The sequence below is a fragment of the Paenibacillus sp. FSL K6-1566 genome, from assembly GCF_038050475.1.
Taxonomy (GTDB): domain Bacteria; phylum Bacillota; class Bacilli; order Paenibacillales; family Paenibacillaceae; genus Paenibacillus_AQ; species Paenibacillus_AQ lactis.
This window is the reverse complement of the sequence record NZ_JBBOSR010000001.1, coordinates 5464519-5576055: the sequence shown is the minus strand read 5'-3', so window position 1 is coordinate 5576055 and position 111537 is coordinate 5464519. Positions and strand designations below refer to the sequence as shown.

At 52.3% G+C, this 111537-nt stretch carries 122 protein-coding genes, 10 tRNA genes, 2 pseudogenes, 2 riboswitches and 1 other annotated feature (1 of these 137 only partly in view); of the genes and pseudogenes, 101 read left to right on the top strand and 33 right to left on the bottom strand.

Going from position 1 to position 111537, the window contains the following annotated elements:
* From NST08_RS25020 to NST08_RS24925, 20 genes are all read left to right on the top strand, one after another.
* Positions 1-8, top strand: a tRNA-Phe gene (locus tag NST08_RS25020); it begins 68 nt to the left of the window's first position.
* Positions 9-26: 18 nt separating this feature from the next.
* Positions 27-102, top strand: a tRNA-Thr gene (locus tag NST08_RS25015).
* Positions 103-106: 4 nt separating this feature from the next.
* Positions 107-192 (top strand) — tRNA-Tyr (locus NST08_RS25010).
* Positions 193-199: 7 nt separating this feature from the next.
* Positions 200-273: transfer RNA gene (locus NST08_RS25005), tRNA-Trp, on the top strand.
* A gap of 20 nt (positions 274-293) precedes the next feature.
* A tRNA-His gene (locus NST08_RS25000) sits at positions 294-369 on the top strand.
* Positions 370-385: 16 nt separating this feature from the next.
* Positions 386-460 (top strand) — tRNA-Gln (locus tag NST08_RS24995).
* A gap of 8 nt (positions 461-468) precedes the next feature.
* Positions 469-543 (top strand) — tRNA-Gly (locus NST08_RS24990).
* A gap of 11 nt (positions 544-554) precedes the next feature.
* Positions 555-628 (top strand) — tRNA-Cys (locus tag NST08_RS24985).
* Between the two features lie 11 nt (positions 629-639).
* Positions 640-713 (top strand) — tRNA-Arg (locus NST08_RS24980).
* A 7-nt stretch (positions 714-720) separates the two neighbouring features.
* A tRNA-Leu gene (locus NST08_RS24975) sits at positions 721-800 on the top strand.
* Positions 801-1170: 370 nt separating this feature from the next.
* Positions 1171-1470, top strand: coding sequence for a hypothetical protein (locus NST08_RS24970; RefSeq protein WP_007131933.1), 300 nt, complete (start codon positions 1171-1173; stop codon positions 1468-1470).
* Positions 1471-1541: 71 nt separating this feature from the next.
* Positions 1542-2216: a PspA/IM30 family protein gene (locus NST08_RS24965; protein ID WP_007131934.1), complete on the top strand. Its 675-nt coding sequence runs from the start codon at positions 1542-1544 to the stop codon at positions 2214-2216.
* A 2-nt stretch (positions 2217-2218) separates the two neighbouring features.
* Positions 2219-2716 carry a PspC domain-containing protein gene (locus tag NST08_RS24960; protein WP_028404769.1) on the top strand — a complete coding sequence of 166 codons (498 nt, stop codon included), beginning with the start codon at positions 2219-2221 and terminating at the stop codon, positions 2714-2716.
* A gap of 1 nt (position 2717) precedes the next feature.
* Positions 2718-3404, top strand: a complete 687-nt coding sequence (locus tag NST08_RS24955; RefSeq protein WP_007131936.1) for a PspA/IM30 family protein — start codon at positions 2718-2720, stop codon at positions 3402-3404.
* Between the two features lie 174 nt (positions 3405-3578).
* Positions 3579-4223: a cell wall-active antibiotics response protein LiaF gene (liaF, locus tag NST08_RS24950; RefSeq protein WP_210094573.1), complete on the top strand. Its 645-nt coding sequence runs from the start codon at positions 3579-3581 to the stop codon at positions 4221-4223.
* Between the two features lie 49 nt (positions 4224-4272).
* On the top strand, positions 4273-5346 hold the full coding sequence (locus NST08_RS24945) for a histidine kinase (RefSeq protein ID WP_210094572.1): 1074 nt from the start codon (positions 4273-4275) through the stop codon (positions 5344-5346).
* Positions 5330-5974 carry a response regulator gene (locus tag NST08_RS24940; protein ID WP_007131939.1) on the top strand — a complete coding sequence of 215 codons (645 nt, stop codon included), beginning with the start codon at positions 5330-5332 and terminating at the stop codon, positions 5972-5974. The genes NST08_RS24945 and NST08_RS24940 overlap by 17 nt, the downstream gene beginning before the upstream one ends.
* Before the next feature lie 99 nt (positions 5975-6073).
* Positions 6074-6862, top strand: a complete 789-nt coding sequence (locus tag NST08_RS24935; RefSeq protein WP_312889577.1) for a YwmB family TATA-box binding protein — start codon at positions 6074-6076, stop codon at positions 6860-6862.
* 137 nt (positions 6863-6999) lie between these two features.
* Positions 7000-8550 (top strand): glucose-6-phosphate dehydrogenase, encoded by a 1551-nt coding sequence (zwf, locus tag NST08_RS24930; protein WP_213616246.1) that lies wholly within the window; start codon positions 7000-7002, stop codon positions 8548-8550.
* Between the two features lie 113 nt (positions 8551-8663).
* Positions 8664-10244, top strand: coding sequence for a peptide chain release factor 3 (locus NST08_RS24925; protein WP_144872635.1), 1581 nt, complete (start codon positions 8664-8666; stop codon positions 10242-10244).
* Between the two features lie 81 nt (positions 10245-10325).
* Here the strand turns inward: NST08_RS24925 and sspI are convergent, their stop codons facing one another.
* The gene (gene sspI / locus NST08_RS24920) at positions 10326-10565 is read right to left on the bottom strand and encodes a small acid-soluble spore protein SspI (protein ID WP_007131943.1); all 240 of its coding nucleotides are present in this window, start codon (positions 10563-10565) and stop codon (positions 10326-10328) included.
* A 152-nt stretch (positions 10566-10717) separates the two neighbouring features.
* On the opposite strand from sspI, the gene NST08_RS24915 reads away from it, so the two are divergent.
* The 6 genes from NST08_RS24915 to yunB all read left to right on the top strand — a co-directional run bounded on the left by NST08_RS24915 (position 10718) and on the right by yunB (position 14956).
* The gene (locus NST08_RS24915; protein ID WP_007131944.1) at positions 10718-11380 is read left to right on the top strand and encodes a potassium channel family protein; all 663 of its coding nucleotides are present in this window, start codon (positions 10718-10720) and stop codon (positions 11378-11380) included.
* Positions 11381-11459: 79 nt separating this feature from the next.
* The gene (locus NST08_RS24910) at positions 11460-12269 is read left to right on the top strand and encodes a TrmH family RNA methyltransferase (RefSeq protein WP_028404771.1); all 810 of its coding nucleotides are present in this window, start codon (positions 11460-11462) and stop codon (positions 12267-12269) included.
* 168 nt (positions 12270-12437) lie between these two features.
* Entirely contained in the window at positions 12438-12863 is a 426-nt protein-coding gene (locus NST08_RS24905) for a DUF1801 domain-containing protein (RefSeq protein WP_341342413.1), read from the top strand.
* A 143-nt stretch (positions 12864-13006) separates the two neighbouring features.
* Positions 13007-13432, top strand: coding sequence for an SRPBCC family protein (locus NST08_RS24900; RefSeq protein WP_028404773.1), 426 nt, complete (start codon positions 13007-13009; stop codon positions 13430-13432).
* Between the two features lie 3 nt (positions 13433-13435).
* Positions 13436-13843, top strand: a complete 408-nt coding sequence (locus NST08_RS24895; protein WP_007131948.1) for an ArsR/SmtB family transcription factor — start codon at positions 13436-13438, stop codon at positions 13841-13843.
* A 108-nt stretch (positions 13844-13951) separates the two neighbouring features.
* Positions 13952-14956, top strand: coding sequence for a sporulation protein YunB (gene yunB / locus NST08_RS24890; protein ID WP_213616252.1), 1005 nt, complete (start codon positions 13952-13954; stop codon positions 14954-14956).
* 55 nt (positions 14957-15011) lie between these two features.
* Here the strand turns inward: yunB and NST08_RS24885 are convergent, their stop codons facing one another.
* The gene (locus NST08_RS24885) at positions 15012-16100 is read right to left on the bottom strand and encodes a M23 family metallopeptidase (RefSeq protein ID WP_445933649.1); all 1089 of its coding nucleotides are present in this window, start codon (positions 16098-16100) and stop codon (positions 15012-15014) included.
* Between the two features lie 294 nt (positions 16101-16394).
* Here NST08_RS24885 and lipA point away from each other — a divergent pair.
* Positions 16395-17294, top strand: a pseudogene (gene lipA, locus NST08_RS24880) (lipoyl synthase); the annotation flags it as partial.
* 37 nt (positions 17295-17331) lie between these two features.
* The gene (locus NST08_RS24875; RefSeq protein ID WP_007131952.1) at positions 17332-17853 is read left to right on the top strand and encodes a YutD family protein; all 522 of its coding nucleotides are present in this window, start codon (positions 17332-17334) and stop codon (positions 17851-17853) included.
* A gap of 88 nt (positions 17854-17941) precedes the next feature.
* On the opposite strand, the gene NST08_RS24870 is transcribed toward NST08_RS24875, so the two are convergent.
* Both NST08_RS24870 and ylbJ read right to left on the bottom strand, forming a co-directional pair.
* Positions 17942-18745 (bottom strand): NAD kinase, encoded by an 804-nt coding sequence (locus NST08_RS24870; protein WP_007131953.1) that lies wholly within the window; start codon positions 18743-18745, stop codon positions 17942-17944.
* Between the two features lie 64 nt (positions 18746-18809).
* Complete coding sequence (gene ylbJ, locus NST08_RS24865) at positions 18810-20048, bottom strand: sporulation integral membrane protein YlbJ (protein WP_341342411.1); 1239 nt, start codon at positions 20046-20048, stop codon at positions 18810-18812.
* Between the two features lie 406 nt (positions 20049-20454).
* On the opposite strand from ylbJ, the gene NST08_RS24860 reads away from it, so the two are divergent.
* Complete coding sequence (locus NST08_RS24860; protein ID WP_007131955.1) at positions 20455-20838, top strand: globin domain-containing protein; 384 nt, start codon at positions 20455-20457, stop codon at positions 20836-20838.
* A gap of 42 nt (positions 20839-20880) precedes the next feature.
* On the top strand, positions 20881-21573 hold the full coding sequence (locus NST08_RS24855; protein ID WP_028404779.1) for a DUF2225 domain-containing protein: 693 nt from the start codon (positions 20881-20883) through the stop codon (positions 21571-21573).
* Between the two features lie 152 nt (positions 21574-21725).
* Here the strand turns inward: NST08_RS24855 and NST08_RS24850 are convergent, their stop codons facing one another.
* Positions 21726-21956, bottom strand: coding sequence for a hypothetical protein (locus NST08_RS24850; protein ID WP_007131957.1), 231 nt, complete (start codon positions 21954-21956; stop codon positions 21726-21728).
* Positions 21953-22141, bottom strand: a complete 189-nt coding sequence (locus tag NST08_RS24845; protein ID WP_007131958.1) for a YycC family protein — start codon at positions 22139-22141, stop codon at positions 21953-21955. Before NST08_RS24845 ends, NST08_RS24850 begins: the two co-directional genes overlap by 4 nt.
* 127 nt (positions 22142-22268) lie before the next feature.
* Between NST08_RS24845 and NST08_RS24840 the strand changes: the two genes are divergently transcribed.
* Both NST08_RS24840 and NST08_RS24835 read left to right on the top strand, forming a co-directional pair.
* Positions 22269-24062, top strand: coding sequence for a M3 family oligoendopeptidase (locus NST08_RS24840; protein ID WP_341342410.1), 1794 nt, complete (start codon positions 22269-22271; stop codon positions 24060-24062).
* Between the two features lie 234 nt (positions 24063-24296).
* Positions 24297-24701, top strand: a complete 405-nt coding sequence (locus NST08_RS24835; protein ID WP_007131960.1) for a hypothetical protein — start codon at positions 24297-24299, stop codon at positions 24699-24701.
* A gap of 94 nt (positions 24702-24795) precedes the next feature.
* Here NST08_RS24835 and NST08_RS24830 read toward each other — a convergent pair whose 3' ends face one another.
* Complete coding sequence (locus NST08_RS24830; protein ID WP_007131961.1) at positions 24796-25017, bottom strand: alpha/beta-type small acid-soluble spore protein; 222 nt, start codon at positions 25015-25017, stop codon at positions 24796-24798.
* Positions 25018-25266: 249 nt separating this feature from the next.
* On the bottom strand, positions 25267-26247 hold the full coding sequence (locus tag NST08_RS24825; protein ID WP_341342409.1) for an aldose 1-epimerase: 981 nt from the start codon (positions 26245-26247) through the stop codon (positions 25267-25269).
* 180 nt (positions 26248-26427) lie between these two features.
* Positions 26428-26680: a binding site (T-box leader), on the top strand.
* A gap of 58 nt (positions 26681-26738) precedes the next feature.
* Here NST08_RS24825 and trpS point away from each other — a divergent pair.
* Positions 26739-27725 carry a tryptophan--tRNA ligase gene (gene trpS, locus NST08_RS24820; protein ID WP_007131963.1) on the top strand — a complete coding sequence of 329 codons (987 nt, stop codon included), beginning with the start codon at positions 26739-26741 and terminating at the stop codon, positions 27723-27725.
* A 64-nt stretch (positions 27726-27789) separates the two neighbouring features.
* Here trpS and NST08_RS24815 read toward each other — a convergent pair whose 3' ends face one another.
* Positions 27790-27957, bottom strand: a complete 168-nt coding sequence (locus tag NST08_RS24815; RefSeq protein WP_007131964.1) for a hypothetical protein — start codon at positions 27955-27957, stop codon at positions 27790-27792.
* Between the two features lie 121 nt (positions 27958-28078).
* On the opposite strand from NST08_RS24815, the gene NST08_RS24810 reads away from it, so the two are divergent.
* The 3 genes from NST08_RS24810 (at position 28079) to NST08_RS24800 (ending at position 30285) form a co-directional block, all read left to right on the top strand.
* Positions 28079-28306: an alpha/beta-type small acid-soluble spore protein gene (locus NST08_RS24810; RefSeq protein ID WP_007131965.1), complete on the top strand. Its 228-nt coding sequence runs from the start codon at positions 28079-28081 to the stop codon at positions 28304-28306.
* Between the two features lie 285 nt (positions 28307-28591).
* On the top strand, positions 28592-29530 hold the full coding sequence (gene cyoE, locus NST08_RS24805) for a heme o synthase (protein WP_341342408.1): 939 nt from the start codon (positions 28592-28594) through the stop codon (positions 29528-29530).
* A 137-nt stretch (positions 29531-29667) separates the two neighbouring features.
* Positions 29668-30285 carry an SCO family protein gene (locus NST08_RS24800; protein ID WP_007131967.1) on the top strand — a complete coding sequence of 206 codons (618 nt, stop codon included), beginning with the start codon at positions 29668-29670 and terminating at the stop codon, positions 30283-30285.
* Positions 30286-30444: 159 nt separating this feature from the next.
* On the opposite strand, the gene NST08_RS24795 is transcribed toward NST08_RS24800, so the two are convergent.
* Both NST08_RS24795 and NST08_RS24790 read right to left on the bottom strand, forming a co-directional pair.
* Entirely contained in the window at positions 30445-30792 is a 348-nt protein-coding gene (locus tag NST08_RS24795; protein ID WP_028404785.1) for a toprim domain-containing protein, read from the bottom strand.
* A 408-nt stretch (positions 30793-31200) separates the two neighbouring features.
* Positions 31201-32370, bottom strand: coding sequence for an MFS transporter (locus tag NST08_RS24790; protein ID WP_341342407.1), 1170 nt, complete (start codon positions 32368-32370; stop codon positions 31201-31203).
* A gap of 175 nt (positions 32371-32545) precedes the next feature.
* On the opposite strand from NST08_RS24790, the gene NST08_RS24785 reads away from it, so the two are divergent.
* The 3 genes from NST08_RS24785 (at position 32546) to NST08_RS24775 (ending at position 36449) form a co-directional block, all read left to right on the top strand.
* Positions 32546-32992, top strand: a complete 447-nt coding sequence (locus NST08_RS24785) for a hypothetical protein (protein WP_251535666.1) — start codon at positions 32546-32548, stop codon at positions 32990-32992.
* Between the two features lie 125 nt (positions 32993-33117).
* Entirely contained in the window at positions 33118-34263 is a 1146-nt protein-coding gene (locus tag NST08_RS24780; protein ID WP_341342406.1) for a transglutaminase domain-containing protein, read from the top strand.
* A gap of 140 nt (positions 34264-34403) precedes the next feature.
* Positions 34404-36449, top strand: a complete 2046-nt coding sequence (locus NST08_RS24775; protein WP_341342405.1) for a peptidoglycan D,D-transpeptidase FtsI family protein — start codon at positions 34404-34406, stop codon at positions 36447-36449.
* 148 nt (positions 36450-36597) lie between these two features.
* Here the strand turns inward: NST08_RS24775 and NST08_RS24770 are convergent, their stop codons facing one another.
* Positions 36598-37062: an SRPBCC family protein gene (locus NST08_RS24770; RefSeq protein ID WP_341342404.1), complete on the bottom strand. Its 465-nt coding sequence runs from the start codon at positions 37060-37062 to the stop codon at positions 36598-36600.
* A gap of 167 nt (positions 37063-37229) precedes the next feature.
* Here NST08_RS24770 and NST08_RS24765 point away from each other — a divergent pair, with 167 nt between their 5' ends.
* From NST08_RS24765 to NST08_RS24755, 3 genes are read left to right on the top strand one after another with little or no spacing between them, the layout of a single operon-like run.
* The gene (locus NST08_RS24765; protein WP_341342403.1) at positions 37230-37976 is read left to right on the top strand and encodes a Cof-type HAD-IIB family hydrolase; all 747 of its coding nucleotides are present in this window, start codon (positions 37230-37232) and stop codon (positions 37974-37976) included.
* A gap of 7 nt (positions 37977-37983) precedes the next feature.
* Positions 37984-38463, top strand: coding sequence for a DUF456 domain-containing protein (locus tag NST08_RS24760; protein WP_007131975.1), 480 nt, complete (start codon positions 37984-37986; stop codon positions 38461-38463).
* A 54-nt stretch (positions 38464-38517) separates the two neighbouring features.
* A complete protein-coding gene (locus NST08_RS24755; RefSeq protein WP_341342402.1) occupies positions 38518-40143 on the top strand; it encodes a putative polysaccharide biosynthesis protein in 1626 nt (541 codons plus the stop codon).
* 100 nt (positions 40144-40243) lie between these two features.
* On the opposite strand, the gene NST08_RS24750 is transcribed toward NST08_RS24755, so the two are convergent.
* Entirely contained in the window at positions 40244-41662 is a 1419-nt protein-coding gene (locus NST08_RS24750) for a DUF2515 family protein (protein WP_341342401.1), read from the bottom strand.
* A gap of 111 nt (positions 41663-41773) precedes the next feature.
* Between NST08_RS24750 and NST08_RS24745 the strand changes: the two genes are divergently transcribed.
* The 8 genes from NST08_RS24745 (at position 41774) to NST08_RS24710 (ending at position 49990) form a co-directional block, all read left to right on the top strand.
* Positions 41774-42118 (top strand): thioredoxin family protein, encoded by a 345-nt coding sequence (locus NST08_RS24745; RefSeq protein WP_007131978.1) that lies wholly within the window; start codon positions 41774-41776, stop codon positions 42116-42118.
* 215 nt (positions 42119-42333) lie between these two features.
* Positions 42334-43308, top strand: a complete 975-nt coding sequence (locus tag NST08_RS24740; protein WP_341034942.1) for a COX15/CtaA family protein — start codon at positions 42334-42336, stop codon at positions 43306-43308.
* 108 nt (positions 43309-43416) lie between these two features.
* A complete protein-coding gene (locus NST08_RS24735) occupies positions 43417-45186 on the top strand; it encodes a UbiD family decarboxylase (RefSeq protein WP_210094568.1) in 1770 nt (589 codons plus the stop codon).
* 52 nt (positions 45187-45238) lie between these two features.
* Positions 45239-45958, top strand: coding sequence for a Cthe_2314 family HEPN domain-containing protein (locus NST08_RS24730; RefSeq protein WP_210094567.1), 720 nt, complete (start codon positions 45239-45241; stop codon positions 45956-45958).
* Positions 45959-46077: 119 nt separating this feature from the next.
* A riboswitch (SAM riboswitch) is annotated at positions 46078-46226 on the top strand.
* Positions 46227-46338: 112 nt separating this feature from the next.
* Positions 46339-47355, top strand: coding sequence for a methionine ABC transporter ATP-binding protein (locus tag NST08_RS24725; protein ID WP_210094566.1), 1017 nt, complete (start codon positions 46339-46341; stop codon positions 47353-47355).
* Positions 47355-48023 (top strand): methionine ABC transporter permease, encoded by a 669-nt coding sequence (locus NST08_RS24720; RefSeq protein WP_210094593.1) that lies wholly within the window; start codon positions 47355-47357, stop codon positions 48021-48023. Before NST08_RS24725 ends, NST08_RS24720 begins: the two co-directional genes overlap by 1 nt.
* Positions 48024-48088: 65 nt before the next feature.
* Entirely contained in the window at positions 48089-48931 is an 843-nt protein-coding gene (locus NST08_RS24715) for a MetQ/NlpA family ABC transporter substrate-binding protein (RefSeq protein WP_007131984.1), read from the top strand.
* A 285-nt stretch (positions 48932-49216) separates the two neighbouring features.
* Entirely contained in the window at positions 49217-49990 is a 774-nt protein-coding gene (locus NST08_RS24710) for an SDR family oxidoreductase (RefSeq protein WP_007131985.1), read from the top strand.
* Positions 49991-50066: 76 nt separating this feature from the next.
* Here NST08_RS24710 and NST08_RS24705 read toward each other — a convergent pair whose 3' ends face one another.
* Positions 50067-50312 (bottom strand): NifU family protein, encoded by a 246-nt coding sequence (locus NST08_RS24705; protein ID WP_007131986.1) that lies wholly within the window; start codon positions 50310-50312, stop codon positions 50067-50069.
* Between the two features lie 82 nt (positions 50313-50394).
* Here NST08_RS24705 and NST08_RS24700 point away from each other — a divergent pair, with 82 nt between their 5' ends.
* Entirely contained in the window at positions 50395-50646 is a 252-nt protein-coding gene (locus NST08_RS24700) for a YuzB family protein (protein WP_210094565.1), read from the top strand.
* 53 nt (positions 50647-50699) lie between these two features.
* Here NST08_RS24700 and NST08_RS24695 read toward each other — a convergent pair whose 3' ends face one another.
* Both NST08_RS24695 and mqnE read right to left on the bottom strand, forming a co-directional pair.
* Entirely contained in the window at positions 50700-51758 is a 1059-nt protein-coding gene (locus tag NST08_RS24695) for an NAD(P)/FAD-dependent oxidoreductase (protein ID WP_210094564.1), read from the bottom strand.
* 188 nt (positions 51759-51946) lie between these two features.
* The gene (gene mqnE / locus NST08_RS24690; protein ID WP_007131989.1) at positions 51947-53053 is read right to left on the bottom strand and encodes an aminofutalosine synthase MqnE; all 1107 of its coding nucleotides are present in this window, start codon (positions 53051-53053) and stop codon (positions 51947-51949) included.
* Between the two features lie 392 nt (positions 53054-53445).
* Between mqnE and NST08_RS24685 the strand changes: the two genes are divergently transcribed.
* From NST08_RS24685 to NST08_RS24665, 5 genes are all read left to right on the top strand, one after another.
* The gene (locus NST08_RS24685; protein ID WP_007131990.1) at positions 53446-53805 is read left to right on the top strand and encodes a HesB/IscA family protein; all 360 of its coding nucleotides are present in this window, start codon (positions 53446-53448) and stop codon (positions 53803-53805) included.
* Positions 53806-54015: 210 nt separating this feature from the next.
* Positions 54016-55044 carry a tyrosine-type recombinase/integrase gene (locus NST08_RS24680; protein WP_341342400.1) on the top strand — a complete coding sequence of 343 codons (1029 nt, stop codon included), beginning with the start codon at positions 54016-54018 and terminating at the stop codon, positions 55042-55044.
* A gap of 12 nt (positions 55045-55056) precedes the next feature.
* On the top strand, positions 55057-55809 hold the full coding sequence (locus tag NST08_RS24675) for a helix-turn-helix domain-containing protein (RefSeq protein WP_341342399.1): 753 nt from the start codon (positions 55057-55059) through the stop codon (positions 55807-55809).
* Positions 55810-56460: 651 nt separating this feature from the next.
* Positions 56461-56697: a type II toxin-antitoxin system HicB family antitoxin gene (locus tag NST08_RS24670; protein ID WP_341342398.1), complete on the top strand. Its 237-nt coding sequence runs from the start codon at positions 56461-56463 to the stop codon at positions 56695-56697.
* Positions 56698-56711: 14 nt separating this feature from the next.
* On the top strand, positions 56712-57179 hold the full coding sequence (locus NST08_RS24665) for a DUF2441 domain-containing protein (RefSeq protein ID WP_341342397.1): 468 nt from the start codon (positions 56712-56714) through the stop codon (positions 57177-57179).
* Here the strand turns inward: NST08_RS24665 and NST08_RS24660 are convergent.
* Complete coding sequence (locus tag NST08_RS24660; protein ID WP_341342396.1) at positions 57169-57708, bottom strand: DUF3102 domain-containing protein; 540 nt, start codon at positions 57706-57708, stop codon at positions 57169-57171. The genes NST08_RS24665 and NST08_RS24660 overlap by 11 nt on opposite strands.
* 114 nt (positions 57709-57822) lie before the next feature.
* On the opposite strand from NST08_RS24660, the gene NST08_RS24655 reads away from it, so the two are divergent.
* Complete coding sequence (locus tag NST08_RS24655; RefSeq protein WP_341342395.1) at positions 57823-58035, top strand: hypothetical protein; 213 nt, start codon at positions 57823-57825, stop codon at positions 58033-58035.
* A gap of 42 nt (positions 58036-58077) precedes the next feature.
* Positions 58078-58308: a hypothetical protein gene (locus NST08_RS24650; RefSeq protein WP_341342394.1), complete on the top strand. Its 231-nt coding sequence runs from the start codon at positions 58078-58080 to the stop codon at positions 58306-58308.
* A gap of 22 nt (positions 58309-58330) precedes the next feature.
* Here NST08_RS24650 and NST08_RS24645 read toward each other — a convergent pair whose 3' ends face one another.
* Together NST08_RS24645 and NST08_RS24640 are read right to left on the bottom strand one after the other, a co-directional pair.
* A complete protein-coding gene (locus NST08_RS24645; RefSeq protein ID WP_341342393.1) occupies positions 58331-58549 on the bottom strand; it encodes a hypothetical protein in 219 nt (72 codons plus the stop codon).
* On the bottom strand, positions 58546-58770 hold the full coding sequence (locus NST08_RS24640; RefSeq protein ID WP_341342392.1) for a helix-turn-helix domain-containing protein: 225 nt from the start codon (positions 58768-58770) through the stop codon (positions 58546-58548). The genes NST08_RS24645 and NST08_RS24640 overlap by 4 nt, the downstream gene beginning before the upstream one ends.
* 114 nt (positions 58771-58884) lie before the next feature.
* Here NST08_RS24640 and NST08_RS24635 point away from each other — a divergent pair, with 114 nt between their 5' ends.
* The 17 genes and pseudogenes from NST08_RS24635 to NST08_RS24560 all read left to right on the top strand — a co-directional run bounded on the left by NST08_RS24635 (position 58885) and on the right by NST08_RS24560 (position 69554).
* Complete coding sequence (locus NST08_RS24635) at positions 58885-59193, top strand: hypothetical protein (protein ID WP_341342391.1); 309 nt, start codon at positions 58885-58887, stop codon at positions 59191-59193.
* Complete coding sequence (locus tag NST08_RS24630) at positions 59180-59314, top strand: hypothetical protein (RefSeq protein WP_341342390.1); 135 nt, start codon at positions 59180-59182, stop codon at positions 59312-59314. Before NST08_RS24635 ends, NST08_RS24630 begins: the two co-directional genes overlap by 14 nt.
* Positions 59311-59667, top strand: a complete 357-nt coding sequence (locus NST08_RS24625) for a hypothetical protein (RefSeq protein WP_341342389.1) — start codon at positions 59311-59313, stop codon at positions 59665-59667. Before NST08_RS24630 ends, NST08_RS24625 begins: the two co-directional genes overlap by 4 nt.
* 410 nt (positions 59668-60077) lie before the next feature.
* The gene (locus NST08_RS24620; RefSeq protein WP_341342388.1) at positions 60078-60938 is read left to right on the top strand and encodes a hypothetical protein; all 861 of its coding nucleotides are present in this window, start codon (positions 60078-60080) and stop codon (positions 60936-60938) included.
* A 338-nt stretch (positions 60939-61276) separates the two neighbouring features.
* Positions 61277-61519 carry a helix-turn-helix domain-containing protein gene (locus tag NST08_RS24615; RefSeq protein WP_341342387.1) on the top strand — a complete coding sequence of 81 codons (243 nt, stop codon included), beginning with the start codon at positions 61277-61279 and terminating at the stop codon, positions 61517-61519.
* A complete protein-coding gene (locus tag NST08_RS29980) occupies positions 61519-61698 on the top strand; it encodes a DUF5659 domain-containing protein (protein WP_445933638.1) in 180 nt (59 codons plus the stop codon). The genes NST08_RS24615 and NST08_RS29980 overlap by 1 nt, the downstream gene beginning before the upstream one ends.
* Before the next feature lie 112 nt (positions 61699-61810).
* Positions 61811-62503, top strand: a complete 693-nt coding sequence (locus NST08_RS24610) for a hypothetical protein (RefSeq protein WP_341342386.1) — start codon at positions 61811-61813, stop codon at positions 62501-62503.
* A gap of 55 nt (positions 62504-62558) precedes the next feature.
* On the top strand, positions 62559-62936 hold the full coding sequence (locus tag NST08_RS24605; RefSeq protein ID WP_341342385.1) for a hypothetical protein: 378 nt from the start codon (positions 62559-62561) through the stop codon (positions 62934-62936).
* 304 nt (positions 62937-63240) lie between these two features.
* Positions 63241-63675: a hypothetical protein gene (locus tag NST08_RS24600; protein ID WP_341342384.1), complete on the top strand. Its 435-nt coding sequence runs from the start codon at positions 63241-63243 to the stop codon at positions 63673-63675.
* Between the two features lie 31 nt (positions 63676-63706).
* A complete protein-coding gene (locus NST08_RS24595) occupies positions 63707-64087 on the top strand; it encodes a cold shock domain-containing protein (RefSeq protein ID WP_341342383.1) in 381 nt (126 codons plus the stop codon).
* 21 nt (positions 64088-64108) lie between these two features.
* Complete coding sequence (locus NST08_RS24590) at positions 64109-64807, top strand: hypothetical protein (RefSeq protein WP_341342382.1); 699 nt, start codon at positions 64109-64111, stop codon at positions 64805-64807.
* Positions 64808-64837: 30 nt separating this feature from the next.
* Positions 64838-65491, top strand: a complete 654-nt coding sequence (locus NST08_RS24585; protein ID WP_341342381.1) for a hypothetical protein — start codon at positions 64838-64840, stop codon at positions 65489-65491.
* 68 nt (positions 65492-65559) lie between these two features.
* Positions 65560-65913 (top strand): hypothetical protein, encoded by a 354-nt coding sequence (locus NST08_RS24580; protein ID WP_341342380.1) that lies wholly within the window; start codon positions 65560-65562, stop codon positions 65911-65913.
* 283 nt (positions 65914-66196) lie between these two features.
* Complete coding sequence (locus tag NST08_RS24575; RefSeq protein WP_341342379.1) at positions 66197-67930, top strand: phage tail tape measure protein; 1734 nt, start codon at positions 66197-66199, stop codon at positions 67928-67930.
* Between the two features lie 68 nt (positions 67931-67998).
* Positions 67999-68298 (top strand): phBC6A51 family helix-turn-helix protein, encoded by a 300-nt coding sequence (locus NST08_RS24570; RefSeq protein WP_251537985.1) that lies wholly within the window; start codon positions 67999-68001, stop codon positions 68296-68298.
* Positions 68299-69052: 754 nt separating this feature from the next.
* A pseudogene (locus NST08_RS24565) lies at positions 69053-69151 on the top strand (iron-sulfur cluster assembly accessory protein); the annotation flags it as partial.
* Between the two features lie 190 nt (positions 69152-69341).
* Complete coding sequence (locus NST08_RS24560; protein WP_210094563.1) at positions 69342-69554, top strand: hypothetical protein; 213 nt, start codon at positions 69342-69344, stop codon at positions 69552-69554.
* Between the two features lie 647 nt (positions 69555-70201).
* Here NST08_RS24560 and NST08_RS24555 read toward each other — a convergent pair.
* Positions 70202-70411 carry a hypothetical protein gene (locus NST08_RS24555; protein WP_028404799.1) on the bottom strand — a complete coding sequence of 70 codons (210 nt, stop codon included), beginning with the start codon at positions 70409-70411 and terminating at the stop codon, positions 70202-70204.
* A gap of 220 nt (positions 70412-70631) precedes the next feature.
* On the opposite strand from NST08_RS24555, the gene NST08_RS24550 reads away from it, so the two are divergent.
* Both NST08_RS24550 and NST08_RS24545 read left to right on the top strand, forming a co-directional pair.
* The gene (locus NST08_RS24550) at positions 70632-71294 is read left to right on the top strand and encodes a YheC/YheD family protein (RefSeq protein WP_028404800.1); all 663 of its coding nucleotides are present in this window, start codon (positions 70632-70634) and stop codon (positions 71292-71294) included.
* A 282-nt stretch (positions 71295-71576) separates the two neighbouring features.
* Positions 71577-71720 (top strand): sporulation histidine kinase inhibitor Sda, encoded by a 144-nt coding sequence (locus NST08_RS24545; RefSeq protein WP_028404801.1) that lies wholly within the window; start codon positions 71577-71579, stop codon positions 71718-71720.
* Positions 71721-71932: 212 nt separating this feature from the next.
* On the opposite strand, the gene NST08_RS24540 is transcribed toward NST08_RS24545, so the two are convergent.
* On the bottom strand, positions 71933-72934 hold the full coding sequence (locus NST08_RS24540; RefSeq protein ID WP_007131994.1) for an NAD(P)/FAD-dependent oxidoreductase: 1002 nt from the start codon (positions 72932-72934) through the stop codon (positions 71933-71935).
* A gap of 480 nt (positions 72935-73414) precedes the next feature.
* Between NST08_RS24540 and NST08_RS24535 the strand changes: the two genes are divergently transcribed.
* Positions 73415-74608, top strand: a complete 1194-nt coding sequence (locus NST08_RS24535; protein WP_210094562.1) for an NAD(P)/FAD-dependent oxidoreductase — start codon at positions 73415-73417, stop codon at positions 74606-74608.
* On the top strand, positions 74609-74863 hold the full coding sequence (locus NST08_RS24530) for a hypothetical protein (RefSeq protein WP_007131996.1): 255 nt from the start codon (positions 74609-74611) through the stop codon (positions 74861-74863).
* A 368-nt stretch (positions 74864-75231) separates the two neighbouring features.
* On the opposite strand, the gene hemQ is transcribed toward NST08_RS24530, so the two are convergent.
* Complete coding sequence (hemQ, locus tag NST08_RS24525) at positions 75232-75981, bottom strand: hydrogen peroxide-dependent heme synthase (RefSeq protein ID WP_341342378.1); 750 nt, start codon at positions 75979-75981, stop codon at positions 75232-75234.
* A gap of 262 nt (positions 75982-76243) precedes the next feature.
* Here hemQ and NST08_RS24520 point away from each other — a divergent pair, with 262 nt between their 5' ends.
* The 3 genes from NST08_RS24520 to dnaI all read left to right on the top strand — a co-directional run bounded on the left by NST08_RS24520 (position 76244) and on the right by dnaI (position 79298).
* On the top strand, positions 76244-76543 hold the full coding sequence (locus tag NST08_RS24520) for a YuiB family protein (protein ID WP_007131998.1): 300 nt from the start codon (positions 76244-76246) through the stop codon (positions 76541-76543).
* Between the two features lie 263 nt (positions 76544-76806).
* Positions 76807-78309, top strand: coding sequence for a DnaD domain protein (locus tag NST08_RS24515; protein ID WP_210094561.1), 1503 nt, complete (start codon positions 76807-76809; stop codon positions 78307-78309).
* A 35-nt stretch (positions 78310-78344) separates the two neighbouring features.
* On the top strand, positions 78345-79298 hold the full coding sequence (gene dnaI / locus NST08_RS24510; RefSeq protein ID WP_210094560.1) for a primosomal protein DnaI: 954 nt from the start codon (positions 78345-78347) through the stop codon (positions 79296-79298).
* Positions 79299-79399: 101 nt separating this feature from the next.
* Here dnaI and NST08_RS24505 read toward each other — a convergent pair whose 3' ends face one another.
* A complete protein-coding gene (locus NST08_RS24505) occupies positions 79400-79555 on the bottom strand; it encodes a hypothetical protein (RefSeq protein ID WP_007132001.1) in 156 nt (51 codons plus the stop codon).
* Between the two features lie 250 nt (positions 79556-79805).
* Here NST08_RS24505 and trxA point away from each other — a divergent pair, with 250 nt between their 5' ends.
* Together trxA and uvrC are read left to right on the top strand one after the other, a co-directional pair.
* Positions 79806-80123 carry a thioredoxin gene (trxA, locus tag NST08_RS24500; protein ID WP_007132002.1) on the top strand — a complete coding sequence of 106 codons (318 nt, stop codon included), beginning with the start codon at positions 79806-79808 and terminating at the stop codon, positions 80121-80123.
* Positions 80124-80420: 297 nt separating this feature from the next.
* The gene (gene uvrC, locus NST08_RS24495) at positions 80421-82535 is read left to right on the top strand and encodes an excinuclease ABC subunit UvrC (RefSeq protein WP_341034949.1); all 2115 of its coding nucleotides are present in this window, start codon (positions 80421-80423) and stop codon (positions 82533-82535) included.
* Here uvrC and NST08_RS24490 read toward each other — a convergent pair.
* Positions 82507-84195, bottom strand: coding sequence for a CPBP family intramembrane glutamic endopeptidase (locus NST08_RS24490; protein WP_341034950.1), 1689 nt, complete (start codon positions 84193-84195; stop codon positions 82507-82509). The two genes, uvrC and NST08_RS24490, sit on opposite strands and share 29 nt — an antisense overlap.
* Before the next feature lie 291 nt (positions 84196-84486).
* Positions 84487-84633: riboswitch (cyclic di-AMP (ydaO/yuaA leader) on the top strand.
* Between the two features lie 75 nt (positions 84634-84708).
* Between NST08_RS24490 and NST08_RS24485 the strand changes: the two genes are divergently transcribed.
* The gene (locus NST08_RS24485) at positions 84709-86037 is read left to right on the top strand and encodes a TrkH family potassium uptake protein (RefSeq protein ID WP_373872059.1); all 1329 of its coding nucleotides are present in this window, start codon (positions 84709-84711) and stop codon (positions 86035-86037) included.
* 16 nt (positions 86038-86053) lie between these two features.
* Positions 86054-86728 carry a potassium channel family protein gene (locus NST08_RS24480; RefSeq protein WP_007132006.1) on the top strand — a complete coding sequence of 225 codons (675 nt, stop codon included), beginning with the start codon at positions 86054-86056 and terminating at the stop codon, positions 86726-86728.
* A gap of 21 nt (positions 86729-86749) precedes the next feature.
* Here the strand turns inward: NST08_RS24480 and NST08_RS24475 are convergent, their stop codons facing one another.
* A complete protein-coding gene (locus tag NST08_RS24475) occupies positions 86750-87676 on the bottom strand; it encodes a LysR family transcriptional regulator (RefSeq protein WP_213616282.1) in 927 nt (308 codons plus the stop codon).
* 263 nt (positions 87677-87939) lie between these two features.
* On the opposite strand from NST08_RS24475, the gene NST08_RS24470 reads away from it, so the two are divergent.
* From NST08_RS24470 to NST08_RS24450, 5 genes are all read left to right on the top strand, one after another.
* Complete coding sequence (locus tag NST08_RS24470; RefSeq protein ID WP_341342377.1) at positions 87940-88608, top strand: succinate dehydrogenase cytochrome b558 subunit; 669 nt, start codon at positions 87940-87942, stop codon at positions 88606-88608.
* A 239-nt stretch (positions 88609-88847) separates the two neighbouring features.
* Complete coding sequence (sdhA, locus tag NST08_RS24465; RefSeq protein WP_028404808.1) at positions 88848-90593, top strand: succinate dehydrogenase flavoprotein subunit; 1746 nt, start codon at positions 88848-88850, stop codon at positions 90591-90593.
* Between the two features lie 15 nt (positions 90594-90608).
* Entirely contained in the window at positions 90609-91373 is a 765-nt protein-coding gene (gene sdhB / locus NST08_RS24460; protein WP_007132010.1) for a succinate dehydrogenase iron-sulfur subunit, read from the top strand.
* A 118-nt stretch (positions 91374-91491) separates the two neighbouring features.
* Positions 91492-92292 carry an aminoglycoside N(3)-acetyltransferase gene (locus tag NST08_RS24455; RefSeq protein ID WP_340899177.1) on the top strand — a complete coding sequence of 267 codons (801 nt, stop codon included), beginning with the start codon at positions 91492-91494 and terminating at the stop codon, positions 92290-92292.
* 121 nt (positions 92293-92413) lie between these two features.
* Positions 92414-93106: a potassium channel family protein gene (locus tag NST08_RS24450; RefSeq protein WP_007132012.1), complete on the top strand. Its 693-nt coding sequence runs from the start codon at positions 92414-92416 to the stop codon at positions 93104-93106.
* A gap of 196 nt (positions 93107-93302) precedes the next feature.
* Here the strand turns inward: NST08_RS24450 and NST08_RS24445 are convergent, their stop codons facing one another.
* Positions 93303-94682 (bottom strand): aldehyde dehydrogenase, encoded by a 1380-nt coding sequence (locus NST08_RS24445; RefSeq protein ID WP_341342376.1) that lies wholly within the window; start codon positions 94680-94682, stop codon positions 93303-93305.
* Positions 94683-94838: 156 nt separating this feature from the next.
* On the opposite strand from NST08_RS24445, the gene NST08_RS24440 reads away from it, so the two are divergent.
* On the top strand, positions 94839-95747 hold the full coding sequence (locus tag NST08_RS24440) for a metallophosphoesterase (RefSeq protein WP_213616288.1): 909 nt from the start codon (positions 94839-94841) through the stop codon (positions 95745-95747).
* A 315-nt stretch (positions 95748-96062) separates the two neighbouring features.
* On the opposite strand, the gene NST08_RS24435 is transcribed toward NST08_RS24440, so the two are convergent.
* The gene (locus NST08_RS24435; protein WP_213616290.1) at positions 96063-96872 is read right to left on the bottom strand and encodes a histidinol-phosphatase; all 810 of its coding nucleotides are present in this window, start codon (positions 96870-96872) and stop codon (positions 96063-96065) included.
* 68 nt (positions 96873-96940) lie between these two features.
* Positions 96941-97843: a LysR family transcriptional regulator gene (locus NST08_RS24430; protein WP_007132016.1), complete on the bottom strand. Its 903-nt coding sequence runs from the start codon at positions 97841-97843 to the stop codon at positions 96941-96943.
* Between the two features lie 410 nt (positions 97844-98253).
* On the opposite strand from NST08_RS24430, the gene NST08_RS24425 reads away from it, so the two are divergent.
* Together NST08_RS24425 and NST08_RS24420 are read left to right on the top strand one after the other, a co-directional pair.
* Positions 98254-98712, top strand: coding sequence for a chemotaxis protein CheX (locus tag NST08_RS24425; RefSeq protein ID WP_007132017.1), 459 nt, complete (start codon positions 98254-98256; stop codon positions 98710-98712).
* 100 nt (positions 98713-98812) lie between these two features.
* Positions 98813-99586, top strand: a complete 774-nt coding sequence (locus NST08_RS24420) for an SDR family NAD(P)-dependent oxidoreductase (protein WP_007132018.1) — start codon at positions 98813-98815, stop codon at positions 99584-99586.
* A gap of 8 nt (positions 99587-99594) precedes the next feature.
* On the opposite strand, the gene NST08_RS24415 is transcribed toward NST08_RS24420, so the two are convergent.
* The gene (locus NST08_RS24415; protein ID WP_007132019.1) at positions 99595-100428 is read right to left on the bottom strand and encodes a nucleotidyltransferase domain-containing protein; all 834 of its coding nucleotides are present in this window, start codon (positions 100426-100428) and stop codon (positions 99595-99597) included.
* A 192-nt stretch (positions 100429-100620) separates the two neighbouring features.
* Between NST08_RS24415 and NST08_RS24410 the strand changes: the two genes are divergently transcribed.
* The 3 genes from NST08_RS24410 (at position 100621) to NST08_RS24400 (ending at position 104085) form a co-directional block, all read left to right on the top strand.
* Positions 100621-101964 (top strand): DEAD/DEAH box helicase, encoded by a 1344-nt coding sequence (locus NST08_RS24410; protein ID WP_341342375.1) that lies wholly within the window; start codon positions 100621-100623, stop codon positions 101962-101964.
* Positions 101965-102115: 151 nt separating this feature from the next.
* Positions 102116-102868, top strand: coding sequence for an ABC transporter ATP-binding protein (locus tag NST08_RS24405; protein ID WP_007132021.1), 753 nt, complete (start codon positions 102116-102118; stop codon positions 102866-102868).
* The gene (locus tag NST08_RS24400) at positions 102865-104085 is read left to right on the top strand and encodes an ABC transporter permease (RefSeq protein WP_210094551.1); all 1221 of its coding nucleotides are present in this window, start codon (positions 102865-102867) and stop codon (positions 104083-104085) included. The genes NST08_RS24405 and NST08_RS24400 overlap by 4 nt, the downstream gene beginning before the upstream one ends.
* Before the next feature lie 185 nt (positions 104086-104270).
* Here NST08_RS24400 and NST08_RS24395 read toward each other — a convergent pair whose 3' ends face one another.
* The 3 genes from NST08_RS24395 to NST08_RS24385 all read right to left on the bottom strand — a co-directional run bounded on the left by NST08_RS24395 (position 104271) and on the right by NST08_RS24385 (position 106569).
* Positions 104271-104396: a sporulation protein YjcZ gene (locus NST08_RS24395; RefSeq protein ID WP_077568058.1), complete on the bottom strand. Its 126-nt coding sequence runs from the start codon at positions 104394-104396 to the stop codon at positions 104271-104273.
* A gap of 132 nt (positions 104397-104528) precedes the next feature.
* Positions 104529-105827 (bottom strand): aminotransferase class I/II-fold pyridoxal phosphate-dependent enzyme, encoded by a 1299-nt coding sequence (locus tag NST08_RS24390; protein WP_007132023.1) that lies wholly within the window; start codon positions 105825-105827, stop codon positions 104529-104531.
* Positions 105828-105954: 127 nt separating this feature from the next.
* Positions 105955-106569 carry a pyridoxamine 5'-phosphate oxidase family protein gene (locus NST08_RS24385; RefSeq protein WP_007132024.1) on the bottom strand — a complete coding sequence of 205 codons (615 nt, stop codon included), beginning with the start codon at positions 106567-106569 and terminating at the stop codon, positions 105955-105957.
* 123 nt (positions 106570-106692) lie between these two features.
* Between NST08_RS24385 and pdxR the strand changes: the two genes are divergently transcribed.
* The 4 genes from pdxR (at position 106693) to NST08_RS24365 (ending at position 110492) form a co-directional block, all read left to right on the top strand.
* A complete protein-coding gene (gene pdxR / locus NST08_RS24380) occupies positions 106693-108189 on the top strand; it encodes a MocR-like pyridoxine biosynthesis transcription factor PdxR (RefSeq protein ID WP_007132025.1) in 1497 nt (498 codons plus the stop codon).
* Positions 108190-108212: 23 nt separating this feature from the next.
* Positions 108213-108998: a helix-turn-helix domain-containing protein gene (locus NST08_RS24375; protein ID WP_007132026.1), complete on the top strand. Its 786-nt coding sequence runs from the start codon at positions 108213-108215 to the stop codon at positions 108996-108998.
* 136 nt (positions 108999-109134) lie between these two features.
* Positions 109135-109257 (top strand): hypothetical protein, encoded by a 123-nt coding sequence (locus NST08_RS24370; protein WP_260842860.1) that lies wholly within the window; start codon positions 109135-109137, stop codon positions 109255-109257.
* 383 nt (positions 109258-109640) lie between these two features.
* Positions 109641-110492 carry an SDR family oxidoreductase gene (locus NST08_RS24365; RefSeq protein WP_050954079.1) on the top strand — a complete coding sequence of 284 codons (852 nt, stop codon included), beginning with the start codon at positions 109641-109643 and terminating at the stop codon, positions 110490-110492.
* 80 nt (positions 110493-110572) lie between these two features.
* Here NST08_RS24365 and asd read toward each other — a convergent pair whose 3' ends face one another.
* On the bottom strand, positions 110573-111418 hold the full coding sequence (asd, locus tag NST08_RS24360; RefSeq protein WP_007132028.1) for an archaetidylserine decarboxylase: 846 nt from the start codon (positions 111416-111418) through the stop codon (positions 110573-110575).
* Positions 111419-111537 lie beyond the last annotated feature (119 nt).

The window sequence follows — 111537 nt, the reverse complement described above, 5'->3', positions numbered from 1 at the left end:
AGCCACCATGTTTCACAATTGCATACGCCGGTGTAGCTCAATTGGTAGAGCAACTGACTTGTAATCAGTAGGTTGGGGGTTCAAGTCCTCTCGCCGGCACCACTATGGAGGATTAGCGAAGTGGCCAAACGCAGCAGACTGTAAATCTGTTCTCTTACGAGTTCGGTGGTTCGAATCCATCATCCTCCACCAGTTTTATAGGGGCATAGTTTAAAGGTAGAACAGCGGTCTCCAAAACCGTTAGTGTGGGTTCAATTCCTGCTGCCCCTGCCAATCGAAAATTTATAAATATGGCGGTCGTGGCGAAGGGGTTAACGCACCGGATTGTGGCTCCGGCATTCGTGGGTTCAAGTCCCATCGATCGCCCCATATTTCAAAATCATATTGGGGATTAGCCAAGCGGTAAGGCAACGGACTTTGACTCCGTCATGCATAGGTTCGAATCCTATATCCCCAGCCATGATTTCTGCGGACGTGGCTCAGCGGTAGAGCATCGCCTTGCCAAGGCGAGGGTCGCGGGTTCGATTCCCGTCGTCCGCTCCATTTTTATTTGTGGCGCCATAGCCAAGTGGTAAGGCACAGCTCTGCAAAAGCTTTATCCCCAGTTCGAATCTGGGTGGCGCCTCCATTTACCAATCTGTGCCCTTAGCTCAGCTGGATAGAGCGTTTGACTACGAATCAAAAGGTCAGGAGTTCGAATCTCTTAGGGCACGCTTTTATGCCGGTGTGGCGGAATTGGCAGACGCGCGCGACTCAAAATCGTGAGGGAAACCGTGGGGGTTCGAGTCCCTTCACCGGCATCATGCAAAAGGAATGCAAGACGATTATCGTCTGCATTCCTTTTTTGCGTTTTTCGTCTGATGATCGGTTGGTATGACAGCGTTCAACTGCAGTGAGATGTGCTTCTTGTCGAAGTGCGTTGTTCCTATGAAAGAAGAGCGCGGGTTTCTATGGATCGAGCACCGTTTGGATGCAATGGCGAATAGGCGATCCGGCCCGCTTTAAAATGGGCCAGGAATGGATTGGACGCAGGTCTATAGAAGGCCCCGACTTAGGTCTAGGTGCAAAAACCGTCCGCAGTCCGTTTTAGTGAAGCGTGAAATTACCTAGAATAGAGTCATAAGGTTGAACACATAAACAACGATCAAACGACAGAAAGGCGGTGTATAAATGAGATATTCGAGAGGAAACGGATTAAGTCTCCTGCTGATTGGTTTAGGGGTTTTGATTCTTCTGGGTGTATTCGCTCCTCTGCTCGGATGGTTGTTCAGTCTTTTGCTTCCCGTTCTGATGATCGCTTTGGGATATTACGGAATTCGGAGAGGCAACGCTCTGATCGGGTGGATCATTCTCGGTATCGGCGTCATCTGGTTGATGGGTAAGCTGTCTTGGCTCATCGGTCCGGTACTCGGTATTATCCTGATCATCTATGGGTTGTCCCGATTCAAGAAGGGAAGACCGCGTTACTAAATGCGATTATAGGATAACAGCCAGCTGAAGTTAAGGATAAGAAGTTGATAGAAGAGGAGGGCTAAACCCAAATGAGTGTTTTCAGACGGATACGAGATATTACCGTTGCAACCTTGAATGAAAGACTCGAGCAGAGTCAGGATCCGGTCAGATTGATCGACCAGTTCCTTCATTCGACAAGACAAGACATCACGGAAGCCGAGAAGCTTCTGCAGCAATGCCAGACTCACTCCAGGCAACTGAAGCAGCAGGTTGACCAAGCCGAGACGATGCGGGATAAGCGTGAGGAACAAGCGCTGCTTGCATTGAAAGCCGGTGAGGATCATCTGGCGAAGCTGGCACTTCAAGAGAAGCTGATCTATGAAGAAAAGATTGAACAATACCAAGGCTTGTTGTCTACCAGCCTGGAATCGCTGAGAGAGATTGAAGAGCAGCTCGGGGAGCTCCGCATGGAGTATCAAACTGTATACAGCAAGCGTCAATACTATGTTGCCCGAATGGAGACACTCCGTCTGCAGCAGAAGATGAATGAACGCACCGGTGCATACGGTGGTCAAGATGTTCCGAAGATGTTCAACCGGCTCGAGGATCGCATCAGCGATTGGGAGCTTGAAGCCAGAAGCTTGCGCGATTTACGCCGGATGGGCCAGGAGTATGTGGAGCAGGCAGGCAATACCGTCTCTTCCGTACTCGAAAAGGAGCTTGCCCGTTTGAAGCAAAAGCTGAATGACAGCGGAAAGGAGTAATCATGACTAGATTGTACCGTTCTACCCGAGACAAAATGTTTACCGGGTTGATCGGCGGCCTATCCGATTATTTCGGAGTCGAATCGACCATCCTCAGAATTATATTTGTAGTCAGTATCTTTTTCACTGGCGGTACAACACTATTAATTTACCTGATCGCGTCGTTGGTTGTTTCCAAAGAGCCGCCGTATTACCACGATCCATACGCACCTCATGGAAGACATGGAGGACATGGAGGCTATCGTTTCAATGATGCACCTGGACCCGGATATAACGGCTATAACGATAACTATGGTCGTCCAGGATATCCGAATGAAGGCGGCTTTGGACCGAAATATGATCGATCCGGCCGGCCGGATCCAGGCTATGGTCCCCGGAATAACGCATCCGCCGATTCCGGTCTGGATGCGATGATGCAAGACATCGAGAAGAAGGCATTGCAAAAAGAAATTGAAGAGTTGAAGAAAAAACTATCGGATTATGAGAAGGGAGATAAGTAACATGGGAGTATTTAAAAGAATTAAAGATATGACAAAGGCGTCGGTGAATGAGCTGCTGGATAAGGTAGAAGACCCGATTGTGATGTTGAACCAGTATCTGCGCGACATGGAAGCAGAAATTCACGAGGCTGAAGTAACCGTAGCGAAGCAAATGGCGAATGAGCGTCGGATGAAGCAGCGCGTGGACGAAGCGGTTAAGATGGCTGCACAGCGCGAGGCACAAGCCGAGCTGGCTCTGAAGAACGGTCAGGAAGAAGTTGCACGCAAGCTTCTGGAGGAAAAAATCTACTTCGATCAAAAAGTTACCGAGTACTCCGAGCTGCACCTGCAATCGGAATCCCAAGCTAAAGAACTGGTTGCCCAGCTTCATCAAATGAAAGACGAGTTTTATAAAATGCGCAACAAGCGCAATGAGCTCGTAGCTCGTGCGCAAATGGCCAAAGCCAAGAAGCAAATGTCTCAAGTGAGCAGCTTGCATACGATTGAGAGCGGCAGCGCTTCGATGGGCTTCCACCGCATGGAGGAAAAAATCATGCAAATGGAGGCAGAAGCGGACGTGCTTCGCGCACCATACCGTCCGAACAACGCGGCTTACACCAGCCCGGTGGATGCCGAGAAGCAGCTGAAAGTCGATGAGCAGCTGGAAGCGCTAAAGAACAAACTGAACAACACCTCGAAATCGGAGTAATTGTTCAGGAAACTTAGCAAAATAAATGAAAAACCGTATGCGAAATTCCGGGTTCATATGATATGCTATACGGATGAAGCAGTCCGAGTAGTATAGGACAAAGCCATACCGTGAGGGGCTCCTCATGGATATGGCTTTTCCCGGCTTTATATTTCGTCATCAAGGAGGTGCGACATGGATCGAAACCGCTGGATCGCAGTAGGGTTCATCTGTTTAGGTTTTATTATGCTCTTCGGCCGATGGTTCGGTTTCTTTACCATTGTCGCCCTGTTGCTCATGTTTGCAGGCGTGCTTCAGGTCCGCACAGGCCAAGTGAAGAGAGGCTACATTCTGCTCGGGGTCGGAGCTGTCATGCTGATGCTGGAGCACCTCATGCTGATTATCGGCGTCAGCCTGATCTCGCTTGGCATTTTCTACGGAAAATCCAGACGGGCGCATGGTACAACCGGCTATGTCCAGAAGCAAAGCTTTATGTCCAACTTCGATTGGGACCAGTCGCCATGGGTTATGCGCAGTCTGAGCATATGGCATGTGCTCGGAGAAGCTGATGTGGACCTGTCCCTGGCTCTGCCGGAGGAGCGTCATACGGTTATGATGTTTCACGGTTTGCTTGGGGATATCGATCTGATGATCCCCGATTATTACGGGGTGGAAATCGAGGCCTTCATCCTGTTCGGATCGATCCATATGGGCGACCGGAAGGAGACGGGCATCATGAATCGCGTACGTTATCAATCTCCCAACTATGAGACGAGCGAATATAAAGTGAAATTCATCGTTTTGTATTTAGGCGGAGATTTGAGTATACGAATGACGTAAATGACTTATTCATACATTGGATTTGGATACCAATCAGGAGGGTTGCCCCGTGGAAACGGAAAAAAAAGCAAACATCATAACCCGTAGCATGCGCGAGGGAGCCCTTCTGGGATTGGTTGTCATGCTGATCGTGTTGTACTTGCTGTATACATACGGGTACTTACAGCCGTTTGAGACCTGGAAGGGGCGGATTGAAGCGCTGATCACCATCGTGCTTCTGCCGGTCGGTCTTGGGGCCATTTATGGGTTTTATCAAGGATATCGGGTCAAACGAAGAATTGATCTTGTACGGGAAACGCTGGTAAGCTGGGAGAAGGGCAGTCTGACCGATGTGATGCCGGATATCGGGGAGGACGAAGTCGGACGGCTGGGCGAGCAGCTGGTGCGCATCAGCAAGCGTTGGGAGGACCAGGTCTCCTCCTTGCAGCGGCTGTCGACCAATAACGCCCAGCTGGCGGAGCAAGCCCGGGTGACGGCGATCGTCGAAGAGAGGCAGCGACTGGCCCGCGAGCTGCACGATGCGGTGTCCCAGCAGCTGTTCGCCATTTCGATGACCGCCACGGCGGTTGGCAGGACGCTGGATAAGGATTTTGACAAAGCCCAGCGCCAGGTGGCTCTGATCGAGGAAATGTCGGCGGTTGCCCAGTCCGAGATGAGGGCGCTGCTCCTTCATTTGCGGCCGGTCTATTTGGAGGGTAAAGCCTTGGAGCAAGGTCTGCGGGATCTGATTAAAGAACTGCAGATTAAAGTGCCGATGGAAATTACGTTTGAAATGGACGAGGATATTCACTTGGTGAAGGGAATCGAGAACCACTTGTTCCGGATCATTCAAGAGGCCATGTCCAACACGCTTCGTCATGCCAAGGCGGACAAAATGGATATCCGCATTCACCGGAAGCAGAATACCGTTCGGGTAATGCTCCGCGATGACGGTGTAGGGTTTGAGCTGGATGACAAGAAGCAAACCTCTTACGGCCTGTCGACCATGCAGGAACGGGTCACGGAGATCGGGGGCTCCATTCAGTTTATTACCGCCCCCGGCAAAGGAACACGCATTGAAATTACGGTACCGCTGATGAATGAAGAACGCAAACGGGGGGATAGCGATGGAAACACCGATTAAAGTGCTGCTGGTGGACGATCACGAGATGGTCCGGATCGGCCTCGCCGCCGTGCTGGGCACGGAGGATGGGATCGAAGTTGTAGGGGAGGCAGGCAGCGGTGAGGAAGGCATCCGGCTTGCTCAGGAGTATCAACCGGATGTGGTGCTGATGGATCTGGTGATGGACGGAATGGACGGGATCGAGACGACCCGGCAGCTCATGAAGCAGTTCCCGAATCTCAAGGTGATTGTGCTGACGAGTTACCTGGACGACGAGAAGATGTATCCGGTCATTGAAGCCGGCGCCTTTAGCTATCTGCTAAAAACATCCCGGGCCTCCGAGGTTGCGGACGCTATACGCGCAGCGGCACGCGGACAGTCGGTTCTGGAGTCGCAGGTCGCTTCCAAGATGATGAATCGTTTCCGTCATCCGCAAAACGAGGCTCCGGCTCATCAGGATTTGACGGACCGGGAAATGGAGGTTCTGCGTCTGCTCGCCCAAGGCAAATCGAATCAGGATATTGCCGATGAGCTTATCATTGGAATCAAGACGGTGAAATTTCACGTTACGAATATTCTGGGCAAGCTTGGCGTTGAGGATCGTACCCAAGCGGCTATATATGCGTACAAAAATGGGTTGGCTGAGTAGAAGAGCCGGCTCATTTTTTTATGCCTGCTTGTATATTTTCCTCCCGAATCGGCGATCCTTTTACTAGATTGATAGATTGTACGGGGAGCGTGACGAGCGGTGAGGAGAATATCATTTCAAATATTGGGGATGGTAATGGTGCTATGCAGCTTGGTGGGAATACTGGTCGGATTTTCAGACGTAAAATCCAGTCCGTTGTCCGGAAGTGCTCATGAAGCACCGGCCGCAGCTGCTCAAGCAGAGCGCGATTTGCGGCTTCTCCTCAAGCTTGGACGGGAGCATGTGGATTCGGACGTTCGCTTCACCGTTAAACTGCAGGGTGAAAGTCAGGCGGTCTCCAGAGACCAAGCCATGGCTTCCGCTGAGCAGGTTGCACAGGCACTCGGCCTTCCTGCAGTCACTGCAGGAAAGGTGCATGGAAACGAAGTGTTCCGTTCCGAAGGGACTCTCGAGGGCCTTCCGGTCCAGATGGATTGGGCGCTTACCCATCTAGGGGGAAGCTATGTACGGGTAATGCTGACCGCCGAAGGGGAAGCGCAGGGCGAGCGGATGATTGGGATGCAGCAGCGCGTGCTGGATGAACTGGCTCATGCCGGCGTCGAGGCCGCGATGAATGCTGCCGTTCAAGGCTACAGCGCAAGGCAAGAAGGAGCTGCCGAGACGATCGGTCGGCTTGAAGGGGATCTTGGCCGGACATTGACGATGCGCTTGGTGGAGGATTATGAAGACGGAAAGACGGTCAGCCGATCCTACGAAGCTCCAGCGCTGGGCACTTTCGTCAAAAGCGGGGAGCAACCGATTCATATGCAGCTGGCAGTGCATGAAGATTCGATGAAGAAAAGTAGTAGAATCACGATCGGATTTCCCGTCATTACTGTAGAATATTGAAAACAGCATCTGAAACTATAATGAAAAAATGCGGAATGAGATAGCATAGTTGATATGAATGTGCTAAAATGTCATCAAATCAAAGAAAGTCCAGATGCATAAAAATACACTATATTACATAGAAAGAATGAGGAGCCATGGCTGAAAAACAAAATCTAGATACATTGAAGGCACCGGGAGCGGTATTTTTCATCTTTGGGGCGACCGGTGATTTGGCAAGACGCAAGCTGTTTCCGGCGATCTACAGTCTTTATCGTGAAGGGAAACTGGAAGAGGATTTTGCAGTAATCGGCGTGGCGCGTCGTCCGCGCACCCAAGAGGAATTTCGGGAGGACGTTTACCGTTCCATCCAGGAATTCTGCCGGTACAGTTCCGAGCAGGATCAGGAGTGGAATGCCTTCGCGCAGCATTTTGAATATAAATCATTAGACATTAACAATATCGACGGCTTCCGTGAGCTTCGCGAACAAACGGAGCAGCTGGAAGCGAAGTTCAACATCCCGGGCAACCGCCTGTTCTATCTGGCTCTTGCACCGGAGCTGTTCGGCAGCGTATCGTTCAACCTGATGAAGGGCGGCATGCTGGAAGGCGCAGGCTGGAACCGTCTTGTGATCGAGAAGCCGTTCGGCTACGATCTGGAGTCGGCTGCCAAGCTGAACGAAGAAATTCGCAAAGTGTTCAAGGAAGAAGAAATCTACCGCATCGACCATTACCTCGGGAAGGAAATGGTTCAGAACATCGAAGTCATCCGCTTCGCCAATGCGTTCTTCGAGCCGCTCTGGAACAACAAGCATATCGCTAACGTTCAAATTACGCTTGGCGAGACGGTTGGCGTAGAAGAGCGAGGAGGCTACTACGATCATGCCGGCGCCCTGCGGGATATGGGTCAGAACCATATGCTGCAGCTGCTGACGATGATCGCGATGGAGCCGCCTAGCCGACTGCTTGCCGAGGACATTCGGGATGAGAAGGTCAAGGTGCTTCGTTCCCTTCGTCCTTACGCTACCCATGAGGAAGTGGCGAAGAACGTCGTTCGCGGCCAATATACAAGAGGCTCTGCGGGCGGCAAGGAATTGCCGGCATACCGGGAAGAGGATAAGGTGAACCCGGAATCCAATACGGAGACGTATTTTGCCGCAAGAGTCTTTGTCGACAACTTCCGCTGGGCAGGCGTTCCGTTCTACATCCGCACTGGCAAGCGTCTTCCGGTCAAGACGACCGAGGTGGTCGTGGAATTCAAACGGATGCCGAACAACGTATACTTGGGCCAAAAGCATTCGCTTGAGCCAAACCTGCTTGTTATTCGCGTTAACCCGATGGAAGGCATCTATGTGAAGATCAATGCCAAGAAGCCGGGCTCTGAATCGGAAATCGCGCCGGTGGCCATGGATTTCTGCCAAAGCTGCATCGTCGGCATTAACTCGCCGGAAGCGTACGAGCGGCTGCTGCATGATGCTGCCCGCGGAGACTCCACTTATTTCACCCGCTGGGATGAAGTCGCTTCGGCATGGTCCTTCGTGGATCGCATCGCAAGCGCTTGGAGAGAGAACCAGGGTGAGCTGGAGTCCTATCCTGCCGGCTCCTGGGGCCCGGCCAAGGCCGACGAGCTTCTTAAGGAAGACGGCTTCCACTGGTGGCCGGTGAACGGTCAGCTGGAAGATAATGTGGTTTGGCTAAAAGGCGAATAACGCGTTCGATATATGCCTAAAAATCATCCCCATGCGCACGTGCGTGGGGATGATTTGCGTATCAATTGTGGTACAATGATATACATGACTTTAGTAATGAAGGGATTTGTGTGATGGCAAAGCTAAGCGATGAATTAAAGCAGGAAGTGGATAAACGCCGTACGTTTGCGATTATTTCCCACCCTGACGCCGGTAAAACAACGCTGACCGAGAAGCTGCTCCTGTTCGGGGGCGCCATTCGATTGGCGGGAACTGTTAAAGCGCGCAAGGCGAGCAAACATGCGACAAGTGACTGGATGGAAATCGAGAAGCAGCGCGGTATCTCGGTCACTTCATCCGTCATGCAATTTGACTATCTTGGGCATCGGATTAACATTTTGGATACCCCGGGCCACCAAGATTTCAGTGAAGATACGTACCGTACGCTGACCGCTGCAGACAGCGCCGTCATGTTGATCGACGTAGCTAAAGGGGTCGAGGCCCAGACGATCAAGCTGTTCCAGGTGTGTGCGAAGCGGGGCATCCCGATTTTTACGTTTATCAACAAGCTGGACCGGGAAGGGCGGAGCCCGTTCGATCTGATGGAGGAGCTGGAGCAGGTGCTCGGCATCCGTTCGGTTCCGATGAATTGGCCGATCGGCTCCGGCCGGGATCTGTGCGGCGTATATGATCGGGTGAAGAATCAGGTTGAGCTGTTCCAAGGAGATGACCATTCAACGATCAAAGTGCAAAAGGTTGAAGGCTATGAGGACCCGCTGATCCGCGAGATGGCCGGCGATTACTTGCATGATCAGCTGTGCCAGGATTTGGAGCTGCTCGATGTAGCGGGCGATCCGTTTGATTACGAAAAAGTGCTGCAGGGGCAACTGACCCCGGTATTCTTCGGCAGCGCCATTAACAATTTCGGCGTGCAGACCTTCCTGGAGAATTTCCTCCAGCTGGCGCCGAAGCCCGAGCCGCGTCGCAGCACGGAAGGCATGGTGGAGCCGACGGACGAGAAGTTCTCGGGATATGTATTCAAGATTCAAGCCAACATGAATCCGGCGCATCGCGACCGTATCGCATTTTTGCGTATCGTATCGGGCAAGTTTGAGCGCGGAATGAGCGTGAAGCACGTCCGGGCCGGCAAGGAGATTAAACTTTCCCAGCCGCAGCAGTTTCTGGCGCAGGACCGGGATATTGTCCAAGAGGCGTATCCTGGCGACATTATCGGCCTGTTTGATCCGGGTATTTTCCGTATCGGAGATTCGCTCAGTCAAGGACGGGAGGTCGTGTTCGATGAGCTGCCTACGTTCTCGCCTGAGATCTTTGCCAAGGCTACCGTAAAAAATGCACTCAAGCATAAACAGTACCAGAAGGGGATCGATCAGCTGACAGAGGAGGGCACCATCCAGGTGTTCCGGACGACCAGCTTCGATGAAATCATTCTCGGCGTTGTCGGCCAGCTCCAATTCGAGGTATTTGAGCACCGGATGAAGGCCGAATACGGGGTTGACGTTCAGCTTCAGCGGCTGCCATACCAGTTCGCCCGCTGGATCGTTGATGACCAGATCGACCCGTCCAAATTCCGGATTAACTCGACATTGGTGAAGGATAAGAAGGAAAACTTCGTGGTGTTATTCGAGAACGAGTATGCGATGAGAACCGCGATGGAGAAAAATCCGACGGCTAAATTTTTGGAGACTGCACCGTAAGCTCTCCTTGATATAAGCAAAAAAACAATCCTCAGGCTGTTCAAGCTTTGAGGATTGTTTCTTTTGCGGCCGCCGGCCGTCTTAGCCTTGCGTCAGGTTCCCGGGGGTGACGTGCTTTAGATGCTCGTGAAGGGAGGAGACGAGCTGGTTTTGCTCGGAAGCATCCATGTCCTTCCACATCATTTCAAACATTACCCCTAGTCCCGGCAGGGCGGCTTCCGGCCCGTCGACGGAACCCTCGATCATGGAGCGCAGCTCTTCTTGGTCCTGATTATGGACTTTGTGAATGACAGCTTGCCGTAGATCTAACAATATGGACATCGAAATGTTCCTCCTTGTTTATGAAAGGGTCATTGGTAATGTACCCGTAGAGAGGCAGTTACATTCAAGTATTCGGGACAGTATGGTATACTGAAATAACGAATAACCAGAACAATGCGGAATGGATCTAGGCTCGTGGGAGGATTATATAAATGGCGAAGAAACAGTACGCAGTAATCGGTATGGGACGTTTTGGCACGAGTGTAGCGAAGGAATTAAGCACCATGGGCTTTGATGTATTGGCCGTGGACGCAAGTGAGCAGCGCGTGCAGGAAATCGCTAATATGGTCACGCACGCGGTATCGGCGGATTCGACTGATGAAGAAGCGCTGCGGGCGCTAGGCATTCGCAACTTCGATGTCGTTGTCGTGGCTATAGGGGAGGACATCCAGTCCAGTATTTTGACGACATTGATCTTGAAGGATCTTGGCGTGCCGGCGATCGTCGTCAAGGCAAAAAATGAACTGCACGGCAAAGTGCTCCATAAGATCGGGGCGGATAAGGTGATTTTCCCCGAACGGGATATGGGGCTCCGGGTTGCGCATCATCTGGTGTCTCCGAACATTTTGGACTATATCGACCTGTCGGATGATTACAGCATTATGGAGATGCAGGCAACGGGGGAACTGCTCGGGCACAATCTGAGAGAGCTGGATATTCGGGCCCGGTTCGGCTGCAACGTTATGGCGATCCGCAGCGAATCGGATATGAACATTTCACCCCATCCGGAAGACCGCATCGAAGAGGGCGACATTCTCGTTATCGTCGGTCACAAGAACGATCTGGCGAAGCTGGAGCTGGCTTACCCGAAATGAACCTAATATCGAATCAAGCCGGCTAATAGCCAGGCTATGATTTCTTTCTTAAATGTATAGAGGAACGGTGGATAGAGCGATGGAGATATTATCGCCGCAGAATGCCCGTGTGAAGAGCTGGGCTCAGCTGCAAGAGAAAAAGCATAGGGACAAGCAAAACAAGTATGTGGTTGAGGGGATTCATCTGGTGCAGGAGGCGCTGTCCTCGGGTGCGGATGTCGAGTGCGTTGCCTTTGACATCGAGCGGGGCATCCCTCGGGAGCTTACTGGCATACCGGACACGGAACAGGGTGTCGAATGGATCGGCGTATCCCATGCGGTGATTGCCAAAGTAAGCGATACGCCTTCCCCGCAGCCGGTATTTGCCGTCGTTCGCAAGGAAGCCGGGCAATGGCAGGATCTGATCATGCGTGAAGGCGGCCTTGTGATGGTTCTGGATGGTTTGCAGGATCCGGGAAATGTCGGAACCATTATCCGTACGGCGGATGCAGTAGGAGCTGCAGGCGTTGTGCTTGGCCGAGGCTGCGCCGATGTATACAATCCGAAAACGCTTCGCTCCACGATGGGATCGTTATTTCATTTGCCGGTGCTTGAAGGCGATCTCCTGGAGATTTTGCCGGAGGCTCGAGCGAAAGGTGCCCGGCTGGTGACCACGCTGCTCGAAGGAAAGCGCTCATGCTTCGAGTATGACTTTCAAGGAACATGCTGGATCGTCATCGGCAGTGAAGGAAGCGGGGTATCCCCTGAGGTTGCAGCTCTGGTGGACGATGCGATTCGTATCCCCATGCCTGGACAAGCCGAATCGCTGAACGCGGCGATGGCTGCCTCCGTCCTTATGTATGAAGCACTGCGTCAGCGGGAATACAGCGACAGCAAGACTGGACATTGATCGAGTTTGTTCGATCGGCTCCAGTCTTTTTTACTTGATAATCGATTCGTCGATGAGAGAGTTCAGGATATCATGGAACGATCTTACAGGATGGGCATAACAGCCGTCTTATACAGTTTCGTTGGATAGGGAATGATGAAAATGATACCGGGGAGAGGGGAAAGCGGCATGTACGAGCAAAAAACGAAAGAGACGGAAAACAGCGTCATCGAATTTATCGAGCAGGTGGACAATCCCAAAAAGCGGGAGGATGCTTATCGTCTGCTGGACATTTTTACGGAAACGAGCGGTTTTCCGGCTAAAATGTGGGGGCCCAGCATCATCGGATTCGGTTCCTATCATTACCGGTATGCTTCCGGGCATGAAGGCGATTCGCCGTATGTCGGCTTCTCTCCGAGGAAGGCGAAGATAAGCCTGTATTTTGCGCCGGGAGATGAGCAGCGCGAGGAGCTGCTGGCAAGCTTCGGCAAATATACCGCCGGGAAAGGCTGCGTCTATATCAATAAAGTTGCCGATATCGATGAAGAGGTGCTTAAGCAGCTCATTCGGCAATCCATCGATTTTCTCCAGCGAACCTATCCGGTTCAGGAGTGAGTCTTTGGGGAACGACGCGTATGACTTAACGGTATGGAAGACAGGCAAGTTATGGCAGTTGACATGAAACTATTTGGTTTCATATAATGCTATTACGAAACCAAACGGTTTCGTAATATTGGATAAAGCGAGGTAGGATGATGATGGACAACGCAAGCGGTGCTAAACTGCCGGATATACGACATACGCTTACTTTAAAGGCTCCGATCGACAAGGTGTGGCAGGCGGTGGCTACCTCCGAAGGGATTGCGGCTTGGTTTATGCCGAACAACTTCGAGCCAGCCTTGGGCTTTGAATTTCAACTGAATGCCGGGCCATTCGGCATGTCCCCATGTAAGGTAACCGAGCTCGACCCGCCCCATCGGTTAAGCTTTAATTGGGGGAAGGACTGGACGCTAACGTTCGAGCTGGTTGAGCAGGGCGAACATACCGAGTTTACGCTTATTCACGGCGGCTGGACTGCTGATCAGGTTACGGAATTCGGGGAAGCTCACGAGCTTGTTCGCGGGCGCATGGATAACGGCTGGGCAGGCCTTGTTCAAAAGCTCGCCGGATATGTCGAGGGATAAGCCATGTCCGGGGCCGCTCCGAGGCACGACGTTTTTCAGGCGATCGCCGATCCAACGCGCCGTAAGCTTCTTGGCCTTTTGAGCGAGAAGGAAATGCCGGTCAAGGATATTACCGGGCATTTCTCCATGACCCGGCCGGCGGTGTCGAAGCATCTTCGCATTCTGGAGGAAGCCGGGCTTGTGAAGGAACGCAAGGTCGGACGGGAGACGCGATATCGTCTGGATGCAGGGCCGCTGCAGGATCTGAAGGACTGGCTGTCCTATTTCGATCGTTTCTGGGAAAACAAGCTGTCGATGCTGAAGCATTATGTGGAAGAGGGTTCGATGGATCGAGAAACGCCGGAAGGCCAGGATCCAGCCCTTTCCCTGGTGTCACGAAAGTCTCGCCCGAATCAAGAAGAGCAGGGATAACGATCCCTGCTCTTCTTTTTTGCCGGTTGTCCGCATACCCTCTATACAGGAGGAGCTTGCCAGGGTGATCTTGCCGCATCCAGGACGCCCGAATAGGGGGGATACAGTTTGAGACGAAAGAGATGGGGAAGCAGGCGTTTATCCTTTCCGTCCCTGTCATGGCCGAAACCACGCCGAGCGTTCAAGCCGTCCAGGAGAGGGTTCCGGGCGGTACCGCCGAGAAGCGGGGGCCGTCCACAGGTCGCTAAGCGGCGCAGCAGGAAGAAATGGTGGCTTATCGCAATCGTGCTGATTATCTTTGGAATAACGCAGTTTTTTATGCATATTGAACGGAATCTCAGGCCGCCGATCATGCATCTTGCCCAAATCCGGGTTAAGCAAATCGCCACGGAGGCAATCAATAAAGCGATCACTTCCCAGGTAACGCAAGGCCAGGATTTCGAGAACCTGGTGAATTGGAAAACAGACAGCAGCGGTAAAGTGACGGGGTTTATGCTGAATTATGCAGAGCACCTGAAAATTACGTCGCATACGACGCAGGTCGTTCAGCAAACGCTGGATGATATCCACAAGCGGAAGGAGCATATCCCGCTGGGCCAAGTGCTCAAGAGCCCGATCATCGCCTCGTTCGGTCCCCAGATTCCGCTGAAAATCGAGCCGCAGGGAGCGGTAAAGGTGCAGCTGGACACCCGTCAGCAGGGAGCCGGGATCAATATGATTCTGGTCGAAGTGTTCGTCCATATCGTGACCGAGGTAGCGGTGGTCGTCCCGTTCGATATGGAGCCGCAGACCGTTGAGACCGATATCCCGATCTCCTACCTGCTCGTTGTCGGGGACGTGCCTATGTATTACTATGACGCGCAAGGAAAAGCCGTCGGCGAAAATAAAGCGAGCGCGCCAAGCATTGCCATCCCTCCGCCTTCCTCCAATGAAAACAGCGCAAAAGAGGGAGAGCCGCAAGGAAGCACCGGAGACACGCCGCTCATTACGCCGCCGTCAGGCACCACGAGTCCAGGCGCTACATCGCCAGGCTCGACTCCTGCACCGGGGGAAACGCCTGCAGGGGAATCCGACAGTCCGGCCCAGCCCGAAGGGGGAGGGACGGGACACTAGGGCAGCTGAACGAAGCAGCAGGCTCTTATCATAAAAAAACGCGTCCTGAAGAGCCTCAGGAGCGCGTTTTTTTCTTGGATCTTTTCTCCTCCAGCTCCCAGCGCTTCAGCAGGGGATAAGGGTCAAAGGCCCATTCGGTGTGGCCGGTATCCCGGTAGATGCCGTAATGCAGATGCGGAGGGAATTTTCCCTGGGTGCCCGGCTTGCCGTAACCGGAGCTGCCGACCCAGCCGAGGGTCTGTCCCGGCTTGACCACATCTCCGAGGGCGATGCTTTTGTCAAAGCCCTGCAAATGGGCGTAATAATGATAGTGATTGTTCAAATCCCGAATGCCGATGCGCCATCCGCCGTATTTGTTCCAGCCCTTGATCTCCACCACGCCATAGCATGTGCTTCGCACGGGAACGCCGTGAGAGGCAAACAGATCGGTGCCTTCGTGAACTCTTCTTCCTCCCCAGTTGCGCCCCATACCGAAGGTGCTTCGGTAGGAGTAATTGCTTTTGACGGGAAGCGGGAAGGCATGGTCGAACAAATCCAGTTTGCCGAAGGTTTCATACAGCTTGGCATACTGCATAACCCGCTGGACGGCCCGGGTGTTCTGATAATAGGACCATAAGCCGATGCTGAAGTCATCGGCAGCATGGCCATACGGGGCCAGTCTGGCCGCGACGGTATAGAGCAGGTCCATATCATCGTTAGGATCGGCTTTACCATCTCCGTTCCCGTCAAGACCGATACCCGAGAACACGCTGATGGACATCGGATCGACGTCCTCCTGATCGGGATTTAACGGTCCTGCCCATCTGGTAGGAGGAATGAAGATGCCGAGGGTTCGTTCGGGATGCTTTCGATCCCTGGGATGAACCTGGGTCAGCGTTCGTTCATACTGATCAATGGCCGCGAGCCGGTACCAGGGAATTTGGGTTACAGCGGCAACCTGGTCGTATAAAGATTTCCTGGCTGCGTATACCGCTTCAGCATTGCCGCCCGTGGAGCTTGCTTCGACAACTGCATGGGACGGCTCCGAAGACTTTATGGGCTCTGCGGCATGTATCGTTCCTTGCAAACAGCTGATCGACGTTATGGAAGCCACAGCTGCAAGCATCCCGCGGCGCAAAGCGCGGCTTGAGCATATCGATCGCATGATCCTCAATGTGTTCTTCACCCCCTTTTTAGACTGTTATTATTGAGGGTTCTTGTACGCTTCGAAAATCGGCGTGCACCGGCGATGCGAAGCCTATAGACAGATGGTGCCCGCCGGTCGGATAGGAATGCCTACACCGTAGGGTGAATCAAAACAAGGATTTTTATCCATGCCGTACGTAGATGAATGTTATATCGATGAGGACAGGTAATATGATGGTTTTCATGATATAATATGGAACAGTTAACGTGAGTTTATGAACTTTAGGCAAGATCAAACCAACGAAAGAAGGTATTTTCTTTGTCCAAAACCAAACAGCCAAAACCCGACTGGATTCGAATTAAGCTGACAACCGGCGATAATTATAAGGAAATCAAGAGCATGATGCGGTCCAAAACGCTTCATACCGTGTGTGAAGAGGCCCGCTGCCCGAATATTTACGAGTGCTGGGCGAACCGTACCGCGACGTTTATGATTCTGGGGGATATTTGCACGCGTGCTTGCCGTTTTTGCGCGGTAAACACGGGGCTTCCGACGGAGCTTGACCTGCAGGAGCCGGAGCGTGTAGCCGAGGCAGCCGAGCAGATGAACCTCCGGCACTGCGTCGTGACAAGTGTAGCAAGGGATGACCTGAAAGACGGAGGCGCGTACATATTCGCCGAAACGGTGAAAGCGATCCGAAGACGCCTTCCGCTATGTTCGGTTGAAGTGCTGATCCCGGACTTTATGGGCAGCGAGGAGTCGCTGAAGATTGTTATGGATGCGAAGCCTGACATTCTGAACCATAATATCGAGACGGTTAAGCGCATGTCGGATCGGGTACGGGCTAAAGCGAAGTACGACCGTTCCCTGCAGTTATTGAAGAATGCCAAAATGATGCAGCCGGATATTCCGACGAAATCGAGCATTATGCTGGGTGTCGGTGAGGAGTGGGATGAAATTCTGGAAGCGATGGATGATCTTCGGGCCGTCGATTGCGATATTATGACGATCGGCCAGTATTTGCAGCCGTCGCCTAAGCATTTGAATGTGGAAAAATATTATACGCCTGAGGAGTTCGCCATCCTGAAGGAAGAGGGAATGAAGCGGGGCTTCAGCCACGTGGAATCCGGTCCGCTGGTACGCAGCTCCTACCATGCGCACGAGCAGGTGAAATCGGCTGCACGGAGCAAGGAAGAAACGGTTCAGTCTTAATCCAGTCTCAGCGTGTTAGAAAGGCAGGGATGCTGTCATGATCATTATCGGCAACAAAAGCTATGAATTGCTGAAGGACTACCGGAACGGTTGGAATCTGGAGGCTTTCCGGGATCGGTACAGCGAGGTACTGGACCGGTATGACTATATTGTGGGGGATTGGGGCTACAATCAGCTACGGCTAAAAGGCTTCTACCGCGACAACCATCCGAAAGCCGCCAAGGACTCCACATTCTCCAGCATGTCTGACTATATTAACGAGTACTGCAATTTCGGCTGTGCCCATTTCGTGCTCCAGAAAACAAAGGAGCATAAGGAGCATAAAGAGCCGAAGGACCGGGAACCCCGGGATGCAGCAGAAGTTAAGGAAGTCCGGCCTGATGAGGAGAATAGAGGAAACAAGGAGGCCGCACAGGACGGAGCAGTGAAGAGCAGGAAGGACGGCCGGGAACGCGAAGTCCGGGAAGCGAAGCGGGAGCAGCGCGAACAGCGTGATCAGCGCGAGCCAAGGGAACCGAGGGAGAAGGGGCCGAAGGCTCCGAGGTCCGCTACTTCTTGAATCCCGTCTTGACTTGAACTTTATATCCTAATAAAAAAGATCGGATCTCTGCACCAATGGACAGAGGCCGATCTTTTTGTATGCTTGATTAACCAAGGAACGCATCGCGAACCCGGTTCCAGAACGGAAACGGACGGTATCGGGCAAAGCTGACCTGCTGCTCCGCCACCTGACAGCGAACGGAGATAAGATCATCGATCGAGATATTGATATGATCAATCGTAAGCAGCAAGCGCTGCTCCTTGCGCGAAAAAATATCACAATGATGATGCTTGGGCAGAAGAAGCGGCGAGCCGAGCGTTCGGAAGATGCGGTTGTTGATCGAGGCAATCTCCGCGATCTGCAAGGCATCGATCGAGGGATGGACCATCGCGCCTCCGACACTCTTGTTATAAGCCGTGCTGCCGGATGGGGTGGATACGCAAATGCCGTCTCCCCGGAACATTTCAAAGGTTACATCGTTAATGTCAATCTGGGCGACGACCGTCCCGTCAACGCCCTTGAGCGTAAACTCATTCAGCGCAATATAAGATGAAGTCCCTGACTTCTTATGGATCTCCAGTTGTACCAAGGGATACTTGACGAGACGCGGCTCCACGGCTCCCGTCTCTTTGGTGCCGCTCATATGATCAATAAGTTCGTTCAGCTCGTCAGCTTTCCAGTCTGCATAGAACCCTAAATGACCGGTATGAACACCGACGAAAGCCAAGTCAGGTATACGGTCAATAAAGGTATGAAATGCGTGCAGCATCGTACCGTCTCCACCGATCGAAACGACAATCTCGGGAGATTCTGCATCCAGCACAAACCCCCGCTGTTCGGCCAGCTTGTGAAACTGCTGGGTCAGCTCAACAGACAATGGGTCACCGCGGTCCAGAACATAATATCTCAAGTTGATAAGCTCCTTTGTAAGGTTATATAAAGATGATAATCAATCTTGGAGAATAACACAATGTTCACCTAGGGATTTTGCGGATTTTTTGATGCAGGCCCCTGATCAGACGGATCAGCAACGAGCAAGCGATCATCGTGCCGATCGTTAAGGAAAAGGCCGCCATAATATGGGTATACCCGCTTAAGGCAGGAGTCGAAACAGCAGAGGGATCCATCCACGCAGGCATCGAAGTCCCCATCACCGTCTCCCACAGCAGGATGACGGCCGAGGCCGCTATAATCCCGTGGATCAGCCGTGCGACGGCAAACGGGAAGTATCGTAAATTGGTAGAGTTCAAAATGCTGACGATTTGCGCATGAACGGACAATCCTCCCCATGACAGGATAAAAGCCGCGGCTGCAGCCTTGTAAGGCAAGGGGATGAAGGAACCGGCCTCCCCGGCATAACGCGCTCCGAGCGTTACCTCAAAGATGCCGCCTACCAGCGCGGTCGACAGGGCTTCCGGCATCCCGATCAGCGACAGCAAAACCTTGATCAACTCGGTGAAGCTTGTAACCACACCTGCGCGGGTCCAAAGCTCCAGAAAGACGGAAAAGAATACAACAAGCCCTCCAACGACAATAATAAGCTGAAGGGAGGATTGAATCGCTTGGCTTACCAAGGTGCCGAGGTCTCGTCCATCCTGCAGTCTTGCGGCATGCATCGCTTGGAACGCGGCCTTGATTCGTCCCGGCTTCCCGCCTGCGATATTCAGCGTGTCTTCACCGGAATGGTCGGCGGACTTGCGTCTGCCGTGAAACCGCATAAGGAGACCGACAACAAAGCCTCCGCCATAGTGGGCGATCGCAAGGATCAAGCCGATCTTCGGGTCATGGAAGAAGCCGACCGATACCGCGCCAATCAAAAAGATCGGGTCAGACGAAGTGGTGAAGGCGACAAGACGCTCGCCTTCCTCGCGGTTCACCATTTTTTGCTCCCAAAGCTTGGCCGTGAGCTTAGCGCCGACCGGGTAACCCGATACATAGCCCATCGCCGCAACAAACCCGCCTGCCCCGGGTATGCGAAACAGCGGGCGCATCAAGGGATCGAGCAGGGTGCCGACCAAATGCACAACCCCAAATCCCAGCAGCATTTCCGATATCACAAAGAAGGGGAACAGGGATGGAAACAGCACATCCCACCAGATGGAGAGGCCCCTGAGAGCAGACTCCAGAGCAGCCTTCGGATATATAGCCATTAGAACGATCACGCTGGTCAATGCCATTACCAGCAGCAGCCAGCCCGCTTTTTTCATGGTCATGTAATCATTGCCTCCTGGCATCGAAGAAAATTCGTTGCAGAGATAGGTCTTTTCTAAAAATGTATGCCGGGATTAGGACAAACAGTCTAAAAAAACATGAGTAAGCGGTTTCAAAATTGCTTTATTTTCCGGAAACATGTGCTATAATAAAAAACATCAAAGCACATCTTTCGTATTATGTTTGGATGGAGTGATGATCATGAGCATAGTCGCAGGTATTCTGGTATGCGCCTTCGTTTATGTTATACGTGCTTCTCTCGTCCAGAGTGAAGAGGATTGGCGCAGTTATTAATAGCATTTAGAAGGGGCTCCCGTTGGGGTGCGCCTTTTTTTGTTGTTTTTTGCTATAATAGAGAAGTGCATCCATGTCGAAAATTATATATATAGATAGGAGACCTGAACGGGTATGAATCCGCATTTGAGCATCTATGATAACCTCGGGGGGGCCGAGGGGATCCGGTCTTTAGTCGAGGCATTTTATCCGAGAGTTCAGCAGAACGAGCTGTTGGCACCGTTGTTTCCGGAGGATATTGAGCCGGTAATGGAGAAGCAGTATATGTTTTTAAGCCAGTTTTTCGGAGGCCCCGCGCTCTTCTCCGAAGCGTATGGTCACCCGATGATGCGGGCAAGGCATCTTCGATTCCCGATTACGGAGCGTCATGCCGAGGAATGGCTCCGCTGCATGGAGGGGGCATTGATGGAGATCGGCGTGGACGATGAGCTCCGCGAATTTGTGCTGCAGCGCCTGTCCGGCCCTGCCCACCATTTCGTGAACACGCCCCTGGACTAAAGGCAGGATGAGAGTACGCAAGGGAAGGGATGGGAAGCGAAGATGAAATTGGAGCCCTTGTATTCCATCAAGGTGCAGTGTATCCACTGCGAGCATGAGTTTGAAACCTCGAGGGTCCGGCCCAGCTTTAAAAAGGCCTATCGGACGGATACCGATTTTTGCGCGTACTATAAGTCGGAAAATCCCGATTACTATGTCGTCAGGATCTGCCCGAGCTGCGGATTTGCCTCCACGGAAAATTCCCTGATCAAGCTGAATGACAAGCAGAGGTCGGCTTTTCAGACGCAAATAGCATGCCGATGGGAGAGCCGCGACTTCGGAGGCCGGCGCAGCCTTGAGGAAGCGCTGGAGACGTACAAGCTCGGCTTGCTCTGCGCGCAGATCATCGGGGAACGCGAGCGAATCATCGCAAGCTTGCTTCACCATATTGCGTGGCTGTACCGCTACCAGGAGAATCAGGAGCAGGAAAGGCGCTTCTTGAGGTATAGTCTGGAGTCTTATATCCGAGTGTTTGAGCTTGAGGGAGTAGGGGCCAATGACGCAAAGCTGCTGTATCTCATCGGGGAAATTCACCGAAGGCTGGGACAATACCAGGAGGCGGTGCAGTGGTTCGCAAGAGTGGTTCAAGACCAGAAGATTGTGGATGCCGCAATGATTCGGGCTTCCAGGGAGCAGTGGCGGGTCGCTTCCGAACAGCTGAGGGAAGAGAAGGGCCACGCACTGGGAGCGGAGTAGCCGCTTCATCCAGAGGAACGAAAGCCGGCTGAAAGGCGCAGCTTAGAATCGATAGACTTAGCTTGGAGCTTGCCGCGCTCCGGATGCATCGGACTTGCGGGGAGCAGGGATACCGACTCCGAAGGGTAGAACCAAGCGGCCGGCTGTCGTCATTAGCGGAGCCGCTGGTCTGTAAGCAAATAATCGATGTCGCTGTCGAGCACGGTTACTCGGTTGTGGCAGCAGGGGAAGATCAGCAGCTTTTTCTTGCCTTCCCTGACGCTAATCAGCTCCTTGGGCTTCATGGGAAGCAGAACATTGTCGGTCCCGCAGAAGGGGCATGTTTGTACATATACGTCATTTCCGACGACATCATAGGGCCATGTGTTTGAAAAAGGTATCATGAGTTCTCCGGACGGCCCTGTTCGCTCTTCTGCTCCGACTGCGGCTCTGCCTTATCGTTCTTCGCAAGCTCGGCGATCTTCTGCATCAGGATATGCTGCGGCATATGCATAAGCTGCTCCAGCGGAACGCCCAGCTGCTTGGACAAGGTTACCGCCGTCTCTGGTGAAATTTGTAAAGGTCTCATCGCTTATCGATCCTCCAGCAGTAATTTTAATATATATAGTTATACACTTTTCACGTCGTTCATACAAATATGAGCGTCAAGCTGGAAGAAAAAAACTCACTTCATTTTTGAAAGGCGGACTATGGATATGACACTTCAACAGACCTGGAATTTAGAAACCATTTTCCCGGGAGGCTCCTCGTCTCCGCAGCTGGCAAGCTTCCTGGAGACGCTTGAGAAGGATATGCAAGCCCTCCAGCAGGATGTAAGAAGCCTCTCCGTGCCGGATTCGATCGAAGGCACACAAGCATTGGAAGCCTTTTTGGAGCAGTTTCAGAGCTGCTATGCCCGCGTACGGGAAGCCTCAGCATTTGTAAGCTGCTTGACCGCACAGAACGTAAACGATAAAAAAGCCGTTCAGCTGTCAGGGCGGGTCACCTCGCTGTCGGCTACGCTCCAATCCGTGAAAAGCCGGTTCGATAATGTGCTTCGCGGCATGAACGATGAGCTCTGGACGGCGTGGACAGGCACCGGGGCTGCGTCCAAGCTGGACTTCATCTTGAATGAGAGCCGGAACCTGGCGAAGGAGAAAATGAGCCCTGAGCTGGAAAGCCTGGCTTTGGCGCTCGCCGTTGACGGCTACCACGGCTGGGGCGAATTTTACGACACCATTGTCAGCAAAATTCAAATTCCGTACGAAGAGAACGGCGAGACCAAGCTGCTCTCCGCCGGACAAGCCTTTAACAAAATGCACGATCCTAACCGTGAGGTACGGCAGTCGATGTTTGAGAAATGGGAGGCAGCATGGGGAGCAGCGGCGGACTACTGCGCAGATACGCTAAACCATCTGTCCGGCTTCCGGCTGAAGCTGTATGAGAACCGGGGCTGGGACGATGTGTTGAAAGAGCCGCTGGCGATCGGACGGATGAGCCGCGAGACGCTGGATACGATGTGGGCGGTCATTCAGGATACGAAGCCGGTGCTGGTGGAGTATTTGAATCGCAAGGCGAAGCTGCTTGGTCTTGAGGGGCTGTCCTGGACTGACGTGGATGCGCCGATCCGCACGTCCGCGGCCAAAATTTCTTATGATGACGCGGCAGCTAATATCGTAGAGCAGTTCCGCAAATTCAGTCCGAAGCTGGCGGACTTCTCCCAAATGGCGTTCGATAAAGGCTGGATTGAGGTTGAGGACCGTCCCGGCAAGAGACCTGGCGGCTTCTGTACTTCGTTCCCGGCCAGCGAACAGACGCGGATCTTCATGACGTTTGGCGGGACCGCCTCGAACGTGTCCACGCTGGCTCATGAATTGGGACATGCGTACCATCAATTCCTGATGCGCGGAATCCCCGTGCTCAACCAAAGATACGCGATGAACGTCGCCGAAACCGCTTCGACCTTCGCGGAAATGATCGTATTTGACGCGATGGTGAAAGGGGCGTCCAGCGAAGAAGAGAAGCTGGCATTGCTGGAGGAGAAAATTCAGAACAGCGTTGCGTTCTTTATGAACATTCATGCAAGATTCCTGTTTGAGACCCGTTTCTATGAGAAGCGGAAGAGCGGGCTGCTCAGCGCCGAGGAAATTTCGGATCTCATGGTGGAGGCGCAGAAAGAGGCCTATTGCGACGCCTTGACGTCTTACCATCCTCATTTCTGGGCATCCAAGCTGCATTTCTATATTACGGGTACACCGTTCTATAATTTCCCGTATACATTCGGCTATATGTTCAGTACCGGCCTCTACGTTCGTGCCCTTCAGGAAGGTCCTGCTTTTGCTGAAAAATACGATGCGCTTCTCCGTGATACAGGCGTCATGACGGTGGAGGATTTGGCGAAAAAGCATCTGGACGTCGATTTGACCCAGCGCGATTTTTGGCAAAGCGCGGCGGATTTATGCGTATCGGATATCAGACAGTTTCTGCAGTTAACCGACCATTTGGCATAAGGTGCCGAATGCTTCGGGGAAATACGATGAAAGAAGCTCCTTGCGGGCTTCTTTTTTTGTCGCAAAGGGGAGAAAAATGCCGGAAGATACAGAAAAGCTTTTAAATAATTGTGCAATTTTAGTCATATATACCCAATTATGTTGAATTATGTTGATCGAGCTTTTCCATTCCCTTATAATGAGTCATAAGCCCTAATATTAGGGAGGATTTACTAATAAAGGAGGGGTGACGATATGGTACAATTGGATCAATTATCGCTGGCTAGACAGTTGGATATCGTGTTTCGAGAGCTGGAGGAAGAACTGGGGGGATTAACCTCCGGTACGGTATTTGTACAAATACGAAATAATATCATCGGCAAATTCGGTATCCGGCACAATCCGTTGGCCGGGCGAAACGGGGTTATTGCACCTTGTGAGGAGGGGCTAAGCGAAGCGCAGCAGTATTCGTTTCGGATGATGGCGCTTGAAAGCCTAAAGCATAAGCGGCATTGGACACACGGTGAAATCAGTTACGAGTTTATGGTGCGGCAAGGCATGGTTGTGGTGGATGCAATTCTCGAGTCGAACTACAATATGGCGAGCTTAATGATACGATATCCCCGACATACATATCCCGAAGCTGCTTCGAAATCATGAAATTATTATTTGTTCATACCATATAACGGCGAAAGAGGCGATCTTTGGGGAGAAGATCGCCTCTTTCTATTATGGCTGGAGGGAAGAGATGCGATTACAGGTTCGAACGACCCGATAATTGCTGCTCAGCCAGTTGTACCAGACGCTTAGTGATGTAACCTCCCAATGAACCAGTTTCACGGGAAGTGTAGTTACCCATGTAGCCGTCTTGAGGAAGAGTTACACCCAGTTCTTGAGCAGCTTCTACTTTCAGTTGTTGAAGAGCTGCAGTCGCTTGAGGAACCACCAGGTTGTTAGAAGAACGTCCTTGAGCCATGTCATGTCACCTCCTTTGAGATTGTATGAGGATATTATGACCTGAAAGATAGGGGTCTCATTCGCCATCAAGGGAGATACGGAGCTGGTAAAATTAGGGGGGGGCGGGCATTGAGCCACGATTATGGAGGATCACAAAAAAACAGCCCTTCAAGATCGAAGGGCTGCCATTCTATCAAGCAGTAAGTATGTCGCTTCTGACGATTCTTCCAATAGGATCAAGTCCGTTTAAATGCGATCGGTTGCGCCATTAGTCGAAATTTGCGCCATGAAGAACACGGATGCGGGTTTGCAATTCAACGGATGCTCCAGCCTCGAGATGAATCAGGCCAGTCTCGGCGCTCGACAGGTTCAAGTTGGGTGCATTTGGAAGCCATGTGTAAGGCTCGATGCACAGGAACTCTTCAGCTTGGCCCTTCGTATACAGCACCCAATGCTTAAAATACTGACGATCGGCCGAATAATGGATCTCATAACCATCGTCCCGTTTGAGCAGGGCAAGGGCAGGCTTGCCTTCCGGTATTTTCAGAATCGTGTCCAGATCCGTATCCTTCAGATTTAATCCGGTATTGAGGCCTTCGAGATGCCCCAGCGCCGACGTACCACCTGTCGGAATCAGCTCGTTATTAAGCGTATAGATCGAGTCGACAGGCACTTCAAGCGACCATCGATGAGGTTCGCCGTCGAGCAGGAACCATGTATGATAACCCATGCCGACTGGGGCGGGTTGTTTGCCGGTGTTCGTTATGCGCAGATTTTGGACCAATTCGGTTCCCTGGAGTCGAAAGTTCATTTCCAGCTTCAGGGGGATCGGAAACTGCGACATCCATTTCGGATCATCAGAGGTCACGAACTCTGTCGAAACCGCACAGCCTTCATCATCCTCTTCAATATCGCTTACGCACCAAGCTTGGGTCCGGTGCAGTCCATGGATATGATTATCGCCTGCCGTATTTTGGTCGAATTGATACGTTTGGCCGCCGTATTCGAACCGGCCTTTGGATATCCGTCCCGGCGGAATGAGCATCGGGATGCCGAAGTGGTACGGCTTTTGGAGATAGAATGCAAGCTCGCTTTCATCCGGCCTTCGGAGGATTTCACGCTGTTCTTCGATGTCTTTAATCCCAATCACGTTGTTACCTAGACGAGGGAGGAGAGTCACTTCGAGACGGCCGCTGTTTAAGATATAGGTGTCGTAACCATTCCACTGGCCTTTGGTCACTTGATTCATATCGATGCTCCTTTACTAACAAAAATCATGGTCTGGACGATTAACCACATCATAACAGATTTTTAAGCCTCGCGTACAACAAAAGCTCGAAATCGCCGGGGGGCATGCCTTCGCAGGATCTTGGAATTGACAAGGTGGTGTAAGAGATTTATTATTGCATGTAATAGTGATCAATGATGATTGAACACGATGACAAGGACAAGTAGGCAGATGCGGTCGCTCCTTCAGAAAGCCGGTGGCTGATGTGAACCGGTGGAGCCGCTTTGCTGAATGGACCTTTGAGTGCTGAGCTGAACAGGATAAACATGAACCGTGTTAATTCCTTAATATGCCGGCCGGGTATTCTCCGTTACAAGAATGGAAGGCTGCAGCTGTCATGCGTACGATGCTGCTGCGGCGAATAAGGGTGGCACCACGGTCTCACGTCCCTTGCGGATGTGGGGCCTTTTTTTGTTGGATTTATGAAAGAAATAGAAATGGAGGACTATGAAATGAAAACCGTATTATCCGGCATTCAACCAAGCGGCAACTTGACGCTGGGCAACTATATCGGAGCCATTAAAAATTTTGTGAAGCTCCAGGATGAGCACAATTGCTACTTTATGGTCGTGGATTTGCATGCGATTACGGTGCCGCAGGAGCCAAAGGCGCTCCGTGAGCGTTCGGAAATGGTCGCGGCATTGTATGTTGCGGCCGGCATCGATCCGGCAAGAGCGAATATTTTCATGCAGTCGCATGTTCCGCAGCATGCCGAGCTTTCGTGGTTGATGACAACGCTCGTGCATATGGGCGAGCTAGAGCGCATGACCCAGTTCAAGGATAAGTCGGAAGGCAAGGAATCGGTGGGGGCAGGTCTGTTCGTGTACCCGGCGCTGATGGCAGCCGATATTTTGCTGTATAATGCCGACCTCGTTCCGGTTGGGGACGACCAGAAGCAGCATTTGGAGCTGACGCGTGACTTGGCCGGACGGTTCAACCATCGCTTCGGGGAGTTCTTTACCGTACCGGAGCCGTATATTCCGCAAGTAGGAGCTCGAATCATGTCGCTGGACGATGCATCTAAAAAAATGAGCAAGAGCAGCCCGGTTGAGGGAAGCTATATTGCCATGCTGGATACACCCGACCAGATTCGCAAAAAAATTAGCCGCGCCACAACCGACTCCGGTACCGAGGTTGTTTACGATCCTTCAACGAAGCCGGAGGTCAGCAATCTGATGAGCATTTATTCGGAATGCGCGGGCATTTCCCTGCAGGATGTGCAGCATCGCTTTGAGGGGAAAATGTATGGTGCGTTCAAGAAGGAGCTTGGCGAGGTGGTTGTGGCTGCGCTTGAACCGCTTCAAAAGCGATATTATGAAATTCGCGAATCCGGAGAAATTCACGACATTCTTGCAAGAGGGGCAGAGCAGGCACGCAGCAAAGCCGCCCAAATCTTGGACGGCGTTAAGGATAAGATGGGCTTTCTGCCTGCGAAATAATTGCTCTATGCACTTTGGAGGCAAACGCTTCGGCGCCGAGAACCCGACTTAATGAAACTTGATTTTAAGACGGCTTGCGCTTGGACTTGATGATAAAGCCCCAGCCGATGTTAAGAATCGACAGAATGCCAAGTCCGATGGCAATCAGCCAGTTCGTGCTGATCATTATTGCGCAGGCGGTTAGAAGGACGATGGACGAGACGGCAAACCATAGGGATAGACCTTTGCTCATATGAAAAAAAACCTCCAACATAAAAAATAAAAAACTACGTATAAGGCTGCGAGATGAAGCCATAATAAGTTTGCAAGCTTGCACTGGAATAACAGACATTCAGTGAAGGGAGATATTTAATATGGCACAAGGTCGTTCCCGCAGCAACAATCTGGTTGTACCTCAAGCAAGACAAGCACTGGAGCAGCTGAAAATGGAAGCTGCTCGCGAGCTGGGTGTGACTATTCCTCAAGACGGATACATGGGCAGCTACACATCCCGTGAAACCGGTTCTTTGGGAGGTTACATCACGAAGCGTCTGGTACAGCAAGCTGAACAGCAACTTTCGGGTTCTGGACGCACACTGTAATTTCTTCTCATAAGGGACTTACCGCCCGGGGCGCTATAAATGCGCTCCGGGTTTTCATTTGCTTCTTGGCGAACGTCCCCGGACCCGGCGCCATACATAGTCAAATTGTGCCTTAAACAACGCCATAACGTCAAGGAAATATCCTTGGCAAATGTCACTGAATTGTCATATAGATACACCGAATTCCGAAGGATTGCTAAACACTTTTTACTAATGATATGATAAACTTTATAGCGGAGGCAGTACTTCCTCCATAACGACAGATACAAGGAGGAACGTTTACACGTGGGTAATCACTTGAGATATCAGGCTCCTTCAGAATCCGCAGCACTGGCTTCCGCAGCGCCTGCACCTCCCGAACAAGCGGGGACTTGGAAAGATTTTATAACAGTGACCAAACCCGGAATACTCCGGTCTAATTTGATAGCAGCATTTGCCGGATTTTGGCTGGCGTCGCGCTGGGACATCCAGTTCGGACTGCTCGCGATGACATTGCTTGGAACTTTGCTCGTAATGGCATCCTCATGCGTGTTTAACAACTATTTCGACAGAGAACTCGATATGAAGATGGAACGGACGCGGGATCGTTCTCTTCCAACCGGACGGCTGACGCCGAAGGTTGTTCTTTGGTATGCCATTATACTGGGTGCATTGGGACTAGCGGTGCTGTTCCTGTTCTCCGGCGTCCTTGCGGGGATCTTCGGCGCGGTAGGCATGTTCGTTTATGTCGTCGTTTACACGCTATGGCTGAAGCGCACCTCGACATGGAGCACATCCGTCGGCGCCATCTCCGGCGCGATGCCGCCGGCTATCGGCTATGTGGCGGTATCGGGACAGGTAGATATGGGGGCAGTTCTGATCTTTGCACTGCTCTTCCTATGGCAGCCGCCGCATTTCTGGGCGCTCGGCATTCGACGGGTAGAAGAGTATCGTGCAGCAGGGTTTCCGTTGCTTCCGGTCGTCAAGGGCATCAAGCGTACGAAAATTCAGATGATCCCTTACCTTGTCCTCCTGCTGCCGATTCCGATTCTCATGTATGTATACGGATACGCAGGCATCTTCTTCCTGGTTATCGGTCTGCTCCTGGCGATTGGCTGGCTCTATACGGCTTTGAAGGGATTCACGGCGAAGGATGATGAGGCTTGGTCGAAGAAAGTATTCATCTTCTCGATCAATTATTTAACGCTCAGCCTCATTGTTCTAATCCTTAATACGACCTTCTAAGATTTGAATAATCAGGCCGGCTATGGTCGTTAGGTCGGCGGATAGGGGATTACGTAGCGGTCATAACGTTCAGTATGCAGGACAGGCATATGGTTCCATAAGAATCAGGCCGGGAAGAAGGGAGAAGAGCAAGGGGAATGAACGCATTCAAGCGCTATAAATGGACTTGGATTTTGCTGGCCGTCTGCGTAGTCGCGGCGGTGTACCTCGTATACAACTCACTGGGATTCGGGAAGGATAAACTCCCGGTCATTCGTGAAGTCGGCAGTTATTCCATGGAGAATGTCGACGGCAAAACCATCACGTCGGAGGATACGAAGGGAAAGGTCAAGCTGATGTACTTTTATTTCACCAGCTGTCCGGACGTTTGTCCGGTTACGACGCTGATCCTCTCGCAGATTCAGGAAGAGCTGAAGAAGGAAGAGCTGTTTGGGGGCGAGGTGAACTTCGTGTCCATTTCCTTTGACCCGAAGACCGACACCAAAGAAAAGATCAAAGAGTTCGGCGACCGCTTCAATGCTGATTACAGCGGTTGGTACTTTCTAAGGGGAGACCAGGAAGAAACCCGGAAGCTGATGCAAGATTCCTTTAAAATCCCGCTTCTCGGCAACGATTCGACGAACTTCACCCATGGTAACTCCATCGCTCTGGTGGACCGGGATAACAATATTCGCAAAATGTATAATGCCGGCGTTCCGTCGGATGTAAAAACAGAGGATATCATTCAAGACATCAAGACCTTGATTAAGGAATAGGACTTATCCGACAATTCGAATAGAGGAAGCAAATACGGCGGCGCAGGAGAATCATCCTGACCGCCGTTTCTTCTTACTTGGGAAGGAGAGCCGTATCCGAAATTCGAAAATGGAATAGGCTGCAAGCTTCGAAAATCCCTTTTATAACAGGGGCTAGGGCTAGTATTCTTCAGGCGGCGGGTAGATGATGAATTCCTCCAATCCCGCTTTTTCCAGCTGGGCAATTAAATATTCATCTGGCGTGCCCTCTACGCCTGCGTACCCGCGGCGGGTGTAAATCTGCTCGGCATCCGGGAATGCGTCGCGCAATATCCCGCGAATCCTTTTGCCGGAGCTGTCGTTGTCCATGAACAGATACACCTCCTGATCGCGGACCTGCTTTTGCAATGCGTCAAGCTTGGCACTGTTCAACGTACCGAATGTGCATAATATCGTAATATCGGAGGTTAGCAGCCGGCGGAGACGGCTGCGGTCGTTCTTGCCCTCGACGATGATAAATATTGACATGCTGTTCACCTCTGTCATGATACGGCGTAGCTTGGCAGCATTCCCCGGGAAATGTTGGCGTTCTGGTCGAAAGATGTATATATAGTGTAACTTGTTTACCGCCGTTCATGCAAAACAGAAAAATGCGGCCTTCCAGCAGGAAGACCGCTTCAGTAAAACTCATGTATTCTAGTAGAAACAGCTGCTCAGGATAATCACGAGAAGAATATACAGAACCAGAATCATTCCTACCGAATTTCCATATGCCGGTACATGACAATGTTTATGATGGACATGACTCATTTGTTTTCACCCCTTGGTTAAATGTCCGTGGTCAGTTGCCACACTGTATTCTATGTCCATTTACCCAATAGGATTGTGTATTGGCCCACTTGATGCGGTTTATGGAGCCCATATCCGTGATGTTTATCAGAGCGGTGATACCGGTGTCGTCTCCGGTGCCAAGGCGGCCGAAGGCTCGACACGTTTCTGATGCGGGAGCAGAAGGAGAACGGTCATCAGCATAAGAAAGGCAATAAAATAAGGCGATACGATCGTCCGCAGCTGCCCGGCTGCAATCGGGCCGACAAAGGAACCGAGCGACATGGCGATGGACTGCAGCGAGAATACCCTCCCGAGCCGGGTGCCCCCGCTCAGCTCAATAAATAGCGATGATAAGGCAGGGAACAGCAGGCCTTTAGACAACCCTAATACAAATAAAGTAACCGTCAACGGCAAATGATCAGCAGCGGCCAGCAAATAAAAGCTGATGGCCAGGCCAAACACGCCGGCTGCTACCCGGGCCCGAGGGGGATAGCGGTTCAGGAAAAGCATGCTCAGGGTAACAAGCGCCCCCAGGCTGATGACGGAGAAGAGCAGTCCGGTTGACATGATGCTTGCCTGCCCGCTGTCACGGAGCGGAATCTCAAAGAACAATATGCCTTGGGAGCATGCGATGACAAACGGGAACAGATAAAGCCGAAGGCTAAAGGGCAGCCGGGTTGTTCCCTGGTTAGGCTGGGCTTTGGCTTCCTTCTTGCCGACTGTCTCTGTTGCCTGCCTGGGGAGGCTAAGAAAAGCCATGATTCCCGTAAAGATGAGAAGCCAGCCAAGGCTCTGAAAGGTGCCCGAAAATCCGGTGTTCGCTACGATAAAGGCTCCGGCTGCAGGCGAAAGAACGGAAGCCAGGGTGTGTACAAGGCCGTGCCCGGACATGTATTTGCCTTGCGTCACGGGATCTTTGGATAAGGATGCGAGCAGGGCAAGACATGCAGGTGACAGGAAAGCCAGCACAAAGCCGCTGATGGAGCGGAGCACAAGCAGCTGCCAGGGAAGCTGGACATGGGCCTGCAGCAGCAGAATGATGCCTGCCGCAGTCAGGCTGAAAATAATGTAGCGCCGGCTGCCGTGCCGGTCGATCAGGCCGCCGGCAATCAGATTGCCCGGCAGATGGGTCAGGGCATAGATGCCCATCATCCAGCCGATAAAGGCCGGAGCGGCCCCAAGCGAGATGGCGAACGGCGTGAGCACGGGATATTGGGCGTGCAAATCAAAAAACGCCAGAAATAAAAACATGTATAGCCATAAAGCGGTTTTCAATATGGCACCCTCCTATCCGGCAAAAGATCGTTATGATACTACTTGTACGCTCCAAGGGGCAGGCTTATACCTCTTAGTAAAAAGACCCGGTTGGCTGACAGCATCCTTGGGAATCATGTATAATTAAAAAGACGGCCGTCAAACCGCCGTTTTATTAGCGACGGGAGTGAAGGATATGGATACGCAAGTATGGATGGAGTTTCTGAAGCAGAACTGGCTCGTTATCGCAATCGCGTTAATTATTCTGTTTGTCGTTTTGAATGTGGTGAGAACGGTCATCAAATGGGCGATCGCCGTCCTGATCATTGTAGGCCTATTGGTCTATAGCGGAATATCGCTGGACAAGATCGGGGAGGTTGTATCGACGGTAAAGGATGAAACCATCGATACCGTCAAGACCGAAGCGCTGAATTTGATGATCAAGGAAGCGAAGGAAGCAAAATATACGTCGAATGGAGACGGAACCTATTCCATTACGGCTCCGAACCTGGAGTTGAAGGGCAGTACCGGCTCCAGCGAAGTTGAGGTAACCTTTCGCGGGGTAGCGGTAGGAAAGTGGGACATTAACGACACGATCCGAACCTTTATCAATGATGCCAAGAACAATACGGATTCCAAATAACGAAAGCCAATTCATTTAAATAATGGTGCAATCAGACCCGGAAGCCGATGTGGGATGCTAAAGTATCTTGCCCGCTCATTTGCAGCCGGGTTGCACCAACATCATTGGGAGAGGGGGAATGCCGTGTGATGTCCGCATGGATCGATAGTGTGCGAGACGGAAACGGAATTACCGTTTTGCTGCTGCTGATTGTGGCCTTCTCCATGATACAGGGGTGGAGACGGGGAGCTTCCCGCTCCGCCGGGAAGCTGGTTTCTTTTCTGGGGGACGCCTTGCTCCGGATCGGAGGTCTGGTGATATCCATCCCGTTTACGTTGTGGCTGTCGCCAAAGGCCGGGGAATGGCTAGGCACGATCTCCGCTTTACCGGACCGGGAATTGCGGTTCTGGGAGCAGGTGTATTATACGGCGGTGAAATCGCTGGCTGATTTTCCGCTCCTAAGATTTGCGGTCCTGTTTATGATTAGTTACGGATTGATCGTATTTATGCTGCGGCTGCTGATCTCCCTGATTTTCGGAGGGGGAAGCCTGTTCCGATCCGGGAGGGAAACATCCGCATCGCTGCCGAGCCGGCTGGCCGGCACCGGCATCGGGGTGCTGATTGGTGCTGCACGCAGCATGCTTGTCATTGCTGTGCTGTTCGTGTGGGTCAGCCTCAATCCGGATCATGGATTCAGCCGTTATGTCGAGGCTTCCCCAATATATTCGCAGGGAGCAAGGGCAGTACTCGAGCCATTGTCGGGATCGCTGGTACGGGAACAGCTGCCGGTCTTCGCCCAGTCGGTTCAAGATGAACTAAGCGGCATCATGGAGCGGAAATACGAAGTGATCGACCACCGGATTCCGGAGGGGATCGAGCAGACGGCGGCGCATGTGGTCAAGGGGGCTTCGACCGATGAAGAGAAGGCCCGCAAGCTTTATGATTGGGTCGGCAGCCGGATATCCTACGATCATGAGAAGGTTCGGCTCTATGAAGAGCAGAGGATTTGGAAAGAGCAGACGCCGCAGGATACGTACGATACCCGGCTTGGCGTTTGCATTGATTACGCCCGGCTGTATGCGATGATGGCGCGCTCACAGGATTTGGACGTGCGCGTCGTAACCGGGCGCGGCTATAACGGCCAGGGCGGCTATGGGCCGCATGCCTGGAACGAAGTGTACTTGAGCGAGGAGAAAAAGTGGGTTCCGCTGGATCCGACATGGGCCCAGAGCGGGGACTGGTTTAACCCTCCGCGATTCAATGAAACGCATATTAAAGAGAGGGTATTTTAATAGCGAATCGAACCAGGGGCGGACCCAAGGCCAAGGGGGTTCGCCCTTTGTGAGTCCGACCATTGTCATCGGGATGAAGTTGGGAGGCTTTTTGTGATAATATAGGTTTATGTAATGTGCATAAAAGGGGAGAAGCATACGTGAGAGGGTTTAGGCCGGATAAACGCAAACAAGATGAGGGAGATGCCGGCAGTCAGTTTAATCTGCGAGTCAACCTGTTCTTTTTTAGCACGTTTATTATTTTCTGTGTCATCATTATACGTTTGGCGATTCTTCAATTCGTGGAAGGGCCTGAGCTGAAGGAAATGGAAACCGGGGGTCAGATCAAAAACTTCCCGCTTCAGCCGATCCGTGGAAGCATCCTTGATGCATCGGGCACGCCGATAGCCTACTCAACGCCTTCCCAGGCGCTGTATCTTACGCTGATGAAAGATTACAGCAACTCCGACCGCGGCAAGAAGAACCGGCCGGAAATCGAGAAGCTGGCGCAAGAGATGGTGGATGTCTTCAACCGGTACGGCGATCCCAAAGCCGAGAAGATGACCGTGGAAGATGTCATCAAAGCGATGGATCTGAACTTTAACAAGCAGCCGGGGTACGAACCTCGGCGAATTAAAGCCAACCTGTCCTCGAAGGAAGTCGCCTATTTCATGGAGCATAAATCCCAGTATCCCGGCGTCGAGATCGTGGAGGAAAGCGAGCGAAAGTACAGCGAGGACCGAATTGCGGTACAGACGATCGGGTATTTAAGGGAGTTTAAAGGTCAGAAGGATTTGGATAAGTACAAAGCCATTGATCAGAAGAACAAAACCCAGAAGGACCCGGGTCTGATCTATTCGGAGCAGGAGAAGGTCGGTGTCGACGGGCTTGAAATGATGTTTCAAGATGAGCTGCGCGGCAAGAACGGCTATATCAATATTCCGATCAGCCCGCAAAATATGGCCAACGGCGTGCCGACCATGGTCCCGCCGCAAAAAGGCTATAATATCCACTCGACCATCCATAAAGACATTCAGCTCGCCGCGCAGCAGGCGATTATTGACCAGCTGAAATGGCTGCACACGAATCCCGTATCGGGTAAGCTGCATACGAATGCCAAGACGGGGTATGCGGTAGCCATGGAAGTGGATACGGGGAACATTGTTGCCATGGCCAGCATTCCGGATTATGATCCGAATGTATGGGAGACCGGAACGGATGACTGGGATTCGGTCATGAATCATTACCGCAACGGAACCATATGGCCATACAGCTCGGGACGTTCAGGCAACAATCTGGAATCGACCGTCCTGCTCGGCTCCACGATCAAGCCGCTGAGCGTATTGATCGGACTGAATGAGCATTTATTTGGCCCGAACGATTATTATCCGGACCAAGGGGCGGCGTACTTCGGTAAGGATAACTCGAGGGTCTACAACTCCGGCAGAAAGGCGAATGGATCAATCAATGCGCGAAAAGCTCTTGAGAAATCCTCCAACGCCTTCATGGTCGATTGGGTCGGGGAGAAGCTGTTCAACAAGTACGGCTCCAAAGCCGTCGAAGTGTGGGACGGATACATGAAGAAATTCGGGCTGGGCGTATCCACTGAATCCGGCCTGCCGAACGAGCATAAAGGCATTATCGAGTATACGAACATCGAGCAGGCGGGCAGTTATCTGGCAGCGATGGCTTACGCTTCCTTCGGCCAGTCCGGGAAGTACACGACGCTTCAATTAGCACAATACGCAACCATGCTTGCAAATCAAGGTGCGCGGATTAAACCTCAGCTTGCCAGCAAAATTGTGGACCAGAACGGCAAGGTGGTCAAGAAATTCGGACGTGAAGTGCTGAATCAAGAAAAATTTCCGCAGCAGTACTGGAATGAAGTGATTCAGGGGATGAATACCCAGAATCTGCGGGCGTTTGAAGATTTCCCGTATGATTTTGCCCGCAAAACCGGTACGTCCGAGCAGGAGGTTTATAAGAACGGACGTCGTGACGTCGTTGACAACGGCGTGTTTATCGCCTTTGCTCCTCGCCAAAATCCGAAGCTGGCGGTTGCCGTCGTCATTCCGGAAGGCGGCTTCGGTTCCCAAAGCGCGGCTCCGGTGGCACGTAAGATCTTCGATGCGTACGATGAAATCTACGGCCTCGACGGCACACCGCATCCGAAGAACAAGGATGAGCAGGAAGGCAACGGAGAATAGGCATAACGAAAAAGAAGGCAGCTTTCAAGCTATAAGGGCTTGGCTGCCTTCTTTCTGTTTATCAAGGGAATTGAAATCAACCGGCAGTTGTATAACATTTTACGTATTTGAACTAACTTCCGATGATTGGTTCAACTTATAGATATAGCTATACGTGGGCATCCGGCGCCTTATCTGCAACGAGATTCAAGACAATGCCGAATTCAAGCAGCGCCTTCAACCCGCAGAGCACCATCGTGTATCCTCCCATCGAATCGATGGCCTGGCGGGTAATATCCGCATCCGTCCCTTCGAATCCGGAATGGATAATCGTCACGAAGGTGCCGTCCTCGCTTCGAGGCACGAACTGCCATTCCGTCGTCGTGCCGTCCGACGATTGGATAACAATCCGGCGGCTGTTCTCCAGCTCTTTGACGAGGATCGTATCAGATACGCCGTACATTTCCCAGTCCCAACGAATTTCTTTACCGGCTTCCAGCTTGCCGGTGGATCGGGTGAACCAGAACTTGGTCGTGATATCCGGATCGACAAAGGCTTCAAAGACCTCGGAAACCGGTTTGCGGATCAGCATTTCGGCTTGAACGGTAACAGCGGAACTCTGGGGTGATTTCATGGGACACGCTCCTTATTCAGTATAGAGTTTCCAATAGGTTAGCACATTATAGCGGACTTGACTTCTTATTCCTTGCTCATTTGTCCAAGCGTTCGGTTTTGAGCCCGTACCTTTTGTGGTAAAATGTCGTTATGCTTATCGTGTGACTAGATTAGGAGGCTTAAACAATGAATCGTAAGTACCGATTGCTGGCTTTAGATATGGATGGCACGCTGCTTCAGGACGATCATGAAGTGTCGCCGGAGACTGTCCGTTGGATCAAGGAAGCGGTTCGGCAAGGCATCCATGTCTGCCTGTCCACCGGACGGCCGTTTCAAGATGCATACCCGTACGCGAAGCAGCTCGAGCTGACCACCCCGATGGTAACGGTCAATGGCAGCGAGGTGTGGCGTGCCCCGTATGAGCTGTACCGGCGTTCTCTGCTGGACAGCAAGCTTGTTGCAGAGATGCATGAGCTTGCCGTTGAAACCGGGGCCTGGTTCTGGGCGTATTCTGTAGAGAGATTGTATAACCAGGAGAGCTGGTGCGAGGATGTTGAGAATCAGGAGTGGCTGAAATTCGGCTATACGGCGGAAGACGACGAGGTTCGCCATCGGATCCTGATGCGGCTTCAGGATATGGGGGGACTGGAAATCACCAACTCCTCGCCGGTGAATCTGGAGATCAATCCGTTGGGCGTCAACAAGGCGACAGGGATCAAGCAGGTATGCGAACTGCTCGGTCTTGACATGTCCCAGGTTGTGGCCGTTGGCGACAGCTTGAACGATCTGGCCGTCATCCAGCAAGCGGGGCTTGGCGTTGCCATGGGCAATGCCCAGCAGACGGTCAAGGATGAGGCGGACCTTGTCGTGGCGAGCAACAATGAGAACGGAATTGTGGAAGTGATCAGGGATCATATTTTGATCGAAGGGTGATTAGCGGATGGACGTATTAGGCTGGATTATTGTGATCGCACTGTTCATCATCGGGATGGCCGGTGCGATCTACCCGATTTTGCCGGGGGTTATCGCCATTTATTTGGCATTGTTCGTATATGGCTGGTTCTTCACGTTCGCCCATTACGACGCATGGTTTTGGACTATCCAGACGATCATTCTGGTTGTGCTGTTCATCGCCGACTATGCGGTCAACGCATGGGGCGTGAAGAAGCTTGGCGGCTCGAAGGCCTCGATATGGGGGAGTACGATCGGCCTGATCATCGGCCCGTTCGTCATTCCGGCATTCGGTCTGATCATCGGCCCGTTTATCGGCGCCTTTATCGGGGAGCTGCTGGCGGGCTCGGGAGCGGGCAAGTCGATGAAGGTCGGACTCGGTTCGGTGCTCGGCTTGTTCAGCAGCATCGTGGTGAAGGTCGTATTGCAGCTTGCGATGATCATTGTGTTTATCGTTTGGGTGTTTTAAGCAGGCGCGAGGGGTGCTTAACAAGCGCTATTGGAGGAGAAAGAAGGTAAGGAATTGTCTAAGAAGGAATCATTCATAAAAGGCACGATTATCCTGGCCGTGGCGGCGCTGGTCGCCCGCGTGCTGGGACTTGTGCAGCGGGTGCCGCTGGAGCACATGCTAAACGATGTGGGGGATGCTTCCTTCACGATTGCCAACAATGTGTATTTGATGCTGCTGACCGTCGCTACGGCCGGTATTCCGAGCACGCTCAGTAAAATGGTTTCCGAGCGGCATGCGCTGAATAAGCCGGCCGAGGCTCAGCGCGTATACCAAGCGGCGCTGATCTTCGCCGGAGCGGCTGGCGTTGTCATGACGCTGCTGCTGTATTTCGGAGCGCCGTATTACGCGACCCATGTCGCGGAGGTGCCGGAATCGGCCGCGGCCATTCAGGCGCTGGCTCCGGCGCTGCTGCTGTTCCCCGCGATCGCCATGATGCGGGGGTATTTCCAGGGCCGCAACAATATGTCGGCCGGCGGGATTTCCCAAATCGTTGAGCAGATTGCAAGAGTGCTGACTGCTATCGGTCTAGCCTATGTGCTGCTGCGGTTGGGGTATGACGATACTTGGGTAGCGGCTGGGGCCTCCTTCGGCGGCGTGCTCGGCAGCATCGGCGCCTTCGCGGTCATGCTGTATTTCGCCGCGAAGCTCCGGCGCAGCGACCGGGAGCTGAAGCTGCCCCCGGCAGACCGTTCGATTCCGCTCAGCGGCATCTACAAGGATATTTTCAAGTTATCGATTCCGATCGTGTTGTCATCTCTGGCGGTCCCGGCGGTCAACTTCATTGACGGCTCCATCGTCAAGCCGCTCCTGACGGGCGAGATCGGAGCGGCGCAGGCGACCGAGGCGCTCGCCGTATTGGGCACACGGGCGCAGAGCGTGGCGGGCATCCCGCCGATCCTGGCCATTGCCCTCAGCACATCGCTGATTCCGATCATATCGGCGGCGTTTGCCAGACGTGATCAAGAGCATCTGGAGCGGCAAGTCACGCTTGCCATGCGGATCGGGATTTTGTCCGGCATGCCGGTGGTCATCGCGCTGGGAGTAGCGGCTTACTCGGTGAACGGTCTCTTGTTCAGCTCGCTGGGCGGCAGCGGAATCATTGCATTTCTGACTTTCGGCACCATTTTCCAGATTACGATGATGACGACGAACTCGATCTTGCTCGGCATCGGAAAGGCCAAGCTGTCCATGATTCACGTGATGATCGGCGTTGCCGTCAAGCTGGCGGCCAGCTTCCTTCTGGCTCCCTTGTTCGGCATCTACGGCATCATTGGAAGTACGGCGCTGTGCTTCCTGGTCATCACGCTGCTTAACATCCGGTCGATTAAATCGATCGTATCGTTCTCGATATTGGGAAGCCGCTGGCTGGGATTCCTGTGCACCGTCGTAGCGGCAGCGGCAATCGGCTACGGGTTGAACCAAGCGGGCATTCAACTGGTTGAGGTGATCCCGGCACGATTGGCATTCCTGTTCACGTGCATCATCGTCGGAATTGCCGTCGTTGTGATTTATCTCGTGCTGCTTGTCGTGTTCGGCGTCATTCGCCAGTCCGAGCTAGGCAATTATCCGCGTCCGCTGCAGAAGGTATTCCGCCCTCTGATGAGACTGGCGCCTTCGCGGATGCGTGAGCGGGGATAACTTTGCGGTAGGCGCTTTGCGTCTATATAATCGATAGTGGAAAATGTATTTGCAGAAGGACTGTTCTGATCCAAGGGATCGAGAGCAGTCCTTTTTTCAACTATCCATGCTTTGGTTGGTTCTCATGAGCGACATCGTGGGCCATGGCCGTCTTCTCAAGCTGGGCCCGGTGCGCGTGGGTCATATCGAACAGCAGCGGCCGGACCGGTTCACGGAATAGCCGAAGCTTGGCGGAGCTGCGATACCAATCATACCGCGGGATCGGGCCGGAGGGCGTATCCTGCCACACGGATTCCAGCTCGGGGCTGTACAGGCGTTTCCCTGAAGGGAGCCACTCGGATTCCAACAGCACGCTGCTTTCCTTGCCGTTGTTAATGGCCGCCTGCTTGTCCGCGGTGAAGAGCGCCGGCCAGTATTCGGAGCGCGATCCCCGGTGCGGGGTGGACCGGGCGAAAGCGAGCGCACGACGGTGCACCTCCTCGTATCCGAAGAGCAGCCCGTAGAGCGATTTACCTGCTTTGATCCGAGCCGTCAGGCTGTCGAATTTGGGAAGGGTGAGCCCCGCAAGCGGCCGAAGCGGGAGCTTATTGCCTGCATCGGAAGGGGCTACGCCCCTGGTAAGGGCTGCTTCTTGCCCAAGGGGAAACAAAATTTGATTGAATCTCGCGAGCTCATGCAAACGAAAATACGGATGCTTCAGAACCCGGGACCGAAAATACGGGTCCTGGGCAACCCGGCCTTCAATGTAATTCTGTTCATTTAGGATGAGGGCAACGGCGAGCATAGCGCCGTGATCGGGTTCCCGCCAGAAATGCTGCCAGAAGGGGAGCATGAAGGCCGAGACATGAAAGCATGGCAGGAGATGAAACAGCGGCTCGCCCAGCTTCCGGCTGTGCATGTACAGCAGCAGCTGGGGGTAGGCGTCCTGAAAGATCAAGGCGTTGCATCGTTCCAGAAAACGGTACAGATTCACTTGAAATTCGGAATCCGTTAGATCCGACAGCAAGCCTCCTTGCAGGTCGCTCATGTTCCAGCCGGCATTTCGGGAGACCATATGGGCAAGAAAGGCCCAATGCAGCTCCGGAAAGGCTTCATAGCAGCTAAGGTAGGCCTGCGTGCGCGAGATGTTGCTCCGATTGGCATCCATGACGGTGCTTTGAATGGATTCCACTATTTCTTGTTCCCTGGCATTAAATCCGTCTACGGAATTCACGGCCCGAATAAAGGGCGAGCTCATGGCGGGTGGGCTCGCGTTCATTTTTATTTCCTTGTGATGCCTGCGGGCGATACGCTTTAGCTCGGACCGGAGGCTTCGCGCTGCGACCGCATCCCAGCTCCAGTCCTTCCGGCCATCCCGGAGCTTGGAGGATATTTCCCAGGAGGTCACCCGTCCAGTCAAGGCTTCGACTGCGGCTTCCGCCAATGTGGACACCCATCTGCGTATGGATCCGGACCACGCCTGTTTGTCTTTTTCGCCTTGCTGCATCCCGTTCTCACCTGCCGTTAGTCGCTTGGTCATCTTGGCGATTGCTCTATCTTGGTATTGTCAGTATGTCACGAATATTTGACTTCCACTCCACATTTTGATTCACTAAAGTTGAACCATTTCGACGAAAAGGGGAGATCATCCATGGACAAAATCACTTCGGAAGCCGAATTTCAGGTTGCTATCCAGTCTCCGCGCTTGACTGTCGCAGTATTCAAAGCAGACTGGTGCGGTGATTGCAAGTTTATCGATCCATTCATGCCGGATGTTGAGCAGAAATTCTCGAACCAGCTGACCCTGGTAGAAGTTGACGTCGATGCTGTCGGCGATGTAAGCCAGCAGCAGAACATCCTCGGTATCCCTAGCTTCGTCGCCTATGCCGACGGACGGGAACTTGTCCGCTTCGTCAACAAATTCCGCAAATCCCGCGAGGAAATCGAAGATTTCCTGCAGCGTGCGGTGGATGTGTACGAAACGATTCATAAGTGAGCATAACGGGAATGATGCACAACGCACCGTCGCCTATGGATGATCCCTTGGCGGCGGTGTTGTTTTTGGCAATAAGCTTCTCCTAATTTTGAACATTTTGTCACAATCGTTAAAGTGACCGTCGCGGCATAATCAGGTATAATGAAATTTAGACTGCAATAAGGAATCCGCTATTGATGGCGGATTGTTAAGAATATAGGCAGCAGGTGAGATTAGTGAATGATAAACAATTAAAATGGCTGAGTTACATAACATGCGCAGTCATGTTCTTCGCCACCTTCGGGGGCATGGTCGTTACCAAGACCGACTCCGGGCTTGGCTGTGGACAAGAGTGGCCGCTGTGTAACGGAAAGTTTATTCCCGCTTACACCGTCTCCTCCTTGATCGAATACTCGCACCGCGCTGTCAGCGGGATGGCCGGCTTGGCCGCCCTGGCTTCCCTGATCGCATTTTGGAGATACAAGCGTGACCGCAAGGATCTGATGGCTTATGTGGTCATGACATCGGTGTTCGTGATTGTACAAGCGATTATGGGAGCGCTCGCAGTCGTCAAGCCTCAGTCGGCGGCCGTGATGGCGCTGCATTTCGGCTTCTCGCTCATCGCATTCGCTAGCTCGGTTATGCTTGCGCTGGGCATGCGGAGGGTAGAGAAGGCGAAGATGCCGCTTGGATCGGAGCGGCTGCCCCGGGTCAGCGATGGTTTTCGCCGACTCGTCTGGGGGGCGACGATTTATACGTATATCGTGGTATATATCGGAGCATTCGTAAGCCACACCGACTCGAGAGAGGGGTGCTCCGGCTGGCCGCTCTGCAACGGGGAAGTGATTCCGGAGCTCGGCGGCGGCGTGGGCATTGCCTTCATGCACCGGGTGGCGGCTCTTCTGCTGCTCATCGTAGTAGCCGTAATGGGACATTTCGCTTATTGGCGAAACCGGGACAACCGCGAAGTTCAGATGCTCGGGGTTTCGGCAACGGTGCTGTGCTTGCTGCAGATTTTCAGCGGCGCCATCATCATGGCCACGATGCACAATGACGAAGTATATGTATTCTCCGCGCTTGGTCATACCCTTCTGATCTCTGCGCTGTTCGGCGTGCTCAGTTATTTGAGCGTGAGGGTATGGCAGCTAAGAGAATCGGCACCGGTCGAGCAGCAGGGCGAATTGGAGCTGCGCGGGGAGAAGATCGGCTAATTCCCGTCACTACAGTATGCAACATGGAACATTTTAATATTTGTGCAGGCGAAGTCCCCGAAGCGAAACATGCTCGAGGACTTTGTTGTACCCGAAGGAGTGGAGCACTTGATTTACCAGAATCTACGCCAATGGCTTGAAACGCTTCGCAAGGAAAATGATCTTGCTGTCATTGAAGCACCGGTGGATCCGTATCTGGAACTGGCTGAAATTCACCGGCGCGTGATCGAAGAGGGAGGACCTGCCCTGCTGTTTACCAATGTGAAAGGGACGCCTTTTCCAGTGGCAACGAATCTGTTCGGAACCGCGCGCCGGGTCGACATGGCATTCGGTCCGCGCCCGGAGCAGCTGATGAAATCGATCATCGGGGCAACCGATAAGCTGCTGCCGCCTACGTTTTCCGCGCTGTGGAATGAACGCGGGCTGTTTAAGGATATTTTAAAGGTAGGGATGAAATCCGTGCCTCAGCAAGAAGCGCCGGTGATGGGCGTCAAGGTGACGGAGAATCCGCTCAAGCAGCTACCGCGGTTGACCAGCTGGCAGGAGGACGGCGGACCGTTCATCACGCTTCCGCTCGTCTATACCGAGAGCCCATCGAAGCCGAAGGATCATAATCTGGGCATGTACCGGATTCAAATTTATGATGACTCGACCACCGGAATCCATTGGCAGATTCATAAGGGAGGCGGCTTTCACTACTTCGAGGCAGAGCAGCAGAATCAGCCGCTGCCGGTGTCCGTCTTCGTCGGCGGCCCGCCTGCGCTGATTGCCTCCGCTATCGCACCGGTGCCGGAGCATCTGCCGGAGCTGCTGATGGCTTCGCTGATCATGGGCGGCAAGCTGCCGATGACAGACAACCCGCTTGGCGGACACCGCATTCCGGCAGAGGCGGAATTCGCGATCAGCGGAATCGTGCCGCCGCATGAACGCCGCCTGGAGGGTCCTTTCGGCGATCACTACGGCTATTATTCCCTTGCGCATGACTTCCCGGTGCTTCATGTGAAGAATATGTGGCACCGCAAGGACGCTATTTATCCGGCAACGATCGTCGGAAAGCCGCGGCAAGAGGACTACTACCTGGGCGAGTTTTTGCAGCGCCTGCTGTCCCCGGCCTTCCCGATGGTGATGCCGTCGGTCCGCTCGCTATGGACCTATGCGGAAACCGGGTTCCATGCACTGACGGCAGCGGTCGTTCGGGAGAGCTATTCCCGCGAGGCGCTCGTCTCCGCGTTCCGGATTCTGGGCGAGGGTCAGCTGTCGCTCACCAAAATGCTGATGCTGACGAACCGGCCGCTGGACCTGTCGGATTTCAACGAGACGCTAGAAGCGGTGCTGGAACGATTTAATCCGGCAACGGATTTATTCATATTTAATAAAACCTCGCATGATACGCTGGATTATACGGGGCAGAAGCTGAATCACGGCAGCAAGGCCGTGCTGATGGGGATCGGGGAGCCGATCCGCGAGCTTCCGCGAAGCTACGATGAAGGGGATATTCCGGGAATTTCCCAGGCGGTCGCATATTGCGGCGGTTGCCTTGTCGTATCCGGGGCATCCTATGAGAAAGAACCTGGGCTGGCCCAGCGCGTCATGGAGTTCATGCATGCCCGCAGCACGAAATGGCCGCTGGTGATCGTCGTGGATGATGCCAAGTCGACGTCCGCCACGCAAACATCGTTCTTGTGGACGGTATTTACCCGCTTTAATCCCGCAACGGATATCTTCGCCGCCAGCGAGATCGAGCATCATCATCTGTCGTACAAGCTTCCGCTGGTCATTGATGCCCGCATGAAGCCCGGATACCCGGATGAGCTGTTCCCGCGGGAGGATATCGTAAAGACGGTGGATGCCCGCTGGAACGAATATTTCGGCAAATGACCAGTCCATCCTAGAGGGAATCAGGGACATTTTGACGTAGGAGGTGCGGCCCATGCTTCGTTTGTTGCTTGGGGAACAACCGCGGCAGAATAACGGGCTGCTTGAAGAAGCGATTGAATCGATGGTCAAGACGAGCCAGCTGCTGAAGAAGGAAATGGAAAAAAATGAAGACCCGACGCATGACTTTCGCAAGCTTGAAATATGGACGCGCGGTTTAATCGTGTCGCTCGATGAACTGGAGCAGAGCTGGAATGCAGCGAAGCATTTCAGCCGATCGGTCAATTCGGGATATGTGGATGACATGTCGATCGAGGAGCAAGGGGAATACCGGCGCTATGTTTATTTTTATAAGAACGGATTTATTCGCGTATTCTCAATCCTTGACAAGCTGGGAACGGTGCTGAACGATCTGTACGATCTGAACACCTCGAAGGTGAAGGAGCATTTCTCCTACTTTACCGTGCTTCGCCAGTTCAAGTTCCTGAAGGCGCACGGCGAGCTGTCCGCAGAGCTGGAGGCGATCAAGGAGCGCTATAAAACTCCGATGAACAAGCTGCGGAAACGGCGCAACACCGAGATTCACTACATGAATTCGGAAATGCAGGACGACCTGTGGCAGCGCCATCAGGGACTGTCGGAGCGGATCGAGCTGGAGGATATCGGGTCGCACCTGGATGAGCTGGAGCAAGGGCTTGAAATGGTGTGCCAAAGCCTGAGAGCATCCTACCGGTATACGAACCAAATGTGGGCGAAGAACGGGATCCGGGCTTGATGCAGCCGACCATGAAATTCCTTTTGACAAAAGGGCGAAAAAAAACTATACTAACAATTGCATTCATGAATATGATTTGAAAAACACATCAATATAACGAAAAAATTTCATATCGAGTTTTCTTATCGAGAGAGGCGGAGGGACAGGCCCGATGAAGCCCGGCAACCGGCTCCAGCGTTGATTGCAAGTGCAATGAACGCAAATGGAGTGACATGGTGCTAATTCCTTCAAAGCAGCGCGACGTATAGGCTGCTTTGACAGATGAGAAAAGGCGTCGACTTTATGTAAAGAGAGCCCTTTTTGATTCTGCAAAAAGTGGCTCTTTTCTTTTGCGGGTAAATAGATATGAAACGTTAGCACGAAAAAAGGGGGATCACGGTTTGATTGAACTGAAGCAATTGACGAAGCAGTACGGAAAAGCCGGCCGAATGACCACAGCATTGTCCGGATTGAATTTGTCGATTGAAAAAGGAGAAATATTCGGTGTCATCGGACATTCCGGGGCAGGCAAGAGCACGCTCATCCGCTGCATGAATTTGCTGGAACGTCCGACGTCCGGCGAGGTGTGGGTAGGCGGCGTCAACCTGACGAGCCTCGGAAAGAAGCAGCTGCAGGCGGAGCGGCGGAAGATCGGCATGATCTTTCAGCATTTCAATCTGCTGTCCTCTGCAACGGTCTATGACAACATCGCCTTTCCGCTTCGTCTGATCAAGACTTCGAAGGCGGACATCGAGCGCAAGGTAAGCGAGCTTCTGAATTTGGTCGGTCTTGCGGAGCATCGGGACAAATACCCGTCCCAGCTGTCGGGCGGCCAGAAGCAGCGGGTAGGAATCGCCAGGGCGCTTGCAAGCGACCCGGAGGTGCTGCTCTGCGACGAGGCCACCTCGGCCTTGGACCCTCAGACGACGGATTCGATCCTGCGGCTGCTGCTGGATATTAACAAGAAGTTTAACCTGACGATTGTGCTGATCACGCATGAGATGCATGTCATCCAGAGCATTTGCGACAGAGTGGCGGTCATTCACCAAGGCGGCATTGTGGAGCAAGGTCCGGTGACGGAAGTGTTCCTGAAGCCGAAGCACGAGGTTACGCGGGAGTTCATCCGTCAGGAGATGGACAACGGCGATGCATTGCGACTAGCGCTTCAAGGTCAAGACGGGAGCTCCTCGCAGGCGGTGCAGATCACGTTCCTCGGGTCGAAGACGTACGAGTCGATCTTGTCGCATACGGTCCATGAGACCGGGGTTAACTTTGCGATCCTGCAAGGGACTATCTCAACGATCAAGGAAACGCCATACGGGCAGCTGATCGTACGGTTTGAAGGCAGCAAGGGCGCGATTGAAGACACGATCCGCAGACTGCTGGATCAAGGATTAGACGTGGAGGTGATTCATTGATGCTCGGACTGGATTTTTCTCAGGTGGATTGGAATGAGATTGGCACGGCCACGCTGGATACGCTGCGCATGCTGGGCGCTTCGGCCTTGTTCAGCTTCATCATCGGCCTCCCGATCGGGGTGCTTCTGTATATGGCTGCCAGATCAACGTCAGGCTTCGTTCGCTTCGGCTATTCCATCCTGTCGTTCATCGTGAACATTCTGCGGTCGGTTCCATTCATCATTCTGATCGTAGCCATGATTCCGATTACGAAGTCGATCGTCGGGGTATCGTACGGCGTGCTCGGGACCATTCCTCCGCTTGTCGTCGGAGCGGCGCCGTTCTTCGCGAGACTTGTGGAGACGGCGCTGAACGAAGTGGATAAAGGCGTCATCGAAGCCGCCCACGCCATGGGCTCATCGACCAGCCAGATCGTGTGGAGAGTGCTGCTGCCGGAAGCCCGCCCGGGCTTGCTGGCAGGCATGACGATCACGATCGTGACACTCGTATCGTATACCGCGATGTCCGGCCAGGTTGGCGGCGGCGGTTTGGGGGATTTGGCGATCAAGTACGGTTACTACCGTTATGAGACGGAGATTATGATTTTGGCCGTTGTCTTGATGATTGTGCTGGTGCAGCTCCTGCAGATGGCGGGAGACCGGCTGGTGCGTCATTTTACAAGAAAATAACGGATTGCTGGAGCAACAAGGAAGACATCATATAGATAAACTATTTTCGGAGGGAGAGTTTTAGGATGAAAAAATGGGTATTGGCATTCATTAGTCTGACTTTGGTCGCGGTGCTGGCTGCTTGCGGCAGCAAGCCTGCGGATAACGCATCGGAGCCTGCGGATACAAACGGCGCTGCGGGACAAGAGAAGGTAACCATTAAGGTGGGGGCTTCGCCGGCACCGCATGCAAAGATTCTTGAGCATATCAAACCTGCGCTTGAAAAAGAAGGCGTGAATCTGGAAATTGTCGAATTCACCGATTACGTGCTGCCGAATACGAAGGTCGACTCCAAGGAGATCGACGCGAACTTCTTCCAGCATAAGCCGTATCTCGATAACGAGATCAAGGAACGCGGATTGAAGCTGGAGTCCGTTATCGCCGTACACGTTGAGCCGCTTGGCGCTTATTCCAGAACGATCAAGTCGGTCGACGAGCTGAAGGACGGCGCCGTGGTCGCCATTCCGAACGATCCGTCCAACGCGGGCCGTGCGCTGACCCTGCTGTCCAAGAACGGCGTTATCAAGCTGGCGGACGAAACCAAGCTGGAAGCGACCGCGAAGGATATTACGGAAAATCCGAAAAACCTGGAATTCAAAGAAGTGGAAGCTGCCATGCTGCCTCGCATGCTGGATGAGCTTGATCTTGCTGTCATCAACACGAACTATGCATTGGAAGCCGGCCTTGACCCAACGAAGGACGCGCTGTTTATCGAAGACAAGGATAACCCTTACGCGAACCTGCTGGTAGCTCGCCCGGACAACAAGGATTCGGAAGCTATCCAGAAGCTGGCGAAGGCGCTGACTTCGGAAGATGTGAAGACTTTTATTGAACAGGAATACAAAGGAGCCGTTATCCCGGCATTCTAATGTGCAGATGTAGGCAGGATGCCTACGGAAGCGGATCCGGCCCGGATTACGGTTAGACCGGTTAACTCCGGACAGAAGGATCTACTGAATACAACGAACTTTTCGTATGAAAGGGGCATCCCGACCATGCTGCGGCTTGTGCAGCTAATCGGGAGCTCCTTTCTTTTCTTTTGAGGAAAGAAAATGGCCGCTCATATCTTGCAGGATTCCGGTCTGTCCTCAAGTTGTGGGGAAACAGCAAATCTTTTATACTGAAGGAAGGCGATACTCGAAGGAGGGAAACCATTGAAGGGAAAAGTGGCGCTGATTACCGGCAGTGCGACAGGACTCGGAAAAATGACTGCGCTGTCGTTAGCACGGCAGGGATGCAGTATTGTTATAAATTATGTCAACAGCAAGAATGAAGCGGAGGCGCTCTCCCGCGAAATTGAGAGCTTCGGCGTTAAATCCATCGTGGTAAAGGCCAATATTGCAGACGAGTCCGAGCTGTATTCCCTAGTTGATCAGACGGAACGCGAGCTCGGCACCGTGGATATCCTGGTTAACAACGCGGGTCCTTTCATCCGGGAAAGGCGCCTGTTCTCGGAATACAGCCGGGATGAAATCGTACATATGGTGAACGGCAACCTGACCGGCGTCATGCTGCTTGACCACCGGGTGCTGCCGGCGATGAGGGAGAAGCGATGGGGACGGATTATCCATTTCGGCTTCGGCCATGCCGGGGAAGCGCGCGCTTGGCCCCAGCGTGCCGCTTATGCGGCGGCCAAGGTGGGGCTCGTATCCTTCACGAAATCCTTGGCGGTCGAAGAGGCACCCTACGGAATTACCGTCAACATGATCTGCCCTGGCGACATCCGCGGGGCGAACAAGGAGAAGACGATCGACGAGGTGGCCGGCATCCATGACGGCATGACGCCGCGGGGACGCTCGGGCAGCGGCGAGGATATTGCAAGAGTGATTGAATATCTGTGCATGGATAAATCGGACTTCATTACAGGCAACATTATGGATATATCCGGCGGGCTGGATCCGATTCGTCCTTTGATCAAGCCGGAATAAGCACGCCATACCATACCGCCACAAAAAAGAGTCTTGGATCCCGAGGGGAGCCAAGACTCTTATACTAAACACAAGATTAAAATACTTGCACTACTTCTTGAATGCCTTCTACTTCCTCAACCAGGGCGCGTTCAATCCCTGCCTTCAAGGTGATGGTGGAGCTTGGGCAGCTGCCGCATGCACCCATCAATTTCAGCTTAACGATGCCGTCTTCAACGTCGACCAATTCCACGTCACCGCCATCGCGCTGCAGGAACGGACGAAGCTTATCAAGCACTTCAGCCACTTCATCGTATACAGTGGTTTGCGTGTTATCGCTCATCTTGTTCAACTCCTTTCCTCCCTATATTATAGTACATAAACCGGCAAATTAAAATGCCAATCTTAAGGAGGGGCTGTGACCGATGACCATCTATATTGAATTTTGCACAAGCAACTCCTATTTCGGAACGGATCAAGCATTGAAGAAGCTGGAAGGTCAATACGACTGCCAGGTGATCGAGTACGGCTGTCTGACCAGCTGCGGTCAATGCTATTTGATGCCCTTTGCGTATGTGGACGGCGACTGGGTGGAAGCGCCCACGGCGGAGGAGCTGTATGACAAGATATGCCGCCGGCTCGAAGCTTTGGCGGAAGGGAGGGAGCCCGAAGATTGAATCGGGCTCCCTATCCACTTTAATGAAGCGGGATCGCTGAATCTATGATTCGCCTAGTAGTGGCGCTTGGATTTCCAGAGCACGCCGCTCTTCAAAATCCGCGGCACGCGTCCGATGACCGAAGTATTGCCCATCAGTCCGAAGCCCGCATGCTTGCCGAGAGAGCCGAGGGTTCCCTTCAGCTTCAACGGCGATACCTTCGGCACATCATCGCGCCATAATGCCTTTAAGACGTGGCCGACTTGTTCCGCCTGGGCGCCGGCAGCCTGGGCGCTCGGTACGAACGGAAGGCTCGCGCAGTCGCCGATGACATATACCTCCGGATGGGAAGGTACCTGATAATACTGGTTCAGCAGCACGCGTCCGCTGCGGTCTTTTGGCAGATCGAGGTCCTGCACCACTTTTACAGGCTGGATGCCTGCCGTCCATACAGCCAGATCGGTGGCGATCGGCGTATCGAGATTATAGACGGCGTCCTTCTCCACTCTGGATACCGAGACCCCGCTATGGATCTCGACATGATGCTCCTCGAACCAGCGATGAATATAAGCGGACAACCGGTTAGGAAAAGAAGAAAGCACCCGCTGTCCCCGGTCCAGGATGGCGATATTGAGGTCAGGACGGCTTTCGCGAAGATCGGCCGCGAGCTCGATTCCGCTTAAGCCTCCGCCGATGATATGAACCTGGCTGTACGGCTTCAAATTGTTCAGCCGCAGATAGGTTTCCCGGGTCGCGGCGAACGACTGCAGGCTGTAGGTATACTCCTCCGCGCCCGGTACTCCGTGGTAACGATCCGTGCAGCCAAGCGCAATGGCGAGCTGATCGTATTCCACGGGATCCTGGTCCAATATGTTCACGCGCCGGTTCTCAAGATCAATCGATGTGACTTCACCATACAGGATCTGAAGCCGGTCATAAACCGGGAACTTGACACGAACGGCGGTATCGGCCACCGTGCCGGCTGCCAGCGCGTAGTATTCGGTCTTCAGTCCTTGGTAAGGCATGCGGTCGATGAGCACGACCTCCACGTCCGGGGGAAGATAGCCGCTGAATAATTCCTGAATTAAGGCAAGACCACCATAGCCTCCGCCGAGAATGACGAGCTTGTTCATAAAATTCTTCCTTTCTCAAGAGATAAGAATGAGAGATTGTTCGTAAGTGCCAGTCGCAAGAAAAACGCCGCTAGAAGCGGCTAGGAATCCCCACACTATAATATCTCTTTAACCTGTTTTCCGTTATTTCGAACGCTGATGCGGGTGCCGAAGTCTCCAGAAGGTTGGGGATTAGGCTGATCGATCGTTTATTCGTAAACCTTGATCTCGTTATAAAACGTGTCCCGTTCAACGGGGATGCGGCCTGCGCCTTGAATGAGCCATACGAGCTCTTTGCGCGTAAGGCCTTCCGGCGTCAGCGCCCCTGCAGCATGGCTGATCCGTTCCTTCAGAATCGTGCCGTGCACGTCCGAAGCGCCGAAGCTGAGCGATACCTGGGTCAACTGCGGGCCGATATTGATGAAATAAGCCTTGATGTGATCGATGTTATCCAGCATCAGCCGGCTGATCGCAATGGTCTTCAGATCCTCGTAGGCAGAGTTGCGGCGCATGATGCCGGCATTTTTACTCTTCGGCTGCATAGACAATGGAATGAAGACAAGGAAGCCGCCGGTTTCATCCTGCAGATCCCGAATCTGCATCATGTGCCGGATCCGGTCCTCATGGCTCTCGATCGCCCCGTACAGCATGGTGGTATGGGTCTTCATGCCGAGCTGGTGGGCGGTGCGGTGGACTTCAAGGTACTGGTCGACATTGGCTTTGTCCACCTTCATTTTCTGACGGTACTGGTCGGACAGGATCTCGGCTCCGCCGCCGGTGAGGGATTTGAGGCCCGCCTTCATGAGCTCTTCCAGCACTTCCTTCGTGCTCAGACCGCTGATGCGGGTGAAGAACTCGATCTCGGCTGCCGTGTAGGCCTTCAGGGTTACATCAGGGAAACGCTCGTTCAGCGCTTTGAGGGAATCGACATAATATTGGAACGGCACATGATTATTATGTCCGCCGACGATATGGAATTCACGGATGCCCGGGTGGATATGCTGTTCAACGTATTCGATCATCTCGGGACCGGACAGCGTATAGGAGCCTTCCTCGCCCTGATCCTTTCTGAAATTGCAGAACGCGCAGCGGGATTCACACACGTTCGTAAAGTAAAGGCTCATGTTCTCGATAAAATATACTTTCTTGCCGTTCTTGCGTAGATTCGCTTCATTGGCCAGCTGCCCGAGGGTCAGCAGGTCGTCCGTCTGGTACAGGTACACGCCGTCTTCGAGGTTGAGGCGCTCGCCGCTCCGTACCTTCTCAACGATCTCAGCCATTCTCCGATCGGTAAATGGTGTTATGATTGTGGACATACTTCCATCCTCCTGTTCACACTTCAGCTTCCGTGAAATCCGGCAGCTGAAATGATCATTAAGTAATCACTCCCCGCAGGGAACGGTCCGGTTCTCAAGGGTACAGCATCAACGTAACGATAGGGCTGAATAAAAACCAAACTTTGTGAAAAAATATACAACTGTAGACCGCCATAACCTTTTTCCCACGCGATATGCGGGAGTGTGACAATAATCTGACAGTTGCCGCCCATGTTCCTCCCCTATTATAAACCTGACCCTCCGGGGTAGCAATACAAATAGACGAATTGGAAAAAGGGAATCCGCAGGAAGAAGCGGCGGGCATTTACGGCCTTGAGGGATTGAGGGAAGAGGAGTATACTTAAGAGTGAACGAAAAGGAGGGTGACCTAAATGATTACAATCAGCGACACAGCTGCAGAGCGTTTGAAAGAGATGCTGGCTGAGCAGGAAACACCGAATATGTTCCTTCGTTTGGGTGTCACGGCCGGCGGATGCAGCGGTTTTTCGTATGCGATGGGCTTTGACGACCAGGAGACGGAAGATGATGTATATATGAACGTTCAGGATATGAAGGTGGTTGTCGAGAAGGACAGCATGAAATATTTGAACGGTCTTGAAATCGACTTTGAGGAATCCGGCATGACCGGGGGATTCACCATCCATAATCCGAACGCTACCGTCACTTGCGGCTGCGGCTCGTCCTTCCGCACGAGGGAAGATGCGGGTAAGCCAAGCGCTGAGCCTTGCTAAAACCGGGGTTTCGCGGTTTTCATTCCGTTGATCTGAACGGAATCCGAAACGGAAGCCACAGCGCGAACGGACGTTTGGGATTGCGGATAACGAGTCGAAATTGAACGTTATCAATCCCGGATCATGTACGTTAACAATCCTAAAAACGGTGTTTATGGATTGTGGATTACGACCTCTATTGCGTAAATTTACGCTATGGAGGTCTTTTTTATGTCGTTAAAGAAACGTGAGAGACGCGTACCGAACGGAGCCCGGACCCTGCGGGAGTTTCCGCGAATAACACTGGATCAGGGGCTCGATTTTGCCGTTAGTGCTAAAAAGGCGGAAGGACTGCGCGAACGAACGCTGGCTGATTACGCTAAACATTACGGATATTTTACCGCTTGGCTAAATGAAGCCCATCCGGACGTTACATACATAGACGAAATCACCACGCAGATGATCCGCGACCATATTTCGTATATGAAATATGATCGAACGCGGTATGACGGACACAAATATATAACGACAAAGGACGTAGGGCTATCGGATACAACAGTAAATATCAGGCTACGAACGTTAAAGGCAATTTTCAATCAATTGGAGCGCGATGAGTTACTAGAAAATAATCCTTTCGCGAAGGTAAAACTATTGCGTCAGGACATCGACCTTACAAACTGCCTCACGGACGAAGAAGTAAAGGCGATATTAGCGCAGCCGAATCGAAGAGATTTCGTAGGATTTCGGGATTATGTCGGGATCGTTACGTTATTAGACAGCGGTCTCAGAGTGTCAGAATTGCTTCATCTTCGCGCTGGGGATATCGACTTCCAGACGCGATTCATCGTATTACCTGCCGAAATGAACAAAAACCGTAAGCCGCGAATGGTACCAATCTCCGGCCATACTGCGAAACTGTTGCTAGAGCTTATCGAGGAAAATAAACAGTTCTTTACAACGGATCGTATTTTTATGTCATCATTCGGAGACCCATTATCCGCGAACCACTTCAATAAGCGATTAAAGTATTACGGGGAAAAGGCCGGCATATCCAACAAGAAAATGACCGCGCACGTGTACCGCCATACGTGGGCCAGAGCAATGGTTCTTAACGGAGCAGATCCGTTCACGATTCAGAAAATGGGCGGATGGGCGGATATGCGTACGATGCGGCGATATGTGCAATTGGATACGAACGACTTACGGAAAAGTCACGATGAATACTCGCCAACTAACCGGTTCATTAAGAAGCGGAAATAGGAGGGCGCGATCATGACGACAGAACAACGTAAGGGCGGCATTGTCCGCGTCTCTAAGCGTGAGAGCGGCTACGCGATCATTGATCCGTTCTTCTTATCGGACGAGCGCCTCTCCTGGAAAGCGAAGGGCCTTCTCGCCTATTTACTCTCTAAGCCGTCAAACTGGCGCGTGTTCACTTCCGATCTAGTAAAGCGGTCAAAGGACGGACGAGATGCGGTGTATTCCGCGATAAAGGAACTCGAATCCTGCGGCTATGTGGAGCGCCGGCAGACACGCGATGAATCGAATCGAATAACCGGCATGGAGACCGTTGTATATGAGCGGCCGATAATTGACGATCCAGGTCCGGATTCGCCGCAAACGGAAATTCCGTACGTGGAAAAACCGCAAACGGAAAAGCCGCCACAAGTAATTAATGATTTTAATAATAATGACTTTAAGAAAGAAGGTAATAAGAGCGCGGATAACGCGATTTTACAGGCGCTGGCTAAAGCGCTGCACAAGCTGCCGCTAAACGATACCGCAAGTCTTTACGACCACTATTTCGAGGATATATACGCGATGCTGACGCGTAGATTTAGTGGACGGTTGGGGGCGGAGGTTATTTCGCTGGCTGCCGATCGGTATTTCTCAAAGGCCGTTGATCTGCGGACGGGATTGCCGAAGCCAGACGTATATTCTCCCGTAGGGATATTTCACGAGTGCTATGCGGAAGCACTGGCGGAGTGGGAGGCGCAAAATTTTAAAAGAAAATATATCCGATAAGAGACGTTTAGGCTGGGGCACTTTATCCACAATGTGCTAGAATATACTATAGAGCAAGGTAAGGGCTCGGTGGTGATATTCTGGACGTATATCAAACGCTTCAACTTGTCTTCACAGCAATGACGTTCGTGGTTTTATTGTTCACAGCAATATTTGCGTTGATTAAATTATCTCAAAAGAAAGAGTAGCTCATTCTCTTTGGCGGGAGTCGTGAGCTACTCAATCAAGAAAAGTATGATTTTATTACCCTTGCCTTGCTACAATCGAATAATGTAATTGCGTAATTTAATTATCACCAACTATATCTTACACCTGCGAAGGTACCGTTACAACAACTTTGAAAATATTTATTTTATTGGCGTTAGTCTCTCACAGGGCGGGCGTCGTTAGCCAGGCTCATATTCCGCACGCTATAGGCGTCTCTAGCAGCCTATTAGCCGTTCTGACCGTGCCGGAATACTACTAGACGTCTGTTGCATACAGACGCTAATATCGCGATGATTTCAAAGCGGACATAAAAATATTTTTAAACTTTTTCCGATTTACCTGCCACAAACACATATAAAATTACGTTATTAATACGTAAACATTTCGCAGGGGTCCCATATCCCCTCCGCAATACATAACATTATAGAGTACGAGTGATAAACGATGGAATACCCCGCAATCTTTACATACGCAGACGACGGCATCTCTGTAGAGTTTCCGGACCTTCCCGGTGCATTAACCTGCGGAGACAGCGACACCGATGCGCTACACATGGCGAAGGATTGTCTCGCGCTTCATCTCTACGGAATGGAGACGGATGGTAACGATATACCGGCGCCGACAGACGCTGCGGATATCATTGTTGGCGCGGATCAAAGAGTAGTTATTATCGAGGCTTAGGAGGAGCGCAATAGATGTTTTATCACGCCACAAGGGCCCCTATTCAAGTTGGTAGTGTTATCACTCCAACTTTTTACTATGCAAATCTAATTGGTAATAGAGATAATCCGGATATAAAACCGCAGTATTTAAAAGAGATGATCTTTGAGGAAATTAGGAAGGCATTCTATAATAGAAAGCCAAGCCGATTGGCATGTAATTATGTAATGCGGGATTATACCAGCATCTTTGAATATAGAGATAAAATGACTCATTTGCACGATGGCTGTATATACGAAGTAGAGCCTGCGAACCTAGAAGATTACCAGATTTTTGATGCGGATATGACATGGCTAGATTGTAATCATTTAGACAGAGTAGGAATTATAAGATGCGCACACCTCTACTGGGCCGGAGTTCATTCGACTTTCCCAAAATGGGAGACTCTGTGCGGCGGCGATGGTATTCGGCTCTTAAACGAGGTTGCCGGTCCTAAGCGCTAGCCGGCTCGCCACGTATTGCCTCGAGCGTATCGCGCACCGTCTCGTAATCCGCCTCCGCCTTCTCACGCGCTTCTCTTTCCGCCTTTAGTGCCGCTTTGACCTCACGTAGTTCTCGGACTGTCATCTCGTCGGGAACCTTGACCGCGCCTGACTTGAGTGTATGTTCGCGACCACGTTCTTCGGGAGGAAGTGTTGCGATTTCATATAGTGCTTCCAGCACTCTATGTTTCGACGTCGAAACACCTTCACCAACCTCTTCGAACACCGCAATAAACTTGTGAGCATAGGATCTTTTGAAGTCTACGTGGTCCTCAAGCCACCGAATCCACCCTCCGGCCTCTTCTCGTTGTCTAGCGAGTTTCCTTTCGTTAGGATCGCCGCTATCCGCTTTCGCATCCCGTACGGATTTGAGCCGCCGACCTATCTCGAATATAGCTTCGCCCGCGACTCGTTTGTAAGCGTTGATCTCCGCGGTAATCGTTGGGAGATCCGCTGATAGTTGCGTTGACTGCGTTGATAGTTCGCTCAATATTATCGCCTCCTTATTATGCGGACAACTTTGTCGCAATATGGTAAAATTTCGGATATGGGATGATTTAAGTAACCGCTGACTGCGGACAAGTTAATCAGGGGAGCGAACTTAATGGATAAAATGACACAGGAAATGGTGGATATAGTTAAAGCTATGCCAGAGAGTCACGCTAGAAAAACACTAGCAAGGATATTTGCCCATATTCAAAACATAGGGTATGGCGGAAAAACAAAAGAGGATGCGTTTAATGCTATCCAAGAAATATATAAAGAAGAGGTTGCTTATCCTTCCGTTTTTAATATGCAAGAAAAAGACAAAGTATGAAATCAAGAACGAACTCACTTTGCACAAAAGGAGAGATGTTAGATGGCAAGAAAATCACTTGAAGATACTATTCGGGAAAATCTCGAACCATTCCGTAAGAAGTTTGAGCCAGGGAAACAGGAGACGCGATCAGCAGTTGAAATACTTCTCAGTCCTCTGCCGCGTAAGAAAAAGACACTAGTTCGCAAAGCGCGTAATCCTAAATTTGATAAAAGGCGATCATTCCGATTAAGAAGAAGCCGCCCAGCGCAAACAAAAGACCGCGCCCAATAATGGGTTAGCGGTCTTTCTTCGTTTACATTCGCTTAAACATCGCAGTATCCCGCGAGAAATACGTCCTGCAGCCGGTCTCAGCGTTCCGGATGCGCACGTAATCGGCCGTATACCGATCGATATATCCGCGTTCGACTTCGACATATTCACCGGCCGGATCTTCGTCCCACACAGATATGAGCGTTTGAGATAGGGCGGCCGCGAAGAAATGGACGTCTTGCGATAAGTCACACGTATTCATTCGCTTTCCTCAACCTTCACTAAAGTGATTATCTTGTTAATATCGGATATATTCAATGCTTCCGCAATCTTAGCGAGATGTTCAAAGTTGATGTTCTCTCTTTTCCCTCCAGCAAGCTCCGATAATGCCGCCCGCCGTACATCTGATTTCAACGATAGTTCGTTTATTGACATCCCGCGTTCCCGTAATGTTTCTTTAAGGACCACTTTTACTTTATACATAAATTTAAAAACCTCCAAAATAAGGGTTGACTGTACTTATAAGCGTACAGTATAATCGGAACAAATGACGTACGCATAAGCGTACAATAATTATGATCAGGAGGTTTAATTTTTATGACTCATACAACAATCGAAGTCTACCGCGGCCTGAACGCAGAGCCACTCGAAATTACCGTCACTCCCGACCTTTATCCGATCGGCTACCGCTATTCCCGACGCGACGAACGATTTATCCTCGTATGGAAACCGGAAGGCAGTTCCCGCCAGGAAATCGACGTTCACGTCCGTGTTCTTGCGTCAGTTTTACCGAATGTCTGCGCGAGTATATTGGAAGGCTATACGGCCGGCTGCGTCGAGGTAACGGACATTCAACTCTACAGGCTCGGCTTCTTCACGGGAGGGTTATATCATGACAACGGTTAACAACGGACTTTCGCGCTCGCATCGTACGGCCACTCGTCGGATAAGCCGCAGAACCCAACGAAATTTGATTCGCGGCCTGGCCTGGTTTATCGCAATGGTGATTCTGGAGGTACTCGCATGATTCTCGATCGCGTGCCGTTACTGCTGATTTACACGCCGTCTGAATCCGAATGGGTCGAGGCGCAGGTGATACATACTGAGCCGTTGACAGCCGCGTACCATCTTGAGGGATTTATCTGGGTCGCTAGAATCACGCCGCAAGACGACTATTATGTATGGACTACCGATGCTCCTCCGATTGTTGTATCGCAAGACAAGGGGCCGGATGATATACCAGGGATCCGCGACAAACTATTGAGCATGTCCGGTCTTGATTTCCTCGTTCGTGACGTCCTGGATAGCGGCGTTCGACGTAGAATTTTCGCTATGACTACGCCCCTCGATGATGCACGTGTCAGTTGCGCTAACAACTAACGCGTATGAGCGGAGAGGGGTTCGGTACATGCCGGCGGCAACCGGTATTATCAGCTTTCGGTCGTAGCTGCAAATGCGGCCACACGTTCAGAGATCGGACAAGGTGCGCGAACACCGTTGTTCCGAAGGTTTAATCGTCTGAGACGGCGCCAAACGTTATCAGACCGTCGATTACAACGCGATATGAGAGGCGCCAAACTCTCCCGGAAAGTATCGCGGTATCGCTGGTAGCAGGCTGACCGGCGAGGCAATTGCTGATGAGGCGGCAACCTTGTCCGCTTTTGTTATTTAATAATACGCAACAAACGAACGTGCGTTCCACTTTTCTTGTGAAAATTTTAAAATTTCATTAGTTAACAAATCACGGTAGGTAGTTTATGTTAGATGTAACAACTTGAGGGGGTTATCTAATGTCTTTTATAGAGGCAATTAAACGTTACCAGGAATCAGGAGATACAGACGCGATAAAGATGATCCGCGAGGCTATGAATTACGATTACCTTCACTCGCCGACAGGTCTGACGTTCGATAAACCGGAAATGTACGTCGCATTCCGTTGCCTGCGTCTTTTGCGCGGGCGTCTGGCTACGATTAAATACACGTTGTCCGAACACGGGCTTCATTCTCGTCGTGATTCTCCGGAGTATATTTTCGGAGAGTTTGCCGCCGCAATTAAAGGCTGGACCGGGATCGAGCTTACCGTCGAAAACTTTCAGGAACATGAGAAGTATCTCGCAAGCTACCTTCCGACGTTCGTCGATCTAAGACACGCGTACGAGAGGATAATTGGCGCACGGCCTACGATATGGCACATGCTCACAAACGAGATTATCGAAGAGAATTGGCCGGAACTGGAGGCGGCGCTTAAATATGCTTTAGAGCGCGTTGATGCGAATCGATCGGAGCGTGAGATTGTCCGTTACATAAACCGAGCGACTCGGACGGCTTACCTCCGCACTCAATTCGAGGGGATGCGTCGGGTTCGGAGGGACGGGCAAAGTAGGTACGTCGAGCCGAAGTACTATGGACCGATCTACGCGATTTTTGGCAGCGCGTCTATTGATATCGGTAGATTGAGCGGACGGCAACGGCAACTCATCCATAGAATCAGCGAAATCATCAAAAAGGACTACGAGGAAGGTAGAATCGAGGCTTATGCGGTTGATATCAAGGGAGGATATCGGATCATCAATCGGCACATCGCGGAGAAACTCGGGATGCATGAGGCGAGCTTGAGCCGTGCCATAGGACGAATAAGTGTTAAACTTTGACGTATTGTTTCGAGTTTATAGGGAAAGAGAAAGGACGGGAGAACGTGGACTTTCCTTTGATTTTACGGGCAATAAGGGGAAGGTAGTTACCTTCTACGCGATTTACCGACCTTGAAAGTATAGGGAGTAAAATTTCTCCTGCAGGTACCTGTTTTTTATACGACCAGTTGGTCTCTTATTTTGAAGAGATACATGCATTCTCCGCAATCTCATGACTATATACAGTGAGGGAAGTTTAAGCCAGTCTGCCACCGCGTCGCATCCCTGACGTGTGAAGGCGGCATTTTTATTTTGAGTTTAAGTTAGGAAAATCTAACGGAAGAAGGAGGCGCAATATTATGACGATCACAGCGGATACAATGTTCAAGCTACGCAAGGTCTACCGGTTGTCCCAGGCGGAAATAGGCGCAATGTGTGGCGTCTCAGACGCGTTCATTAATCAGATTGAGCGCGGCAAACGCAGCCTATCCGACCGAATCAAGCACGGGCTTATTCGCGAGTTTGAGCTGACACCGGAAAAGCTGGCGCGGGTTCTCGCTATATATGAAGAAACGACGGTTATAACGAAAGGGGTGTCATAATGACAAACGAAAAGGCGATTCACTCGCAACGAATGGCCGGCTGGTTAATTTATAGCGGTCACAAACTAATCAAGATCTGCGATAACAAGCGGCAACCGGGCTTCAACATATTTATCTTCGCTGATACACCTACATTACGTACTGACATGGAACGGTATCAACCAAGGAATACGATATAGTACGGAGGGTAGGGACCCTCGGAAGTGTTTACGTATTAATAACGTAATTTTATATGTGTTTGTGGCAGATAAATCGAAAAAAAAATAAAATAATTTTCGAAAGGACGTTCAAATGTCCACTATTCAAAGAAAAGGCCGAGAGGCAATCGAGCAATTAGAGAGACAGCAATTTTTTAACAAGCGACGCAAACAAGTAGACGCAGCTTGGGCTGAGTATATTACGGAGGTCTATGATAGAGTCGATAAGGAAGACGAAAAGCCATACCATTACGGATTTGATGCTCTATCAGCACAGACCGATGCATTCGTTAGGCGCGAGGCTGAAAAGTGGGCGCGTTCCTGCAGGAAGTACCGTTTGTACGAGGATGATTTCGAAAGTCACTTTCGCTATACCGTGGTGAAAGCCGCTCTAAAGTATGATGGACAAAGAGGTACATTCTTTGATTTGCTTGGCACAGCGATTAAAAACGCCGGCCGGGATCTGGTGCGGAATGCATTGACAAAGAAGAATCGAATTAACCATCTTGCATTATCAATTGACGATGAATCCGCGTCTAAGAAGGTCGCAAAGATTGCGGCACCGCATACCACCGAAGATATCGTCTTACCGAGACTTATCATCGCGGAAATGGAGACGGACACGTCATTAACCGAACAGGAACGCCAGTTATTCGAGTTCCTTAAAGCCGATCCAGATGCGACGTTACAAGAAATGGCGGACGCACTCGGGGTTCGTGACCGGAAACAGGCATCGCGAGTCAAACAACGAATGGCAGATAAACTAAGAAAATATTACGAAGATTGAAAAGCGCAGGCACACACGCCGAGCGCTATTTTTATGCCCAAAAAGGAGCGTACGAATGAATAACAACCTTAAGAGAATCCAATCACTCGCCCGCAATCACTGCGCAGCCTTCACCGGTACCGACGGATGCCGATACGAACCTAACGGACAACCGCGTTGCCAATGGTTCCGCACAGATCCGCAGGCGCTGCCGTTCATTGAGGCCGGTGATATGCGGTGCCTGGAATTTGAACGCTCAGTGCTTCCGATTGATCCTGCGCTAGAATCGCGTTACTTCAACCGCGAAGAGAATACGGCCACATGCGAACGCTGTTCAACGCCGATCGTTAAGACGTCAAACCGAATGAAATATTGCGGAGAGTGTCGCGAGATCAGACGAAAGCAAGGCGCAGCCGAACGGGCAAGGCGGCGTTATTGGGCGGCCAAAGTCTAGCGTTTTAGGGCCTAATAAACCGCGTAGTAATGCAGGTTCTCGGGCTCTTGTTTTAAGAGATAGGGTGTTTATACCGGAAAGCTGAAATACGGCTTCAAAAACGTGAGGAAGGGAGGCGGGACATGACCGAGTATCAGAGCGCAGCTTCAACCTGGTGCGAGTTTTATAGGCCAGATCGCACATGCACACTCATGGACGCGCTGCAGTCGGAATCAGATCCGCGTTGCAAATGTTTCCGAGAGCCGGCCGCAGATTGTCGGTATCTACGGTTGGTTGTACTAAATGAGCGGAGGCGAAAGGCGAAATGATTAGCGTAGATTATGGCGCACGCTGGCCGATTAAGTTCGGACAATTTCCTGCGGATGAGGTTCCGGAGCTTTACGAGGCTCTTATCGAGTTTGTCGGCAGCGTGATAGTTATCGATACCTGGGTCGCGATGGATGACGTTAAGAAGTGCAAGCTGATCGAGAAAATTTCGATAGAGTTTTGCAAGCGATCATCTCCGAAAAAGATTTACGGCGTGGGCCAGGCGGAGATCCGCGGCGGGATAATTGACGCGATCGATATGTACGAGGGAGGCGGTAGTGCGTGGCTAAGCAAATTCGGGTCATATCAATCGCGCCAGTTAGATATCACCGCAGACTCGTCACATTGCGAGACGGATCCGGAAATGAGTACGAGATTTATTACGGCGAGGCGGTCTCCGAGAACTTCATACGTAGATTCGCGCCGATGGTAGTAACCAAAAAACATATACGGAGGTAGAACGAATGTTTATCGAGGGAAGAATGTGGAACGGACTAGATGAAGAGGAAATGGCGGGGGTTTATTCGAGGATCGTTTACACGGGCATTAAGTCACCGGTTGCGCCGCCGAAGCCTAACCGTAAGGCAAATGAGATGGGAAAAGCCATCGGCAAGGCCGTCGAAGGCACACCAACAGGCGGCGAGTTTACCGGAACTATTGCGGCTCCAATTAAAGCGCGAGGCTTCGGATTCATCTCGCCTGACCACGATGAAAGGGAAATATTCTTTCACATTAGTGATAGTCCAAATGCCGAAGGGTTAAAGCGAGGTACCCGCGTCAGATTTGATTTGAAGCAAAACATCCGCAGCGGTAAGACCACTGCTATTAATGTACAAACAATTTAAACCAAAAAAGGGGATATGAAAATGACAAAACACGCTGAACACATCGCAAAGGTTAAAGAGATTATTTACGGGCAGGAATCGCTAGTTGCGGCGAAGGATATCTACACTCGAGTCAAACAAGAAATGGCCGAAATTCAGAGGGACCCGGCGTTATCAGCCATCGGTATTGCCCAAAAACAACGCGAGGCCCAAGCACGCGCAGGCGTCGAACTGGCGAAGATCATGCGAGAAAACAAAAAACAGATTGACGCCGAACTTGCTGCAGCCGAAAAGATTGCTCGCGCTGCCTTAACGCAACCAAACGCGAAGCCTGACGAAGAAGTACTCCGCGACTTTAACGAGAAATACGGTCAACTCAAAACGGAGTTAGTCGTATTCGGGAGCGCACAAGCGGCCGCTAAGATGCTCGATTTTATGGCCGGCGTTAAGGATCCATACCTAGCGAAACAGTTGGCCGATGACTTTGCAACAACAGGCGTTGAACTTCGGAAACATGTCGGGGATCAAATGCGGCTGCGTACCGTTTATGAGGGCGTAAAGGCGAAGGCCGAGACCGATAGTCGTGCGCTTGCAAAGAAGGCGCTAGAGGAAATCGAGTCTTTGCGCACGATGAAGCCTATTAACTCCATGGTAACACTAGGCTCGGAATCCGCTCTTGGTGATACTGCAAGAGAAGTTATCGCGAATCACGAGGGGTTTTTACGTAGTCACGGAGAGTGACCAAGAATAAATAACGGGGGAGAGAAACCTATGACAATTAAATTACCTACAGCTGTCCGGACGGCAGTTAACGCATACACAACTGAAAGCACAAAACATGAGACGCTAATCCAATCGCACCGAGACGTACTAGATAAATTAGACGCAGACTTGAGAAAAACTAAGGCCGATTTAGCTAGCGCTACGCAAGCAACGATCGCCAATCCGACCGCAGATAAAATCGAAGCCGAAGCGCAGTATGCTCGCAAGGTTAAGGAGCTTGAGGGCGATATTGTTGCGGCACAAGAACGCCTGCAGGCGGCTCGCTCAGCTCATTCGGCGCAGCTCGGAAAGTTAGCGGATGAAGCAATAAATATCGGTCGTGATGAGGCCGTGCGCTACTTTAACGAACAGAGAGACACTAAGCTTAAAGCGATTGAAGACGCTAAACATGCGTATCTGGCAGCGCTGGTAGACCTTCATACACTGCGGACAGAGGCCTATGAGATCTACCGTACTGCCGTCAACGAGACAAACCCAGCGCGTGCCAACCGATTGGAGAGTCCGAACTTTACGGAGCTGACGCCATTTTATCGCGGCGGCCGTCAGTTACACGGTGTATCCGAGTCAGAGATTATCCGCGCATATAAGTACGGACGAATCGAGCCGACGAGCGTAGCAGATGGCCGCGAAATTACGAACTAAATATAACGATCGATACCAAAGGGCTCGCCAAATGGCGGGCTCTTCATTTTAAACGGAGGTGAAGTAAATTGCTCGAAAAAGAAATAGAAGCGTTGAAAGCGCTTGGGCCGTCCGCCAGGCTTTTCGGTCAAATCATGGAGTGGAAACGGCCAGGCCGACAGCGGTTCAGCACGATATTCCCGGGAGCACATGCTCAGTGGATCCGGACTGCGGCGGTATTTCAACGCTCAGAGGATCCGGACTTTCACGCGCTCGGCAATCATATGCGGAGAATAGCGGAATTATCGGCGGAGATGGATGAGATGGCGGAGGATACGCGCCAGTTCAGACGCAAGTTACGGGAATATAAGAGGGCGTTAGAACGACAGCAACGGGTGCTGCGCCGACTCATCGAAAGGACGGTGCCGGAAGATGGCGTTTGATCTCATTGGCCGCATTAAGATCCAGGATGACGGCGCAAGTAGGGCGTTTGATAAGGTAACACGGGCCACGAAGGATGCAAGGCGAGCAATGGAAAGTTTCGAGGACGCCAATCGATTAACAGAGCGAGCCAGCCGAGCGGTTGCTTCGAGTTCCGAACAAGTCTCGCGGGAGATTTACGGGGTTGAGCGTGCGGCTCGTAGTGCGTCGAAAGCGGTGGGACACCTCGGCAATAAAGCTAAAAGTGTTTTCGGTAGTCTGAGTCGCGGAATCGGGAGAGGCGCATTGTACGGCGGCATAGCTGCTATCGGTGCGGCCGGTTATGTCGGTTATAGCTCCTTAAACAAGGCGATGGACTTCGAGGCTCAGATGTCGTCTATACAGGCGCTAACAGGCGCTTCGGATGCGCAGATACAGCGGATGCAGACGCTGGCGCTACAGCAAGGCGCCCAAACAAAATATAACGCATTGCAAGCGGCGCAAGGGATCGAGGAACTTCTAAAGGCGGGAATTACGCCTGCCGCTGTTGAAGCTGGCGCTCTCAATGCCGCCCTTAATCTCGCCACAGCCGGGAGTTTGGAGTTAGCAGACGCTGCGGAAATCATGTCCACCGCGTTAAATGCGTTCCAGGAAGACGGAATGTCCGCTGCACAGGCGGCTAATATCCTTGCCGGAACTGCTAACGCGTCTGCTACGTCAGTTGAGGAACTGCGGTATTCCCTTTCGATGACTTCCGCCGTTGCCGCCGGCCTGGGTATGAACTTTGAAGACACGAACGTTGCGTTAGGGATATTCGCTAACCGCGGGCTGAAAGGTTCTGACGCAGGTACATCCCTGAAAACGATGCTCCAAACGTTGCAGCCTGTTACAAAAGAGCAAATCGAACTGTTCAAGGCTCTTGGACTCGTAACAGCAGACGGCTCGAATCAGTTCTTCGATGCGGCGGGCAACATTAAATCGCTTAATGAGATCGCTGGAACTTTGCGCAAGTCTATGGCGAAGTTGACGAATCAAGAACGACAACACGCCCTTAAACTAATGTTCGGTACGGATGCGGTAAGAGCTGCGACCATTCTTTATAAAGAAGGCGCAGAGGGCGTCGAAAAGTTCAGGGAGGAAATGTCCAAGGTGACCGCTCTCGACGTTGCGCGTAAGAAGATGGATAATGCGTCCGGCGCCGTCGAGCAGTTTAAAGGTGCGGTTGAAACGTTGCAAATTGCGGGAATGATGCCGTTACTGCCGATCGTTAAGGATCTCGCTAATTCTGCTGCTGATTTCGTCGAGCAATACACGCCGCAAATCGTGGCCGGAGTTCAGGCGATGGTCGATAAAGCAAAGAAGTTTATACAGGATAACTTCACAAACAATCCCGAGTTTCAGCGGCTGACAACGCTCGAGCAAAAGATCGAGTTTACATTCGATCAATTTGGCGAGCTATTCAATCGGTGGTGGAACGCTGGCGGCGCAGAACGTGTCACAGAAGCCGCGACCAAGATTACAAACCTAATCGGCACGGTATTAGGAAATTCTGAACCGCTCTTTGACGCGGCAGTTAAATTAGGCGTTCAAATCGCGGACGGCATACGCCAGGGGATCATGCAGCAGTTTCAGCTTCCGGAGGGGCTGCTCGATCTCGTTCCAGGCGGAAACTCCGCGAAGACGAAACGTCTTATCGAGTTTAACCAAGCGATGGAGGATGCGGACGATAATAAGCCAATGTTCGGTGGTCCGGCCGTCATGCAGGCACCGGTTAAGCGGGGATTATGGGACTCGCTTAAGGATGGTCTTGGGTTCAATGGAGGCCTCCGTAATGTCCCGTATAATAATTTTCCGGCGCGTCTCCACGCGGGTGAGGCGGTACTGACTCGCGAGGAGGCGAAACGTTGGCGCGGAGAAGGCGGCGCTAACTACGGAGGCAGTGGTGGCGTAACTGTCAACGTATACGGCGGTCTGACTGTGCGCGAGGAGGCCGATATCGAAAAGATTGCGGGAGGACTTGCGCGCTTGCTGGCGCAATAATTAAAACTTGCGGAATCATGGCCTAGCGCTGTGGTTCCGCTTATTTTTGTTTACGGAGGTTAATACGAATGGCTAAACGTAGGAAGAAACGAGCACGGCCGCCGCTGGACGATCGGCACCGTCTGGCTATCGAACTATTGACGGCTGTTCCGTCGCAGAATCTCGAAGACATAGCGCAGGCTTGTGGAGTAAATAGACGTACGTTGTTCCGGTGGCGATTGCGCAAGGACTTCGAGAGGGAGTTGCGTAAGGTACAACAGCGGAAGGCCGACGAATATCGACGCAGAATGAAACGAAAGTTTAACGCACGTATAACCGATGCAAGGGACCTCGAGGAAGTGTTCCGCGTGATGGATTTAATACCGTAGAGTCCGGCGATGTAAATTTCGGACATATTCGGCAGATCGGGGCGGAAACCCGCGGTAAACGTGGATGCGGCGCAGGGTTAACGGAAATATGGCCGGATTATATCGCGTCCCATTATTGCGCATTAAGGCGGATTTTTGAACACGGGGGGCCTGGCGTATGGCCTCCGGAAACTTTTCGGCAACAAAACGCCTCGGACCGGACGGACGCGCCTAAACTCGGGGGGTTAGCGCTGCATAAACGAATGCATAACGTATGGATTACGATTATTTACCGCGATAAAGTGAACCGCATAACGGCGCGGTTTATAGCGGATGCATAAACGATGCATAACGGGATATTCCGGTGATTACGGAAGAATGGCGTAGTGGTGCGGGTTCGCAGGCTATCGGATGGATTGCGGATTACACATCACCAATCCTGCTCGATTGCATACGAATGAATAACGCTTTAGTGCGGTGAAGTGACGACCCCCAAGGCACCCCCTCGAAGGCCCGTCAACAGGCACTCGCAAAATCTAAGCACCAATTTGAACTCGTAGGTAAAATATGTAAATTAAACAACGCTATATCTATATTATAGTAGAAAAACGTTAGTCTTGCGCAGACCACTTCCGTTAGGGTATAATCCGATCAACGATATCATGCGCTATAGAGGCGCGTAATTAACAAGTACATTCGGGGATTATCAATCCCGTTCATTCGCAAAAAACGTTGATCTGACGCGGTTTTATCCGAGCGTAAGCCACGCGCCAGATTCACCATCCATAATCCGAACGCTACCGTCACTTGCGGCTGCGGCTCGTCCTTCCGCACGAGGGAAGATGCGGGTAAGCCAAGCGCTGAGCCTTGCTAAAACCGGAGTTACGCCATTAATGGTGTCGAATGTGGCCATGCGAAAGCAATGGCGCCATGGTTGCGGATTGTACCTGAAAAACGCAGTCCTCAATCGAGACAAGGAATGAAAACAACCCTATATTAGCGTTTTGGGATTGTGGATCACGACCTTCATGACGGTGAATAAACCGATATGGAGGTCGTTTTTAATGTCTCTGAAAACTCCTTTGTACAGTAAATGGATAATTATTTATTATATGGGTGAATGCGATTTTAATGGTTATACTGAAATCTATGGTTCAGCAAGTGCAAAAGAATTAAAAGATCTTCTGGAAAATAACCCTGAAATTTTAGTGATGGACACTGAAAATGGGGACCAGCTACCTCTAGGTCTTTTCTGGAAATATGAACATAGTAAGTAGGTGGTGAAAAAAATTAGATTTTCTTCATTGCAATATGCCTTCATTATTTTCTCAATGTTTGGGATCTGTTTTTTTATTAATGGTTTAATCATTCAGAATATTCTTGATCAAATTGTGAGTCACAAATTTAATATTGTAATTCAAGGAATATTCGCATCCTTCTTTGCACCTTTCTTGATTGGAGTTAAGGAGAAGCGAGTCACAATACTTAATTTTATCAAAATTGTTGTTCTAGTAATTCTAGTTCAACTAGTACTACCACTTGCTTCCTTTCAATTAATACGGCCGCTATATTCAAGATACGAAAGTATTTTTTATATGGTAGCAGAAATATTACCATTTTTTTGTATTTGAAATGAACTATGTAATTATGTCAATAGTAATTAATATTATTTCACTTTCTTTCGGCCTTTATATCGGTAGGAAACTAAACGGGGAGGCTCTATTGTAGAAACCGTATTCCTTCGATGGCCCATAAAAAATGCAGCTTTTCTTCATCGACGAAGAAAAAGCTGCATTTTTTTAGATAGCAGAAAAGTATAAACTTCGCGGAGTCAGCTTCCTGATATCGCGATGAAAAACTACCGCTAAACGAGGTCTGTCATCTTTGAATGTACGACGATAGACGTTTTTCTTATATTGCCCGCTCAAGCCGGAAAAAAGAACGTATCGTTCAGCATCAGCACAACCATCGCCGCTGCGACCAGCGAGAAGACGATACAGCCGGCTCCCAGGCCTCGGCGCTTATCCTTGATGAACCTGAAGCCCAGCACGAAGATAACAACCGTGACCGCTGCAAGGGCAAGCGACATGCCAATCATGGCAATCCAGTACAACACTTCAAACAAGCCAGCCAAAATGAAAATCCTCCTTGATCTAAAATCCCTATGTGTTATTAGTTATGGACATCCTGATGGTTTTACTATACGACAGAACACAGCATTTGGAAAGCGTACCGGTACAGACGACACGATAATGCCAAATTATTAGGCATACCGTCACGGACAATCATCCAAGAGGATACATGGCGGATCGAATACGATAACGTATGTCATGATAAAAGGAGGCGAAAGCAGCATGGCGGGAAGACAGCTGGCCAGCAAGTGGCTCAAAACGGAGGCGCTGCTGACGGATCCGCAAGTTGCTCCCTACATTCCGGCTACGATGCCGTATGCAGCGGATACTCTGGTCTCAATGCTGGATGAGCACGGCATGGTTGTGATTAAGCCGATCGTAGGAACTGGAGGCAACGGCGTGATCCGGGTACTGCAAGACGGAACGGGTTACTTGATCACCCATAAGAGGCGTTCCGTTCATGTAAATACACAACAATCTATGCAGTATGTGTTGTCCAGAATGAGGCTCAGACGACGCTACATCATCCAACAAGGCATTCATCTGGCCAGTATTCAAGGCCGTCCGCTGGATTATCGGGTTAAAGTGGTCAAGGAAAGGGGCAGATGGGAATTCCGCGCGATGCTGGGGAGACTTGCAAGTCCGGGGCTGTTTGTCACGAATATTTGCAAGGGTGGATCACTGCTCCGGCTGCGTCATGCGCTTCGTTTATCCCTGCCGCACATCAATGCTTGGGAGAAGCGGAATGAAATGCGCCATCTGACCCGGCAGTGCATCGCCATTCTGGAAGCAAGATTTCCGGGGATCGGTGAGCTTGGCTTCGATTACGGGCTCGATCATGAAGGGAAGATTTGGATTCTTGAAGTGAATACAAGACCGGCCTAATAAATACGAAATTTTCCATATTATATCGTTTATACGAATTATTCATAGGGTAATAAAAAAATAACAATATATTATTGATTAAATTTTTTTATAGGAAGTTGTTCACGATCCTGTGTATAACAATTATCCCCATAATCCACTTTGATATGACCTCGTTTTTAACACTTACCAACAAATTATACACAGGATTTCCACAGAAGGTTGTGGATAAGCGAACAGTTGTTCCGTTTTTCTATGTCTGATATGATAGATTCAGGAAATTTGAGGAAGGGTGTGAGAGGGATGGCTATGTTGACGGATGAGATGCTGCTCGATTCCTATCATATGGCTGTTGAATTGAAGTTAGAGCGTGAGTTCATTACTCTACTGCTGGCCGAAATTCATAAACGGAACTTGGACACCAATTCCGGCAGCATCCTGCATTAATTCACATTTTTCGTATAAAGATCAGATAGATTACGACGCTGCATGCGTATAATGCGGGATGAAACAACCTGGTTCTACATATGTAGATCAACCGAATAGAAAAGGTATCTTCGATGGAAGGATCATCCCTTCTGATCAAAGATACCTTTTTTCTTGCTTTAAACACTGCTCTATTGCAGCAATTTCATAGATAGTAGATTCTTAGGCCGTGATTAAAGCTTCATGTTGCTGCTGTGGCCCGGAGCCAGTCTTGCTTCCGGATCGATGTATACTTTCGCGTTGTTGATCGCGGTAGGCGCCTCGCCGAAGCCGACGGCGATCAGCTTGACCTTGCCCGGATATGTCGTGATGTCGCCGGCCGCGAAAATGCCGGGAATGCTCGTCTCCATACGGGAGTCGACGACGATGGAGTTGCTCTCGATCGCGATTCCCCATTCCGAAATCGGTCCAAGCGAAGAAACGAAGCCGAAATTGACGATCACGTCATCCACTTCGATCTCCTGTGTTTCCTTCGTTTTGATGTGGGTCAGCGTCACCTTGCTGATCGTATCTTCACCGTGCAGCTCAGTGATCTCTGTAGGAGTAATGATATTCACCTTGGAAGCCATCAGCTGCTCGACGCTGTGCTCATGCGCGCGGAACTTGTCGCGGCGGTGAACCAGCGTCACCTGCTCGGCAATCGGTTCGATCATCAGCGCCCAGTCTACGGCCGAATCGCCGCCGCCGCTGATCAGCACCTTCTTGCCTTTGAAGCGGCTCAGATCGTTTACGAAATAGTGAAGATTGCTCTTCTCATATTTCTCCGCGCCCTCGATCTCCAGGCGGCGGGGCTGGAATGCGCCGACGCCAGCCGTAATGATAACCGCCTTGGCGTGGTGCTCTCCGAGATTCGTCTTGACGACAAAGTGGCGTTCTTCCAGCTTTTCGACAGACTGGACCTTCTCCTCCAGGCGGATATCCGTGTTGAACAGATCCATCTGTTTGGACAGATTGTCCACAAGCTCCTGGGCCGTAACCTTCGGGAAGCCTGCCACATCATAAATATATTTCTCAGGATACAGCGCTGCCAGTTGGCCGCCAAGCTGAGGCATGCTCTCAATCAGCTTTACCGACGCTTGGCGCATCCCGCCGTAAAACGCAGCAAACATCCCTGCAGGTCCGCCGCCGATAATCAATAGGTCGGTCATGCTGTTGTCTTGTGGCGTCGTTGTCATGCGGTAAGCACCTCCGTTTATTAGGGTTCTATTCGAATCAGACAGACGATTGTCTAAGATTATGCTGATTCATGAATTCCCTAACTATTATAATCGTCACGACCCGGCATGAAAAGTCGAGAATTGAGCTAAAATACCTACACTTGCGATGATTGCGCTTACTTTACACGAGGGGGGATGCGATGCGGCGGGGGCTACATATTAACTGGCAAAAAAAACTTGATCTTTGCTTGCTTTATGCATATTATTAACGTGATAACTTGTGTTCATAGCAGGTTGACTGAATAGGACAGCATCTGGATAAACATCCGAATCCACCCGGGTTTTCGGGCCTGGACGAGCATGGACGGACACAGTCAGGTCAAATCGTGAAATGGGCTCTGATGAGGGGCTCTTCTCTTTTTTTGCATGCTTTTCACAAAATGTTAACAAGTAAACCATACTATATATATAAAGAGTCAAGCCGGAAGGAGCAGGAGAATGAGCAGCATACCGAAGATCGTAATCCTTGGTGCGGGTTACGGGGGCATATTGACAGCGCAGCGGCTGCAAAAAGAGCTGAATTATAATGAGGCCGACGTTACTTTGGTGAATCGACATGACTACCATTATATAACAACGCATTTACATATGCCGGCAGCAGGAACGGACAGCATCGAGAATACGCGGGTATCCATCTCGAAGCTGATCGACGAATTCAAGATCGATCTGGTGAAATCCTCGGTTCAAGAGATCCGACTTCATGATAAGAAGGTTATTCTTGAGGATGGCACCCTATCTTATGATTATCTCGTGATCGGACTCGGCGGCGAGCCGGAGACGTTCGGCATTCCAGGGCTTGCCGAGCATGCGATGACGATCCGGAGCATTAACTCGGTGCGGCTGATCCGGGAGCATATCGAGTATCAGTTTGCTTTGTATAAAAATGAACGCAGACCGCAGGAGCGCATTAACTTCGTCGTTGGCGGCGCGGGCTTCAGCGGCATCGAATTCGTCGCGGAGCTGGCTGACCGCATTCCGAAGCTGTGCAAGGAATATGACGTTGACCCGACGCTGGTGAACATTTACAACGTAGAGGCTGCGCCGTCCGCGCTGCCGGGCTTTGCGCCGGAGCTGGTCGATTACGCGATCCGCGTGCTGGAGAAGAAGGGAGTCACCTTCAAATTCGGCGTAGCCATTAAAGAGTGCCTGCCTGGCGCCGTCCTTCTGAACAACGGGGAAGAGATCCGTTCCCAAACCGTTGTGTGGACCGGCGGGATCCGGGGGAACCGCCTTGTTGAAGCGGCGGGCTTCGAGACGATGCGCGGCCGCGTCAAGGTGGACGAGTATTTGCGGGCTCCGGGATACGAGAACATTTATATTATCGGCGACAACTCGCTGATTTTTAATGATGAAGGCCGTCCTTATCCGCCTACCGCCCAGATTGCCATGCAGCAAGGCGTTTGCTGTGCGCAGAATATCGTGGCTTCGATCCGCGGCAAGGCGATGCGGAAGTTCGAATTCCATAACAAAGGCACAGTTGCCTCTCTCGGCAAGGGAGAAGGAATCGCCGTCGTCGGCGACAAGAAATATCAGGGCTGGAAGGCCGCTCAGCTCAAGAAGCTGGTGGATTTGCGATACCTCTTTATTATCGGCGGCATTCCGCTTGTCCTGAGAAAGGGAAGGTTTCTGTAAATGAGACACTGCAGCGTTCAGGTGCGGGGACTGCTCACGAGAGAGGAGCTGGACCGCTATAATGCATTGATGGAGGTCGGCTCCTATCTGGAATCGCAGGAACGCTACGACCTGGCGTATACGATCCAGCAGGAAGTGGATATTCTCATCCTTCCCGCCATTGAGCGACTGAAGGAAAAGGGGCGTGCCCGGGACCGGGCGACGGCCGAGTATTTGGAAAGCCTGAGCAAGCAGGAGCAGGAAGACGACGAGTAAGAGGGATGACGTCTTGGAGTGCCACGAAGCACATGAAGATTTTCATTCTGCATTCTAGTATAGACGATCGCTTTCTTGGTTCTAATCCCAAAAAAGGTGGAAGACATGCTCGAAGAGAGCACCTGTCCTCCACCTTTTTCGTTTAAGGGAGCGGCTTGGTGGTCGAAGGCTTTCCCAAAGGAAAATCTTGCAGCGCACACACATGCCTAGACTGAATGTCTCCGTTGGATAGAGGATCCCCATTGAAGTGGGGACAGCGATGGGAACTATAAGCAGTTCTCGCATTGTCCCCAAACACAACAAGAGGGCCCCGCCAGATCAAAGATCTTTTGGGTAACCCTCTTAATTGTTGCAGCGAATGGCGACGTTTAAACCTTCATAAGCTCGGTAAACGAGGCTTGGTCCAGCAAGTTGCCGACATAGAACGGCCCGAACTCGCCAAAGCGTGCGCTGACTTCATCAAAACGCATTTCATAGACAAGCTTCTTGAACTGCAGCGCATCGTCCGCGAACAGGGTAACGCCCCACTCCCAGTCGTCAAAGCCGACGGAGCCGGTGATGATCTGCTTCACCTTGCCGGCATATCCGCGGCCGATCAGGCCATGGCTTTGCATCATCGATCGGCGCTCATCCATGCTCAGCATGTACCAGTTGTCCGACAAATCGCGCTTTTTGTTCATCGGGTAGAAGCAGATATGCTTTGCTTTCGGCAGGGATGGCTTCAAGCGGGCCACGACATGCGGATTTTGCATCGGATCCTCGTTCGAGGAGCCTGCCAAATAGTTGCTCAGCTCGACGATGCTTACGTAAGAGTAGGCTTTGGTTGTGAACTGAGCGAAGGTTGTTTTGTTAAAAGCATTCTCGATCGCGTTCAGTTCCTCCAGCGTCTCGCGCAGGTGCATGAACACAAAATCGGCCTTCTGACCGACAATCGTATATACGGCGGTGCTTCCCTGCTTGGCTTCGCCAACGGCAGCCCACTCCTCAAGGAAGCCGTTCAGCTCGTCCAGCGCAAAGGCGCGAACCTCATCGTCCGCGGCTTTCCAGGCGGACCAATTGATCGTGCGGAAATCATGCAGGGCATACCAGCCTTCAAGCGTCATTGCAGCTTCGTTCATGAGATCACTCCTAAACAATATGTTCGATAGCTCCCGAGCGGATCACCGCTTGCTATCATGACAACTCCCTACATTGTACTGTACACGCGGTCCGCAGAGCAAACGCGTCACAATTCATTCACGGATTGTTCGTTGATCTGTGACATTTTTTTTAGTAAACTAGCTATTAGCTGAAGCTGAGGCCTTGCTGTATCTTGCTGCACAGCAGCAACCTGATAGGCTGCTATGCGTAGGCGATAAAGAAGAGGTGAATAAGGCGACCATGCTTCAATTTATTCCTGTACTTGTACTGATGATTCTATTCTTTGTCATGATGTTCGGTATCGGCTTTATCCTTAATATGCTGATGAAGACGACCTGGTTTCCGTGCTTTTTGTTTGTCATCGTCATTCTGCCGGTCGTTGTATACAGCTTGTGGGATCGGAGTCAGACGCCGTTTTGGACTCACGTCGGATCATTCCAGCTGGTGGATTACCTGACCGGCGTTGCCGGACTGATCGGCGCTTATATGAGCGGATGGACGATCAAGACTTTGCGGATCAAAGGCTTTAAAATGTTTTAGAACATGCAGCAGCGATTTCATAGGAACATTTTACGCACATGCGGCATATCCGCTTCAAGGGATTTGAAGCAGGAGCAATAGGCGAATAGGATGATGGCGGCGGCTCTTCGATACTGGGGGCCGCCGCTTATTATTCGCTCTGAACGAATGAGGCGCTTGCATGGAATTCCAATATTTTTGATGCAAAAGAACCGACTTCCGATCCCTTGATTTGTGATAGAATAGAGGAAGTCTATTTTTGGGCGACAGGGGGAGCAACAGCGATGCGCATGACTAATTTTTTATATTTTACCGAGAATCACCGTTACTGCGTATACCGTGACTTCTGTTTGAGCAGCTTGGACGACAAGATGCTCGGCTCGATATATCAGCCGATGGTAGGCGCCTTTGCGATCAGCCTGTACCGTCTTTTCGTCCAGCATGTGCCGGCCGAGAAGGTCGGGTACTCGGCGATCGAACAGCAGCGGCGGCTGTTTCTGACGCTGGGGCTGGAGCCCAGTGAGAAAGGACGCCGGTATCTCATAGAGCAAACCTCCAAGCTGGAGGCGGTAGGCTTGCTGCAGACGAGCCGGATGTTCGTCCCCGAGACGGACGACTACATCTACGAGTATGAGCTGCAGGCTCCGCTCAGTCCTGCCGAATTTTTCAACACGCAGCATTTGACACTGCTGCTCCGCGATAAGGTCGGCAAATTCGCCGTACTGTCGCTCCGCGAGGAACTGTGGAGCAAGGAGCCCCATGAATGGTCGGGCATTTCGCTGAACAAGGAGAACATTTCGGTTCCCTTCTATGATATTTTCGAATTGAATACCCATGTGATCGATTACGAATTGGAGCAGGCGCTGGAGGAGGTAGCGGTGTCCAGGCCGGCCTTGCCGCCCACCCCGCCGGGAGAAGGGCTCAATTATGCGGACATTATCCTCCGCTTCCCGCGCGAGTCCCGCAACCGGGTGTTCGTGGAGCGTCTTCGCTACGATCATGAGCAGATGGGGATCGTGAATTACGTGGTCCGCAAGTATGATCTCAGCGTTCAGGACCTGTGCCGTCTTCTGGACGAGGACGGAATCTTCACCGAGCACGGGGAAATTGTCCTGGACGATCTGCAGCACAAGGCGAGCCTTCATTTCCGCCAGGGAATGAAGCTTCAGGAGAAGAGGCAGATTACGGCCGGCAAGGTGGTAGCCCTGCATCAGGAATTGAATACGGATCCGGATAAGCCTGCCGAGGAGCATGCCGTGCAGATGGAGTATTACGTCGAGGTGCCTGCGCAGTTCCAGTCGAAGTGCGATATTCATCAATATAATATGATGCTGCGCAATGAGCCGTATACCCGGCTGCTGCAGACGTTCTTCCCGGGGGCCGTACCCGCGCAGTTCCTGGACATTTTCGAGAAGATCGACCTTAGTTACAAGCTGCCGGGCGAGGTCATCAACGTACTGATTCATTATTTGGTGTCGTTGATCGCCGTCGGCGGCGAGCAGCGGATCAACCGTAATTTCGTGGAGGCGATCGCTTCCAACATGCTGCTGAAGCAGGTTAACAGCTATGAGAAGGCTGTTCAATATATAAGGGACCAAGCCAAGATGAAAGGCAAGCAGAAGCAGGGCTCAACACGCACGCGTACATACGCTAGAAGCGGACAGGCGAAGCCCGAAATTCCGGTGGCGCTGGAGACCGATAAGGGCGAGGCGGTAACGGATGAAGAATTCGAAGAGATGATGAGGTTCGCTGCCGAGATGCAGGCCGGCAATAAGAAAGGCGTATAAGAACCAAAGATGCTATAGATGAAGGAGGGAGAGAGATGGAATCCCTTGGCGAGCTGCTGGAAAGTATGAAGAGCTCTGCGCTGCGGCGCAGAACGGCCGAGATTACGGAGGAGCTGCTGAAGAACCCGCTTATTCAGGCGATGCGTGCGGAATATCCGGAGATTGACGACCGGGTGCTGCGCATCAATTTAAGCAAGCTGTACCAGTATGCCGGCGATCAGGCCAACTGCAAGCAGTGTCCGGGACTGGACCGTTGCCCGAATGATTTCCAGGGACACTACAGCAAGCTGGATATTCAGCGGGTCAACGGAACGGTGGAGATTTATGAACGGAAAACGCCGTGCTCCCTGCAGGTTGCCAAAACGAATGAGGATCAGATCCGGAAGCGGATCCGCAGCTTCTATGTCGACGACAAAGCGCTGAATGAAGGCTATGACCATATGGAGATTATGGCCAAGGACCGGCTGAGAGCTCCCGGAGTTCATCAGGTGTTCAAGTATATTAAGGAGACGAAGGAGAATGGGCTGAGTCCCCGGGGATTGTATTTGACCGGATCCTTCGGCACCGGCAAGACTTATTTGATGGGCTATCTGCTCTATGAGCTGGCGATGGCGGGGTATTCGGGCGTAATCGTGTATATGCCTGATTTTGTAGAGGATCTGAAAACGATGATGCAGGACGGACCGAAGCTGAAGGAAATGGTCGAGACGATGAAGAACTGCGATCTGTTGATCTTCGACGATATCGGCGCCGAGAATTTAAGCCCTTGGGTACGGGATCATGTGCTGGGGTCGATTCTGAATTACCGGATGAACCGCAAGCCGACCTTCTACACGTCGAACTATCCGCTGGACGGACTCGAGCGGCACCTAAGCTTTACGAGCAAGGACGGGGAAGAGGCCCATAAGGGGCAGCGGCTGATGAACCGCATTGCACCGTTCGTGGACGTCGTTCATTTATACGGCGAGAATCAGAGGGGAAAATTCTAGGCAAGGCTGCTGCCTATAGAAATGTAAAAAAGCCTGATCCCTTTAGCGTCACAGGACGCGATGACAGGGATCAGGCTTTTCTTAGCGCAAGGAGCCGTCAATTAGCCGACCAAAAATTTGATAATGACGAATCCGAAGAAGATGATGGTCATGAAACCGAACATCCCAAGAAAGCCCATCATCAAATCGCTGAAATCATTGCGCGGTTCTTCATTGATGTGCTCCCGCGGATCGTTCATGCGCACGTTTACATCCATGGTGCTTGCCTCCTCAAAAAGGTGAACATTCCGTATGCACGGCTAAGACAGGTCACCCGACTTATTATTAGTAGTATACCCAATGTCCAAATCATTTGTAAAGATTGCATGAATATTCCGAGAATTCCCCTTTCTTTAGGTGAGTATATTTCACTTTTTCTTAAAGTTTGTGGTATACTAAAACCGTCGACGCATTCGACATTATGATTCGCGCTATATCTTGAAATTATCCTGTAAGGAGGAGTATACAATGGCTATCGTTAATGTTACCGATCAAACCTTCGCCAACGAAGTGGAAGGTCAAGGAACGGTTGTAGTTGATTTCTGGGCCCCATGGTGCGGTCCTTGTAAAATGCTCGCTCCGATTCTGGACGAATTGTCCCAAGAACTCGGCGACGATGTAAAAATCGCAAAGGTGAACGTGGATGAAAATCCGGAATCCGCAGCACGCTTCGGCGTTATGAGCATTCCGACGATGATTTTCTTTAAAGACGGCCAGCCTGTCGATAAAGTGGTAGGGCTTAACTCCAAAGAAGCCTTGAAAGGCATCATTGCGAAGCATCAATAATGCTTGATAAGCAAGTGCCGCTACCGCAATAAAGCTTCCATAAAGCGCCTTCGGTCAACAATCCGATAGGCGCTTTATGCGGTTTATCATCAGGATTTTGCAGCATCCGATTACTGCCGCTTCCGGGTACAATATATAGATCCCGATCAGCGCCTCGTGAACGAGCCGCCCGCGAGCGCCTTTGGCGCCACGAACAAAACCGTTGACCTATACATTGCAGATTGAACGTCGCTTTTTGGATTTTTTGCAGCATTCTCATCATAATCATATATAATCTTCTTGGAGAGGAGGAAGAAGATGGACGACTTCGGCAAACAACTGCAGGAGCAGGAGAAGGCGCTGGAGAATATCCGGCACAAGCTGGCGCTGCTGCCCGATCAGCCCGGGTGCTACCTGATGAAGAACCGGGAAGGAACCATTATTTATGTCGGCAAGGCCAAAGTGCTGAAGAACCGGGTGCGCTCTTATTTTACCGGCAGCCACAACGGCAAGACCCAGATGCTGGTGGCCGAAATCCGCGATTTCGAATACATCGTAACGGGCAGCAATATGGAAGCGCTCATCCTGGAGTGCAACCTGATCAAGACGCACCAGCCAAGATATAATGTTCTGCTGAAGGATGACAAAACCTATCCATATCTAAAAATTACGAACGAAGAGCATCCCCGTCTCGAAGTAACGCGCCGGGTGCTTAAAGATAAAGCCAAGTACTTCGGCCCGTATCCGAACGCTTATGCCGCTCAGCAGACGAAAAAGCTGCTCGACCGCATGTATCCTTTGCGCAAATGCGGGGTTATGCCGAAAGAGGTGTGCTTGTATTATCATATGGGCCAATGCATGGCTCCATGCGTGAAAGAGGTGCCGAAGACCGCCTACGAGGAGATCACCAGCGAAATCACCTCCTTTCTAAGCGGCGGCCATGAAGAGATCAAGAAGGAGCTGCAGCGCAAAATGCAGGAAGCCGCAGAAGACCTGTATTTCGAACGCGCCAAGGAGCTGAGGGACCAGATCATCCATATCGACACCTTGATGGAGAAGCAGAAGATCACCACAACAGACACCCGGGACCGTGACGTCTTCGGTTATGCCGTGGATAAGGGCTGGATGTGCGTGCAAATTCTGTATATGCGCCAGGGGAAAATGGTGCAGCGCAACAAGTCGATTTTTCCGTTCTACGGTGACGCGCACAGCGACTTCATGTCCTTCATCGCGCAGTACTACAGCGATAACCCTGCCGTCCCGCAGGAAATCCTGCTTCCCGGACCGATCTTGATTGAGGAGGCCGACTCCGATGCGCAAGACAGCATCGCAGCCAAGAATGATTCGATATCGGAGGGAGCAGGCAGCCGAGCCGCTGCTTCCAACGAGAGCGGCCTGGCCCCAGGCGCCGGTGAGGGCGATACCGCTGGATCGCCTGCCTTAGCAGTCGCTGAGGACCCGTCCGGCTCAGGTTCGGCCGGCGGTCCGGAAAGCCCCGGGCAAGGGGAGGAGGCCGAACGTCTGGCCGCCGCGACAAAAGCCGAGAACGAGCGGGCGGAGGCTGCCGGCCTGGTGGACGCCGCCGGAGGTGCAGCTGCCTTGCAGGAATGGCTCGGCGTTAAGGTGCATGTGCCGCAGCGCGGCTTAAAGCGCCAGATGGTCGGGATGGCGATTGAAAATGCAAAGGTTGCGCTGGATGAGAAATTCCGCTTAATCGAACGAGATGAGGAGCGGACATCGATTGCCGCGGCCAATCTCGGCGAAGTGATCGGCATCGAATCCCTGAACCGGATCGAGGCGTTTGACAACTCGAACATACAGGGAACGAATCCGGTTTCGGCGATGGTCGTGTTTACAAACGGGAAACCGGATAAGAAGGAATACCGGAAGTACAAAATCCGCACCGTGCAGGGGCCGGATGATTACGAGACGATGCGTGAGGTCATCCGGAGACGGTACGAGCGGGTGCTGAAGGAGAATCTGCCGCTGCCGGACCTGATCGTGGTCGACGGCGGCAGGGGACAGATATCGGCTGCGATCGATGTGCTGGAGAATGAGCTGGGACTGTTTATTCCGGTCTGCGGGCTTGTGAAGGATGCCAAGCATAGAACGGCGCAGCTGATGGTCGGCGATCCGCCGCAGCCGGTGTCCCTGCCGCGGGACAGCCAGGAGTTCTATCTGCTTCAGCGCATCCAGGATGAGGTCCACCGGTTTGCGATCTCCTTCCATCGAGAGCAGCGCGGCAAATCGATGGTTTCGTCCAAGCTGGACTCGATCCCGGGCATCGGCGAGAAGCGGCGGAAGCTGCTGCTGAAGCATTTCGGCTCGATCAAAAAAATAAAAGAGGCTTCAGTCGAAGACTTTAAGCCCCTTTCGATCGGTGAAAAATTAGCTACAGATATACTCAATGCCCTTCGTGATGAGGAGTCGTGACATACGGCTTCTCTTTTTTTGTTGGATTCAAGCGATAGATCACGTAAGCCACGATTGCCGGCAGCACCATATAGAACAGGCCGATTAGCACATTAGGGGTCCCTTGAAGCATGACCAGGCTGATTCCCATGAGAATGCTGTTGAAGACGACATGCGAGAACATGGCCGCAATATATCCGTATTTCAGGAAAATATAGCTGAACAGCAGGCCGATAATGACCAGCTCAATCGGGCGGGATACGACTGGGTAAATCGGATACAGCGTATGGCCGAGCGCCCAGATGATCGAGGTGATCAAACTCGCGACAAAGGTGCTGCGCACGATTTTCTTCACCATTCTAATGCCGAACAGCCGGTACACCGCTTCCTCCGAAATGCCTGCCAGCCAAGCCATCAGCGGAAACAGCCATGGATAGAGCATGTTGTAAGGCGACTGCGAGGCATCGGTCGTGGACCAGGTGTTCAAGGTCAGGCCGAGCGCGATGAAGATCAAGGACTGAATGCCGAGCAGAATGAGGGCCCACAAATAGCCCACCTTCATGCTTTCCAAGACATAGCGGCCGTACCCGGGCTCCTTGGCACGCGGCCACGGATTAAGCCCGTCTTCCTTCCGCCATAGACCGCTTCCGCCGACAAGCGAGAAATAGAGCAAGGCGGAGAAGACGAGGGAGTAGATGGCGTAGAAGATCATCATCCCGATGATGCCGGTCTCGGACATTCCTTGTGCCTTAAAGACCGGAACCAGGTTGTACGTATTCAGCATCTGGATGACAAACAACAGGACGGACAGCAGGATACCGCGCTTAAACGAGGTATAGGCTCTGGTCTTGACGCTGTAGACGATGGCCAGGATACCGAGCACAAGCGTAAACAAACCGTACCCGACCAGCGTCAGCAGCGTTGCATCCTGCGTCTGCTTGTTCACATAGGCAGCATGCGCTGCCGGAACCGAGAACGCGGGCTCGAAGGAACGCAGTGTCCCATGTTCAAAGGTAAATGCCAGCTGCAGCCTCGAATCCCCGATGGCGGCTTCCGTGACGGTATATCTCAGCTTAGGTTCGCCTTCCCGGGTAGAAAGCTGCAGCTGCGTCGCATCGTATCCGGCCCACTTGAGCCACGGCTCCGCGAGCGCCTGCTTCTCGGCCAGCGTCATGCCTTCCTCAACCAGAAGCAGCATTTGCTTCCGGACCTCCCCTTGATTCAGCTCGATCCTGTCGTAACTGGAGCGGGCGGAATCATAGGAGAATCCCGCGATGCCGGCATTCTGCATATGCACATCCACGTTCAGCGCATCGCCACCCGGCAAGGTGAAGCGGACGCGGTATACGTCATATGGGTATTTGGCTTCGTAATTCTTGTTATACTCCTTTAGCTTCTTTTCCTTGGCCAAATATCCGTACAGCTCGGAGTTGGACTGGTATGTAACAAGGGGGTCTTGCCCTTCGGAAGCAGGAAACCCTAAACGTTCGCGAGCGAACCGTGACGCCGCTTGCGCAGCCTCATCCTTGGAAATGATTTGCGGATAGGGCGTATCGGTCGACTCGAAGGAAGTGGATGGGAGTACCTGGAATATAAGAAACAGGATCAGACCGATGATGGCCGGTGCGATAAGCTTCTTTAGGTTAGGTGTCAGCTTCAGGGGCTCTTCGGCACGGTTCATGAAATTCCTCCTCTTAATTTTAGTGCTTTCCGATATGAATAACCGGCCCCGCAAAAAGCGGATCATAGAGTCAATATAACATACATATGAAGAACAAGCCCTGCTTATCCCAAAGGGCCAATAATGAAATAAAACGCTGAAAATGAATGAAAGGTTTCGAAAACGTTAGAGAACCATATCCTTGTACTCTTGAATATGCCCAATTCGCGCTCATTTAAAGACTTTTTGGTAAAAAAACGACGTTGGGTTCGCTTCCGGATTGCGTTATAATCACATCATGCTTCAAGGAACCGAATAAACCAGCCGAATTTCGTAATGAGAACGGGGGAACCATGTAATTGGGGTGAATTTCATGATCTCTTTCGGATCATGGATAGGGCGGCCTGTGATAATGCCCGAATCCGTCAGCTAACCTCGTAGGCTGTTGCACAGGAACCAGACCGTGAAGGGCACTGTTTTCCAGTGTCTTTTTTCTTTGATTTTTTTGGAGAAGGTGAAACTTTGAACTCAAAAATGAAGTGGCTTAAGCTGTCACCTCCGCAGATCCTTGCGCTCGGTTTTGCGGCGGCGATCCTGGTCGGTACCATTCTGCTCATGCTGCCCGTATCCAGCAGGACCGGCGAACCGATCAGCGGGATTGACGCCATGTTTACGGCGGCTTCCGCCGTCTGTCTGACCGGGCTTGTTGTCGTGGATACAGGCACAAGCTTCAGTGCTTTCGGACATACGGTGATCCTTCTGCTCATTCAACTCAGCGGGCTCGGGTTTATGACGATGGCAACCCTGTTCGCCCTGGTATTCAAGCGGAGGATATCGCTCAAGGACCGGCTTGTTCTGCAGGAAGCGATGAATCAGTCCTCCATCGAAGGGATCGTTCGTTTGATCCGGCGGGTGTTTATCTATTCCTTGACCTTCGAGGCGTGCGCTGCCGTACTGTTTACACTGCGCTGGGCATGGGATATGCCTATTGGAAAAGCCCTCTATTTTGGGGTGTTCCATTCCGTTTCGCTGTTTAACAATGCAGGCTTCGATCTGTTCGGTGATTTTCATAGTCTCACGGATTATGTCGATGATCCGTTGGTAAACATCGTATCCATGCTGTTGATCATATCCGGCGGCATCGGGTTCGTTGTATTATCCGATTTGATCGATTTCCGTCAAAAAAGGAAGCTGTCGCTTCACTCCAAGGTCGTTCTCTCGATGTCGGGGGCGTTGATCTTCATCGGGGCGATCATCATATTTATTTTTGAGTTCACCAATCCGTTAACGCTGGGCTCCTTGGACGGGGGAGGTAAAGTGCTCGCCTCGTTCTTCCAATCGGTCAGTCCGCGAACAGCGGGCGCGAATTCGATTGATATCGGCGGCCTAAGGCAAGCTACGCAATTTTTCATTATTATACTTATGTTTATCGGAGCGTCGCCGGGATCGACCGGGGGCGGAATCAAGACGACAACCTTTATGGTGATGGTAGGGGCCGTATTCGCAATGATGAGAGGGCGTGAGGACATCGTCTTATTCCGGTTTCGCCTCGCTCAGGAGCGGGTCTTAAAGGCGTTAACGATTGCGCTTCTTGCGCTGCTGCTCGTATTGACGGTATCCATGATCCTGTCCACGACAGAGGATGCGGATTTCCTGGAGATTCTATTCGAAACGACCTCGGCCTTCGGTACCGTCGGCTTGTCGATGGGATTAACGCCGGATTTGACGGTGTTCGGCAAAATATTGATCAGCTTAACGATGTTTGCCGGACGTCTAGGTCCGCTGACGCTGGCTTATGCACTCGGTCCGAAAAAGGGTAAAGAATTGTATCGTCATCCGGAAGGCAAAATGATTATTGGATAAGGAGTATAGGAGAGACATGAAACCAAAGCAATTTGCAGTGATCGGTTTGGGGCGGTTCGGCTCGAGTCTGGCACTGGAACTAATGGAACTAGGCTATGAGGTTCTCGGCATTGACCGGAACGAAGAGGTCGTCGAGGATATGAGCGAGTATCTGACCCATACGGTGGTCGCCGATGCTACGGATGAGGAGATGCTGAAATCGCTCGGCATCCGCAACTTCGACTGCGGGATCGTCGCGATCGGAGACGATATCCAGATGAGCATTCTGTCCGCCATCCTGCTCAAGGAGCTTGGCGTATCGACCGTCGTGGCCAAAGCGATTTCCGTGCTGCACGGCCGGGCGCTGCAGAAGCTGGGTGTGGACCGGGTCATCTTCCCCGAACGGGATATGGGAATCCGTGTGGCTCACCAGCTGGTTACGCCGAATCTGCTCGACTATATCGAATTATCTAAGGATTATTTGATCGTGGAAATGACGGTAACCGATTGTATGGACGGCAAGACGTTAAGCGAACTGAACACGCGCGTCCGTTACGGTGTCACGGTGGTCGCCCTCAACAAGCGATCCGGCATTATCGTCGCGCCGACGGCGATGGACGTGGTCAACGCCGGCGATGTTATGGTCGTCATCGGCTCCAACGACAATGTGGAGCGGTTTGAGACGGAAGTCGTGAATCTGCAGCAGAAATAATATAAAAAAACCTGACGATCTCTAGGTCGTCAGGTTTTTTCGCTGCTTCTCTTCCGCAAGGCTTCGGAAGAGCACCTCGGTTTCGTTAATCCAGCGGCGGGCGGCGCTGCTAAGCTCTGAAGCATCCCCGTAAATCAGCGAGGTCGTCCGCCGCGTCTCCATGAGCGCGGGGATGTGAATGTCCACAAGCCCGTTGTCGGAGAGCAGCTGCGGACGGAGGTATGATTTCGGAAGCAGGGCCGCTGCTTTGCAGGTCGGGATCAAGCGGACGATCGCTTCGAAGGAATCGATCTCCATCCGAATATCGGGCATGATGCCCCACCGGTGAAACAGGTCGTCCGTCAGCTTACGGTACCAGGTTCCGGTCGAGAAAATAATCATCGGAAGCCCCTGGAGGTGCTCGACCTCGACATCCCCCAGCTCCGCCAGCGGATGGACGGCGGGAATGACGAGCTCCAGATGATCGTCAAACAGGGGAATGCAGTTTAGTCCCGGTTGGTTGATGGAAGAGGCGACGATGCCGACATCCACCCGTTTATCCCTTACATAAGAAACGATCTCATGGGTTTTGCCGGTAATCAGCTTGATTTCCGCGGCGGGATGCCGCTCCATGAACGCGTTGACGAGCGGGGGCAGCGTCGTCTGCAGCGTCGTCAGGCTCGCGCCCAGATTAATCGAGATCTGCTCCCCTTCCCGATAGTGGGCGAGCGTCTGCATGAGCTTCAGCTGCTGCTGGCGCTGCTCCAGCGCAAAGGTATATACGATCTGTCCGATCGACGTCAGCTCAAGGCGCTTGCCGCGCCGGTTGAACAGGGGCAGGCCGAGCTCGTCTTCGAGCTTGGCGATCTTCCGCGAGAGCGCAGGCTGGGACAGGTTCAGCAGCTTGGATGCTTTATTGATGCTGGATTGTTCCACCACAACGGCAAACATGTCCAGATCTTCGAACATGATATTCCTCCATTATATATAGGATGGTGTTCCAATATCTCCTTATGCGTATAGATTATAACGATTAATAATTATATTGCAATTCCCTTATAAGAAAAAAAGGAGTAACATGAAACATGACACAGGATGTTCACACGTTTGTGGAAAAAGGGAACATTTTGTCGTTGCACGCGAAAAGCACAGTGTAAGTAAGTGTAATTGTTCCGTAAATAGGAAAGAGTGAAATTGAAAACGCTGCACATTGGAAAGGGGAACGTCAACTGATGAAAGGGTATTATTCCAGAAAGCTGCATTCCTTACTCGGTGTCATACCGCTTGGAGCATTTCTGCTCAGCCACATGATATCCAACTTTCAGGCTTTCGAGGGTGGAAAGGAAGGCTTCAAGGGAGCCGTGAATTTACTGAACAGCTTGCCTCTAATCTTCTTCCTTGAGCTGTTCTTGATCTGGCTGCCGCTGATGTACCACGGCATTTACGGTCTGTACATTGCGTATCAGGCCAAAAACAACATCGGCAATTACAATTATGAGCGGAACATCCGTTTTACCGTTCAGCGGATTACCGGGGTTATTACGTTCGTATTTGTGATCTGGCATATGTACGACACCCGTTTTCAGATCATGATCGGCAAGATCACCCATGATGATCTGGGTGCCGTCATGCACGATATCGTGAGCAATCCTGTATTATTTGTTCTGTATATTATCGGCGTTGTATCGGCTACGTTCCACTTCGCGAACGGCCTGTGGGCATTCCTCGTCAGCTGGGGCATTACCGTCGGCCCGCGCGCGCAGCGAGTATCCACATACATTTGCATGGGCTTGTTCGTATTTATGAGCGTCCTGTTTATCCTTGCGATGACCGGATTCAGAAATTCCGAGTTCCAGGCTGCAGAAGCAGCGATCGATGTAGTTAAGACAGTCATGAGTTAAAGTGCAAGTTCAAAAAGCCGGTTTTTCAGCACCGAGAAGGTTGGATGAAGCTAGGGACTGAAGAGCGGAGCGTACGTTTTGGGTACGTGAGCACTTGAAATGTTTCCGCAGGAAACATGCTTCGGAAGCTTCTACTTAGGCCCGGCTGAGTTCAAGATTCGATGCCGAGTTACATCTTGATACACTACGTGATCAAAAGACGACTTTTTGAACAACCTCTTAAAGGAGTGAACGTATAAATGGCAGCATCTAATATTATCGTAGTGGGCGGCGGCCTTGCCGGACTGATGGCAACCATTAAAGCGGCCGAAGCAGGAGCCCATGTTCATTTGTTCTCACTGGTACCTGTGAAACGTTCTCACTCCGTGTGCGCGCAAGGCGGCATTAACGGAGCGGTTAATACGAAAGGTGAAGGCGACTCCCCGTGGGAGCACTTTGACGATACGGTTTACGGCGGGGACTTCCTGGCTAACCAGCCGCCGGTTAAAGCGATGTGCGAAGCCGCTCCGGGCATTATTCACCTCATGGACCGCATGGGCGTTATGTTCAACCGTACGCCTGAAGGCCTTCTGGATTTCCGCCGCTTCGGCGGAACGAAGCATCACCGCACGGCGTTTGCCGGAGCGACCACCGGCCAGCAGCTGCTGTACGCGCTTGACGAGCAGGTGCGCCGCTGGGAAACTGCAGGTCTCGTGACCAAATACGAGAACTGGGAGTTCCTGAACGCGGTTATTGATGACGAGGGCGTATGCCGCGGCATTGCCGCCCAGGACCTTCGCTCCATGGAGATCCGGGCGTTCAAGGCAGATGCCGTCATTCTGGCCAGCGGTGGCCCCGGCATCATTTTCGGTAAAACGACGAACTCGGTTATCAACACCGGTACGGCAGCAAGCGCGGTATACCAGCAGGGCGTATACTACGCTAACGGCGAATTCATCCAGATTCACCCGACCGCCATTCCAGGCGACGACAAGCTGCGCCTGATGTCGGAATCGGCCCGCGGTGAAGGCGGCCGGATCTGGACTTATAAAGACGGAAAGCCTTGGTACTTCCTCGAAGAGAAATATCCTGCATACGGCAACCTCGTTCCGCGGGATATCGCGACTCGCGAAATTTTCTCCGTATGCGTGGACATGGGCCTTGGCATTAACGGCGAGAACATGGTATACCTGGATCTCTCCCATAAGGATCCGAAGGAGCTGGACGTGAAGCTCGGGGGCATCATCGAGATCTATGAGAAGTTTATGGGTGACGACCCTCGCAAAATTCCAATGAAAATCTTCCCTGCAGTCCATTATTCCATGGGCGGCATGTGGGTCGATTACAACCAGATGACGAATATTCCTGGCCTGTTCGCAGCCGGGGAATGCGAATATCAATATCACGGAGCCAACCGCTTGGGCGCGAACTCGCTCGTATCGGCCATTTACGGCGGCATGGTCGCAGGTCCGAAGGCGATCGAGTATGTTAAAGGCTTGAAGAAATCGTCCGAGGATATCTCCTCCAGCGTCTTCGACCGGTACACGAAAGAGCAGACCACGAAGTACGAAGGGCTTCTGAAGATGGAAGGCACGGAAAATGCTTACGTGATTCATAAAGAGCTTGGCGAATGGATGACCAACAACATGACCGTTGTCCGCTACAACGACAAGCTCCAGGAGACGATCAACAAGATCAAGGAATTGAAGCAGCGCTACCGCAACATCAACATGACCGATACGTCCCGCTGGAACAACCAAGGCGTGGCATTCACGCGTCAGCTGTGGAACATGCTGGAGCTTGCGGAAGCAATGACGCTTGGAGCCCTGCTCCGGAATGAAAGCCGCGGAGCTCACTATAAGCCGGAATTCCCTGATCGCGATGACGAGAATTTCCTGAAAACAACGAAAGCGAAATGGACGCCAGAAGGACCGCAAATCTCGTACGAAGAAGTGGATGTTTCCTTAATCCCGCCGCGTATTCGCGACTATTCGAAAGAAAAGTAAGAAGGGGGATTTACCATGGCTCAAACGGCAGCCGCCTCAAAGACAGTAAAATTTATCATCACTCGTCAGGACAACCCGGAATCCAAAGCGTATACAGAGGAATTTGAGGTTCCGTACCGTCCCGGCATGAACGTAATCAGTGCGCTGATGGAAATTCAGCGCAATCCGAAGAATGCGCAAGGCCAAACGACTTCCCCGGTATGCTGGGATTCCAACTGCCTGGAGGAAGTATGCGGTGCCTGTTCAATGGTCATCAACGGCAAGCCGCGCCAAGCCTGTGCGGCGCTGATCGACAAGCTGGAGCAGCCGATCCGCATCCAGCCGATGAAGACTTTCCCGGTCGTGCGCGACTTGGTCATCGACCGGAGCCGGATGTTCTCCGCCCTGAAGCGAGTTAAAGCCTGGATTCCGATCGACGGCACGTATGATCTCGGTCCCGGACCCCGCATGGCGGAGAAGAAGCGCCAATGGGCTTACGAGCTGTCCAAATGCATGACGTGCGGCGTATGTCTCGAGGCTTGCCCGAATGTCAACGAGAAGACCGACTTTATCGGTCCAGCGGCCATTTCTCAGGTCCGCTTGTTCAACGCCCATCCAACGGGCGAGCTGAACAAGGAGGAACGCCTGGAGGCGCTGATGCAGGACGGCGGCATTGAAGGCTGCGGCAACTCGCAGAACTGCGTACGCTCCTGCCCGAAAGGCATTCCGCTAACGACATCGATCGCGGAGATGAATAAAGAAACAACGAAGCATCTGTTCAAGCGCTGGCTCAGCGTCTAGAACCGAAAAGCTTACGAAATGGCAACAACAGCGCCTGACCGCTTGTATCATTCGCGGTCGGGCGCTGTTTTGTTGTACGATAATAGCAGAACTTTTTATCTAAAGGTGGTACGCACTCATGATTACAGAAAGACCGATTACGATTCAGGATTTGAGCCGGGACCTCGCCGCTTTAGGCGTTAAGGAAGGGATGACGGTGCTTCTCCATTCTTCGCTTAAGAGCATCGGCGGATGGATCGTCGGCGGGGCTGAAGCCGTCATTCTCGCGCTAACGGAGGTGCTGGGTAAGAAAGGAACGCTGGTGATGCCCACACAGTCCCCGAACTTGACGAACCCGGAGACCTGGGGAAATCCGCCCGCCGATCCGAAATGGTGGCAGCTGATCCGGGACAGTATGCCTCCCTTTGATCCCGATGCTACGGTAACCTCGGGAATGGGGGTTATTCCGGAAACGTTCCGTAAGCAGAAGGGGGTCATCCGGAGCCTTCATCCGCATGTCTCCTTCGCGGCTCGAGGCCGTGCAGCGAAGGGGCTGATGGACCCGCATCCGCTGACAGACGGCCTCGGGGAATCCTCGCCTCTGGCCCGGCTGTACGATGCAGACGCCTTCGTGCTGATGCTCGGGACCGGCTATGGCAGCAATACCTCCTTCCATCTGGCCGAGTATCGCGCGGCGTGGAGGGGCAAAGAGCATATTACGTCCCAAGCGCCGGTATCGAGAGCTGGAGGCAAGACGGAATGGGTGTCCTTTTCGGATATCAATTATCATGCCGACGATTTTGAAGCGTTGGGGGCTGCATTCGAGCAGGAGTGCAAGGAAGCCTGCAGTTACGGTAACGTAGGCGCAGCCTCTTGCGTCCTGGTCAAACAGCGTAGAATGGTGGATTTTGCCGTAGAGTGGCTTGCCCGTAACCGGTAAAAGTCGGATTGCCAAGGAACGCCAGTTGCATGAGCTCCTCTCCAAGGGTAATAAATGATTAGGTGTAATGCGGCCGGAGTACGAACGATCGATATGGGGCCGTAGGAAGGAGGGGACGCTCATGAGCTGGTGGATGTGGCTGCTCAATTTGGCGGGGTTGATAGCCTTGATTTATGCGTTCTACATGATGGACAAGAAATGGTCAAGCCGGCCGCTGCTGCTCGCGCCTTTGCTGATTTATGTGCTGGTGTCGGTGGAGGATTTGCTTGGTTGGATCGATCTGATGGAAATTGTACCAGGCAAGGGAGGGATGCGTGCTCTCATTGTGATCTTCTCCTTGTGCTCGGTTGTCTTCTATGTGCTGTACATCTTCGATAAAATCGCGGATTCCGTGAACCGGCATGTCGATATGAAGACAACCCTCATCCGAATCAGCATGGCCGCTGCCATGTGTATTTTATTTTTCACGCTGGTCTATATGTCAATCTACAAGCTGTTTGGCGGTGTATCCTTTGAAGGGGATAATCTAGGGCAGGACCCGCTGTCGCAGTTCATTACGTTTCTATATTTCAGCATGGCCACGTTTGTGACGGTCGGGTATGGGGATGTAAGTCCGGTTGACAACACTTCAAGACTGGTCGTCATCTTGGAGATCGCCTTTAGCTTTATCACCGTTGCTTATGCGCTGTCCATGCTTGGAACCCTGCGGCAAATATTCAAGCCGGGTAGTGATCGGCCTGAAACCTACAGCACTGAAGAGGGCGAACCGGGAACGGCCGCCCCGCCGCATGAGCGCAAGCATTTTACCCGATAGTCAGCCAAATTTGATGAGCGCAGGAATTGATTTCGGCTCAAGGTGCTTTGTCAGCTGACGCTGACGGGCAGCGGTAACACCAGCAGTCATCAATAATTGACATCACACGTTGATAGGCGTACAGCCTGCAAGGGAGTGGGGCTCAATCGACGCCATCAAGTTCCCGGGTCCGCTCTCGTGGATGGCTATCCCCGGTTCACGGCTTCAGCAGCTTTTTGAGAATGCCGAGTCCGTTGTTTGACGGATACCGGAATTTAAAGTCGAACCGGTTCGTCTGCTTCAGCACGCTCTTCATATGCGAGAAGGTGTAGAAGCTGTACTGCCCGTGATACGAGCCCATCCCGCTCTCGCCGACACCGCCGAACGGCAAATACGGCGTAGCCAGATGCATGAGCGTATCGTTGACGCAGCCTCCGCCGAAGGATACGGAGGACAGCACATGCTCCTGTAGGTCCTCATTCTCGGTGAACAAATAGAATGCAAGCGGCTTGGGGCGTGACTGAACGGCCCGGATCGCTTCGTTCATGTCATCATAAGTCAGGATCGGGCATATGGGTCCGAAAATCTCCTCTTCCATCACCGGCATATCCCATGTCACTTGATCAAGAACCGTCGGTTCAATGCATAGTTTGTCCTTATCGGCCTTGCCGCCGTGCCGAAGGTGGCCGTTATCCAGAAAGCCTGCCAGCCGATTGAAGTGCTTCTGCGACACGATTCGGCCGTAATCGGGGTTGTTCAGCGGCTCAGGGCCATAGAATTCAATGATCGCTTCCTTTAAATAGGCGATGAACGGCTCTTTTACGCGGCTGTGAACCAATACATAATCGGGTGCTACGCATGTCTGCCCGGCATTCGTGAACTTTCCGAAGGCAATGCGCGATGCCGTCAGCTTCAGTGGAGCGTCCTCATGGACGATGCAGGGGCTTTTGCCCCCGAGCTCGAGCGTGAGGGGAGTCAGGCGCTTGGCTGCTGCTTCCATCACGATTTTCCCCACATTCACGCTGCCGGTAAAAAAGATATAGTCCAGCGGCTGCTCCAGCAGCACGGTGCTGACCTCGGGTCCGCCCTCAATAGAAGCCACGTACTCCGGCGGGAACGTTTCTTCCAGGATGGACGTAATAAGCGCGGAGACGGCCGGCGTCAGCTCGGACGGCTTTACAACAGCGGTATTACCCGCAGCCATCGCGCCGATCAGGGGAGAGATGGCAAGCTGCCAAGGGTAATTCCAAGGAGCAATAATCAGCACGCTGCCGTACGGCTCGGGATAGATCTTCCCCTTGCTGCCGACATGCGTCAGCGCCGTTTTCACGCGCTCGGGTTTGCTCCAGCGCTTTATATTTTTCAAGATATGTGAGAGTTCTTTGTAAACGATGCCGATTTCTGTCGTATAGGCTTCCTGCTCGCTCTTGTTCAGGTCCTGGCGCAGCGCCTGGATTACCTCGCTCTCTCTGGCGACGATGACCTCGCGGAGTCTGGTGAGCTGCCGGATCCGGAACTCCGGCTCCTTCGTGAATCCTTTCAGGAAAAACTGCTTCTGCGATGAAACTAATGACGGGATGGATTCGTTAACAATCATAAGCAGCTGCAGGCTCCTTTCCATGGGCATAGACTTGTAACGATTTATCGTATAAAAGTAATAAATCTAACCGTGCTATCGAGCATGTCCTCAGATAAGTTCATGCCAATACACTCAGGGTGTTCTTTTCCATATTATATAGGAGGATGTCCGTTTATGAAAAATTCATCCACAGGGCCGCAGCGGCCATCCAGCCAAGCGGATGCCAAGCCGGCAGCGGGCACGACCATGACGCGGCGCAGGTTTCTGAAGCATGGGGCGGCTGCCGTCCTGGGAGCAGGCCTTGCGGTGGGTGCCTACGCCTCCTTGTGGGAGCCTAACCGGCTGGAGGTCAGGCGGCTAACACTGGCGCTGAATGGTCTGCCTGCCGCTTTCAACGGCCTGAAGGTTGTTCAGTTCAGCGATATGCATCTGGGCTTTTATGCAGGTGCCAAGGCCGCCGTGCGGGTGGTTGAAGCCATTAACCGGGAGAAGCCGGATCTCATATGCTTTACAGGGGATATGGTGGACGGGGAGGTTGATGCTTTGGAGGAAGCGATTCTGCCGTTGTCCGGCCTCGAAGCCGCGTTCGGAAAATACTCGATCCTCGGCAACCATGATTTCTACGATGTAGAGAAGCTGATCCGGATGGAGGAGAAGGCGGGATTCACCGTGCTTCGTAACAGCCATGCCAAGCTAAGACGAGGCGGCGAACAGATCGCGGTTGTGGGCTTGGATGACGGAATATGGGGGCATCCTGATCCGGCATCGGCGCTTGAAGGACTCCCGGAGGGGATGATCAAGATAGTGCTGATGCATGAGCCGGACTATGGTGATACAACTGCGGAGTACCCGGTTCATCTGCAGCTGTCCGGCCACAGCCATGGCGGGCAGGTACGGCTGCCTTGGCTTGGGGAGGTTGTGACGCCACCTGGGGCAAAACGTTATGTACAAGGCTTGTATCATGTCGGCAGCCGTGGGATGCCGCTGTATGTCAATCGTGGGATCGGGATGACGCAGCTGCCGATCCGGCTGCTATGTCAACCGGAGCTGACGGTATTGACGCTCCGGGGGGCAGACGTGTGATCGTGAAAGTCTTGGTGCCAAATCGCCATCATAGTATTGATGAATAACAAGTTGCAATAATAACAAGATGCGATACCATTCAAATGGCCGTGCATGTCCTGGCGAATGGATCAATATGAAACGTACAATTTGAATTTTTGTTACACAATTGAAATATACCTGTTATGAAACTCTAACAGCGAGAGGTTAAACTTATCACATGACCCCCTTTTGAGAATATATATGATGCTTTTGGATCCGCTGTGCGGGTCCACTTTTTTTGTTCCTGTGTATTATTTATGGATCTGCAATAAAAAAACAGAAGGGGTACCCCTGTTAAAGAGGTACGGCAACCTTCTGTTTTTGCTCGTAATAGACCCACTCCTTAAACCCGATCTCTTTCAGAACCTTGGCCACTTCCTCGAACTCGTCGCCGACCCGGGACGGTTTATGCGCGTCGGAGCCGAAGGTCACATCGACGCCGTAATGATGCGCAACCTCCAGAATTTCGTTGGACGGATACCATCCGCCGCACAGCTTCGTTTTGCCGGAGGTGTTGATTTCGATCGCCAGCCCGGATTCCGCGATGACCTTCAGCGTTTCCTCTATCGCTTCGTCTGCCTTGATTTCGGAGAATAACGGATAGTTGCCCTTCATGGCATCCATGTGCGCGATAATTTGAAACATCCCGCTTCGCGCGGACTGCCGGATCAGATTGAAATACTCCTCCTTATCGGCCACTTGCTCGGACGGAGTCAGCTTCTTCCACCGGTTTTTATTAAATATGCTGACGCCTCTCACGTGGTGGATGGATCCGATAATGTAATCGAAAGGGTAGGCAGACATCGCCTGTTGATATACATTGGCATGCTCAGGAAAGAAGTCCGATTCGATTCCCAGCAGTACCTTGATCTTGCCCTCGTACTCCCGTTTCAATTGCAGCACTTCCCGGACGTACCCGTCAAAGTCGGCTTTAGCCATGGAGATAGAAGGGAAAGGATGCTCCTCCTCGCTTCCGAAGTATGGCGTATGGTCCGAAATCCCGATGACTTGTAAATCCGCGGCAATGGCCGCTTCGATATAATCCCGGATATTGCCGTCCGCATGGCCGCAGCGGAAATGGTGGGTGTGCAGATCAAATTTCATGATAAGCCCTCCTTCATGCTGTTATCGTCATAATATAGCATCCCGATTCTGGTCATGATCATCGTGACTTACTCGGTGCTGATGAATTGCGTTTCCGGCATGCCCTTCAAGTCGCTTAAAAATTGCCGCATGGCCGAGCTTACATAACGGCCGCTCTTATAGATGACGCCGACCGGATGGCTTACCTCCAGCTCGCTGAGCGGAACGATCTGCAGGGTGCCGTTTCGAAGCTCTGTCGCTACGGATTGCTTCGAAATGATGGCAGCGCCAAGATTAATCTCAACCATCCGTTTGATTTCCTCGCTGCTGGACAGCTCCATGACCACCTGAGGATCGATGCCGTGCTTCTTCATGACGTCGTCGGCGAAACGGCGGCCAACGGTATCGCGCGATAGCAAAATAAGAGGCGTGCTGCCGAGCACATCGATGCTTGCCTTGGATAGTTTGGCCAGCGGGTGCTGAGGGGATACAACTAATTCAAACGTATCGTAGTACAGGATGGATGTGCTGAGGTTGGGATTGCGTTCGATCAAATAACCGATTCCGATGTCGATGAGACCATTCTCCACGCTATGGTAGATTTGCGAGGATGCCATGGATTGAATGGTTGTTTTAATGTGGGGGAACTGATCCTGGAAGTAGGAAAGAACCCGGGGCAGAATCTGAATGGCGATGGAAGTGGTCGTACCTAATTGAATATGCCCTTGAGGCGTCTGGTCTAGATCCGACAGCCGCTGCTTCAGCTCGTCCACGATGCTCAGAATTTGCTCGGCATGCTCCACGAACACCTGTCCACGGTCGGTTAACGTTACCGGTTGGCTCCGGTCTACCAGCACGGTTTTGAACTCTTCCTCCAAGCTCTTGATCTGAGCCGATACGGCCGGTTGTGTCAGATTAAGAAGCTCTCCGGCTTTGCGAAAGCTCATCGTTTTGGAGATGGTAATTAGCGTTTCCAATTGGCTGATGTTCATAGCCTTCCTCCTTACTTGATATGATTCTTCCGCTCGTAAATCCACGTGCAGCCCGCTTTATTTAAATTATAGGGTATTCTGCCTGAAGGAGCAATTGAGGCAGCATTCCGCTTGTGTCAGCTAAAAAGTTTCGAAATCCGGACATTTATTATTAAAAGATTGCGAATGCATCCGATAATAGTAAAGTAGACATAGCTTCAGGTGAGACCAAAGTACCTTTTAAGCGAATGGATGACCGAATGCGAAATCGACGTTATTACGATAGCTCCAAAGTTGGAAGAGCTGTTGGAATAGGGGGTTGTCGCTAATTTGTGATGATTTATTAAAGGGTATCCATTATAATGTTTAAATAAATCGTTGGGACTTTGGGACCCTGACCAACAACCCAGTGAAAGGGGCGAAAGTAAGGAATGAAAGCGGAAGTCATCAATCCTTTTTTAGAGTCCGCACGACATGTGATCGAGCAAGTCATACAGGTTTCACCTTCCACGGGGAATCTTGGGGTCAAGGAGATCGGATTTATCGAGAATCATATCTGGATCCAAATCGGAATGACAGGGCAAATGAACGGGGATATCGTATTTGGGATCCAGGAGAAGGTAGCGCTGCACATGGTATCGGCCATGATGGGCGGATATGTCATTACCGAAATGGACGAGATGGGACAGAGTGCGATATCAGAGCTGGGCAATATGATTAGCGGCAATGCCAGCATGATTTTGTCCAACCAAGGAGTAAGCGTTGATATTACGCCGCCGCGGGTGATTAAATCGGATCATGCCTCCGGCCTGTTTCAGAAAAAGGCGCTGTGCATTCCCCTCATGATGGAAGGCATCGGCGAACTGGATATTCAAGTCATGATTTCGTAAAATAAGACCAAGTGAGCCGCCGGGCTCCTGCAGAGCAATGCCGGGAAGCCGGCAGGCACTGGTAGGCAGCTCTAGCGGTAAAGGAAGGGATAACGAAATCATGCTCAAAAATAAAGTGATCGCGGTGACGGGCGCTTCCAGCGGCATCGGGGCCCTGATAGCCCAGCGGCTGTCCGACGAAGGCGCGGTCGTTATACTGGCCGGACGTTCGATGGAGCGTCTGCGGGAAGCCGGCAGCCGCTTGAAAGGACCCCATGAGCTGGTCGTCATGGACGTACAAGACCCCCATCAGGTGGATTCGGTGTTGAAAGAGGCATCCCGGAAGCACGGCAGAATCGATGTGCTGGTGAACAATGCCGGATACGGCAAGTTCGAGGCATTCCTGGATATGCCTGCCTCTGAATTTGAAGATATGATGGACGTCAATTATATGGGGATTGTACGGTGCACCCAGGCAGTCCTGCCGGGGATGCTGGAGCGAGGCGACGGGCAGATCGTCAATATCGCTTCGATGGCAGGGAAGATCGGCACTGCCAAATCCACTGCCTACTCTGCCACGAAGCATGCCGTATTGGGACTTAGCAATGCTCTGCGGCAGGAGCTGCGGCATACAGGCATCACCGTCTCGACCGTCAATCCGGGACCGATTGATACGCCGTTCTTCTCCTTGGCCGATCCTTCGGGCGGATACGTCAAAAATGTCGGCTGGCTTATGATGAAGCCGGAATATGTAGCCGAACAGGTCGTCAAGCTCATTATCAAACGCAAGGAAGAGCTCAATCTGCCAAGATTGGCCGCTGTCGGCATTCGCTTATATCAGCTGTTTCCGAGATTTGCGGATCGTGTATCCCATCGGTGGATGAATCAGAAATAAACAACAGCCTACAGGCTTTCCGTCTCCGCGAGAATGTCGCGCAGCAGGCGGAGAGCTTGTTTCGTCTGCCCGGCATCCGCCGAGAGCAGGGTGATCGCCTGGTCCAGCCGTTCCTTGTAGCGATCCGGCTTGAGCGGGAAGGACTCGATCATGGCCACCGCGCGCTTCTCGTTAATGCAGTAGGTCTCATTCTTGGCGAACAGCACTTGATTCAAGCAGGCAATGCACCGGTAGACGTGGCCGGCAACGTAGGTGATGTCGTCTTTGGACGCGTTATCGTCCGCAAACATCAGGGAGAAGGATGCCTCGAAGGTGAAAAATCCGACGATGGCGCTCTTCAAAGCTTGAGGATAAGGCTTCGTCTTCGCCTGAAGCGTCTGAATGCGGTTATCCTTATCGGACAAAATGCGGCAAACAGACAGCTCACCCATATACATCACATTAAGGTAAGCGTGCGGATGCCCGGTCTGGTAATGGGCTGAAACCGATCCCTTCGTGCATTCCTCCACGATTCTGGACACGCGGTGAATATCGCGGAATAAGAAATCCACGTGGTACCCCTCGATCACTAACCAGCCGCCCCCGTTAACCCAGGCACCCCATTCCCCGAGCGAAGTGATAATGCCCTCGCGATGCTCGTCATCCAATTTTTTCGCCGCCTTCGCGATATGCTCGACCTGGAATCCCTCGGATTCATCATAATAAATGCCGATATCGATATCCGAATCCGGCCTTGCTGTCCCTTTGGCTCTGGATCCGCCAAGCACGACGCCGACAACGCCGGGCAGATGACGGAGTTCTTTCGTGATGTTATCAAGCAGTGCTTCGACCTTTGCAGTCATGGTAAATCTCCCCCCAGTCATATCCTTTTAATTCATTTTACACTAAAATCGGCAAATAACAGGTGGTTATGATAAAGCGAAGATTTTCTTCCCAAATGCTTGTCCGAAAGGTTGTATTTGGTGAGCGCCCGGTTTTGGCATATAATGAGAAGGAACGAATGAGACCCGATAAAATAAAGGATGGACGATCATATGACTTCAACTACGTTTCATACATTGGGAATAGCAGAGGATTTAACGGCAAGGCTCTCGGAATTCGGCATTGTGGCGCCGTCACCGGTTCAGGCCGAAGCCATTCCTCCGATCCTTGCGGGCAAGGACGTGCTTGCAACGTCCCAGACGGGAACCGGCAAGACGCTGGCTTACCTGCTTCCGATCCTTCAGGGCATCGACCCGGAGGTAAAGGCAGCACAGAAGCTGATTGTCGCTCCAACCCAGGAGCTGGCGATCCAGATCGTTAGAGAGGGCGAGCGTTATGGGGAGGCTCGCGGCATCGGCGTCATCGGATTAATCGGCGGCGCGGCGGCCAAGCGACAGATCGAGAAGCTGAAGCAGCATCCTCAGCTGATCGTCGGAACGCCGGGACGCATCCGGGAGCTGATCGAAATTCGCAAGCTCAAAATACACCAGGTAACCACCATCGTCATTGACGAGGTGGATCAGGTGTTTCAGTCAGGCGGTGCGAGCGATGTGGAACGGATCCTGCGCAGCGCGCTGCGCGACCGTCAGCTCGTATTCCTATCGGCAACGGTCGGTCCTGAGACGGCCGAGCTGGCTAAGAAGGAAATGGATCAGCCGGTTGAGATCGGGATCGATCCGGAGCGCCGGACGCCGTCCGGTCTGGAGCATTATTATTTCGTATCCGAAGAACGGGACAAACTGGACATGCTTCGCCGGATCGTCCGCCATTACGATCCCGAACGGGCGCTCGTCTTTGTGAACGCCACGGAGGATCTGGCCGAGGTGGAAGCCAAGCTGAATTATCTCGGCTTGAATGCAGCCGCCTTGTACGGAGACGCCGACAAGCTGACTCGGAGCCGGGTCCTGAACGCATTCAGGGAAGGGCGGACGAAGCTGCTTGTAGCAAGTGACGTTGCTGCCCGTGGGCTGGATATCGAAGGTCTCGGCATGGTCATCAACTATGATCCGCCGATTGATGCCGAGCACTATACCCATCGTGCAGGACGGACAGGACGGATGGGGCGTAAGGGGCTTGCGATTACCCTTGTGACTGACCGGCAAACCTTCATTATGCGTAAGTTCAACCGCGAGCTGGGCATTTCGATCGAAGAGAGAGTCCTATACGGCGGGAAAATTCGCACGCCACGCTCCGCTTCGGAGCGGGACAGTGCCGGTCGTGGTTCCCATGCCGGCAATCGAGCGAACAAGCCGGCTGCCCGGAAGCCGGCGTCGATCAGCTCGAAGGGACGGGCAGGCAACGGCAAAGCGAACGGAGAACGTCCGAGCGAGAGGGAGCGCGACCGCAAGAACAAGGGTGCGCCGAAATGGCTGAAGAATAAACCGCCGCGGGGCTGACCTGCGGCACGGCTTATATTTAACCAATACGAATCCGTAGAATCGGCTTAGAACCGGGCCAGGCCCGGTATCCTCAACTGGATTCACGCGCACAAGCGCTTCTGACCGAGGCAGGGTTCGGTGTTTTTTAAGTAGAAGAGGTGATGTGGTAATGAGTGAGCAGCCGGTGTTGTCTGTTCAAGGATTAAGCGGCGGGTACAGCATAAACCGTCCGGTTCTGCATGATATCACGTTCCAGGTGCAGCCGGGGGAGATGGTCGGTCTGATCGGATTGAACGGGGCGGGGAAGAGCACGACGATGAAGCATATCCTCGGACTGATGAATCCGCAGAAGGGAGAGATTGAGGTCCAGGGCAAGCGCCGGACGGAGGACTCCGAGGCGTATCACAGTGCACTGGGTTTTGTTCCCGAATCCCCGCTTCTGTACGATGAGTTGACGGTACGCGAGCACTTGGAATTTACGGCCCGTTCCTACGGCGTTTCCCGCGAGGATTATGAATCGAGGGGGGAGCAGCTGGCGAGGCTGTTCCGGATGGAGGAGAAGATGGACAGCCTGTCAACGCATCTGTCCAAAGGGATGCGTCAAAAGGTGATGATCATGTGCGCATTCGTGGCCAGACCTTCCCTTTATATTATCGATGAGCCCTTCCTCGGGCTGGATCCGCTAGGGATCCGCTCCCTGCTCGATTTCATGCTGGAGCTAAAGGCTTCAGGCTCTTCCATCCTGTTAAGCTCGCATATCCTCTCCACCATCGAGAATTATTGCGACCGGTTTGTGGTGCTGCACCGCGGCAGCATTATTGCCCAAGGAACGCTGGAGGAAATGCGGGAGCAAGCGGGAAGGCCGGGCCTTCCGCTGGAGGAGCTGTTTAATGTATTGGTTCAAGGCGGTAGCGGCATATGAACTTGCGCGAGCTGTATGATAAACGGCGCGGTCAGTTCTGGGGCGATATCCTGCCCTATCTGGGTTATGTCATACAAAGCGGGGTCGCCGTCGTTACGCTGTTCCTGCTGATCGCGTTCGCGGCGTGGTATACGGCCTTTCTGCAGCATATTCCGCAGGGGCTCCCGATTCGCTGGATCATGCTGGTTATTTTGCTCCCGATCGTCATTAACAGCAGCGTACGCACGTATCTGCGCTCGGCGGACACCGTTTTTCTGCTGCCGCAGGAATCCCGAATGAGCACTTATTTTCGCAAAGGCTGGATTAGCGGTGTCGTGTACAAAATCATCGGTTTAGGCATCGTGCTCCTTATCTTATGGCCTCTGTACATACGCAGTGATACATCACCTAAGACGCTTCTGGTCACATTCCTGGTGCTGGTTGCCCTCAAGCTGCTCGCCAGTTACGGAAGTTGGAGGGAGCAGCTGATGGTGTCCCGTACCGCGGCAGGCGCTTACCGTTTACTGCGGTGGGCCGTTTCGGCGCTCGGCATTGCCGCTTGGCTGTGGCATCCGTCCGGGCGAAGCCTGATTTTTATTGCGCTGCTCGGTCTCGCGTATGGATTCGCTGTGCGCTTTCCTGTCCGGCACCTTGTCGCCTGGGAGCGGTTAATCGCCATTGAACGCAGACAGGCCGGACGGGTCATGCTGGTGCTGAGCTGGTTCGTGAATGTGCCGCAGCGCGAACAGCGCGTGCACGCCAGGAAATGGCTGTCGGGATGGGGAAGGGGCGTTCCATGGGGCAAGGACGAGGCCTACCGGTATTTGCTCGTCAAGAGCTTTGCCCGCAGCGATATCTTGGGCATTCTGGTGCGGGTCGGGCTACTGGGAGTGCTGCTCGTATGGCTCACCCGGGAGGACTGGGCTTCGGCAGCCGTATATTGGATCGGGCTCTTGATCATCGGACTGCAGCTGTCCGCCCTGCGCAAGCTTCATCCTGAATCATTCTGGCTGCATATTTACCCGCTCCCCGAGGGGACAAGGCGGGAGAGCGAGAACAAGCTGATCTTTCAGGTGCAGCTGTTCTGGGTCGTGCTGCTGTGGCTGCCGTTGATCCCGGCCGTTCCCGGAACGCCGGATCGGACGCTTCTCACGCTGGCAGGAGGGATCGCGTTGGTTCTTCTGTCCCGCTGGAACGCCGTCCGAAAGAACCGGCGAGCCGACGATGATGATGAATAGATAGGCGAAGATGATGATAAAGAGATAGACGAAGATGATGATAAATAGAGGAAGGCCGGGATGCATCCATCCCGGCCTTCCTCTATTGCTTTCGTATGAATAGTAGCCGTATCAGCAGCAGAAACCGCAGTGTCCTTCGGGGTCGGACGACCTGTCATTATCCGTGCCGCCAGCTAGGAAGTGGCTTAGACCCAGAAAGAACGAGTGATGATAACGAGCAGGATAAAGAGAACCAGAATGGCTCCTACTCCGTATCCACCGCCATATCCGCCGTATCCGCCGCATCCTCTTACATCTTCAACTGCACCCATGTTCATTCCCCTTTCACTTAGTTGAATTGTAGTACATGGTATTGTATGTTGCAGGGGGGCTATGTGTATGGGCGAGCGTTTATTTATCACAGAAAGATGCTCTGATGCAAAGCGGGACAAGGGTCTATCGGCTTAAGCCTGCTGCAAATCCTGAATTCCTTGGTAGATCAGGTCGAACAGATCCTCCAGGTACTCCTCTTCAATGCAGGAGAATGCAATCCGGAGATCCTCTTCGCCCAGGGCAATCGTCCCGACGCCGTATTGGCGGATCAGATGGGACCGAAGCGCTTCAGCCGATACCGTCTTCAGCTTCAGGCACATGAAGTATCCCGAGTTAAACGGATAGTATTCCCAGACATCACCGTATTTGCCGCTGTCGAGAATGGCCTTTACTTTATTGGCGCGTCCCTTCATAATGCTGAACTTCTCTTGCTTCTGCTCCTCGAATTCCGGAGCCTTCAGCGCTTCGAGGACGAACGATTGCGAAGGATGCGGACCGCTGGAGATGGTTGCCCGGATGATGCCGAGGGTCTTCTGCTCAAGTACATCCAGCACATCCTGGTTCTCCGAGGCGAAGGTGATGAAGCCTACGCGGAAGCCCCACACATATTCTTCCTTCGTAGCGCCGTCGACTTTAACAGGCAGGATTCGCGGATGGAGGCCGGCAAGATGACCGAACAGCGATTCCGTTAAGGAGTTCTCGAAGAACAGTCCGAAATATGCGTCATCGGTCACGACGACAACATTGATGCCGGCTTCGGCGGCTTCCGTAATCGCGGATACGATGGCTGCACCTTCCTCGGCTCCCGGCGTGTAGCCTGTCGGGTTGTTCGGGAAGTTCAGCAGAACGATCGCTTTGCCTTTATCCTTCTGGTTCAGAAGAGCCTCGCGAAGTCCCTCCGCATTAAACTTCATATTTTCAGTGAAAAGAGGATAGGTTACATGAACGCCATGGCGGCGGATGCCGAACGTCAGCTCGTAATTCTCCCAGTTCTTGTCCGGATAAATGACCGCATCGCCCTCATCGGCGAACAGGTCGGCCACGATGCTGAGACCATGAGTCAGGGCATTGGTGACGATCGGATTGCTGAAGCTCTTTCCCTCCAAGGACGGATTCTCACGGAGCATCTTGTTCCGCCATACGGAGCGCAGCTCGGGCTTGCCTGCCGGCGGGGCATAAGGATACAGATCCTTCGGCTGGAAAGCCGAAAGCTTATCCTGGATCACGCCAAGATGCATCGGGATGCCGCCTTCGGTGGCGATGCCGATCGTTGCGTTATATTTCTTCGCTTGGGCGGATGCCTCCGCCGACTGACTCAGAATTCCTTCCTTCGGGAAGTATATTTCTTTGCCGAGCGTGGAGAGCATGTCATACACATGCGGGTTGCCTGCTAACAGTTTCTCGTTCAATTGTCCAGCCAATGGGTTCATGAAATGGTTCCTTCCTTCCGAGTACTTTTGGTTAAGGTAAGAGGCGAATGCATGAAAGCTTCTTACATTTTCATTGCCTTTCATTATACCATCAGACCCGGGAACCGTCACGGATAAATGCCCAGATTTAACGCGGTCCAGGGTAATATTTACAGATGTGCGCCGCCGTCTCGCCGTCCCGGGTCCGGCCGCGTTCCTCAAGCCGTCCGATCATGTCCTGCAGCCGATCAGGCTTCAAATTTTGGCCGAATTTGAATTTGGCGCTCATCCGCTTCGGAACGAGCTTGATTACCGCTACACCCTTGAGCCGGGAAGCATAGGCGCGGTCTCCGGCGTCGATGGTACGGTAGCCGCCCTCGGGCTGGAGCTTGCGCATCATGGCTTCCATCGCTAATGCTTTTTCCTCAAGATCATGGACGAGGACGGCTTCTCCTGCTGCCGTTACGCTCTTGAAGTAGGCCGTAGCGGGACATGCCATTTCCGGATCCGAGAAATAGGAAGGGATCAAAGCATACTCATCGGCCACCGTAAAGCTGACGGCGGGAGTGCGGCGCAAGTGCTCCATTTTCTCCCCCAGCCGGCTGCCGTGAAAGTAGAAGCTCCCCTGTACATAAACAAAATTCAGCGGCGTAACCCGTGGCAGCCCGTGTTCATCCACGGTTCCAAGAAAGCCGAAGCTCATTCCGTTCAGGAAGTCTTCGATCTCCTTCGGATCCTCGATTGCAAATTCGTCTCTTCTCATGATATTACGCTCTCCCTCCATCGCATTGTGATGAGTATCAGCATACGACGAACATTGACAAGGAAAAAGCGCCAATTTACATTAATTTATATAGTCCAATTTAAAATAAGGGAGGTCCCTTCGGTGGAGCTTGGGCTTCCGTTCGAGACATACGTCGAGCAGTATAAATATAAATATTTGGCGCTTTATCATGCCATTCGCGCTGCGATTCACAGCGGCAGACTGCCGGAAGGGACGCGCCTGCCCGCTACCCGGGAGCTTGCCAAGCTTTACGGCATATCCAGAGGCTCCGCTGCGCAAAGCTATGACATGCTGATGGCGGAAGGCTATGTCGTCTCAAGGCAGGGGAGCGGCACTTACGTCGCCGAGGGGATCACGGTGCCTGAGCAGCCGCCTCCTGCCGAAGCGGTCCCGCTGCTGTCGGCCTGGGGCCGGCGGCTTGTGGAGCTCCGGGACGAATCCGCCGAGGCCCGCCGGTCGGAGCTGGCGCCGCCTGAAGGAACCATATCCTTTGCCGATGCGCGCATGCCGATGGAGGATTTTCCGTATGACGAATGGCGGAGCGCATTGAACTATGCCGGCGGGAGCGGAGGGAAGGAGCTGTCCTCCGGCGCTCCGCCCGAAGGCGCGCTGGAGCTTCGGCGGGCGATTGCCGGACATCTTCGGTTTACGCGGGGCATCCAGGCGGAGCCGGAGCATATCGTAATCTTCAGCGGGTCGATGCAGGGCATCGTCCTGCTCTTCCAGCTCCTGCTGGACCCCGGCGACCGCGCGGTGATCGAGGATCCCGGCTACGACGGGATCCGCAGGGGCGTGTCCGCTACCGGCGGGATTCCATTGCCGGCTCCGGTTGATGCTTCCGGGCTTGTCCCTGTCGACTGGGACGCCAGGCTTCTGGTCGTTAGTCCGAGCCGGCAGTACCCTACGGGAGCCGTGCTTCCGCTAGAGAGGCGGCGGGCGCTGCTGAACTGGGCGAGAACCCGCCAGGCTTACATTATCGAGGATGACTACGACAGCGAGCTTCGCTGGGGAGGCAAGCCGATCGAGCCATTGAAGATGCTCGATGACGAGGGAAGGGTGATCTTCGTCGGCTCCTTCTCCAAGACGATGTTCACCGGTCTGCGGATCGGTTATGCGGTGCTCCCTCCGAGTCTTACGAATGCCGTCGTCAGGGCCAAGTCGCTGTATGATCCGATCTCGCCCGGCGTGCTGGAGCAGCGGGCGTTGGCACGGTTCATCGCCAGCGGCGGTTACGGGCGGCATCTCCGGCGGATGACCCGGCGCTACGGCGCGAGGTATCGAACGCTTCGCGAAGCGATGGACGCTCATGCAGGCGGCTTATTCCGGCTCCGGCCCTGCGACGCGGGGCTTCACGTGTATGCGGACTGGCTGCAATCGCCCGCCGAGTATCACGCGTTTCGCCAAGCCGCGCGCAGTCGCGGCGTGCTGTTTCGCGATGCGACCGTTTACAGCTGCACGCCTGGTCCGCCCGGCGCATGCTTTGGATTTTCCCAGTTGGAGCGGGCAAATATCGAAGCAGGCGTTCTCCGTTTGGCCTCGGCATGGGCGGACATGCAAAAAAACGGAAAACCGGGTATGATGGAGAGAGAATATTTTTAAAAGAGATGAGGGGGAATGACGTGATGCTGAATGCATCGCCGTCTTCTTTTGTAATAATGCCCGCGCTCGCGAAGATCGTCTGCGAGCCGGGCTGGAAGTGGCAGAAACGCGAGCGGCCCATGCAGAACTACGATTTGTTTTATGTATGGAGCGGTGAAGGTACGCTGGAACTGAATGATAAGCCGTATGAGATCGGTAAAGGAAGCTGCTTTCTGTTCCGTCCGGGCGACCATACCAGCGCGACGCATAATCCACAGAAGCCGCTCGTTTTAACATATATACATTTTGACGTGAAGGAGCCGGTTACGGACATTCCGGCCCCGTACCGGCAGCTGGGCGAGACGATGGATTTCGAATATTTGCTGGCCCGGTATGTCCGGTTGTATCTGGACAAGCCTTACGGGGCGGAAGAAGAGGGCCAGCTTATCCTGAAGCAGCTCATGATTCATCTGCTGCGGTCTGACCTGAATGAGCCTGTCGTAAAAAAAGCCAGCAACCAGCTGATGGAGGCGATCCACGAAATCGCCAACTATGTGCGCCAGCACCCGGGGATTCCGCATCGCGTGGAGGATTTGGCGGCAAGAGCCGGACTGTCCCCGCGTTATTTCTCGATCAAATTCAAGGAGCTGATCGGTACGCCGGTCCAATCCTATATTATCCAGATGCGGATCGAGCGGGCGCAGCATCTGCTGGTGCACCAGGGAATGAATGTCACGGAAGTGGCCGACGCCCTCGGGTATCGCGACATTTTCTTTTTCAGCCGGCAATTCAAGCAGTATACCGGAAAGAGTCCGTCCGAAATCAGGTGATTCCCCCTCTCCCTACCGTTCACGCATGCTCTTCGCGAAGCGGAAGGGGCCTCGGGGTTTCAACGTAAGCAATTTAGGGTAATCCTCGCTTACGGTATATAGAGAGCAAGTGAGCTTTGAAAGGGGGTGTACGGGAATGAGCCCAAGAAGACGGGTGCGCGGGCGGTTTTTCAGTCGCGGCGGCGGCAGTATTTTTCGAAATCGGCTGCGCCGCATGAAGTCGACCATAAACCAAGGGCATCTTGATGTATGGTTTTGATGGAGCCTGAGTATTTTGTCCGGGGATAACAGGCGTGACCCCGATTTTATATACGATGATCCGAAGCTAGCAGCCCAGCCGGGTGATCTTCAAGTGCCTTGTACATACCTGGTTGGTGAGAAGCACCATGTTGGAATTATTTTATAAGTTAAACGTAAAAGGGAGTCCGGGAGGGCTCTCTTTTTACATGGGACTTGCGTGATGCCCCTTGGCTTTATGCTCGAGCTCTAAGTTTCACGATTGAGCTTGGGACCGACCCCGTGTATGATCAGTTTACGGATATTCGGAAGCGGTTTATAAGAGGTTTTCGAGTTGCGGCAAGGTATAAGGCCAAGCAGGGAACTGGCGACTGCATGATTGAGAAAGCTGGGGGGATGGAGTTTATGAAAGCGGCGAATCAAAAGACAGCCCTGGTGACAGGCGCATCCAGCGGCTTCGGACTGCTGATCAGCATCGAGCTGGCGAAAGGCGGGTATGATGTCGCAGCCGGGATGCGAAGGCCGGAGGCAGCCGGGGAGCTCCTGCAGCAGGCGGCGAAGTTCGGTGTGGCCGAGCGGATTCGCGTGATCGAGCTGGATATTTGCAGCGAAGAGCAGGTACAGGCAGCTGCACGCTCCGTGGAGCAGGAGCTCGGGCGCCTGGATGTGCTGGTGAATAACGCAGGCATCGCGGTCGGCGGATTCGTGGAAGAGGTGCCGCTTAGCGAGTGGAGACGACAGCTCGAGACCAATGTGATCGGAACCGTCTCCGTGACGCAAAGCATGCTGCCGTTGATGCGGCGGACGGGTAAATCCAAAATGATTCTGATCAGCAGCATCAGCGGCGTTGTCGGCTTTCCGGGCTACGGCCCGTACGCCGCTTCCAAATTTGCCGTTGAAGGCCTTGGCGAAAGTCTCGCCATGGAATTGATGCCTCTAGGCATCGATGTGGTGCTGGTGCAGCCCGGCGCTTACGGCACGCCGATCTGGGGGAAGAGCTTCGGGGAGTTGAAGGTGAGGGAGGGTTCGCCATACAGCGGGATGCTGAAGCGGGTATTGGCATACTCCGAACGGACCGCCAAAAAGAGCGGGGATCCGCTCGAGGTTGCAAGGTTGGTGGCTCGAATCGCCGGTATGAAGCATCCGAGCTTCCGGTACCGGCTTCCCCGCAGCACCCGGCTGACCGGGCGGATCAAGGCATGGCTGCCCGACCGCTTCTTTCAGCGGCTGATCGTCCGGCTATTGGGAAGAGAATAAGGTCTAACATTGCCCTTGTTCGATAGGGACGCAACGGGAGTCATTGCGGTCATGAATGAAGGCATCCGCAAGGACGTTCTTTATTTTTCCATACACAGCTCCTGCTCCAAGCACGCATCCCGCTTCTGCTTCTTGTCTGCGGGCGGATGGAGGATGCCGAGCAGCTCGCCCATTTTAACCGTCGTCCCGAGAGCGAGATCTCCCCGGGGGGTAAAGGTGCCGCTCTCGGTCAACAGCACAACGGTTGAGCCGAATTCGAAGTAGGCCAGCTCGTCCCCGATCTGCCATTTCGTCACGCTCTCGTCGGCATAACGGATGCTGCTTACGTTCAATGCTCCGACCTTGACCACGGCAACCTCACCGAAATCATGCTTGATATAGGTAATGAGCCTTTCGTTGCGGCTAAGCACCGACCGGATATGGGTCATGGCAAACTCGTTGACGGGATACACCTTGCCCTTGAGGTGCTCCCGCTCGATCTGCACGCCGGTAACGGGGGCGTGAATGCGATGGTAATCCGTCGGGCTTAAATATAAGACGAACGCATAACCGTTCACATAATTCTCGAACCTTGGAGACTGCGCAAGCAGCTCTTCAATGGTGTAATCCTGTCCCTTGACGTTCAGGATGGTGCCGGTATCGATGGTGCCCATGGCGGTAATCGTCGCATCAACCGGGCTCACCATTGCATCAGCGGTCGTATCTATGGCCCGCAGGCCGAGCTTTAACCGGCGGGAGAAGAATTCATTGAGCGAGCGGTATTCATGCAGCTCTTTCTCCGCTTCATGCGCCGGTATTTGATATATTCGAATAAATGCAGGGATCAGATGACGGCTCAACCGGCTGTGGGAGAACTGCCCCACCAAATGGGACAACCACTTACGGGAGGAGAGCTCAGTCATCAGACGCAGCAATCGTTTGGCCATGTTATTCTCCTTTTTTGTGCAAAGACCTAAGCTATCGATGATGCTTGAAAAGCAATCATTCTGATATTGACATAGAATCGGCTGGAAATCAACAAACGTACCTTGAAGAAAAAAAAGAC

Bases quoted from the DNA above. Each gene is read 5' to 3' on its own strand.
- NST08_RS24955 (WP_007131936.1), top strand. From the start codon at position 2,718: ATGGGAGTATTTAAAAGAATTAAAGATATGACAAAGGCGTCGGTGAAT.
- NST08_RS24855 (WP_028404779.1), top strand. From the start codon at position 20,881: ATGAAATTGGAGCCCTTGTATTCCATCAAGGTGCAGTGTATCCACTGC.
- NST08_RS24415 (WP_007132019.1), bottom strand. From the start codon at position 100,428: ATGACTGCAAAGGTCGAAGCACTGCTTGATAACATCACGAAAGAACTC.
- NST08_RS24705 (WP_007131986.1), bottom strand. From the start codon at position 50,312: ATGAGCGATAACACGCAAACCACTGTATACGATGAAGTGGCTGAAGTG.
- NST08_RS24470 (WP_341342377.1), top strand. From the start codon at position 87,940: ATGAAAGGGTATTATTCCAGAAAGCTGCATTCCTTACTCGGTGTCATA.
- NST08_RS24960 (WP_028404769.1), top strand. From the start codon at position 2,219: ATGACTAGATTGTACCGTTCTACCCGAGACAAAATGTTTACCGGGTTG.
- NST08_RS24815 (WP_007131964.1), bottom strand. From the start codon at position 27,957: ATGAGCAAAGGTCTATCCCTATGGTTTGCCGTCTCGTCCATCGTCCTT.
- NST08_RS24440 (WP_213616288.1), top strand. From the start codon at position 94,839: ATGAAAAATTCATCCACAGGGCCGCAGCGGCCATCCAGCCAAGCGGAT.
- NST08_RS24485 (WP_373872059.1), top strand. From the start codon at position 84,709: ATGAAGTGGCTTAAGCTGTCACCTCCGCAGATCCTTGCGCTCGGTTTT.
- NST08_RS24825 (WP_341342409.1), bottom strand. From the start codon at position 26,247: ATGAATCAAGTGACCAAAGGCCAGTGGAATGGTTACGACACCTATATC.
- NST08_RS24390 (WP_007132023.1), bottom strand. From the start codon at position 105,827: ATGAACCCATTGGCTGGACAATTGAACGAGAAACTGTTAGCAGGCAAC.
- NST08_RS24490 (WP_341034950.1), bottom strand. From the start codon at position 84,195: ATGAACCGTGCCGAAGAGCCCCTGAAGCTGACACCTAACCTAAAGAAG.
- NST08_RS24560 (WP_210094563.1), top strand. From the start codon at position 69,342: ATGTCTCTGAAAACTCCTTTGTACAGTAAATGGATAATTATTTATTAT.
- NST08_RS24770 (WP_341342404.1), bottom strand. From the start codon at position 37,062: ATGAAATCACCCCAGAGTTCCGCTGTTACCGTTCAAGCCGAAATGCTG.
- NST08_RS24615 (WP_341342387.1), top strand. From the start codon at position 61,277: ATGACGATCACAGCGGATACAATGTTCAAGCTACGCAAGGTCTACCGG.
- NST08_RS24845 (WP_007131958.1), bottom strand. From the start codon at position 22,141: ATGAGACCTTTACAAATTTCACCAGAGACGGCGGTAACCTTGTCCAAG.
- NST08_RS24425 (WP_007132017.1), top strand. From the start codon at position 98,254: ATGAAAGCGGAAGTCATCAATCCTTTTTTAGAGTCCGCACGACATGTG.
- NST08_RS24635 (WP_341342391.1), top strand. From the start codon at position 58,885: ATGACTCATACAACAATCGAAGTCTACCGCGGCCTGAACGCAGAGCCA.
- NST08_RS24925 (WP_144872635.1), top strand. From the start codon at position 8,664: ATGGCAAAGCTAAGCGATGAATTAAAGCAGGAAGTGGATAAACGCCGT.
- NST08_RS24675 (WP_341342399.1), top strand. From the start codon at position 55,057: ATGACGACAGAACAACGTAAGGGCGGCATTGTCCGCGTCTCTAAGCGT.
- sdhB (WP_007132010.1), top strand. From the start codon at position 90,609: ATGGCTCAAACGGCAGCCGCCTCAAAGACAGTAAAATTTATCATCACT.
- NST08_RS24590 (WP_341342382.1), top strand. From the start codon at position 64,109: ATGACAAAACACGCTGAACACATCGCAAAGGTTAAAGAGATTATTTAC.
- dnaI (WP_210094560.1), top strand. From the start codon at position 78,345: ATGGAATCCCTTGGCGAGCTGCTGGAAAGTATGAAGAGCTCTGCGCTG.
- NST08_RS24550 (WP_028404800.1), top strand. From the start codon at position 70,632: ATGGCGGGAAGACAGCTGGCCAGCAAGTGGCTCAAAACGGAGGCGCTG.
- NST08_RS24480 (WP_007132006.1), top strand. From the start codon at position 86,054: ATGAAACCAAAGCAATTTGCAGTGATCGGTTTGGGGCGGTTCGGCTCG.
- liaF (WP_210094573.1), top strand. From the start codon at position 3,579: ATGGATCGAAACCGCTGGATCGCAGTAGGGTTCATCTGTTTAGGTTTT.
- NST08_RS24765 (WP_341342403.1), top strand. From the start codon at position 37,230: ATGAATCGTAAGTACCGATTGCTGGCTTTAGATATGGATGGCACGCTG.
- NST08_RS24885 (WP_445933649.1), bottom strand. From the start codon at position 16,100: ATGCGATCGATATGCTCAAGCCGCGCTTTGCGCCGCGGGATGCTTGCA.
- NST08_RS24970 (WP_007131933.1), top strand. From the start codon at position 1,171: ATGAGATATTCGAGAGGAAACGGATTAAGTCTCCTGCTGATTGGTTTA.
- NST08_RS24695 (WP_210094564.1), bottom strand. From the start codon at position 51,758: ATGAACAAGCTCGTCATTCTCGGCGGAGGCTATGGTGGTCTTGCCTTA.
- NST08_RS24365 (WP_050954079.1), top strand. From the start codon at position 109,641: ATGAAAGCGGCGAATCAAAAGACAGCCCTGGTGACAGGCGCATCCAGC.
- NST08_RS24900 (WP_028404773.1), top strand. From the start codon at position 13,007: ATGGACAACGCAAGCGGTGCTAAACTGCCGGATATACGACATACGCTT.
- NST08_RS24685 (WP_007131990.1), top strand. From the start codon at position 53,446: ATGATTACAATCAGCGACACAGCTGCAGAGCGTTTGAAAGAGATGCTG.
- NST08_RS24445 (WP_341342376.1), bottom strand. From the start codon at position 94,682: ATGATTGTTAACGAATCCATCCCGTCATTAGTTTCATCGCAGAAGCAG.
- NST08_RS24410 (WP_341342375.1), top strand. From the start codon at position 100,621: ATGACTTCAACTACGTTTCATACATTGGGAATAGCAGAGGATTTAACG.
- NST08_RS24965 (WP_007131934.1), top strand. From the start codon at position 1,542: ATGAGTGTTTTCAGACGGATACGAGATATTACCGTTGCAACCTTGAAT.
- NST08_RS24715 (WP_007131984.1), top strand. From the start codon at position 48,089: ATGAAAAAATGGGTATTGGCATTCATTAGTCTGACTTTGGTCGCGGTG.
- NST08_RS24875 (WP_007131952.1), top strand. From the start codon at position 17,332: ATGATCATTATCGGCAACAAAAGCTATGAATTGCTGAAGGACTACCGG.
- NST08_RS24435 (WP_213616290.1), bottom strand. From the start codon at position 96,872: ATGAAATTTGATCTGCACACCCACCATTTCCGCTGCGGCCATGCGGAC.
- NST08_RS24785 (WP_251535666.1), top strand. From the start codon at position 32,546: ATGGATACGCAAGTATGGATGGAGTTTCTGAAGCAGAACTGGCTCGTT.
- NST08_RS24620 (WP_341342388.1), top strand. From the start codon at position 60,078: ATGTCTTTTATAGAGGCAATTAAACGTTACCAGGAATCAGGAGATACA.
- NST08_RS24745 (WP_007131978.1), top strand. From the start codon at position 41,774: ATGGACAAAATCACTTCGGAAGCCGAATTTCAGGTTGCTATCCAGTCT.
- NST08_RS24655 (WP_341342395.1), top strand. From the start codon at position 57,823: ATGGATAAAATGACACAGGAAATGGTGGATATAGTTAAAGCTATGCCA.
- NST08_RS24370 (WP_260842860.1), top strand. From the start codon at position 109,135: ATGAGCCCAAGAAGACGGGTGCGCGGGCGGTTTTTCAGTCGCGGCGGC.
- NST08_RS24595 (WP_341342383.1), top strand. From the start codon at position 63,707: ATGTTTATCGAGGGAAGAATGTGGAACGGACTAGATGAAGAGGAAATG.
- NST08_RS24795 (WP_028404785.1), bottom strand. From the start codon at position 30,792: ATGTCAATATTTATCATCGTCGAGGGCAAGAACGACCGCAGCCGTCTC.
- NST08_RS24835 (WP_007131960.1), top strand. From the start codon at position 24,297: ATGGTACAATTGGATCAATTATCGCTGGCTAGACAGTTGGATATCGTG.
- NST08_RS24430 (WP_007132016.1), bottom strand. From the start codon at position 97,843: ATGAACATCAGCCAATTGGAAACGCTAATTACCATCTCCAAAACGATG.
- NST08_RS24540 (WP_007131994.1), bottom strand. From the start codon at position 72,934: ATGACAACGACGCCACAAGACAACAGCATGACCGACCTATTGATTATC.
- NST08_RS24420 (WP_007132018.1), top strand. From the start codon at position 98,813: ATGCTCAAAAATAAAGTGATCGCGGTGACGGGCGCTTCCAGCGGCATC.
- NST08_RS24720 (WP_210094593.1), top strand. From the start codon at position 47,355: ATGCTCGGACTGGATTTTTCTCAGGTGGATTGGAATGAGATTGGCACG.
- NST08_RS29980 (WP_445933638.1), top strand. From the start codon at position 61,519: ATGACAAACGAAAAGGCGATTCACTCGCAACGAATGGCCGGCTGGTTA.
- NST08_RS24610 (WP_341342386.1), top strand. From the start codon at position 61,811: ATGTCCACTATTCAAAGAAAAGGCCGAGAGGCAATCGAGCAATTAGAG.
- NST08_RS24680 (WP_341342400.1), top strand. From the start codon at position 54,016: ATGTCGTTAAAGAAACGTGAGAGACGCGTACCGAACGGAGCCCGGACC.
- NST08_RS24905 (WP_341342413.1), top strand. From the start codon at position 12,438: ATGTACGAGCAAAAAACGAAAGAGACGGAAAACAGCGTCATCGAATTT.
- NST08_RS24625 (WP_341342389.1), top strand. From the start codon at position 59,311: ATGATTCTCGATCGCGTGCCGTTACTGCTGATTTACACGCCGTCTGAA.
- NST08_RS24830 (WP_007131961.1), bottom strand. From the start codon at position 25,017: ATGGCTCAAGGACGTTCTTCTAACAACCTGGTGGTTCCTCAAGCGACT.
- NST08_RS24910 (WP_028404771.1), top strand. From the start codon at position 11,460: ATGGAGATATTATCGCCGCAGAATGCCCGTGTGAAGAGCTGGGCTCAG.
- sspI (WP_007131943.1), bottom strand. From the start codon at position 10,565: ATGTCCATATTGTTAGATCTACGGCAAGCTGTCATTCACAAAGTCCAT.
- NST08_RS24895 (WP_007131948.1), top strand. From the start codon at position 13,436: ATGTCCGGGGCCGCTCCGAGGCACGACGTTTTTCAGGCGATCGCCGAT.
- NST08_RS24395 (WP_077568058.1), bottom strand. From the start codon at position 104,396: ATGGGTGCAGTTGAAGATGTAAGAGGATGCGGCGGATACGGCGGATAT.
- NST08_RS24760 (WP_007131975.1), top strand. From the start codon at position 37,984: ATGGACGTATTAGGCTGGATTATTGTGATCGCACTGTTCATCATCGGG.
- NST08_RS24650 (WP_341342394.1), top strand. From the start codon at position 58,078: ATGGCAAGAAAATCACTTGAAGATACTATTCGGGAAAATCTCGAACCA.
- NST08_RS24570 (WP_251537985.1), top strand. From the start codon at position 67,999: ATGGCTAAACGTAGGAAGAAACGAGCACGGCCGCCGCTGGACGATCGG.
- NST08_RS24750 (WP_341342401.1), bottom strand. From the start codon at position 41,662: ATGACCAAGCGACTAACGGCAGGTGAGAACGGGATGCAGCAAGGCGAA.
- NST08_RS24800 (WP_007131967.1), top strand. From the start codon at position 29,668: ATGAACGCATTCAAGCGCTATAAATGGACTTGGATTTTGCTGGCCGTC.
- trxA (WP_007132002.1), top strand. From the start codon at position 79,806: ATGGCTATCGTTAATGTTACCGATCAAACCTTCGCCAACGAAGTGGAA.
- NST08_RS24515 (WP_210094561.1), top strand. From the start codon at position 76,807: ATGCGCATGACTAATTTTTTATATTTTACCGAGAATCACCGTTACTGC.
- NST08_RS24645 (WP_341342393.1), bottom strand. From the start codon at position 58,549: ATGAATACGTGTGACTTATCGCAAGACGTCCATTTCTTCGCGGCCGCC.
- zwf (WP_213616246.1), top strand. From the start codon at position 7,000: ATGGCTGAAAAACAAAATCTAGATACATTGAAGGCACCGGGAGCGGTA.
- NST08_RS24455 (WP_340899177.1), top strand. From the start codon at position 91,492: ATGATTACAGAAAGACCGATTACGATTCAGGATTTGAGCCGGGACCTC.
- NST08_RS24450 (WP_007132012.1), top strand. From the start codon at position 92,414: ATGAGCTGGTGGATGTGGCTGCTCAATTTGGCGGGGTTGATAGCCTTG.
- NST08_RS24605 (WP_341342385.1), top strand. From the start codon at position 62,559: ATGAATAACAACCTTAAGAGAATCCAATCACTCGCCCGCAATCACTGC.
- NST08_RS24700 (WP_210094565.1), top strand. From the start codon at position 50,395: ATGACCATCTATATTGAATTTTGCACAAGCAACTCCTATTTCGGAACG.
- uvrC (WP_341034949.1), top strand. From the start codon at position 80,421: ATGGACGACTTCGGCAAACAACTGCAGGAGCAGGAGAAGGCGCTGGAG.
- NST08_RS24385 (WP_007132024.1), bottom strand. From the start codon at position 106,569: ATGAGAAGAGACGAATTTGCAATCGAGGATCCGAAGGAGATCGAAGAC.
- NST08_RS24520 (WP_007131998.1), top strand. From the start codon at position 76,244: ATGCTTCAATTTATTCCTGTACTTGTACTGATGATTCTATTCTTTGTC.
- asd (WP_007132028.1), bottom strand. From the start codon at position 111,418: ATGGCCAAACGATTGCTGCGTCTGATGACTGAGCTCTCCTCCCGTAAG.
- NST08_RS24630 (WP_341342390.1), top strand. From the start codon at position 59,180: ATGACAACGGTTAACAACGGACTTTCGCGCTCGCATCGTACGGCCACT.
- NST08_RS24850 (WP_007131957.1), bottom strand. From the start codon at position 21,956: ATGATACCTTTTTCAAACACATGGCCCTATGATGTCGTCGGAAATGAC.
- NST08_RS24400 (WP_210094551.1), top strand. From the start codon at position 102,865: ATGAACTTGCGCGAGCTGTATGATAAACGGCGCGGTCAGTTCTGGGGC.
- NST08_RS24670 (WP_341342398.1), top strand. From the start codon at position 56,461: ATGGAATACCCCGCAATCTTTACATACGCAGACGACGGCATCTCTGTA.
- NST08_RS24940 (WP_007131939.1), top strand. From the start codon at position 5,330: ATGGAAACACCGATTAAAGTGCTGCTGGTGGACGATCACGAGATGGTC.
- NST08_RS24505 (WP_007132001.1), bottom strand. From the start codon at position 79,555: ATGGATGTAAACGTGCGCATGAACGATCCGCGGGAGCACATCAATGAA.
- NST08_RS24405 (WP_007132021.1), top strand. From the start codon at position 102,116: ATGAGTGAGCAGCCGGTGTTGTCTGTTCAAGGATTAAGCGGCGGGTAC.
- NST08_RS24730 (WP_210094567.1), top strand. From the start codon at position 45,239: ATGCTTCGTTTGTTGCTTGGGGAACAACCGCGGCAGAATAACGGGCTG.
- NST08_RS24840 (WP_341342410.1), top strand. From the start codon at position 22,269: ATGACACTTCAACAGACCTGGAATTTAGAAACCATTTTCCCGGGAGGC.
- NST08_RS24530 (WP_007131996.1), top strand. From the start codon at position 74,609: ATGAGACACTGCAGCGTTCAGGTGCGGGGACTGCTCACGAGAGAGGAG.
- trpS (WP_007131963.1), top strand. From the start codon at position 26,739: ATGAAAACCGTATTATCCGGCATTCAACCAAGCGGCAACTTGACGCTG.
- NST08_RS24535 (WP_210094562.1), top strand. From the start codon at position 73,415: ATGAGCAGCATACCGAAGATCGTAATCCTTGGTGCGGGTTACGGGGGC.
- ylbJ (WP_341342411.1), bottom strand. From the start codon at position 20,048: ATGACCATGAAAAAAGCGGGCTGGCTGCTGCTGGTAATGGCATTGACC.
- NST08_RS24585 (WP_341342381.1), top strand. From the start codon at position 64,838: ATGACAATTAAATTACCTACAGCTGTCCGGACGGCAGTTAACGCATAC.
- NST08_RS24475 (WP_213616282.1), bottom strand. From the start codon at position 87,676: ATGTTCGAAGATCTGGACATGTTTGCCGTTGTGGTGGAACAATCCAGC.
- NST08_RS24860 (WP_007131955.1), top strand. From the start codon at position 20,455: ATGAATCCGCATTTGAGCATCTATGATAACCTCGGGGGGGCCGAGGGG.
- mqnE (WP_007131989.1), bottom strand. From the start codon at position 53,053: ATGTCCACAATCATAACACCATTTACCGATCGGAGAATGGCTGAGATC.
- NST08_RS24375 (WP_007132026.1), top strand. From the start codon at position 108,213: ATGCTGAATGCATCGCCGTCTTCTTTTGTAATAATGCCCGCGCTCGCG.
- NST08_RS24600 (WP_341342384.1), top strand. From the start codon at position 63,241: ATGATTAGCGTAGATTATGGCGCACGCTGGCCGATTAAGTTCGGACAA.
- NST08_RS24640 (WP_341342392.1), bottom strand. From the start codon at position 58,770: ATGTATAAAGTAAAAGTGGTCCTTAAAGAAACATTACGGGAACGCGGG.
- NST08_RS24545 (WP_028404801.1), top strand. From the start codon at position 71,577: ATGGCTATGTTGACGGATGAGATGCTGCTCGATTCCTATCATATGGCT.
- NST08_RS24665 (WP_341342397.1), top strand. From the start codon at position 56,712: ATGTTTTATCACGCCACAAGGGCCCCTATTCAAGTTGGTAGTGTTATC.
- hemQ (WP_341342378.1), bottom strand. From the start codon at position 75,981: ATGAACGAAGCTGCAATGACGCTTGAAGGCTGGTATGCCCTGCATGAT.
- sdhA (WP_028404808.1), top strand. From the start codon at position 88,848: ATGGCAGCATCTAATATTATCGTAGTGGGCGGCGGCCTTGCCGGACTG.
- NST08_RS24915 (WP_007131944.1), top strand. From the start codon at position 10,718: ATGGCGAAGAAACAGTACGCAGTAATCGGTATGGGACGTTTTGGCACG.
- NST08_RS24810 (WP_007131965.1), top strand. From the start codon at position 28,079: ATGGCACAAGGTCGTTCCCGCAGCAACAATCTGGTTGTACCTCAAGCA.